This is a genomic window from Carboxylicivirga agarovorans (assembly GCF_050589845.1).
In the GTDB taxonomy this organism is placed as follows: Bacteria; Bacteroidota; Bacteroidia; order Bacteroidales; family Marinilabiliaceae; genus Carboxylicivirga; species Carboxylicivirga agarovorans.
In genome coordinates, this window is sequence record NZ_JBNGPA010000002.1 from 115,344 (window position 1) to 230,686 (window position 115,343).

General features: G+C 40.3%; 89 protein-coding genes and 5 tRNA genes (2 of these 94 cut by a window edge). 54 read left to right on the plus strand and 40 right to left on the minus strand.

What is annotated here, in order from left to right:
* The 17 genes from ACRD69_RS02620 to ACRD69_RS02700 form a co-directional block, all read left to right on the plus strand.
* A protein-coding gene (locus ACRD69_RS02620) for a sensor histidine kinase (RefSeq protein ID WP_430813510.1) crosses the window boundary here: on the plus strand, nucleotides 1-1,420 show its 3' portion. Its footprint begins 329 nt before the window's first position; the window shows 1,420 of its 1,749 coding nt (coding positions 330-1,749); its start codon lies off the left edge, out of view; it ends in the stop codon at nucleotides 1,418-1,420.
* 2 nt (nucleotides 1,421-1,422) lie between these two features.
* Complete coding sequence (locus ACRD69_RS02625) at nucleotides 1,423-2,076, plus strand: response regulator transcription factor (protein WP_430813511.1); 654 nt, start codon at nucleotides 1,423-1,425, stop codon at nucleotides 2,074-2,076.
* A gap of 123 nt (nucleotides 2,077-2,199) precedes the next feature.
* On the plus strand, nucleotides 2,200-2,361 hold the full coding sequence (locus tag ACRD69_RS02630; RefSeq protein ID WP_430813512.1) for a hypothetical protein: 162 nt from the start codon (nucleotides 2,200-2,202) through the stop codon (nucleotides 2,359-2,361).
* A 236-nt stretch (nucleotides 2,362-2,597) separates the two neighbouring features.
* Nucleotides 2,598-2,759 carry a hypothetical protein gene (locus ACRD69_RS02635; RefSeq protein WP_430813513.1) on the plus strand — a complete coding sequence of 54 codons (162 nt, stop codon included), beginning with the start codon at nucleotides 2,598-2,600 and terminating at the stop codon, nucleotides 2,757-2,759.
* A gap of 152 nt (nucleotides 2,760-2,911) precedes the next feature.
* Nucleotides 2,912-4,459, plus strand: coding sequence for an arylsulfatase (locus ACRD69_RS02640; RefSeq protein ID WP_430813514.1), 1,548 nt, complete (start codon nucleotides 2,912-2,914; stop codon nucleotides 4,457-4,459).
* A gap of 163 nt (nucleotides 4,460-4,622) precedes the next feature.
* Complete coding sequence (locus ACRD69_RS02645) at nucleotides 4,623-6,080, plus strand: DUF1254 domain-containing protein (RefSeq protein ID WP_430813515.1); 1,458 nt, start codon at nucleotides 4,623-4,625, stop codon at nucleotides 6,078-6,080.
* Between the two features lie 168 nt (nucleotides 6,081-6,248).
* Nucleotides 6,249-7,679 (plus strand): DUF1254 domain-containing protein, encoded by a 1,431-nt coding sequence (locus tag ACRD69_RS02650; RefSeq protein ID WP_430813516.1) that lies wholly within the window; start codon nucleotides 6,249-6,251, stop codon nucleotides 7,677-7,679.
* A 428-nt stretch (nucleotides 7,680-8,107) separates the two neighbouring features.
* Nucleotides 8,108-8,275 carry a hypothetical protein gene (locus ACRD69_RS02655; protein ID WP_430813517.1) on the plus strand — a complete coding sequence of 56 codons (168 nt, stop codon included), beginning with the start codon at nucleotides 8,108-8,110 and terminating at the stop codon, nucleotides 8,273-8,275.
* 235 nt (nucleotides 8,276-8,510) lie between these two features.
* The gene (locus tag ACRD69_RS02660; RefSeq protein ID WP_430813518.1) at nucleotides 8,511-10,115 is read left to right on the plus strand and encodes a tetratricopeptide repeat protein; all 1,605 of its coding nucleotides are present in this window, start codon (nucleotides 8,511-8,513) and stop codon (nucleotides 10,113-10,115) included.
* Between the two features lie 551 nt (nucleotides 10,116-10,666).
* Nucleotides 10,667-18,223: a S8 family serine peptidase gene (locus ACRD69_RS02665; RefSeq protein ID WP_430813519.1), complete on the plus strand. Its 7,557-nt coding sequence runs from the start codon at nucleotides 10,667-10,669 to the stop codon at nucleotides 18,221-18,223.
* Nucleotides 18,224-18,306: 83 nt separating this feature from the next.
* Nucleotides 18,307-18,732 (plus strand): DUF4625 domain-containing protein, encoded by a 426-nt coding sequence (locus ACRD69_RS02670; protein WP_430813520.1) that lies wholly within the window; start codon nucleotides 18,307-18,309, stop codon nucleotides 18,730-18,732.
* A gap of 250 nt (nucleotides 18,733-18,982) precedes the next feature.
* Nucleotides 18,983-21,895, plus strand: a complete 2,913-nt coding sequence (locus tag ACRD69_RS02675) for a SusC/RagA family TonB-linked outer membrane protein (RefSeq protein ID WP_430813521.1) — start codon at nucleotides 18,983-18,985, stop codon at nucleotides 21,893-21,895.
* A 12-nt stretch (nucleotides 21,896-21,907) separates the two neighbouring features.
* Complete coding sequence (locus ACRD69_RS02680; RefSeq protein WP_430813522.1) at nucleotides 21,908-23,344, plus strand: RagB/SusD family nutrient uptake outer membrane protein; 1,437 nt, start codon at nucleotides 21,908-21,910, stop codon at nucleotides 23,342-23,344.
* A gap of 3 nt (nucleotides 23,345-23,347) precedes the next feature.
* The gene (locus ACRD69_RS02685) at nucleotides 23,348-24,259 is read left to right on the plus strand and encodes a Calx-beta domain-containing protein (protein ID WP_430813523.1); all 912 of its coding nucleotides are present in this window, start codon (nucleotides 23,348-23,350) and stop codon (nucleotides 24,257-24,259) included.
* A gap of 73 nt (nucleotides 24,260-24,332) precedes the next feature.
* A complete protein-coding gene (locus ACRD69_RS02690; RefSeq protein ID WP_430813524.1) occupies nucleotides 24,333-24,710 on the plus strand; it encodes a hypothetical protein in 378 nt (125 codons plus the stop codon).
* Between the two features lie 234 nt (nucleotides 24,711-24,944).
* Entirely contained in the window at nucleotides 24,945-26,555 is a 1,611-nt protein-coding gene (locus ACRD69_RS02695; protein WP_430813525.1) for a sulfatase family protein, read from the plus strand.
* 345 nt (nucleotides 26,556-26,900) lie between these two features.
* Nucleotides 26,901-27,743: a DUF4382 domain-containing protein gene (locus ACRD69_RS02700; RefSeq protein WP_430813526.1), complete on the plus strand. Its 843-nt coding sequence runs from the start codon at nucleotides 26,901-26,903 to the stop codon at nucleotides 27,741-27,743.
* A gap of 571 nt (nucleotides 27,744-28,314) precedes the next feature.
* On the opposite strand, the gene ACRD69_RS02705 is transcribed toward ACRD69_RS02700, so the two are convergent.
* The 8 genes from ACRD69_RS02705 to ACRD69_RS02740 all read right to left on the minus strand — a co-directional run bounded on the left by ACRD69_RS02705 (nucleotide 28,315) and on the right by ACRD69_RS02740 (nucleotide 39,755).
* Nucleotides 28,315-30,096, minus strand: coding sequence for a HAMP domain-containing methyl-accepting chemotaxis protein (locus tag ACRD69_RS02705; RefSeq protein ID WP_430813527.1), 1,782 nt, complete (start codon nucleotides 30,094-30,096; stop codon nucleotides 28,315-28,317).
* Nucleotides 30,097-30,197: 101 nt separating this feature from the next.
* Nucleotides 30,198-30,989, minus strand: coding sequence for a ribonuclease H family protein (locus ACRD69_RS02710; RefSeq protein ID WP_430813528.1), 792 nt, complete (start codon nucleotides 30,987-30,989; stop codon nucleotides 30,198-30,200).
* A 17-nt stretch (nucleotides 30,990-31,006) separates the two neighbouring features.
* Nucleotides 31,007-32,410, minus strand: coding sequence for an alpha/beta hydrolase (locus ACRD69_RS02715; RefSeq protein ID WP_430813529.1), 1,404 nt, complete (start codon nucleotides 32,408-32,410; stop codon nucleotides 31,007-31,009).
* Between the two features lie 210 nt (nucleotides 32,411-32,620).
* A complete protein-coding gene (locus tag ACRD69_RS02720; protein WP_430813530.1) occupies nucleotides 32,621-34,033 on the minus strand; it encodes a M64 family metallopeptidase in 1,413 nt (470 codons plus the stop codon).
* Nucleotides 34,034-34,176: 143 nt separating this feature from the next.
* On the minus strand, nucleotides 34,177-35,541 hold the full coding sequence (locus ACRD69_RS02725) for an FAD-binding oxidoreductase (RefSeq protein WP_430813531.1): 1,365 nt from the start codon (nucleotides 35,539-35,541) through the stop codon (nucleotides 34,177-34,179).
* Nucleotides 35,542-35,592: 51 nt separating this feature from the next.
* On the minus strand, nucleotides 35,593-36,699 hold the full coding sequence (locus tag ACRD69_RS02730; protein ID WP_430813532.1) for a nickel-binding protein: 1,107 nt from the start codon (nucleotides 36,697-36,699) through the stop codon (nucleotides 35,593-35,595).
* A gap of 87 nt (nucleotides 36,700-36,786) precedes the next feature.
* Nucleotides 36,787-37,275 carry a cupin domain-containing protein gene (locus ACRD69_RS02735; protein ID WP_430813533.1) on the minus strand — a complete coding sequence of 163 codons (489 nt, stop codon included), beginning with the start codon at nucleotides 37,273-37,275 and terminating at the stop codon, nucleotides 36,787-36,789.
* A 185-nt stretch (nucleotides 37,276-37,460) separates the two neighbouring features.
* On the minus strand, nucleotides 37,461-39,755 hold the full coding sequence (locus tag ACRD69_RS02740) for a beta-N-acetylhexosaminidase (RefSeq protein ID WP_430813534.1): 2,295 nt from the start codon (nucleotides 39,753-39,755) through the stop codon (nucleotides 37,461-37,463).
* A 177-nt stretch (nucleotides 39,756-39,932) separates the two neighbouring features.
* Here ACRD69_RS02740 and ACRD69_RS02745 point away from each other — a divergent pair, with 177 nt between their 5' ends.
* The gene (locus ACRD69_RS02745; RefSeq protein WP_430813535.1) at nucleotides 39,933-40,397 is read left to right on the plus strand and encodes a hypothetical protein; all 465 of its coding nucleotides are present in this window, start codon (nucleotides 39,933-39,935) and stop codon (nucleotides 40,395-40,397) included.
* 95 nt (nucleotides 40,398-40,492) lie between these two features.
* Here ACRD69_RS02745 and ACRD69_RS02750 read toward each other — a convergent pair whose 3' ends face one another.
* The 3 genes from ACRD69_RS02750 to hutI form a co-directional block, all read right to left on the minus strand.
* Complete coding sequence (locus ACRD69_RS02750; protein ID WP_430813536.1) at nucleotides 40,493-43,240, minus strand: T9SS type A sorting domain-containing protein; 2,748 nt, start codon at nucleotides 43,238-43,240, stop codon at nucleotides 40,493-40,495.
* A 341-nt stretch (nucleotides 43,241-43,581) separates the two neighbouring features.
* Nucleotides 43,582-45,270 carry a glutamate formimidoyltransferase gene (ftcD, locus tag ACRD69_RS02755; protein WP_430813537.1) on the minus strand — a complete coding sequence of 563 codons (1,689 nt, stop codon included), beginning with the start codon at nucleotides 45,268-45,270 and terminating at the stop codon, nucleotides 43,582-43,584.
* A gap of 100 nt (nucleotides 45,271-45,370) precedes the next feature.
* Nucleotides 45,371-46,618 (minus strand): imidazolonepropionase, encoded by a 1,248-nt coding sequence (hutI, locus tag ACRD69_RS02760; protein WP_430813538.1) that lies wholly within the window; start codon nucleotides 46,616-46,618, stop codon nucleotides 45,371-45,373.
* A 260-nt stretch (nucleotides 46,619-46,878) separates the two neighbouring features.
* Here hutI and ACRD69_RS02765 point away from each other — a divergent pair, with 260 nt between their 5' ends.
* Together ACRD69_RS02765 and lacZ are read left to right on the plus strand one after the other, a co-directional pair.
* Complete coding sequence (locus ACRD69_RS02765; protein ID WP_430813539.1) at nucleotides 46,879-48,468, plus strand: YfcC family protein; 1,590 nt, start codon at nucleotides 46,879-46,881, stop codon at nucleotides 48,466-48,468.
* A 209-nt stretch (nucleotides 48,469-48,677) separates the two neighbouring features.
* Nucleotides 48,678-51,773 carry a beta-galactosidase, LacZ type gene (gene lacZ / locus ACRD69_RS02770; RefSeq protein ID WP_430813540.1) on the plus strand — a complete coding sequence of 1,032 codons (3,096 nt, stop codon included), beginning with the start codon at nucleotides 48,678-48,680 and terminating at the stop codon, nucleotides 51,771-51,773.
* Here lacZ and ACRD69_RS02775 read toward each other — a convergent pair.
* Nucleotides 51,760-52,362 carry a hypothetical protein gene (locus tag ACRD69_RS02775; RefSeq protein WP_430813541.1) on the minus strand — a complete coding sequence of 201 codons (603 nt, stop codon included), beginning with the start codon at nucleotides 52,360-52,362 and terminating at the stop codon, nucleotides 51,760-51,762. The genes lacZ and ACRD69_RS02775 overlap by 14 nt on opposite strands.
* A gap of 137 nt (nucleotides 52,363-52,499) precedes the next feature.
* Here ACRD69_RS02775 and ACRD69_RS02780 point away from each other — a divergent pair, with 137 nt between their 5' ends.
* Nucleotides 52,500-53,021 carry an NUDIX hydrolase gene (locus ACRD69_RS02780; RefSeq protein WP_430813542.1) on the plus strand — a complete coding sequence of 174 codons (522 nt, stop codon included), beginning with the start codon at nucleotides 52,500-52,502 and terminating at the stop codon, nucleotides 53,019-53,021.
* A gap of 471 nt (nucleotides 53,022-53,492) precedes the next feature.
* Nucleotides 53,493-56,879 carry a sensor histidine kinase gene (locus tag ACRD69_RS02785; protein ID WP_430813543.1) on the plus strand — a complete coding sequence of 1,129 codons (3,387 nt, stop codon included), beginning with the start codon at nucleotides 53,493-53,495 and terminating at the stop codon, nucleotides 56,877-56,879.
* Between the two features lie 34 nt (nucleotides 56,880-56,913).
* Here ACRD69_RS02785 and ACRD69_RS02790 read toward each other — a convergent pair whose 3' ends face one another.
* A complete protein-coding gene (locus ACRD69_RS02790) occupies nucleotides 56,914-57,477 on the minus strand; it encodes a DUF4251 domain-containing protein (RefSeq protein WP_430813544.1) in 564 nt (187 codons plus the stop codon).
* 39 nt (nucleotides 57,478-57,516) lie between these two features.
* Complete coding sequence (locus tag ACRD69_RS02795) at nucleotides 57,517-58,728, minus strand: acyloxyacyl hydrolase (RefSeq protein WP_430813545.1); 1,212 nt, start codon at nucleotides 58,726-58,728, stop codon at nucleotides 57,517-57,519.
* A gap of 168 nt (nucleotides 58,729-58,896) precedes the next feature.
* On the opposite strand from ACRD69_RS02795, the gene ACRD69_RS02800 reads away from it, so the two are divergent.
* Nucleotides 58,897-59,856: a lipid A-modifier LpxR family protein gene (locus ACRD69_RS02800; protein WP_430813546.1), complete on the plus strand. Its 960-nt coding sequence runs from the start codon at nucleotides 58,897-58,899 to the stop codon at nucleotides 59,854-59,856.
* On the opposite strand, the gene ACRD69_RS02805 is transcribed toward ACRD69_RS02800, so the two are convergent.
* The gene (locus tag ACRD69_RS02805) at nucleotides 59,846-60,745 is read right to left on the minus strand and encodes a DMT family transporter (protein ID WP_430813547.1); all 900 of its coding nucleotides are present in this window, start codon (nucleotides 60,743-60,745) and stop codon (nucleotides 59,846-59,848) included. The two genes, ACRD69_RS02800 and ACRD69_RS02805, sit on opposite strands and share 11 nt — an antisense overlap.
* Nucleotides 60,746-60,828: 83 nt before the next feature.
* Here ACRD69_RS02805 and ACRD69_RS02810 point away from each other — a divergent pair, with 83 nt between their 5' ends.
* Nucleotides 60,829-61,536, plus strand: coding sequence for a pseudouridine synthase (locus ACRD69_RS02810; RefSeq protein ID WP_430813548.1), 708 nt, complete (start codon nucleotides 60,829-60,831; stop codon nucleotides 61,534-61,536).
* Here ACRD69_RS02810 and ACRD69_RS02815 read toward each other — a convergent pair.
* Both ACRD69_RS02815 and ACRD69_RS02820 read right to left on the minus strand, forming a co-directional pair.
* A complete protein-coding gene (locus ACRD69_RS02815) occupies nucleotides 61,499-62,416 on the minus strand; it encodes a YitT family protein (RefSeq protein WP_430813549.1) in 918 nt (305 codons plus the stop codon). The two genes, ACRD69_RS02810 and ACRD69_RS02815, sit on opposite strands and share 38 nt — an antisense overlap.
* A 68-nt stretch (nucleotides 62,417-62,484) precedes the next feature.
* Nucleotides 62,485-63,606 carry a GNAT family N-acetyltransferase gene (locus tag ACRD69_RS02820; protein WP_430813550.1) on the minus strand — a complete coding sequence of 374 codons (1,122 nt, stop codon included), beginning with the start codon at nucleotides 63,604-63,606 and terminating at the stop codon, nucleotides 62,485-62,487.
* Between the two features lie 213 nt (nucleotides 63,607-63,819).
* Between ACRD69_RS02820 and ACRD69_RS02825 the strand changes: the two genes are divergently transcribed.
* From ACRD69_RS02825 to ACRD69_RS02835, 3 genes are all read left to right on the plus strand, one after another.
* The gene (locus ACRD69_RS02825; protein WP_430813551.1) at nucleotides 63,820-64,797 is read left to right on the plus strand and encodes a DUF3810 domain-containing protein; all 978 of its coding nucleotides are present in this window, start codon (nucleotides 63,820-63,822) and stop codon (nucleotides 64,795-64,797) included.
* Nucleotides 64,798-64,893: 96 nt separating this feature from the next.
* Nucleotides 64,894-65,259 (plus strand): hypothetical protein, encoded by a 366-nt coding sequence (locus tag ACRD69_RS02830; RefSeq protein WP_430813552.1) that lies wholly within the window; start codon nucleotides 64,894-64,896, stop codon nucleotides 65,257-65,259.
* Between the two features lie 187 nt (nucleotides 65,260-65,446).
* Nucleotides 65,447-66,898, plus strand: coding sequence for a TrkH family potassium uptake protein (locus ACRD69_RS02835; RefSeq protein ID WP_430813553.1), 1,452 nt, complete (start codon nucleotides 65,447-65,449; stop codon nucleotides 66,896-66,898).
* A gap of 536 nt (nucleotides 66,899-67,434) precedes the next feature.
* Here the strand turns inward: ACRD69_RS02835 and ACRD69_RS02840 are convergent.
* The 7 genes from ACRD69_RS02840 to ACRD69_RS02870 all read right to left on the minus strand — a co-directional run bounded on the left by ACRD69_RS02840 (nucleotide 67,435) and on the right by ACRD69_RS02870 (nucleotide 69,518).
* Nucleotides 67,435-68,235 carry an ion transporter gene (locus ACRD69_RS02840; protein ID WP_430813554.1) on the minus strand — a complete coding sequence of 267 codons (801 nt, stop codon included), beginning with the start codon at nucleotides 68,233-68,235 and terminating at the stop codon, nucleotides 67,435-67,437.
* Between the two features lie 71 nt (nucleotides 68,236-68,306).
* Nucleotides 68,307-68,921 (minus strand): L-threonylcarbamoyladenylate synthase, encoded by a 615-nt coding sequence (locus ACRD69_RS02845; protein ID WP_430813555.1) that lies wholly within the window; start codon nucleotides 68,919-68,921, stop codon nucleotides 68,307-68,309.
* An 89-nt stretch (nucleotides 68,922-69,010) separates the two neighbouring features.
* Nucleotides 69,011-69,093: transfer RNA gene (locus ACRD69_RS02850), tRNA-Tyr, on the minus strand.
* A gap of 44 nt (nucleotides 69,094-69,137) precedes the next feature.
* Nucleotides 69,138-69,210, minus strand: a tRNA-Gly gene (locus ACRD69_RS02855).
* A gap of 18 nt (nucleotides 69,211-69,228) precedes the next feature.
* Nucleotides 69,229-69,302: transfer RNA gene (locus ACRD69_RS02860), tRNA-Thr, on the minus strand.
* A 3-nt stretch (nucleotides 69,303-69,305) separates the two neighbouring features.
* Nucleotides 69,306-69,391: transfer RNA gene (locus ACRD69_RS02865), tRNA-Tyr, on the minus strand.
* Between the two features lie 53 nt (nucleotides 69,392-69,444).
* A tRNA-Thr gene (locus ACRD69_RS02870) sits at nucleotides 69,445-69,518 on the minus strand.
* Between the two features lie 322 nt (nucleotides 69,519-69,840).
* Between ACRD69_RS02870 and ACRD69_RS02875 the strand changes: the two genes are divergently transcribed.
* From ACRD69_RS02875 to ACRD69_RS02890, 4 genes are read left to right on the plus strand one after another with little or no spacing between them, the layout of a single operon-like run.
* Nucleotides 69,841-70,383: a DUF4199 domain-containing protein gene (locus tag ACRD69_RS02875; protein WP_430813556.1), complete on the plus strand. Its 543-nt coding sequence runs from the start codon at nucleotides 69,841-69,843 to the stop codon at nucleotides 70,381-70,383.
* Nucleotide 70,384: 1 nt separating this feature from the next.
* Nucleotides 70,385-71,335, plus strand: coding sequence for a glycosyltransferase family 2 protein (locus ACRD69_RS02880; protein WP_430813557.1), 951 nt, complete (start codon nucleotides 70,385-70,387; stop codon nucleotides 71,333-71,335).
* Nucleotides 71,336-71,362: 27 nt separating this feature from the next.
* Nucleotides 71,363-72,055, plus strand: a complete 693-nt coding sequence (locus tag ACRD69_RS02885; protein ID WP_430813558.1) for an FkbM family methyltransferase — start codon at nucleotides 71,363-71,365, stop codon at nucleotides 72,053-72,055.
* A gap of 2 nt (nucleotides 72,056-72,057) precedes the next feature.
* Nucleotides 72,058-72,783: a class I SAM-dependent methyltransferase gene (locus ACRD69_RS02890; RefSeq protein WP_430813559.1), complete on the plus strand. Its 726-nt coding sequence runs from the start codon at nucleotides 72,058-72,060 to the stop codon at nucleotides 72,781-72,783.
* A gap of 8 nt (nucleotides 72,784-72,791) precedes the next feature.
* Here ACRD69_RS02890 and ACRD69_RS02895 read toward each other — a convergent pair whose 3' ends face one another.
* From ACRD69_RS02895 to ACRD69_RS02905, 3 genes are all read right to left on the minus strand, one after another.
* Complete coding sequence (locus ACRD69_RS02895) at nucleotides 72,792-73,253, minus strand: NUDIX hydrolase (protein ID WP_430813560.1); 462 nt, start codon at nucleotides 73,251-73,253, stop codon at nucleotides 72,792-72,794.
* A 75-nt stretch (nucleotides 73,254-73,328) separates the two neighbouring features.
* A complete protein-coding gene (gene miaA / locus ACRD69_RS02900; protein WP_430813561.1) occupies nucleotides 73,329-74,231 on the minus strand; it encodes a tRNA (adenosine(37)-N6)-dimethylallyltransferase MiaA in 903 nt (300 codons plus the stop codon).
* A 6-nt stretch (nucleotides 74,232-74,237) separates the two neighbouring features.
* On the minus strand, nucleotides 74,238-74,786 hold the full coding sequence (locus ACRD69_RS02905; protein WP_430813562.1) for an IS1096 element passenger TnpR family protein: 549 nt from the start codon (nucleotides 74,784-74,786) through the stop codon (nucleotides 74,238-74,240).
* Nucleotides 74,787-74,926: 140 nt separating this feature from the next.
* Between ACRD69_RS02905 and ACRD69_RS02910 the strand changes: the two genes are divergently transcribed.
* The 11 genes from ACRD69_RS02910 to cobA all read left to right on the plus strand — a co-directional run bounded on the left by ACRD69_RS02910 (nucleotide 74,927) and on the right by cobA (nucleotide 86,167).
* Nucleotides 74,927-75,406, plus strand: a complete 480-nt coding sequence (locus ACRD69_RS02910; protein WP_430813563.1) for a DUF302 domain-containing protein — start codon at nucleotides 74,927-74,929, stop codon at nucleotides 75,404-75,406.
* Between the two features lie 25 nt (nucleotides 75,407-75,431).
* Complete coding sequence (locus ACRD69_RS02915; protein ID WP_430813564.1) at nucleotides 75,432-75,854, plus strand: c-type cytochrome; 423 nt, start codon at nucleotides 75,432-75,434, stop codon at nucleotides 75,852-75,854.
* A 58-nt stretch (nucleotides 75,855-75,912) separates the two neighbouring features.
* A complete protein-coding gene (locus ACRD69_RS02920) occupies nucleotides 75,913-77,151 on the plus strand; it encodes a PLP-dependent transferase (protein WP_430813565.1) in 1,239 nt (412 codons plus the stop codon).
* Nucleotides 77,152-77,158: 7 nt separating this feature from the next.
* The gene (locus ACRD69_RS02925) at nucleotides 77,159-78,322 is read left to right on the plus strand and encodes a BamA/TamA family outer membrane protein (protein ID WP_430813566.1); all 1,164 of its coding nucleotides are present in this window, start codon (nucleotides 77,159-77,161) and stop codon (nucleotides 78,320-78,322) included.
* A 209-nt stretch (nucleotides 78,323-78,531) separates the two neighbouring features.
* The gene (locus ACRD69_RS02930) at nucleotides 78,532-78,951 is read left to right on the plus strand and encodes an RrF2 family transcriptional regulator (protein ID WP_430813567.1); all 420 of its coding nucleotides are present in this window, start codon (nucleotides 78,532-78,534) and stop codon (nucleotides 78,949-78,951) included.
* Between the two features lie 12 nt (nucleotides 78,952-78,963).
* Entirely contained in the window at nucleotides 78,964-79,887 is a 924-nt protein-coding gene (gene cysK, locus ACRD69_RS02935) for a cysteine synthase A (RefSeq protein WP_430813568.1), read from the plus strand.
* Nucleotides 79,888-80,141: 254 nt separating this feature from the next.
* Nucleotides 80,142-81,938: a diflavin oxidoreductase gene (locus ACRD69_RS02940; RefSeq protein WP_430813569.1), complete on the plus strand. Its 1,797-nt coding sequence runs from the start codon at nucleotides 80,142-80,144 to the stop codon at nucleotides 81,936-81,938.
* Nucleotides 81,939-81,958: 20 nt separating this feature from the next.
* Entirely contained in the window at nucleotides 81,959-83,677 is a 1,719-nt protein-coding gene (locus ACRD69_RS02945) for an NADPH-dependent assimilatory sulfite reductase hemoprotein subunit (RefSeq protein WP_430813570.1), read from the plus strand.
* A gap of 7 nt (nucleotides 83,678-83,684) precedes the next feature.
* Nucleotides 83,685-83,912, plus strand: a complete 228-nt coding sequence (locus tag ACRD69_RS02950) for a DUF2061 domain-containing protein (RefSeq protein WP_430813571.1) — start codon at nucleotides 83,685-83,687, stop codon at nucleotides 83,910-83,912.
* 14 nt (nucleotides 83,913-83,926) lie between these two features.
* Nucleotides 83,927-84,427 carry a precorrin-2 dehydrogenase/sirohydrochlorin ferrochelatase family protein gene (locus tag ACRD69_RS02955; RefSeq protein WP_430813572.1) on the plus strand — a complete coding sequence of 167 codons (501 nt, stop codon included), beginning with the start codon at nucleotides 83,927-83,929 and terminating at the stop codon, nucleotides 84,425-84,427.
* Nucleotides 84,428-84,454: 27 nt separating this feature from the next.
* Nucleotides 84,455-86,167, plus strand: a complete 1,713-nt coding sequence (cobA, locus tag ACRD69_RS02960) for a uroporphyrinogen-III C-methyltransferase (protein ID WP_430813573.1) — start codon at nucleotides 84,455-84,457, stop codon at nucleotides 86,165-86,167.
* 50 nt (nucleotides 86,168-86,217) lie between these two features.
* Here the strand turns inward: cobA and ACRD69_RS02965 are convergent, their stop codons facing one another.
* The 6 genes from ACRD69_RS02965 to ACRD69_RS02990 all read right to left on the minus strand — a co-directional run bounded on the left by ACRD69_RS02965 (nucleotide 86,218) and on the right by ACRD69_RS02990 (nucleotide 93,745).
* Complete coding sequence (locus ACRD69_RS02965) at nucleotides 86,218-88,281, minus strand: peptidylprolyl isomerase (protein WP_430813574.1); 2,064 nt, start codon at nucleotides 88,279-88,281, stop codon at nucleotides 86,218-86,220.
* Nucleotides 88,282-88,397: 116 nt separating this feature from the next.
* Nucleotides 88,398-89,663, minus strand: a complete 1,266-nt coding sequence (locus tag ACRD69_RS02970; protein WP_430813575.1) for a hemolysin family protein — start codon at nucleotides 89,661-89,663, stop codon at nucleotides 88,398-88,400.
* 54 nt (nucleotides 89,664-89,717) lie between these two features.
* Nucleotides 89,718-90,296, minus strand: coding sequence for an LPS export ABC transporter periplasmic protein LptC (lptC, locus tag ACRD69_RS02975; RefSeq protein WP_430813576.1), 579 nt, complete (start codon nucleotides 90,294-90,296; stop codon nucleotides 89,718-89,720).
* A gap of 4 nt (nucleotides 90,297-90,300) precedes the next feature.
* On the minus strand, nucleotides 90,301-91,659 hold the full coding sequence (locus ACRD69_RS02980; protein ID WP_430813577.1) for a tetratricopeptide repeat protein: 1,359 nt from the start codon (nucleotides 91,657-91,659) through the stop codon (nucleotides 90,301-90,303).
* A 24-nt stretch (nucleotides 91,660-91,683) separates the two neighbouring features.
* Nucleotides 91,684-93,027, minus strand: coding sequence for a BamG family beta-barrel-assembly machinery protein (bamG, locus tag ACRD69_RS02985; RefSeq protein WP_430813578.1), 1,344 nt, complete (start codon nucleotides 93,025-93,027; stop codon nucleotides 91,684-91,686).
* Nucleotides 93,011-93,745, minus strand: a complete 735-nt coding sequence (locus ACRD69_RS02990) for a type III pantothenate kinase (RefSeq protein ID WP_430813579.1) — start codon at nucleotides 93,743-93,745, stop codon at nucleotides 93,011-93,013. Before ACRD69_RS02990 ends, bamG begins: the two co-directional genes overlap by 17 nt.
* A 96-nt stretch (nucleotides 93,746-93,841) precedes the next feature.
* Here ACRD69_RS02990 and ACRD69_RS02995 point away from each other — a divergent pair, with 96 nt between their 5' ends.
* A complete protein-coding gene (locus ACRD69_RS02995) occupies nucleotides 93,842-94,870 on the plus strand; it encodes a response regulator (protein WP_430813580.1) in 1,029 nt (342 codons plus the stop codon).
* Nucleotides 94,871-94,874: 4 nt separating this feature from the next.
* Here the strand turns inward: ACRD69_RS02995 and mfd are convergent, their stop codons facing one another.
* Both mfd and fbp read right to left on the minus strand, forming a co-directional pair.
* Nucleotides 94,875-98,231 carry a transcription-repair coupling factor gene (gene mfd / locus ACRD69_RS03000; protein ID WP_430813581.1) on the minus strand — a complete coding sequence of 1,119 codons (3,357 nt, stop codon included), beginning with the start codon at nucleotides 98,229-98,231 and terminating at the stop codon, nucleotides 94,875-94,877.
* 386 nt (nucleotides 98,232-98,617) lie between these two features.
* Nucleotides 98,618-99,643, minus strand: coding sequence for a class 1 fructose-bisphosphatase (gene fbp, locus ACRD69_RS03005; protein ID WP_430813582.1), 1,026 nt, complete (start codon nucleotides 99,641-99,643; stop codon nucleotides 98,618-98,620).
* A gap of 161 nt (nucleotides 99,644-99,804) precedes the next feature.
* Between fbp and ACRD69_RS03010 the strand changes: the two genes are divergently transcribed.
* Nucleotides 99,805-101,064, plus strand: coding sequence for an aspartate kinase (locus ACRD69_RS03010; RefSeq protein ID WP_430813583.1), 1,260 nt, complete (start codon nucleotides 99,805-99,807; stop codon nucleotides 101,062-101,064).
* Nucleotides 101,065-101,124: 60 nt separating this feature from the next.
* Here ACRD69_RS03010 and ACRD69_RS03015 read toward each other — a convergent pair whose 3' ends face one another.
* The 3 genes from ACRD69_RS03015 to ACRD69_RS03025 form a co-directional block, all read right to left on the minus strand.
* Nucleotides 101,125-101,631: a hypothetical protein gene (locus ACRD69_RS03015; protein ID WP_430813584.1), complete on the minus strand. Its 507-nt coding sequence runs from the start codon at nucleotides 101,629-101,631 to the stop codon at nucleotides 101,125-101,127.
* Between the two features lie 139 nt (nucleotides 101,632-101,770).
* Entirely contained in the window at nucleotides 101,771-103,108 is a 1,338-nt protein-coding gene (locus ACRD69_RS03020; RefSeq protein WP_430813585.1) for a dihydroorotase, read from the minus strand.
* 222 nt (nucleotides 103,109-103,330) lie between these two features.
* Nucleotides 103,331-104,068, minus strand: coding sequence for a polyprenol monophosphomannose synthase (locus ACRD69_RS03025; protein ID WP_430813586.1), 738 nt, complete (start codon nucleotides 104,066-104,068; stop codon nucleotides 103,331-103,333).
* Nucleotides 104,069-104,861: 793 nt separating this feature from the next.
* Here ACRD69_RS03025 and ACRD69_RS03030 point away from each other — a divergent pair.
* From ACRD69_RS03030 to ACRD69_RS03060, 7 genes are all read left to right on the plus strand, one after another.
* The gene (locus ACRD69_RS03030) at nucleotides 104,862-105,377 is read left to right on the plus strand and encodes a helix-turn-helix domain-containing protein (protein WP_430813587.1); all 516 of its coding nucleotides are present in this window, start codon (nucleotides 104,862-104,864) and stop codon (nucleotides 105,375-105,377) included.
* Nucleotides 105,378-105,691: 314 nt separating this feature from the next.
* Nucleotides 105,692-106,411 carry a DNA alkylation repair protein gene (locus ACRD69_RS03035; RefSeq protein WP_430813588.1) on the plus strand — a complete coding sequence of 240 codons (720 nt, stop codon included), beginning with the start codon at nucleotides 105,692-105,694 and terminating at the stop codon, nucleotides 106,409-106,411.
* Nucleotides 106,412-106,439: 28 nt separating this feature from the next.
* Nucleotides 106,440-107,420, plus strand: coding sequence for a carboxypeptidase-like regulatory domain-containing protein (locus ACRD69_RS03040; RefSeq protein ID WP_430813589.1), 981 nt, complete (start codon nucleotides 106,440-106,442; stop codon nucleotides 107,418-107,420).
* Nucleotides 107,421-107,571: 151 nt separating this feature from the next.
* On the plus strand, nucleotides 107,572-108,069 hold the full coding sequence (locus tag ACRD69_RS03045; RefSeq protein ID WP_430813590.1) for a hypothetical protein: 498 nt from the start codon (nucleotides 107,572-107,574) through the stop codon (nucleotides 108,067-108,069).
* Between the two features lie 18 nt (nucleotides 108,070-108,087).
* Nucleotides 108,088-108,591, plus strand: a complete 504-nt coding sequence (locus ACRD69_RS03050) for a cupin domain-containing protein (protein WP_430813591.1) — start codon at nucleotides 108,088-108,090, stop codon at nucleotides 108,589-108,591.
* Nucleotides 108,592-108,699: 108 nt separating this feature from the next.
* A complete protein-coding gene (locus tag ACRD69_RS03055; protein WP_430813592.1) occupies nucleotides 108,700-109,563 on the plus strand; it encodes an SDR family oxidoreductase in 864 nt (287 codons plus the stop codon).
* Between the two features lie 213 nt (nucleotides 109,564-109,776).
* A complete protein-coding gene (locus ACRD69_RS03060) occupies nucleotides 109,777-111,261 on the plus strand; it encodes an alpha-L-fucosidase (protein ID WP_430813593.1) in 1,485 nt (494 codons plus the stop codon).
* A gap of 62 nt (nucleotides 111,262-111,323) precedes the next feature.
* Here the strand turns inward: ACRD69_RS03060 and ACRD69_RS03065 are convergent, their stop codons facing one another.
* Complete coding sequence (locus tag ACRD69_RS03065; protein ID WP_430813594.1) at nucleotides 111,324-111,716, minus strand: winged helix-turn-helix transcriptional regulator; 393 nt, start codon at nucleotides 111,714-111,716, stop codon at nucleotides 111,324-111,326.
* Nucleotides 111,717-111,877: 161 nt separating this feature from the next.
* On the opposite strand from ACRD69_RS03065, the gene ACRD69_RS03070 reads away from it, so the two are divergent.
* The 3 genes from ACRD69_RS03070 (at nucleotide 111,878) to ACRD69_RS03080 (ending at nucleotide 114,673) form a co-directional block, all read left to right on the plus strand.
* The gene (locus ACRD69_RS03070) at nucleotides 111,878-112,732 is read left to right on the plus strand and encodes an SDR family oxidoreductase (RefSeq protein WP_430813595.1); all 855 of its coding nucleotides are present in this window, start codon (nucleotides 111,878-111,880) and stop codon (nucleotides 112,730-112,732) included.
* Nucleotides 112,733-112,837: 105 nt separating this feature from the next.
* Nucleotides 112,838-113,701: an AraC family transcriptional regulator gene (locus tag ACRD69_RS03075; protein ID WP_430813596.1), complete on the plus strand. Its 864-nt coding sequence runs from the start codon at nucleotides 112,838-112,840 to the stop codon at nucleotides 113,699-113,701.
* A gap of 102 nt (nucleotides 113,702-113,803) precedes the next feature.
* Nucleotides 113,804-114,673, plus strand: a complete 870-nt coding sequence (locus ACRD69_RS03080) for a nuclear transport factor 2 family protein (protein ID WP_430813597.1) — start codon at nucleotides 113,804-113,806, stop codon at nucleotides 114,671-114,673.
* 158 nt (nucleotides 114,674-114,831) lie between these two features.
* Here ACRD69_RS03080 and ACRD69_RS03085 read toward each other — a convergent pair whose 3' ends face one another.
* On the minus strand, nucleotides 114,832-115,343 hold the end of the coding sequence (locus ACRD69_RS03085; protein WP_430813598.1) for a uridine kinase family protein. Its footprint extends 1,147 nt past the window's final position; the window shows 512 of its 1,659 coding nt (coding positions 1,148-1,659); its start codon lies beyond the right edge, outside the window; its stop codon occupies nucleotides 114,832-114,834.

Below are 115,343 nucleotides of genomic sequence, written 5' to 3' on the forward strand. Positions count from 1 at the left end.
TAATAAAGAGTACCAGGTACTTGAGGAAGCCATTGGGCTGGCATCCGAGTTAAACAGCATGGAATCCTCAGCAATGAACTTAATTAATGGGGATAATGAGTTAAGCGATGCTGAGCGACGATCGCTGGCCTTGGACATAGTAAGCGGAGAACAATACTTATCGACCAAACGTGAGTTGATTCGAATTATCAAGAACTTCGAGCGTGTTATCGAAGAACAAACCAATGAGAAATGGCAGAGCAATATAGCAGAAGGCTCTCGCTTATATCGCCTGGTATTATGGTTTCTAATTAGTGTAATACTGTTTGCCTTAGTGGCTTTTTACCTGATATGGCGCAGAGTAAAGCATGAAGAGAAACAAGATGTTCTTTTTAAACAAGGTGTTGAAAAGCTGAAACTGACGTCGGAGAAACTGCTGAAAAGTGAAGAACGTTTCACTCTTGCTGTAAAAGGAGCAGAAGCTATTATCTGGGATTACAATGTGAAAGAAGAAACGCTTGTGTGGTCGCCGCGGGGAGTTAAGTTATTTGGCTTTTCCCAGGATGAAATTAAGCCATCGATCGATTTTGTGTATTCGCGTATTCATCATGATGACCTGGAGTCTTATAAGGCGCATGTGACAGAACACATTGAAAAAGATACCCCGTTAAACATTGATATCAGGTTGTATGAAAAGAACAATTCATTAAAATGGTATCGGTGCCGGGCATCCTCGTCAAAAGACGAACAAGGTAGGTCCATTCGCATTGTAGGAATTTTTACCGATATAACCGAAAGTGTTAAGAGGGAAGAGCAGCATATGAATGCGATTCTGGAAACGGAGGACAGGGAAAGAAGTCGGATTGCACGAGATATTCATGATAGTTTGCAGCAAACCATGTCAACGTCATTACTTAATTTCGAGAAAGTACGCACATCCATTTCCATAGAAGACAGAGTGTTGGCCGACAAGTATCAGACCGGCTACAATTACCTTAAAAAGGCCATTACAGAAAGCAGAACACTGGCACATAACCTGATGCCTAAGGTTGTTGATCAAAATGGAGTGGCACCGGCAATAGATGCATTGGTCAAAGCATTGGAAGGATCAACGCCAATAACTATAAATTACTACCACAATATGGCTGATTACCGGATGCAGCTGGCATATGAAATGACAATTTACCGCATCGTTCAGGAAGCTGTTAATAATGTTGTAAAATATTCAGAGGCTAAAGAATGTACGATCCAGCTCCTTAAAAGAGATGATTTGGTGACTCTGACCATAGAAGACGATGGGCTTGGCTTTGAAATCGAACATACGATTGATACCTTTGGGTTAAATAGCATGCGAACACGTGCTGAAGCCATAGGTGCATATTTTGAAATTGAATCTTCTCCTGGCCGGGGAACACAGTTATTATTAGAACTAACGATTTAAGAATGGGAGCAATTAAAATATTACTGGCCGATGATCATAGCATGATTCGTCAGGGCTTAAAAGCATTTCTCGATAAGGATAAATTTAAAGTAGTGGCTGAAGCCAAAAATGGGAAAGAAGCACTGGAACTAATAGAGGAAAATGAGATTGACGTTCTGGTGACTGATATCATGATGCCAGAAATGGATGGTGTTGAGTTGTGCAAACATGTCATTGAGACCCATCCTCATATTCATATTCTGGCACTGACCATGATGAATGAAAACTACAATATCAAGAAAATGTTGGGTGCCGGTGCCAAAGGCTATATTTTAAAGGATTGCACCCAGGATGAATTAAGAACAGCTATTGAAACTGTAAACCAGGGTAAAAACTACTATAGTCAGGAGGTTACTGATATAATTATGGAAGGCTTGACCGCTCAGCCTGCACCTAAGCAACGTTTGGTCAACGAAATACCACTGACCAAACGTGAAACGGAAATACTGCATTTGATTTGCAAAGAAAAAACAAACGTTGAAATTGCTGATGAACTGTTTATATCCAACAGAACCGTTGAAGCCCACAAGCGTAATTTACTTGATAAAACAGGTTGTAAAAACATAGCAGGACTTGTTTTATATGCTGTTGAGCGCAAATTATTCGATGATTTATAGAAGCCTGCCTCAACTAGGTGTTACACGTATTTTTATACCTTAAGTGCTGCCCTCATATGTAGCTGCGACGGACCCTGCATCTTTGTAATGTAAGTTTTAGTTATTCAATTAAAAATTAGAAAGATGAAAAAGTTAAGATTTTTATTCGCAGCGATGGCCATAGTAGCCAGTATGAGTTTGGTATCGTGTAGTAACGATGATGATCCACAACCCGAACAGCCGGTTCAACCTTTACCGCCTGAGCATGTTGAGCAGCCTTTACCACCTAATATTGAACCTCATTAAATTACATCATTCTGATATTTATGGATAATATCTGAGTTTACACTTCCCTTCATCAATTGATGAGGGGATTTGTGTTCATACCTGCATACAGGCATCTAGGTGTAACACGTAATTTGTCATGTTAAGGCATGCCCTCATAAGAAGCTGCTGCATACCCTGCATCTTTGTAGTGTAAGTTTTAACCCGTATTTCTGATGCATATTGCGGGTTCATTATCCACTTAAAAAATTAGAAAGATGAAAAAGTTAAGATTTTTATTCGCAGCAATGGCCATAGTAGCCAGTATGAGTTTGGTATCATGTAGTAATGCTGATGATCCACAACCAGAACAGCCTGTTCAACCTTTGCCACCAGAGGATATTGAGCAGCCCTTACCACCTAATATTGAACCGTTTTAAGTGAGGGAGTGATGATGTACACTGTTGCATTTTAGCCCGGATGTTTAAAAAGGGGTAACTAAATGTTAATAAGTAACAGCATTAGAAATTCCTATTTAGGTATTATGTTAGCATATTTATAAAGTTTTAATAATCACCTCAAAACATAAGTTATGAAAACGAAAGTATTAACAATATTGACCATGATGCTCTGTACCACCTGGGCCTTTGGTCAAAAGCCAAATATTGTGGTTATCACCACAGATGATGTTGCTCCAATGGATATATCAGCCTATCACAGGGGATTGGGGGCTGTTGAAACGCCAAACATTGATAGAATAGCTAAAGAAGGTCTGATGTTAAGTGATTTTTACGCGCATCCGAGCTGTACTGCGGGTCGTGCTGCATTTATCACTGGTCAATACCCTATTCGTACCGGACTGACTTCTGTAGGTCAGCCTGGCTCACATTTAGGCATGCAGGCCGAAGATGTTACACTGGCAGAGTTATTAAAGGACAAAGGTTATGCTACCGCTCAATTTGGTAAAAGTCACGTTGGTGATCGTAATGAGCACCTGCCAACCGTTCATGGTTTTGATGAATTTTTTGGCGTGCTTTATCACCTTAATATGATGAATCAGCCCGAACAGCCTGAATTTCCCAAAGATCCCAATTATCCGGGACGTCCGCGTAACGTATTGTACACAAGAGCCAGTGATGTGGATGATCCGTCTGTTGACCCTCGTTTTGGAAAAGTAGGTAAACAAACCATTGAAGATCGGGGAACACTTTTTGCTAAACGTCAGGAGACTTTTGATGATGAGGTGTTGGAAGTATCTATCGATTGGTTAGAGCGTACTCAAAAAGAAGGGGACCCTTTTTTCTTGTGGTTCTGTCCGACCCGCATGCACCAGGAGATCTTTGTGAGTGATGAGTGGGCCGGTAAAAGCGGGCATGGTAAATATTCCGACGGGCTACTGCACATGGACTACCTGATCGGTGAATTGTTAGATAAGTTAGATGAGATGGGCGTTGCTGAAAACACGATTGTTTTATTTACATCTGATAATGGTGTTAACCTGTCTCACTGGCCAAGTGCCGGAGCAGCCAGCTTCAGAGGAGAAAAAGGCACAACATGGGATGGAGGTCTACGTGTACCAATGCTGGTTCGCTGGCCTGGAAAAGTGCCTGCTGGTGAGTATAGCGGGGAATTATTTACCTGTGAAGACTGGTTGCCGACCATAATGGCAGCTGTTGGGGAAGACAATATTAAAGAAGAGCTTAAGAAAGGGAAAAAGGTAAATGGCAAGGAGTATAAGGTGCATATTGATGGCTATAACCAAATGGATGTACTAACCAAAAACGGAAAATCTAACCGTCGTGAGTTTTTCTTCTTTGGTGAAAACGACTTAAATGCTATCCGTGTAGATCAATGGAAAATACACCTGGCAACCAAAGACGAATGGTTAAAGGGACGCGAAGTATTACCTGCCGGTATGATTATCGATATCAAGCTTGATCCATATGAAAGATCTATCGATGCACCAGGTCATTTCTTGTGGATGAAAGAGAAAACCTGGGTATTGCCTCAGATAGCGGCTCCAATTATTGAGTTTGGAAAAAGCATGGAAGAGTTTCCTCCTCGTCAGGCTGGATCAGGCCTTGGAATGAACGCTATCATGCAACAAATTGAAAAGGCTTCATCGCAAGCCAACGAATAATAAACTAATAACAAAATGTCGGGTACCCATGGTATCCGACTTTTGTTTTTATAACTAAGGGATTCACGTAGAATAGCAATTTAAGGTTTCCCCTCTGACAGTCAGACCCATTTCACTGCATCTTTGTAAGGTAAACTTATTGAAGAACTTAATAGTTAGAATGATGAAAAAAATAATAGTATTAACCGGACTTGTTGGTTTGATGACAATAGCTTGTAATCAAGGTATCTCAGAAAAAAAGCCAACCAATACAATTCTTGACCAGGTGGCACAGCAGGATGATCCTGTGGTAAGCATAGCGCCAAATGCCGAAATTGCAGCTCAGGGGTATTACCTGGATGCCAAAGCTATGGGAACCATGGCTTACCAATGGGGGTATGCTATGGTACGAATGGAACAGGCCATGCGTGATTACATTGATGTGCCAAATCCTAAGCCTGCCACCAGTTACAGGGCACCACTTAACGAGATCGGATGGGCCAGGCGTCTGCCAACAGCTAAGGATGAGGACATGCCTACAGCCAATAACGACACCTACTATATGAGTGCCGTGGTTGATTTAACAGAACCGTATATCTTGGAAACTCCTGATACGGATGGGCGCTACTATGTGGTTGACGTTTTTGATATGTATCATACATTGACCGAATACATTGGTAAACGCAATACAGGTACCAAGGCACAAACCATTGCTTTAGTACCTCCGGGATGGGAAGGACCTTTACCAAAGAGCGTTGATAAAGTAGTGAATGTTCGTACACCTAAAACATGGTTATGGGGACGTATTCACGTTTTGGAAGGAGAGGATGTAAGCAAGGTACATGCTTTGCAGGATCAGTTTAAATTAGCAAGCATCAGCGAGTATAACGGAAAAGCTGGCGTGCAAAAAACAAGCACTTTGCCTGAAATGCCTAAGTATCCTGTAACAGATACCTTACGCTTTTATCGTTACCTGGCTTTTGCCATGGAACAAAATCCGATACTTGACGAAGACAGAGCCTTGGTAGGGCAGTTAGAGCGAATTGGGATTAAGGATGGTCAGTTTAATGAGAGTGTGTTAAATCCTGCCCAGTTAAAAGGATTGAAAGAAGCAGCATTGGAAGCACCACTAACCATTTTATCAACCATGTATTCCTCATCAACAGAAATGAATGGCTGGAATGTGGCAACCAAATTGGATAATTACGGTTTTGATTATGGTTTTCGCTCACTGATCGCCGGTCCTTACTTAGGAGGCCAGGGTGAAAAAGAGGCCATGTATCCGATCCGTTATACCGATAGCGAAGGACAGCCCACAACAGGAACCCATAGTTATCGTATTCGGTTTAAAGAAGAACCACCAGTAAATTCGTTCTGGTCTTTAACGCTATATAAGGCTGATACCAAGCTGTTTTGTGATAATGAGCTTAACCGCTATAAGTTTAGCAGTGAATCGGCTGGCTTAAAGAAGAATGCTGATGGCTCTTTTGAGATTTTGATACAGAATGCAAAGCCTGAAAATACCGATAACTGGTTGCCTGCTCCTGAAGGAGGTTTTTATCTGATATTGCGGGTTTATGAACCGCATGAGGATATCATCAACCTAAAATATGAGTTGCCTCAAATGGAGAAGATTAAGTAACAGATATTTAAATTATCAGAGATTACCCTGCAAGCTCATTTGCAGGGTATTTTTTTGTACTAAGGGAAACACTTAATTACATCTTCTTTGTGTTTCCCTCTGTCGTACCTGATCGATTGTGACCAACTTTGAAGAGTAAACTTTTATTAACCATTAATATTTCATGATATGAAAACCAGATATCTTATATGTATAGTCCTGGCAATAGTAACAGTATTGACAGGCTGTCACCAGGAAAAAGATGAGACAACAAGAGAATTCACCTTTGATTCTTTAGAAGAGCAGGTCATCTATCAGCGTGCCTTTGAAGCTGTGGTTTGGGCCATGCCTGCAACAGCGATCTATCGCCTACGAGAAGGTTTTATGGAACTGCCGGGCGTTGATAACAATGTGGTGATAGCCTATTCAGCACCAGCCTTATCGAAACATAAAGCCATTACAGCCAATACCGCAACACCTTACATTACTGCTTTTACCGATTTAAGAAACGGACCGGTTGTACTGGAGATACCAGCAGTTAGTGAAAAGGCCAGTTTATACGGACAGGTGGTGGATGCCTGGCAATCGACCATTGCGGGCGTTGGTCCTTCAGGTGCCGATAAAGGTAAAGGTGGAAAGTATTTATTTATTCCTCCCGGTTATACCGGTGTATTGCCAGCATCTGGTTACTACCCGGTTCAATGTACTACAAACCGTATCTCATTGGTTTTTCGCTCAATAAGGGGCGAGAATGCCACTGATGATGATGCGTACCAGTATACGCAGACCATGAAGATGTATTATTTGGGAGCTGAAAGCACCGAAACAAAGTTTGTTGATGGGCTACCTCACAAACTGGAAACATTGCCCCGCTACGATGAACGAGCACTGGAAGATATCCACGCCATTTTTAGTGTTGAACCGGTGTTGGAACGCGATAAAGTAATGATGGGCTTATTGTCAACCATTGGCATTGAAAAAGGCAAGGCTTATAATCCAACGCCGCGCCAGGTGGAGCTGTTTAGAAAGGCCGCCAGGGATGCTTATGAATATATGCACAATTTAGTGTCTGATCACCATAATGAAGGTTTGTACTGGGAAGACAGAAACTGGAGTTTTGTAATGCAGACCGATGATGTTGACGGCTTTGACTTTATAACAAAAGAGCAAATAGAGATTGACAAGCGGGCTGCAGCCTGGAGCTTCTTCACCTTATATCCGCAGAAATTAGGCGAACGTCCGGCAACGGTATACCTGGCACCAACAGCCGATTCGGAGGGACGCCCGCTGCAAGCCGATAAACTGTATAAAGTAAGGGTTCCAAAGGATATACCAGCCAAACAGTTTTGGGCCATCACCATTTATGACGATGCTACCTGGGCGTTTATTGATAATCCATCAGGGCGTTCAGGTCTGGGCTTATTTAATACACCCGACATGCAGATGAATGAAGACGGTAGTGTGGATGTGTATTTTGGACCGGAAGCACCAGAGGGACTGGAATCCAATTGGATACCTACTGCCGGAAAGAAGCCATACGTTTGGTTACGTTTGTATGGACCCGATGAAGCTTTCTGGGATAAATCATTTGTAATGCCAGATGTGGAGATGGTGAAGTAAGAAATGAGCTGGTGAAATACTAAGAGGCTGCCTATAAAAGAATACAAAGTATATGGGATTTATACCATTGCTTTGCGTTCTTCGCGTTTCTCTTCTTTTGCGTTCTTTGCGGGAAATAATGATATCAATCGTTACTGAACGATGTTAACTACGTGTATCACCTAATTATTAACTATACGTTTTGCCCTCATAAAATGAGCCTGTCAATCCACCATCTTTGTAATGTAAGTTTTAACCCGGATTATGTATTGGAACTTTGTAATGAGCATTGAAAGAACTATACAACAAGGCTTTACTGAAACGAGGTATAGCATCGTTCTGTTGAGTTGAAGTAAAACAATGAAGCGTATTGTTTTGAAGTTATTTCAATGCGCAATAGGATTTCTGATACATGTTACGGGTTCATTATCCACTTAAAAATTAGAAAGATGAAACGAGTTAGATTTTTATTTACAGCAATGGCATTAGTAGCCACAATGAGTTTGGCATCATGTAGTAATGATGATGATCCTCAACCAGAACAACCGGTTCAGCCTTTGCCACCGGAAAATATTGAGCAACCACTTCCAGAAAATCCGGAGGTGACACCATTTTAAAGTTTTCATCCCAATTCAAGTTTACACTTGAATCCCTTTATCCCTGTATGGTAGCGTGCAGGGATATTTTTTATAATGTTGAGAGTTTAAAAAGGGTAAAAACAATTGAGTTTAAAATGTCAAAAAGCAAGGTTATTTTTTATTCGTGATTACAAATGATATATTTGTTCTCATTCTCTTCTTTTTTAATCGCCCTTGGGGAAACTTTAGATTTATCAATTTAAAATATTGACAGATGAATCGTGTACTTATGGTATTCGTATTTCTGATGGCATGTATACTGGCATCAGGCAATCAATACAAAGAAGACAGTCTTAAGCATGTATACAAGTCATTAGAACAGGATAGTGCCAAAATAAAAATACTTTGGCAGTTGTCTGATAATACGGATAACTACATTAAAGCCATTGAATATACTCAGGAAGCCCTTGACTTTATAAATGATAAAGGCATTGATGATATGCAGGCCAGGGCTTATTTTAAGCATGGAGCTAATCTTTTTTTGCTAGGCTCATATGATGAGGCTCTGGATTACTTTATTGAGTCAATTAAAATAGCCGATAAGCAAGGTGATCAAATGCTTAAGATGAGAACCTTGAATAATATTGGTACCGTTTACGATCGTATAGGAAAATACGATGAGGCATTGGAATACTATATTAAATCGATGGATGTGTACCAGCAAATGAATGATGATGCCCGGGAGAATGAATCAAACTGGCTGAGTTATTTATATGGTAATATTGGATGTATCTATCTCACCAAAAATGAATTTACCACTGCAGAAACTTATTTGCTAAAAGGATTAAACAGATGCATTAGTGCAGACAATGATCCTGTAAAAGGTGTGCTGTATAATAACCTTGGCAAGTTATACCTGACAACAAAAGAATTTGATAAGGCCTATGACTATCTTAACAAAGCATTGATATTCAGAAAGAATGTGGGTAATAAAAACGATATGGTCAAGTCTTACTTCTTTTTAGGTGTCTATTATTTTACAATAGAGGATTATGACAATGCAAAAGTTTCCTTGGAAAATGGATTGCATCTGTCAAAGGAGATAGGAACGATCGATTGGACAAAGTGGATCTATAAGTACCTTTATTTACTGCATAAAAAACAGGGAGAGGTCAATAATGCCCTGCGGGCACACGAGCATTTCAAGGCGGCTAGTGACAGTCTGATGAACGAAAAGACTATTTCGGATATTGCCCGTATTCAGATGCAATATGAGTATGAAAAGAAAGAACAACTGAAAGATGCCAGGCAGCAGCGTATGCGCTTCATCTATATCCTTATTATCTCGTTCTTTATCTTTACTACTTTGATAATAGGACTGTTGTACATACTTGCTAAGAGCAGATCAAGACGTACCTTGCTTGAAAATGAGCGACTGGAAAAGGATCTTGAGTTGAAGAACAAAGAATTAACAACCAATGTCATGTACCTGCTCAAGAAGAATGAATTTATGAATACAATCTCCAATCGTCTTCTCGATTTTAAGTCACGGCTCAAGGGTGATAACCGCCAGACTATACTTGAAATTGTCAATGAGTTGCAGACGGCGGCAGATGAGGAAGTGTGGGAGGAATTTGAAATACGTTTCCAGCAGGTACACAACGATTTTTTTGATAACCTGAAACAGGTGTCGCCCGAGTTATCTCCCTCTGAATTGAAGATATGTGCTTTTCTGCGTTTAAATATGAAAACCAAAGAAATTGCGGCTATTACGCATCTGAGTATACGCACCATTGAAGTTACCCGCTCCAATATCAGGAAGAAATTAAATCTTACGCACTCAGACGTTAATTTGATCAGCTATTTAAATGAGCTATAAACATACGACCAGATCATAAAATGCATGTTCATAATTGGGCATGCATTTTTTTTGCTTTCTGCTGATGTTATGCATGCGGAAGTGCTTGTTTGCACTACTTATTGAGTTGCCTTTTTAGCTTACCCGGGGTTGTTTTCAGGTCATTCCTTTCAATATTTCATTTCTTCTTCAAAGATTTATTAAAAGCCACAAAGTGCAGTGAGGTAGTTCTTTATGGAGTTGTGTGATATAAAAACTGTAGTGTTTAGAGTTGTTTTGCAACTTATACTGTAGTACCTGCAGAGGTTTTACTGTGGTTCTTTCTTGTTGGTTTCTTTTGGGCTTCAGGTAACATTGCGCAAACAACGATTCAAAGGATATGTGGTATGTCGAAGTCAGAAAAGATAATTCCGGAAGATGAAAAAATAATGGAGCTAATGAAGAAGCGGGAGGAGCAAACCTCTGCTCTGAAGTCCCTATTAGAGAAACTAAATGAGAATAATAGAAAAATAATATCCAGGGAAAAGAAGAGAAACTAGTCCCACTTAGGTATTAACTAAATAATTAATAGCATGAAAAACAATTTACAGAAATTGAGAATTCTATCTCTGCTGCTTAGCTGGATGTTTATGGCATCAGCTATTCATGGGCAAAGCATAGATAACCACACCATTCCGGGTGTTCTGAGGGTGAAATTAAAACCCGAATTGCTTACCGGATTGAAAGGTATGAGTACAACTCATAGTAATGGGGTTGTAACAACTGGTATTCAGGCTTTTGATAACGCCAATCGTGTTTATTCAGTTAGTGAAATGAAGCGTGTGATTCCTTATAACGCGCGTTATGATGCCAAACACCGCAAGCATGAATTGCATTTGTGGTATGAATTAAAGTTTTCGTCTGACATTAGTCCGATGGAAGCTGCTGAAACCTATAAGCGTTTAGCTGATGTAACAGTGGCTCAACCGATTTATAAAAAACAATTGATTTCAGGTTCGAAACTTAACTTACCTGTGCCGGCTGCTGCTAATTCAGGTTCAAGCAGTTTTACAGATACTTATTTGGCTGATCAGTGGCATTACAATAATACCGGTGATGTTGCTGCAGGCGCTATTGCTGGTGCTGATATCAACTTATTTAAAGCCTGGGAAATTGAAACAGGTAAATCGAATGTTATTGTATCAATAGTAGATGGTGGTTTCCAAACCAACCATGTTGATTTGGTGGACAATGTTTGGGTAAACGAAGCCGAATTAAAAGGTGAAGCTGGTGTTGATGACGATGGAAACGGTTATGTTGATGATATTCATGGTTGGAACTTTGTGAAAAATAGTGCCAATATTGAAGCACACTACCATGGTACGCACGTAGCCGGGACGGTTGCTGCAACCAACAACAACGGTAAAGGTGTTGCCGGTGTTGCGGGTGGTTCAGGTAATGGCGATGGTGTACGCATCCAGTCAGCTCAGATTTTTACTGAAGATGGCTATACGCCAAATATTGCTGCTGCCATTATTTATGGGGCTGATAATGGCGCGGTTATCTCTCAAAATTCATGGGGATATACTTCTCCGGACACCTATGACCAGGTTGTTTTGGATGCCATCGATTATTTTATTGAAGAAGCCGGTGACTATGCAGGCAGCCCAATGAAGGGCGGTGTTGTGATTTTTGCTGCTGGTAACCAGAGTGTTGGTAATGCAATGTATCCGGGTTACTACGAGCCAACCATCGCAGTTGCGGCTATTAAAGCTGATAACCAGATTGCTTCTTACTCAAACTATGGTGACTACATTGATATAGCCAGTTATGGTGGAGATTTGGATGTAGCTCAAAATGCCGCGGTTATGAGTACTTATCCGGGAAACACTTATGCATTTCTTGATGGTACGTCTATGGCTTGTCCACATGTATCAGGTATTGCTGCCTTGGTGGTTTCAAAATATGGAAGTGATTCTTTTACCGCAGAAGACCTTAAGCAACACTTATTAACTGGTGTTCGCGATGTTGATAGTTTCAACCCTGATTACGTTGGTAAATTAGGTTATGGTATTTCCGATGCTGTATTGGCTTTAGCTAACGACGAAGGCATTGCTCCAGATGCTATTCAGAACTTAGAATTATTAGGCTTAGGTCAGGATTTCGCTGATTTAAAATGGACTGTTCCTGCTGATCAGGACGATGCTCAACCTGTAATGTTTGAAGTGTATTACCATACTGCTAATATTACAAGTGAAAACATCAATCAGGCAGATAAAGTTGAATTAAAATCAAAAGCAGCTGCTGATGCGGAAGTATTGCAAACAGTTGAAGGACTGGATGCCACTACAACTTATTATTTTGCTGTTCGTTCAATCGATCGTTGGGGCAATGTTTCGGAGTTATCAAATAGTGTAAACGGTACAACTAACGAAGGTCCCGACATCCATGTTGAGGAAGAGTCAATTACTGTTACTGCCGATGCATTAGTGTCACCAATTGGAACCGGTTCATTCACAATCTTAAACCAGGATGAAGGAATATTGGAGTGGAACGGTATGGTACGTCACACAACCAATCGTTTAAGCTCTTATAGCAGAGATGACTATGCATATCCGAAGGTGACAGCACGTACATCAGCCACTGAAATTGGTATGTTTAAAGTGTTTGATGTAGCGCCATTAAACAACTTGCCAATTCAAACAAGTGAGGTTTCAATGGCCAGTGAATACAATGAGATTCATTATGGAATTGAGGGTTACAATTATATGATTGGTGACATCGATACCACCATTACCAACTCGGCGGCAACACGCTTTTACGTTGATTCTATTAATGGGTTTAACCTGACATCTGTACAAATGTTCCTGGAGCACCGCCCCATTACCGGACCGATGATAATGGAGATTTATGTGGGAGAACAATTGCACAGAAATAACTTAACGGCTGTTGTGGAGTACAATCATAACGATGCGATGAATCGTTGGCATACTATCCGATTAGATGAGCAAATATTTATGGAGCATGGAACTACCTTTTGGACTGTGATTCACGTTCCGTCTGGTAATGAGTTCCCATTGGGTATTATGCAGGAAACCAACCAAGAGTATTCAGATAATTGTTTTATGAGTTTTGATGTGGGCACCACATGGGAACCTTTAGCTCCACTTATTGAAGACGATAGATGGGTATGGTCTATGGTGGCTAACAGTTCCAATACACACCTGGGTAATTATGTCACTTTAAAGCCTGCGAATGGTAAAGTAATTGGCAATGAAAGCCAGGTGGTTGAGCTTGAAGTGGATGGTACTTACCTGGCTAATGGGTCGTATAACTCAAACGTACTGATTAAGTCAAACGATAAGGATGAAAAAGAATACCGTGTTCCACTTTCATTTACCATTGAAGGACACAATCCGGTATTAGTGAATGAGAAGATCATTGACTTTGGTACGGTGTTCTATGGTCATGAGAAGGAATTAACCTTCTATGTTGAGAACCACGGTTATGGTAACTGGGTACGAAGCAGCATAACATCTTCTGATCCTCAATTTGTAATTGACAGAAAACCTTATAGTATTAAAGCACGTCAATCAGGTTCTTTCACAATTATTTATACACCTGATGGTTCCGGTAATGATAACTCAACCATTACCATGGAGGATAAAAAAGGTAATGTACATACCATCAATTTATTTGGTGTAGGTATTACTCCTCCTGAAATGGAAGTGAGTCCCTTAACACAAGATGCCGGCACCATTAATGTAGGTGAAGAAACAACTGCTTCAGTAACCATTGCCAACAATGGTGAATACCCATTGGATTATGCAATGCCATTATTCGCCAATGATATTAATATCGAGAACGTTGGCCGTACCCATAAATATGGTTACGTGTATGAAACAAACCTCGATGGTGATCCGGCTATTGCCTATTACTGGGAAGACATTGCCGCTACAGGTAATGATTTATCAGAGTTTTTCAAGGTCACCACCAATAGTTATTATGAGGTAGGTCTTGGTTTTGAATATTTATTCTACGGTCAGGGCATTGAGAATATGTATATAACCAAAGCTGGTATGCTCTCTTTAACCAATACCAGAGGATATGCCAACTGTAGTCCGCCAAAAGTTGATGGTTGTACACCTGATGGTTGGATATCAGCTGTTAACCTGAAATTTGAATTAGCCAAAGGTGGAAGTATTCATTATGAAAATAAGCCTGGCAAATTAGTGGTTCAGTACACCGATGTTGTTTTAAAAATTGCGAACAGCATTAACGAAAAGGTAACGTTCCAGATTGTTGTTCATCAAAATGGTGACATCGACTATATCTTTAAAGATATTGAGAACATGGATAGTTATAGTCGACGTTATCTGATGGTGGGTGTAGGTGATATTGGAAATGAGGATCCATTCCTAATCACTGGTCGATATACATCAAGTGACTACATCCGCCTAAGCATTGTTAACGAAACCATTTTCCGTTTAAAGTCGCCGGGACAGCGATTAGTGAAAAAAGTTTCTTCTGCCCAGGGTGTTGTTAATCCGGGAGAGTCAGTTGATATTGAATTAACCATCAATACCGATGGCTTATACGAAGCTGATATGTTCCAGAAGTTAGCTGTGGTCAGCAATGATCCATTTAATAGCCTGCAGTTTTTTGAGGTGACCACCAGCATTGTAGGTGGAGAAGCCGATTTGTTCTTATTAAACGAGAGCATCGATTTTGGTAGCATCTATCAAGGTGGTACAATTAATGCCATGGCTGCCATTAAAAATGGGGGTACCAAGGGTGTTGACATTACGGCTGCAACCTTACAAACAGGAGAGAACTTTACGATCACTGGCGAACTGCCTTATGCCTTAAATGCCAAAGGTACCTTCTTTGTTCATGTGTCATTGAATACCGATACTAAAGGTTCTTTTGAAGATGTATTAACCTTTGAAACAGGAGATGGAGAAACCTACCAGGTGAACTTAAGTGGTGAAGTAACTGCTGCTCCGGGTATCGCTGTAGACGTAACACCAATTACAGAAACCTTAAATGCCGGTGAATCCATCAACAAAACCATTAGCGTAACAAATGATGGGGAAGCTGACCTGGATGTGCTAACTCATAGTACCGATTGGTTATATGCCAATAAGATCTCAGCAGCCAGCAATGATCACATTGTTCAGGACTTTACTTATTCAGCTATGACGACCAATATGGATGGCGGACCTGCTTATTCATGGGAAGACATTGTAGTGCCTGGTGAAGGTATTAATGGTGGAAATTACTGGTTGGAAGTTGATCCGTTCTGGTATCCGATTGAGTTGCCATTTGAGTTTACTTATTGGGGGGAGCCAACCAATAAAATTTGGGTAAGCTGGGAAGGTGTTATTACCACCAAAGAACCAACACATTCGCCCTATTGGATTTTGCCAAAACCGTTCCCAACGGAAGATGACTTGAACTCATTGATTGCACCATTTTTTGGAGCACACAGTGAATCTAAATTACCAGATTGGCCTGGCTATGATAAAGTGGGTGTATTCCATAAAATTTATGATGACCGCATTGTGATTACATGGTCAGAATATGTTGATATGTTCACCATGGGTTCTCCATTTAGTTTCCAGGCCATTTTATACAAAAATGGAAATATCAAGTTCCAGTACGACACCGAAATGCGTAGTTACGTTTCGGCTGGTATCCTGGGCTTGGAAAATCATGATGGAAAAGAAGCGGTACAATTAATGTCTTATGCTAAATTCATCGAGGATGAAATGGCCATCTCATTTGTACCAAGTACTAAACATGTGGTAGCACCTGGTACATCGGTTGATATTGATGTAATGTTGGATGCCACTCATCTGAACAAAGGTGTATATGAAGGTAGTTTGTTGATTGAGTCAGATGCACCAATGGAAGAAGAAATGGCTGTACCGGTAACTTTAACCGTTGAGGGCGAAGCTGGTTTATCTACTGTAGATGGCTTGCATTTTGGAGACATTATTGCTTACCAGCGTCCGAATGATTACGAGTGGGTAGATGTTATCTATGAAAAGTCATTTACCATTGTAAACGATGGCCATGATGTATTGACACTGAACATGGTGAACATGCAAAACGGTACCACGGCTGAGCTTCAAATGGAAAAGGTTGACTGGATGTGGGGTAACAAATTCTGGGCACCTTTATCACCATGGGATTTCCCATTGGAGATTGTACCCGGTCAAAAGAAGGAGTTCAAGTTGGTAATAGCACCAAATGCAGAAGAATATGAAATTGACGATAATGTTCAGATCTTCTCTAACTATCCTGGCGACGAAGTGCTGATTCCTGTTACGGCAAGCGTTAAGTTACCTGCAGTATTCGAGTATCCAAATGAAACCGTTTCTTTCTTAGCAAATACAAAAGAAAGTACAGGTTCTGAGACTGTAACTATTTCTAACGCCAATGGTTTATCACCATTGACCTACGATATAACATTCAACTTCTCACGTGCAGGAGCTGAATCAGAAATGGCGGCTGCAAGTTTAATGAATAATGCTTCTGAAACATTGCCGATTGAAATGCAGCAGCTTGAAATAACACCTGAAGCGGCCAATAAAGTGGCTCCATATGCTGATGCCTACAATAGTGTATTAGAATACGTAACTGGAGAAGATGCCGAAGGAGCTGTTGGTTTTGGTGAAGACAGAGCTTTAATCGCTGGTATCTCATTTACTGCTCCTGCTGAAGGATTTAACTTATCACATGTAAAAACCTGGTATAACTATCAGACTATATTAAACAGTACTGTGAAAGTTGAAATTCGTGCCGGTGGTGGTGATGTGTCTGTTGCTCAAATTCTTTATAGCGAAGACTTTACAGTCAATGTTGATGAAGCTAATGCACAGGAAAAAGGCGAATGGATGACCTTTAAATTAGCTGAAAATCAGTTGTTCTACCCGGGTGAGGAGTTTTATGTACTTTTCCATTATCAAGAGGGTGTTGGTTATCCGCAGGGAATACATAAGGGCATTGAGCAAAAGGCAAAACGTTATTTTATGAGCCTGGATGACGGTTGGTATGACCTGCAGTTGCAAAATGGTTTTGAAACTTCCGGCTGGGCCATGAAGGCATGTGAAGAGACAGCAGCTGATATTTCATGGGCTAAGCTTGATGGTGAGTTAAGCGGTGAAGTGGCCGTTGGTGAAACACTTGACCTCAAGATTGACTTCTATGCCGCTAACGCGCAAGAAGCTGATAACAACGGTAACATGGTAATTACTACCAATGATCCAATGAAAACATCAGGTACTGTGCCATTATACATGCGATTAAATCAAGGACCTGAATATGATGTAGAAGGCGGTATGTCTCATATTGTTAATGAGAATGAAACGCTAAGCATCAACATTACAGGTAGTGATTATGAAGGCGATGCTTGCACCTATGCTTTGGCCGAGGAGTATACCTTTGCAGAAATGAGTGTTAATGGTGATGACCTTCAATTATCAGTATCTCCTGACTATGAGTCTGCAGGTGTTTATACTGTTACGGTAAAAGGTACAGATGTTCACAATAATGTAAGTACATGTGAATTATCCATTGAGGTGGCTAATGTGAACCGTACACCAGAAGTGCTTACTCCAATTGAAGATACAGAGATTGTATTGGAACATGGTATTGTAGAGTATAACCTGAATGACTACATCGCTGATGCAGATATGGATGACCTGGTTTTCGATGCCACAGGAACTGATGCAAGTCTTCTGGAGCTATTCTTATCGGAAGATCGTATGATTATGGAACCATTAATGCCAGGAACTTCAACTGTTACTGTTGTTGCAAGCGATATTGAAGGCGCTTCTGTAAACCATACATTTAATGTAACTGTTATTCACCGCACCGGTATTGATGAGCTGGAAGGAGCCCGAATTAGTACTTACCCTAACCCTGTTGCAGACTTAATGACGATTGAGTGGGATCATTCTGTTCTTAAAGAGGTTAGCTTCCGCCTGGTTAATATTACGGGTGATGTTGTGCGTGCTGAAGAAGTTGCTGACTCAATGGGCAAACATCAAATGGTAGTTGATGATCTGGCCAATGGTATTTATTTACTGGAGATGATTTCGGAAGGCGAAAAGCTGGTTAAGAAAATTGTAATACAAAACTAAAGGTGAGTCAATAATGACTCTGTACCGGGATTTCGTTCTCAGGTCGTACGATTCCCGGTGCATTTAAGCTAAACAGATAAATTATGAAACGATTATATAATTTGTGGGTAGCATTGCTAGTGCTGATGTTACTCTCATTTGCCAGCTGTTCAAAAGATGAACCGGCTGACAACACTCAACCTACAGCCGTTATACTAACGCCGCTTGAGCAGGATGAATTTATACGTGGACAATCACTCATTTTCAATGGTGTTTTTGAGGATGACAGGAAATTGTCGCATGTTGAGATATCAATTGCTGAGAATAGTTCTTTGAAGGGTTTTGATACGCCATGGGAAGCAACTGAAGTAATAGAGCTAATGGGGAAGTCCACAGAGATTAATGGATACGAACTTTTCGATGGTGAAATACCAGCAGATATTATGTCCGGAAACTATAGTCTGAAAGTATTGGTTGTTGATAAAGCTTTAAATTTCAGTAGCTATAACGTAGGAATAGTCATCGAATAGTTAAATCTGTAAAGGACAAATAAAAGAGGTTGCCCGAACATTGAACAGGTATGTCATATAGCGGTCATCAACATTCAATGCAGGGTTTTTGTATAGCGTTCGGGCAACCTCTTATTAACCTGAGTTCGACATTAAATTTCAACCTCGGGTTATTAGCCCCATTCATTGCGCAATTGAAAGCAGTGAAAAGGATTAAAATAATTTCCTGCCCAAGTCAATAAATAACTTTTTCAATAAATTAAATCTATCTATGAAACGAATATTTTCTTTCATGGTGGTGCTTCTTATGGCCGTTTTTGTAGCTAATGCTCAAAACAGGACCATCAATGGTACCATAACAAGTAAAGATGATGGAGCTACCTTACCGGGTGTTTCAGTCTTTATTAAAGGCACAACAAACGGAACCGTAAGCTCAATAGACGGTACCTATAACATAGTGGTGCCCGATAACCAGAGTGTTCTGGTCTATTCATTTATAGGAATGCAAACCCAGGAAATACCGGTTGGAAATAAAACAACCATCAATGTAGTGATGCAAAGCGATGTTACTGATATTGATGAAGTGGTGGTTACTGGTTATGGCATTAAGAAAAAAGGCACTTATACCGGTTCGGTTGAGGTGGTTAGTGCCGATAAAATAGAACAGGTGCCGGTTGCCAGTTTCGATCAGGTGCTGCAAGGACAGGCCCCGGGTGTGGTGGCAGTAGGTTCTTCTGGGGCACCAGGGGCACCAGCTAAAATTCGTATTCGCGGATTAAGCTCAATCAATGCCTCCAATGATCCATTATACATCATGGATGGTATTCCTATTAATGCATCACAATTCAGCTCTTTAAACCAGAATGATATTGAAAGCATCAATATTTTAAAAGATGCCACGGCAACATCTCTTTATGGATCCAGAGCATCTAACGGGGTAATAGTCATCACCACCAAGCGTGGAAAAAATACTGAACGTACAGAGTTTACCTACAGAGGTCAGCGTGGTATCAATGCCATTGCCAGGGATAATTTTGAAATGATGAATACCTCCCAAAAGATTGCTTATGAGGAAGAAATAGGACTGAAAACCTACACGCCTGAGGAGAAGCTGGAACTAATGAAGATAAATACCGACTGGCTGGATGTGGTATTGCGCGATGCCAGTACAATAACCCACGAGGTGACGGCACGTGGTGGTAATGATAAAACACGTTTTTATATGTCCACCGGTTACTATTACCAGGAAGGTATCCAGCATCGTTCCGATTTTGAAAGGTACACATTCAGAGTAAACCTGGATAATAAACTGTCGGACAAAGCCAGCCTTGGAACAAATTTCACCCTTGGTTACGAAAAGAACAGTAACACCATTACAGCGGGTAATAACGTATATAACCCAATCTTTTCGGCGCGATTGTTAAATCCGTATTTACGTGCATATAACGATGACGGCAGCTACAACAATGAAGGTTTGCCCTGGGCCAATCCTATTGAGCAGCTGGAGCTGAACGACAATGATAACAATACACTAAAAATTGTAGGTGGTGTATTTCTGGATATTGAATTATTAAAAGGCCTTCGCTTTAAAACCAATGTAGGGGTTGATTTCTATGACTATACCAGTAATGCCTACCTGAGTCCTGAGTCGGAGTGGGGGGCATCACCCAATGGAAATGTTAGTCGTGTGTTTAGCCGTAACTTCAGAATTACACCTACCAACACCTTAACCTACAAGTTTAAAATAAGGGATAACCATGATGTCAGTATCCTTGGTGGCCAGGAACTTATACTTAATAACTACGAGACCTTCAATGTATCAGGTAAGAACATTCCTAATGATAAGCTGAAAGTACTGGGTGTTACATCAGAAATTGATGCTTGGGGAGGTAATAAACAAGATTATTCAGTGGCGTCTTTCTTCCTGAACACAAGTTATAACTACAAATACCGCTATTTGCTGGATTTATCCATTCGTCGTGATGGCTCATCGCGTTTTGGAGCCAACAATAAATGGGGAACATTCTGGTCGGCAGGTATCGGATGGAACATCCAGGAAGAAGCTTTTATGGCAAATGTTCACTGGATTGATCAGCTTAAGTTACGTGCCAGCATAGGAGAGACAGGTAACTACAATATAGGTAATTACCAACACCTTGGCTTGTTTGATTATACCACATATATGAATCAGGGAGGAAGCTACCTGTCGCAGCTTGAAAACCCTGATCTGACATGGGAGAAAAAGAGTAAAATGAATGTTGCTCTGGAATTAAGTCTGAAACAACGCTATCGGATGAAGGTTGACTTGTACAATGAAATCACAACCGATATGTTGTTCAGTGTTCCTTTATCGGCTACAACTGGTGTTGGTTCCCGAATTTCCAATATAGGGGAAATGGGTAACAAAGGAATAGAATTCGAGCTGGACGCAGATATTGTCAAGACCGGCAATTTTCTTTTTAACTTCAATATGAATGTGGCCTATAATAAAAATGAGGTATTAAAATTATACGGTGATACCGATGAGATTGATGAGGGAGGCTCTATCATTCGAGTGGGAGAATCTTATGGTACCTTTTACATGGTAGAGTGGGCCGGTGTTAATCCTGCCGACGGCAAAGGTTTGTGGTATACCAAAGATGGGCAGGTGACTGAAACCTTTAACCAGAATAACCGAAAGGTACTGTCTGGTAAATCATATTTACCTCCGCTGTCAGGCGGTTTCACTTCGACTTTTCAATATAAAAAACTGGCTTTAACAGCATTTTTCTCGTGGATGAAAGATAAGTGGATGATTAATAATACCCGCTATTTTATCGAGTCTAACGGTATGTTTGCCAGTTATAACCAAAGTATTGAAATGCTTGACTACTGGAAAGAGCCGGGTGATATAGCCCGTAATCCACACCCCAGATACAGTGCTTCAGACAACCAGTTTGATACCAGGCTGCTTGAAGATGCTTCATTCTTACGCCTAAAGAACCTTACCCTATCCTATGATATGGGAGATGATTTCTTTAAATGGCTCAATTTATTTAAGTCTGCACGAATCTATATACAGGGTCAAAACCTGTTCACTTTTACGAAATATACCGGGATCGACCCTGAGTACTATGGGACCAATGAATTAAACATGTACCCGCATGTTAAAACCTATACACTTGGTCTTGATCTAGGATTTTAAAAAACTGATATGATGAAGAAGATATTTCATATTTATATACTTGGACTAATGATGGTCTTTGTTGCCTGCGATGGATTTCTGGATCAATTTCCACATGATGCCATTTCAGACGAAAATGTGTTGGAAACTGAGCAGGATGCTCAGGTGTTGCTTAACGGTATTTATGCGCGGTTTAAAAGCAGTTCATCCTATAGCCGCTACCTGACCAACCTGCCCGATATTATGACTGACGCGGCGTTGGCTTCCACAGGATTTACCAACCAGATGGGCGGCATGTATGCCTGGAATATCACTCCGGGTGGAAGTGAGATAACAGGTATCTGGAACAATCATTATTTTGGCATTGCCAACGCTAATATTTTGCTTGGTGGCATTGATGAGCTAGAAGGTAATGAAGATAACTTAAACCGTATAAAGGGTGAGGCTTTAATTACCCGTGCGCTTTTTCACTATAACCTGGTGCGTTTATTTGGTCATGCTTATAACAGTGAAACTGCTGACTCAGACCTTGGAGTACCTTATATGTCGGCTCATCAAATTGGTCAACCCAAACGGAATACAGTTGCAGAGGTTTATACTAATGTAATTGCCGATTTAAGTGATGCGATAGCCATTATGAGTGATGCACCAAAGGTCGACCACATGTACTTTTCTTCGCATTTTGCCAATGGGCTTTTAGCAAGGGTTTACATGGATATGGGTAACTACGACCAGGCCATTGAACATGCTTCGGAGGTGATATTTGAAAGTGGTTGCACCCTTGAGGAAGGTGAGGCTTTTGAGCTGATGTGGTTAACTGATACCGGTCGTGAGATCATTTGGAAAGTAGGTTTTAGTGCCGATGATTACGGTGCAAGTGTTGGTTATAACTACTTTAACAGAAATGACATTGAAAACGGGAAACCGCAACCTGATTATATTCCCGCCAATTGGCTGCTGAATCTTTACAATCAGTCTGATGATATTCGTTTTAACACCTACTATATCGAAACTGAAACAGACTGGGGATGGACTGGTTACCTGGTTAATAAATACCCGACCAACCCTATGTTTGACCAGCAGGGTGTCAATATGCCAAAGCCAATGCGTCTGGCCGAAATGTACCTGATTAGGGCAGAAGCCTATGCAAATATTGCCCAGTATGAGTTGGCTCGTGCAGATATTGATGCGCTGCTTCAAAAACGAATTGCCAATCATCAGCCCACTAACCTGACAGGGCAGGAATTGATTGACTTTATTTATGATGAGCGTAACAGGGAGCTGGCATTTGAAGGTTTTTACTGGTTTGACCTTAAGCGCCATGGAAAAGGTTTTGAGCGTGTACCGCAAGAACATACCTATACAGCCAATGACCTAAAAATAGAATCTGATGATTATCGCTGGCAGTGGCCCATACCAATTTCAGAAATTAACGGTAACGGCAATATTGAACAAAACACAGGTTATTAAGCAATGGAGAAATTAATTATGAATACATATATTAAAATAGTCGCCTTTATTGGTTTACTAATAGGATTGGCAGCTTGTGAATCCAATGATGTAAACCTGTTCAATGATAAAGATGCATTCTTCGCATTTGAAGAAGAAAACCTGAGTATAAGTGAGAACACAAGTGAGGATCTGGAGATTTCGCTCTATATGTCCAGTTCTGATCCTGTTGGTGACCTGCAGGTTGAAACAGATACAGAAGGTATTACTAATCCGGCCATTGAAGGGGTGGACTACATCCTTAAGTCGGGCAAAACAGTTACTTTCAATGGAGAATGTTATGAGAATGTAGTTGTTGAATTAATTAATAATGATGTGCGCGATGGTAAAAAGCAATTTTATATTGTAATGAAATCGGCTAGTGTACCTGCATCACTGGGTATGGCCGAAGGCAAAAAATCCCGCATACTTGTTAATATAACCGATGATGAACATCCGCTGGCAGCACTGTTTGGTGAATTGAATGTGTTTGAAAGAACTATTGAACCAAAAGAGTTTAACTATGAGGTTAATATTTCAGGTCATGAAGATGCTGATAAAGCTGTTTTGACCGGTTTATGGGATGTGCCTCAACCGTTAATCTTACAATTTAATTATGAAACCAACGAGGTAATTATTCTGCCCAACCAGGTATTCACAAGTGTTGATGTTGGTATTCCACTGGACTTTACAATAAAAGGATGGAATTGGGCTCCTGATGGCTCAAACCGTCTTCAGTTACATGCAGAAGTGATTGGAACATTCGACATCGAAAAAGGAGAAATAGAGTTTCCTAACGGTTACTTATTACAATGCTCCGGACCAGAAGAAAGTCAGTATATAGGCGGTATTTGGGCATGGACCGTGCAGGATTACTGTAAAATGACCAAGAATTAGTTATTCCCTTAAGTTAATAAATAGTTGATGGAGAAAGTTTTATTAAGAGCTTTCTCCATTTTATTATGAGCAGATGGAGTCAGAAAAAAAACAATGGTTGGAATACTATAAATCAAAAGGTGTAATTGATGAGCTTACTTTTTTCGATGTATTAAAAAGTCAACTACATGGTGCCCGGGCAAAATACCTGGTGTTTGATATGTCAGAGCTTAAACTGGATGCCGAATATACGTCGATATATAGCAGTAGCAAACGGTTATTGCCATTTTTTAATGTAGAGAAAATAAGATATCTGGCTATGGTTTGCCAAACCAGAAAAACGACTCTGATGGCCTGCCTGATCAAACTTAAATTTGAGAAGCAAGGTGTGGTATGTCGCTTATTTTATGGTTATGATAAGGCCAAGGACTGGTTAACTGCCATTAACGAAAAAGAAGAAAGATTAGGGTGATCCGGCCTTGACCATATTTGTTCAAGTACAGTTTAAAGCATTTATTTCTCCATGTACCATTTCACACTTTATTGATGGATAGTATAAATTAAAGTCTGCTTTCACAGGCTATTACTTATGCTTTTTCTTTTTTTTCCATTCATTATAAGTATGATTCCACTATATTTAAAAGGACTTTAATTTAATGATCGATAACAATCATGTCGCTACTATTATAAAAGAAACCTTATATCGATGAAAACACTTGTTCCTATTGTATTAAGCATCTTGTTACTGGCAGGATGTGTTCAAAAAAAAGAGACGCAAAAGCGCCCTAATATCATCTTTATGATGTCTGATGATCATGCGTATCAGGCCATAAGTGCTTATTCCGATAAATTGATCCAGACGCCGGGTATTGATCGTTTGGCCGATGAAGGTATGCTTTTTACAAATGCCTGTGTTACCAATTCAATCTGTGCACCGTCAAGGGCGGTTATCCTGACAGGAAAACACAGTCATATTAACGGTAAGATCGATAACTATTTCCCGTTTGATACCACGCAGGTAACTTTCCCACAAATACTGCATCAGTCGGGTTATCAAACAGCCATGTTTGGTAAACTGCATTTTGGGAATAATCCAAAAGGCTTTGATGAGTTTAAAATTCTACCCGGGCAGGGCGTTTATTATAATCCGGAATTTATAACCAAAACAGAAGGTAACATAACAGTTGAAGGCTATGTGACGGATATTATCACTGATATGGCACTTAACTGGCTTGAGCATGAGCGAAAGGAAAATGAGCCTTTTATGCTGATGTATCTGCACAAGGCTCCACACCGTGAATGGTTACCGGCCGAGCGACATTATAAAACTTTCACCCAAAAGACATTTCCGGAACCGGAAACATTATTCGATAATTACGAAGGCAGGGGCACTGCTGCCAAAACTGCAGAAATGAACCTGTTAGCTCACATGAATTGGGCGGGTGATTCCAAGATATATCCTGAATTAATGGATGAATTGGGTATTCCTGAAACATGTAACTGGGACAAATCAGCTTTTAATCACCAGGTTGGCAGACAGACTCCTGATCAACGAAAAGCTTGGGATGAGGTGTATGGCCCAATTAACGAAGCCTTTAAAAAGAATTACAAAAGCATGTCAGATAAGGAGTTGATGCAATGGCGTTATCAGCGTTACATGCAGGATTACCTCGGAACCATTGCATCTGTTGATGAAGGTGTTGCAAGGCTGCTCAACTATTTAGATGAAAATAATCTGGCTGAAAATACCATTGTCGTATATACTTCAGATCAGGGCTTTTATCTGGGCGAACATGGCTGGTTCGATAAACGCTTTATTTACGACCAATCCTTTAAAACCCCACTGCTGGTGAGGTGGCCTAATGTGATAAAACCCCAGAGTATAAATACTCAAATGGTGCAGAACCTTGATTTTGCACAAACATTTCTGGAAGCCGCAGGGATTGAAGAACCAGACGATATGCAGGGCGAAAGCCTGGTACCTTTATTCAAAGGTGAAAATACCGGTTTTAGAGATGCTGCCTATTACCATTATTACGAGTATCCATCGGTTCATATGGTAAAGCGTCATTATGGCGTTGTGACTGAAGATTATAAATTGGTTCATTTCTATTACGATGTGGATGAGTGGGAATTGTATGACCGTAAAAAGGATGTCAACGAAATGACTAATGTATATAACGATCCGGCTTATACTGATGTGGTGAAAGATCTGAAAGAAAAGCTGGAACAGCTGAGGATCAAATACCAGGATTCGGAAGAATTGGACAGCCTGTATCTTCATCGATTCCTTAATAGAACTGCAGAAAATCACTAGTTGAGTGCTGAAGTAATTAAAGAATATTTACAGAAGATGTCCAAAATGAATGATATTGTTCGCAAAGAACGCAAACGAAGAACAACACAGAGTACGCAAGGTGTTGAAAAATAACATCATATACTTTGTTGTCCTGGCGCAATTCTTAGCGGCCTTAGCGTGAAACTTAAAATTTGGACAGCCTCTTTTATAGTTGAGTCTGTTGTTTTTCAGATAAACTGGTAATGTGTTTATATATAGATCAATTGATCTTAATTCGAAAGAATTATTGCACACATTGAAACTAAAAAGCAAAATAAGCCGTTTGATATAATGTTTTGGAAAACAATTTAAATCTCACAAATTATGGACGGAAAACAATTGATTGCTGTAATAGCAATTGTAATGTCAGGCCTTTTTATGGCTTGTAGCAATGATGATGGTAATGCATCAACAGGAACATTAAAAATTAATTTAACCGATGCCCCTTTTCCAACAGACATGGTGTCAGAGGCTAACGTTACTATCAGCAAAATAGAAATAAGAAATGCTGATGAGTCTGAAGAAGGGCCGTATACTGTTCTTTCAGAAGAAGAAATGAGCTTTAATCTACTTGACTTAACTAATGGTGTTACAGCTGGTTTGGTTGATCTGGAAATTGAAGCTGGTGAGTATGATCTGATCCGCTTGTACGTATCCGAGTCGGGTATTGTGCTTAAAGATGGTACAGAGCATACACTTAAAGTACCAAGTGGAGAACAAACAGGTATTAAGATTTTCCTTGATCCTTCATTGGTTGTCAAAGGAGGCCTTACAAGTGAATTATTACTTGATATGGATGTAAGCCAATCATTTGTACTTAAAGGTGATATTTCAACTCCTGCCGGCATTAATGGCTTTAACTTTAAACCGACTATTAAAGCCAGTAATATGTCAACCGCCGGTCGCCTTGAAGGAATTGTTACCGGTGCTGAAGAGGCTGCCATTGAAGGTGTTCAGGTTTCATTGATGATGGGAGAGGAAGTATACACTACCTCATTTACCGATGAAGCAGGCGCTTATGCTGTTTTAGGTGTCGAGGCCGGATCATACGCTGTTACATTTGAAAAAGAAGGCTATGAAAAAGTAGTTATTGAAGATGTTGTAATTGATGCAGCTAACAAAACAATGCAGGATGCAAAGCTTACAGCCATTGAAGTAACTGAATAGACACAATTACTATTATATACTGCGTTAGGAAAGGGAGCTGTTGAGCTCCCTTTTTTTATGAGTGTGAATTTGTTTTATTGTTCTGCTGATTATTTGTCGAACTGTTTATTGTTGATCCCGACGGTTATCCGGGATCTACAAAGCAATAAACAGGCGATTCATCACAATATAAAATCATTTTGTATTTAACAAAACAACCCACCTGACCGCAGGGTATCAATGACGTACCTGCCCGCTACCAACCATGGGTTTTATTCGGATCAACCTCGCTGCCAGCGAGGTTGATCCGAAGCAGTACCGAAGAATTACCGAAGAAGCTCCGAAGAATTACCGAAGCCATACTTAATAAATACCGAAGAAAATTCAATGCATTACTTAATAAGTCCCTAAGAGTTACCGAAGGCCTTTTCAGGGAGATAATTAGCCACATTCACTTATTACACCCTTGTTGAGGATGATTATTGTTAAATGTTGGATTGGGAAATTTAGCTGTTTGTTTAATTATTTCTCGATAGCTATCCCGGGAGTCGAATTGCTTGCTAAACTGCTTAATGACCTGTTAATCTAACACCTACTCATTATTAAGTTTAAAATACTCAATCAATTCTTTTAACTGAGCTGCCTGTGAATTCAGCTCCTCCGCGCTATTGGCAATCTCTTCACTGCTTGATGCATTTTGCTGGGTAGTGTTGTTCATCTGCTGAATGGCTGCATTAATTTGATTAACACCGGTACGCTGTTCGCGTGTTGCAGCGGCGATCTCTTTTATCAGCTGATTTGAATCCTGAATGGTTGGAATGGCTTCATTCAGTTTTTTATTGGACTGTATGGACAGTTCTTTACTTTCATTGGCAATGCTAACAATTTGTGCTGCAGCAGCCTGACTCCTTTCGGCCAGCTTACGCACCTCGCCGGCTACCACTGCAAAGCCACGTCCTTGCTCGCCTGCTCGTGCAGCCTCTACTGCAGCATTTAAGGCCAGTATATTGGTTTGCATGGCTATCTCGCTAATAATATCAATCTTATCAGTAATCTGCTGATTGGCATTGGTGGCCTTATTGGAGTCTTCGGTGGTTTCCTGAACGTGGTTAAAAGCGATGGACGATTTTTCTTCGCTGTCATTGGCGTTGGTGTAGTTCTGTTCAATATTTGCCACCATTTCTTCCATGGTTGTTGATACTTCTTCCAAAGAAGCAGCCTGGCTGCTGGCGCCCTGTGTTAATACATGAGTGCTGCTATTCAACTGCTCGCTGGCTCCCGTTAATTGTGTGGCTCCTGTCATTATCTCACTCACCACCTCGCGCAGCTTATCATTGGTACTTTTAAGGGCTGTCATTAACTCACTTATCTCATCGTTTCCACCTGTATCCACAGTGTGGTATAACTCACCTTTGGCGAGGTATTTGGCAATATCAACACCCTGACGAACCGGACGTATGATGTTTATAATGGTTAAGCGGCTAATGAGAACACCAACGACTATTGCAATTAACAGAAGGCTTGTTATAATGGTGTTGGACGATCCAATGGTCCATTTTTCTTCATTAGAGGCGGTTTCTGCTACCCTTGCCCCAAAAACGCCAACATACCAGGCAGCTGATTGCATCCTCTTTTGTTGTTCTCCTTGTTGAAGATTTACTTTGGCATAATCATCATATAGCTTTTCATAGTTGCTATAGTTCGTTCTGATGCCATTAATGCACTTTGTTAGTTGCGGTGACTGCTCATGTTTGTCAAGTAAACGGTATAGCTTTTTAAACTTACCCATGCTTTTATCGTATGCATTACTGTTAACATCACCATTGGCCATCAAAGGAGTTGCTATGAACTCAAGCGAACTGATCCTTACCTGGTTATGTGCTTCTGTTATTGCCTTTGAGACTTTACCATTGGCATTCAGTGTACGGTCAAAATTGATAATGGCACTTACTGTGTTGCCTTGTCGACCCCAAAGCTTAATAATCTTCTCTTTTTCCAACTCCAGTTGATAGTAGGTATTGAAACTCTCCAGGTAGTTTGTTGATTCAATGATCAACGAATCGATATGTGTATCAGTAAAAGCTTTATTGAGTTTGGCTTTTTCCAGTTCTTCAATGGAGGTATTAATTGTGTTAATAATGCCACTGATTTGTGAAGTGTCTTTGTAATGAATGAAGTACATAGCCTGGAGGCGTGCACTAATCAGATTCTTTTCCACCGAGGTAATGGTGTTTTTAGCATCAACAATATCTTTTGATCTGGATATGCCTCTACGTCCTGCAAATCCAACAATAAGGGTGAGAACAACGATAATGGAAAAACTTAAGATCAGTCTTTTTCTAATGCTGAGGTCTCTTGGGGATAAAAATTTCATGTTGCCAATTTCTACTACTATTTCAACTTAAACTTTATACCCTTAATGATCAAAAAAAGATACATTATTATGTATTTTTTAATAAAGTATTCTTTTAATAATCAGAGAGATTTGTCCATCTTTTCGGCAGTCTGTCTAGCCAGCTGATGGCAAAAGCTTTGCTCAACATGTCCCGAGTGGCCTTTTATCCATTTTAGCTCGGTTAATTTACCATCGATCAGCTGGTGCAAATGTTGCCAGTGGTGGGCAAACTTTACTTTTTCACCAAACGATGTTTGCCAGTTGTTGTGTTCCCAGAAATAGATCCATTGCGCCAGCCCACGAATCACGAAGCGACTGTCAGTAAATAATTGTATCCGAGTGGCATGTTGCAGGTGCTGCATACCATCTATAACAGCCAAAAGCTCCATGAGGTTACTGCTGCCCTGCTTAAAGCCACGGCTAAAGATCTCCTGCTTTCCATCGGGTGTTTCCGTAAGGCCGGCATAGGCCGAGCTGCCTGTTGCACAAACATAGGATCCATCTGTATACAGCTTATGAAAGGTGCCTTGCGAGCTTTTGGAGGCACTTATTGCCAGTTGCTTGTTGCGCCTGTCAATGCGGATAAACTGGTTAAACTGCCCGTCGTTCAAAAAAGGAAAGTCCTCTATAAAAACACAGTTAATGCCCTGGCCGGCAGCTATGCGACCTTTGAGTGCTGAGTTAAGCACCTTTTCAAGTTGAAAGCGGTTAGCGGTAATAATTGATGCCAATGAGTCATCTTTTTTCAACTTTAACTCTTTAGTGGCAGGATAATATACCAGCTCATTGCTTGCCGACTGGTGTTCAGCAATACATGTAATGGCATTACTGTGAATGCTCTTAACCTGTATATTGAGTTTGATAATATTCATGCCTCATGAATAAAGCTTTATTTACCTGCCACAAAAAATAATATATTATTGGCTTGCTGTTTCCATGCTGTTTCATTGTGTTGCCCCAGTTCTGCCTCTTCGTAGTTCACATGCCATCCACTCTTTTTAAGTAGCTTATGCATGCTTCGGGCATTGTTAACAGCCTCTTCGCCCTCTTGTCCTCCCATGTACAACCAAATTTTTTGTTTATCATTTACCTTTATGGCATCTACCCATTCAAACAACATGGCTTTATCCCACCATAGAGATGGCGAAAGTGCTACAATCTGATGAAAGGTTTCAGGATGCCGCAGGCCGGTATAAAGGCTAATTAAACCGCCTAAAGAAGATCCCCCAATGGCTGTGTGTTCGGGCGATGCTTTAGTGCGATAGATGCTGTCAATGTAGGGCTTAAGTTGCTCAATGATAAAGTCATTGTATTGCTGACCTTTACCTCCCATTGGAGGTTTGCTGGCTTTTACACCTGTGGCGTTATTCTGTGTATTAAGCTCAAAAGTAAAGGTGATGCCGGCTCTTGGTTGGTAAAATGTATTGGCACCTTGCTTTATGGTATTTTGCCAGTTCTCATAACCAGGCAGAATGACTTTAAGCGTGTCACCATCCGTTTTAACTTTCAACGCTTCACCGGATTCTGTGATGTAATTGCCATCTGTTGCATTTGCTGAATTGCTTTCCATTCGTGTAAAGCTGTACTGCCAATGCATACGACTGGGCGTGTATTCATCAATGCGATCAGATGTGTTGGCTATGCCAACGATTATCAGTGGTTCAATACTTCCCGAATTGATCAAAGTCTCTGCTGCTTCATCGAGTCCCCATTCCTGCCCGATGGATGCTTCATCAAAAATATTCTGACCATCATGCATATAGAGCACGCGATAGCGTTGATTGGAGTCGTGGTAGCCAGGTGGCAGATACACATATATATCCCTGCTGGTCAATTGATCACTATCAAAATCACGGATGATATCCACAAGACCGCTAATGGTCGGGCGGGGTTCAGGTGCTTTTGCACCCCAGGCCTGTTTAACCGTTTGTGGTATGTTTTTATGAAGTATCAGCCGGTGGTTACGCCCTTGTTGCCAACCCTCATCCGGATTGTCTGTGCCATCGACTTTGATTTTGTAATTCAGCTCAACACTGTCAGATACATAATCAAAGGGTACGGTCAGGGTATAAATTCCACTTTTGGAAGGTCCGTCACAAAGGTAGGTTTCACCCCATGAAAGGGGATGAATATCGCCTCGCAGGCCCACTTTATCAGCTGCCGGATTCAGCCACCCCTTGTCAATCGCCTCCCTCATATCAAGTTGAAAACTGACCGTATCGGTTTGATTTGAACATGAATTAATAAGGAAGAATAAAAGGATAAATATGAAAGGATGGCGTAGTGTCTTCATAAGATTTCATTTACTAATGAAACCAAATACCTGAAGACTTGTTTCAATGCCCTGCTTTTAAAATGTAAAGAGAAGAGTTGAGTAAAGTAAAATATATTTCTCGCCAGGCGCGAAAAGAATAAAAACAGAGGTCGCAAAACGTCGAATAGTTATATCATACGCTTTGCGACCTTTGCCTTAACTTAAATGTAAGCCCCCTGATTATTGAGATTACCTGGTGTACTGGTCAATAATGAGGGTGATGGCCCGCTGACAAGCGGGGCAAAACTGGTCGTGCCTTGTAAACATGAGACAGTTGGCAGCACTTCGGTACATGCCTGTGGCTTTATACTGTGCTCCCTCAAAGGCTCCAACATGACGGCTGTATTCCATTGAAGCAAGCAATTTATCGTCCCACTCGCGTTTCTCAATAAAGAATTCTTCCATCACGCTTTCTGCTACCTTTTGTTTGCGCAGCTCTGTTCTTTTCTTTTGGAAATCGATACTGTGCTGGTCATATTTCTTTTTATCCCATGGAGTTGGAATGGGGGTGTCGGGAGTTACTATATCTTTCCACTTAATGGTTTCAGGATTTGGATTAGCTGTTACATTCAATTCCCATGGCTCCAGGTGCTCGGCATCCATCTCATAAGCAGTGGCCGAGGTATAATATTCATCGGCTAAGTCAGCAAAGTGATGACCAAACTCGTGAACAAACAAATACTCCTGGAAAGCATTATCAACAGCAGCTGTGATATACAGGTTGTAAATACCGCCTCCACCATAAATAGAATCATTCATTAGAATAGCTGTAAATTCATAAGGCACAGCAGCCGAAGCGTCACGTATGGTTTTATTATCGTAACCCAGGGCATAGCGTTCTGAATTAAATGCACCGTATGTAACCGACAATGCAGAACGTGTATGAATATCCTGATGAGGATGGTTAACGCCCGAGTGTGGAGCAGGTGTTTCCACCGCCCTTATTGAGAATTTGTTTTTATGTGTGGCAAAAGGCTCACAGTTCAATAAAACTTCAGCAAAGCGTTTAGCATCTTTATGAAACTTATCCATATCTTCTTTGGCATAGCCTTCGCCCAACACAACAATGTCTACTTGTTTTTCAGGAGTACCGTTAACTACAACATCAAAGGTGTTGTAGTGATTACTTACAGGCTTGATAAAGGAACGGTGATGTTTGGGGTTTACCTTGTAGGTCCAAACCGGATCAAAACCGTTTTTGCGGTTGCGTTTGTATATGGTTACATCCACCTCTTGCTTTGGCCATGGAAAGCGTAATGATTCATGGAAGCTTCCCCAGTTCTCCTTGGCATCCGGCGTTGTTTCCCACTCACCATAGATGCTGGAATAACCTCTTGAATAAAGAACTTCGCCCGATTGAGGATCTTTTACATCAAAAAAGTATTTGCCCAATCGAAGTTCATCGATCAGAACGGTTTTACTACCAGCCCACTGGCCATCATTTACCATTTGATCAAAGGCAAAATGCTCCTCTGCAGCATTACCAATGTGGTTATAATCAAGGCGCATTGTTGCATCGCTAAAGAATTTGTCGTACTGAGCCTGGCAGCTGGTTGAGACAATGACCAGCAATGCCATAAATAAAAAGTAGTATTTAAGCATAGCTTGAATATTGAGTTGTGAATTAAGAGGCAAGTTAACTAATATGCAGCAGATAAACCTTGAAAAATATCATTTCATCTATGGGGGGAATGAAAACGGCCACTGTGTTAACAATAGCCGTTTAAGATTTAACTGGTACATCATTACGATGGTTTGATATTCTGATTGATATGGAAGAGGTTGTCCGGATCGTACATGGTTTTTACCCGCACCAGTTTATCATAGTTTTCACGATAGGAGGAACGTATGCGCTCTTCACCCTCTTTCATCATAAAGTTGACATAAGCACCTTTTATGGCAAACGGTATAAGAGCGTCATAATACGAACGGCACCAGTGAGTGACTTTTTCCTTATTGACCGGCTCGGGATCAACCCCTACAATTACCTGTACCCAGCGTGTGTCACGATTAACCCAGGCTGTTTCATCAGGGGCCATTTGATGCACTTTCCCGTCAATGGGATACAAATGGGTTGTTGAATGTAATGACGGCAATGTTTCACCAAAACTTACATTCGCATCAATGCATGCGTCGGTCAACTCGTTAATATAATGGGCTTTCCAATACCACTGATAACCTGCTGGGTAAAGGCCGTCGAATAAGCTGTTTAAGCCGGGAACAGGGATTTCCATTATTAGATCAAAGATCGGTTTTTTAAAGTCTCTGATCGGCTTATAGACTTCTTCAACCCTTTGAGCAGGACCAGTGTAGTTCCAAACGATGCCACATACTTTCTTGTTGTGCAGGTGCTCGGGGAACGGATCGCCGGGCGGAACAACAAGAAAGGCGAAGAATCCATACAAGTCATCGTCAGCCTGTTTGGTAAAGCGGTCGAAGAACTGCATAACTTCCCTGGCATCATCAAGCTCCCAGAACATTGGGCCCGCATGCACTATACTTATAGGGCTGAGCTTAAAAACAAAATGAATAACGACGCCAAAGTTACCACCACCACCTCTGAGGGCCCAGAATAGATCGGAGTGTTGTATGGAGTTGCAGTTAACGATCTGACCATCGGCTAACACGACTCGTGCACCTAATAAATTATCGATGGTCAGGCCCAGTTTACGTGTAAAGTAGCCAATACCACCACCAAGGGTGAGCCCGGCTACGCCAGTGGTGCTGATAATACCTCCGGGTACCATCAGCCCATGCTCATGTGTTGCTTTATCGACATCGCCCAGGGTACATCCTGCCTGCACCCTGGCAGTTTTATTATCTGTGTCGACATCTATTTGTTTCATAGACGACATGTCAAGCACAAGACCGGCATCGCAAATGCCCAGTCCGGCGCCATTATGTCCGCCACCTCTTATGGCCAGATCAAGCTTATTGGCTTTGGCAAATAAAACACCATTTTTCACATCCTCTTCATCCTGGCAAAAAAGAATAGCAGCCGGATGTTTGTCAATCATTGCATTGTATACTTTTCGTGCTTCGTCATATTCAGGATGATCAGGCAAAACCACCTGTCCCTTGCACGAAACTTGTAAAGACTCAAAATTCATAGTTTGTATTTTTTAAGTGAATAAACTACGAATGAGTGGGTGTTAAGATGCTTATACGGCTAGTTGAGAAGGGGCAATACCATACTTTTTTTGAAAGCATTTAGAAAAGTACGATGGATTATTAATACCGACTTCAAGCGCAATCTCTGATATGTTCTTGGGCGTTTGCCGTATAAGGTAAAAGGCTTTTTGCAATTTAATATCCCGGATAAACTCAACTGGAGAGTTTCCGGTAAGGGAGAGGGTTTTGCGATATAACTGAGAACGGCTCAATCCTATTTCACGACTTAAATTATCAACCGTGAAATCGTCATCGGCAAAACGTGCTTCAACAAGGTCAAATAACTGATTGAAAAACTGTTGTTCAGTTATATCGAGAACAGAGAGCTTATGAGCGATAATTTCGTCTTCGCATAAAAAACTGAGCTTCCCTATTTCACTACTCACTTTGATATGCCCGTTGGCTGCCACTTTGCATAGCCTGCTGCTGTCGCGAATGGCTTTTTCAAATAGTCGGTCTTCATGTTCTGTCACGGGTTGTCCAACGCTAATACCCATTTTGTAACGAATATTCCAGGGGGATTCAGCAGAGTCAGCATATCGCCTGTCATAATCGTCTTTAATGGCCAGTGCACAACGGAGTGCGCCTTCGGGTGTCATAAAAGTAGCGATGATACTTTCTTTTTGCAATTGTTTCAATAATCGGCCCTGGTGTTTGCTTATGTACTCATGAGCAATGTTCCGCGGAGCTTCAGGGAATTTGAGCTGCTCAAAATCAACCGAGTTTGTGACCTGGGTAAGCGCAATAATATCAAGGGTTAAAATAAAGCGGAAGCCAGAGTCAGGCAAGTCATCTTTTTCCATAACCACACCATGGTCAATGGCCTGACCATAGGCCATAAAGGCGGAATACAAGCCGCCGTCAACTTCAACAATATTACATGCTGTCATGAAATTAGCTTCCATATGAGTGGCCTGACAAGCTTCTTTACTGGGACCTTCAACCAGGCAAAAGGCCATTTCTTTTTCCTCGTTGACCCAGAATTGGTGGTATTTTACGCCATACTTAGCCTGTACTGCCACATCACGTATGTGGGCGACTTTTGCATCTTCTAAGCGTATGCCCGGCAGGTGGTGACAATCCATATATAATGGCATAGCTAAAAATTTATGGGTGAGTAAAAAAGGTAAACATCAGTTCGATGAAAATGTTCATTCTCTGATCGTGATTTTTTTGAGGTTGTTTTATTTAGATGCAGATGAACTGTTAAGCTCATCCACACGTTTTTCTATGTGTTTAATTAACTCTTCCATGGCGTCCTCAGGGCTAAAACTCACGAGGAACAGATCTTCCAGTACAATGCCGGTATGACCGGGTTTCATAAAGAAAGCTTCACCTTTTGCAAATAGTTCTTCAGAACCATCTTCATACATTACTTTTATGGAACCTTCAATGATATAGCCCCAATGAGGTACCTGGCAATGGTTGTTTTCCAATCCGTGCAACAGCGGGGTGAAGTCGGTTCCTGCCGGTGCATTGTTAATATCAACTGCCATGCCACCCCAGCCTTTAATGATGGGTACAGCCTTATGATGCGGGAAGTCATCCAAATGCACATGGGTACATGCCGGTACCTTACCTGCATCAATAGTGTATTTGTTCTTCTGAGCATAACTATTGATGCCGATCAGTATGCTTATTAATGCTATGCCAATTATTTTATTACGTTTCATGATACTTAATTTTTAATACAACAATGAAAATGTAAGCTTACGTTGAACACAATATTATACTGAAAGGCAAGCGGGGTCGAGCATAAATATTCCAAATGCTGATACAAATGTTGCATCCCCAGTTATCGACCAATAAAAAAGCGGTCACCAACAGGCAACCGCTTCAACTATTTAAGAACTATTTGTTACTCAACCATTACCTCATCAATGAATAAAAACACACCCATATCGTTTATGTGGGGATAAATTGCTTTTACTTTAACGTATTGCGTACTTGTTTTATCAAACTCCACTGACAGTATTCGGTGGTTGACATCGGCCGACCAAGGTTTTTGGTAAGTTTTGTCAAGCTGCCATTTGCCGGCTTTCGTATATTCCTTTCCATCATCAGATATAAATACCTCGAATGAAACAGGGTAGAATATACCTGCTCCTGTAGCCTCGACACAACTGAGTTGAACCGATTGTATGTCTTTGGATTCTTTAAGATTCAGGATGGCTTCAAAATCGTGGTTAAGAATTCCCAACCATTTGCCGTTGCCCCACTTATTGCCGCCAAACTCTGTATCAACCAAGGTGTAAGGTCCATTGGCTGAGTATTTATCAGTAGGCTGACAGTTTAAGGTAACTTCAGCTCCTGCCGCTTTGTGCAAGATGGCGTCTTTAACTTCAGTCTCTCCGCACACTTTACCGTTCTTAACCGCTATGGCTTTAATGGTGGCAGATGCATCCAATAGAAATGGCTCTTTATAGGCAATAGATCCATTTTGCACTGGTTCACTATTATCGATCGTGTAATAGACCTGGGTCTTAAGCTCAGTATCAATCGTCACTTTCATCTGCTGTGATTGAGCTAAGAACTCAAATTTTATTTCAGGGCGTAAAGCACTGTGGGCATAATTGACACCAAGGGTATTGTAGCGATCCAGCATCACATCCATTTTATTTCTGAAGTGTTCCCAGTCTTTTGCGTCTTTTTGTTGCCATGCTATCTCAGCCAGTGCTGCAATACGCGGAAACATCATATATTCAACCTGTTCTTCGTTTGGCATGTATTCAGTCCATATGTTTGCCTGAACACCCATTACCAGGTTGGCATATTGAGATTCAATATCCGAAGGTATTGGCTCGTAATCGTATACTTTTTTGAGTGGAGCATTGCCACCAAAGGCAATGGGTTCGTGCTTACTCATGCTTTGGTAATGGTCAAAATACAAGTGTGAACCGGTTGTTAATACAGTGGGATGGCCTTTCTCAAGGTATTCTTTCACCTGCTTTTCAGAAGCCCAGAACATTACAGTTGCCGATGGAGATAACTGACCTTCCAGTATTTCATGCCAGCCAATAAGTCTTCGATTTTTGTTCTTTAACCAGGTATCAAAATGATTAATGAAATGACTTTGCAGTTCATGAGCATCATACGCATTTTGTTTCATCATCTTCTGGCAATCGGGGCATTCTTTCCAGTGTTTTTTGTTGACTTCATCGCCACCAATATGAATATAATCTGATGGGAATAGCTCCAATACTTCCGCTAAGACATCTTCTAATAACTGATAAGACTTGGGGTTAGAAGCACAATAAACGCCTGTATTCTTTTGGTGCTGACCTTCTGTGTTTCTACAAGCCAGGTGCGGATAGCATTGAAAGACCACTTCAGAGTGTCCGGGTAATTCAATTTCAGGAATGACTGTTATGTGTTTTGCTGCGGCATAAGCGACTACTTCGCGTATCTCATCCTGGGTATAATATCCACCATATTTTTCTTCACTGTCACCTTCTCGCCATACTTCAAATTCCTGCCATGGTTTTAGCCCGGGCTTTACTTTTCGCCATGCTCCGACATTGGTCAGCTCAGGATGTGATTTGATCTCAATTCGCCAGCCAATGCCATCAACCAGGTGCCAGTGAAACACATTAAGTTTATGCATGGCAAGGTAGTCAATGTAGCTTTTAATAAATGTGATTGGCATAAAATGACGAGATACATCCAGGTGCATGCCTCTCCAGCCAAAGCGTGGTTGATCTGTTATTCGACATGACGGAAGACTTAAATGTGTGTTAGAATCCAGCGAGGCAGGCAGTAATTGCCTGATACTTTGTACGGCATAAAACAAGCCTTCTGCTCCAGCCGATTGAATAAGAACCTGTTTGCTGCTGATGTCCAGTATATAGCCTTCGTGGCTTAATGACTTCAGTTCCGGGTTTATCTGAAATACGAAGTCGGCCTCATTTTCGTAGGACCAGTGTAACTCAATATCTTTTTGTGTAATGTCTTTAAGCAGTGAAACCGCCGGCAACATGCTAGAATCAGACAATTGCACAATTAGTTTATTGTTGATGACAAATGCCCCGTCGTTGCGTTGTTCAATCGAAAGGGGTTCAGGTATTATCTGAATGCTTGTCGTTTCCTGTTTGTTATTACAGCCCCATATTAGCAGAATAACAATGTTTAATAAGTACCAAGGTTTAAATCTCATGCTTGTGTGTATTTGAAATTGCCTTGTAAAGTTAGAACTAGCCAGGGAGAAGCGGTATGCTTTGATAGGTGAATATTGTTCAGATAACTCAATGCATGTTGCAGGATAGTTGTGATTACTAATTATACTAATCATTCAAATTCTATGATTATCTTAGTCTTTACAAAAAGAATAGTTATGATAGAATACAACTCATTAGGAAAGACTTTTGGTCCTGTTGGCTCTTTCAGTGGTTTGCTTATATTTTGTGCAGGCTTGTTTTTAACGGTTATGGCCGGCTTTGGAGGAATTGTTGTTACAATAATAGGTGCATTTGTGGCTTTTACCCGACCATTAACATCTATTGATTACGACAAAAAGCAGGTGCGTAATGGAGATAAGCTATTTGGTATTGTAAAAACCGGCAAGTGGATACCTGTGAAAGCAAGCATGAAAATTGGCCGCTACCGTTCCAATAAAGTGTACCGAACCTATAGTCGAAGTAACCGTTCTTTGGATATAGAACAGAAGCAAAACCTGATTTGCTTATTCAATGAAAATGGGCAGAAATTGATGGCTTTAAAGAATATAAAAGATGCTGAAAAGTTGGCTATTGAGCTTCAGAATATGTCAGATCGACTGGGAGTTGAGCAAATTAGTTAAGTTTTTCTCTTTAATCCAGAGATACAAAAAAAACGGCTATCATCATCATGATAGCCGTCTGCGTCAATAACCAAAATTGTCCTACTTATTATGGCTTACCTTGTCGCCTTAATTAATTTTCCCTGTACTGATTGTTCGCCACAAATGATGCGGTAGAAAAAGATGCTGCTTCCGCTGTTGTTAGCTGTAAAATCAAATGTATAGGTCATACCTTCTTCAACTTTTCCATTATACAGACATTCAATTAGTTCTCCATTGATGCCGTATATATTAACCACTGCGTTTTCATCGCTTTCAGGAGTAAACTCGATGGTCGCGCTATCAACAAAAGGATTGGGGTAGCTCTTTGCAGCTATTGAAGCTTGAGGTGCTTCAAAGCTTAATGTATCATACATGATGCATTGAGCAGCTTTATAGGCAACCACAAACTGCGACTGTACCTCCTGTCCACTAAAGCAAATGTTAAAGCTAAGATTAAACGTTTCATTTGTTTTTCCAAAGCCGTCAATATCATCTACTTTAAAGCCATATAATCCTGATGTTGGATCCGTGTTGTTTAGTTCTGTTTTCCAATTGTTTGAGTTTTCAACAATGCTGACCGAGCCATTCAACACTTCTACAGTTAAGTGTGAAAGGTCGTGACGACAACTACCATCAGTACTTACTTTGGCATGGTAAGTATAGCATCCGTCGTAGGTTTGATACCAGTCAAGCGGAATGATATCAAAACACGTATTTTCACATTCTTCTGTAGGCTCAGTAGTATCATTATCGTCTCCTCCTGTATTGTCTGAATCATCATCAGACACAGTACAAGCAATGGTAATTGTGTCGCTCGATACACATCCGTTCGCATTGATTACCTCCAGGCTAATGGTTGCAGTTCCTATACCTGCAGTATATAGCAATTGTGTTGCTTGTTCATCCTGTATAAACCATGTATCATCTGCATTAATTATTGACCAGGTGAATTGTTCAGCATTGTCCACAGTGGCATTGATAATATTATCAGTGCTACCGCAAATAGCATTAGCCGGGTCGATTAACTCCACACTTGGATAAATCACCTCATGAATGCTTATTGTTTGTGATGCAGAACAGCCATTGGCATCTTCTATAGTGATAAGGTAATCACCTGCAGTAAGGTCATAGCGGGATAAACCATTATTGCCATCAGGCCAGATAATGTTGTAAGGTGCCGTACCGTCGTTAATGCTTATTGTTGCTGAACCCAGTGGGTGCTGACAATCGGGTTGCTGAACAAATACACTGAAGTCCAATGCTGTTTCAGGTCTTTCGATATAAACGCTTTCAGTAATACTACATCCATTGGCATCAATAGCTGTAAAATCGTAGTAGCCCTCTTTGTCAACTGTTATTTCACCGGTTGACAGTTCATCTTTATAATAAATTTCATATGGAGGAGTACCACCCACACCTTCAACAGTAATAATGATTGTAGAATCGTTTTCCTCGCAATTGGCCCGCTTAACTGATGTGTTGATGCTGATGGCAGTGGGTTCGCTCATTTTTACATATTCCCGCGCTGTACAACCATTGGCATCAGTAATGTCGGCCCAGTACCACCCGCCTGTAAGACCGTTGACTGTTAAAGTGGTATCGCCATTATTCCATATAATCTCGTACGGTTCAGTTCCATCGGTAATGGTCAGGCTTGCTGAACCATTGTCATCACCATTACATGTTGGTTCCACTATTGAATGATTAACGGTGATCTTCTTTAAAACCACATACCCGGTTTTTGTTATGGTACAACCGTTGGCATCGGTAACGCTTACCTTATGTCCCCCGCTTGTAAGATTGGATGCAGTTGCTGTTGTATCACCATTGCTCCATAAATAACTGTAAGGCTCTGTTCCCCCAGTTACATCAGCGGTAAGTGTTCCGGTACCGTCTTCATGACATTCAATGGTAGTATTATCAATACTGATCTGCAGGTCAGTCTGATCAATTACAGTGTATTTAAAAGTTTTGGAGCATCCTAAAGCATCAGTAACAGTTGCATAGTATGAACCGCCAGATAAATTACTGACAGAAGTACCCGTTTCACCCGAGTTCCAGGCTATATCATACGGGCTTGATCCTCCTGAAATTTCAAGGTGGATGCTGCCATCTGACTGACCACAGTTGGAGTGAATAACAGATGCCTTGACCGTAACTTTTTCAGGCTCTGTAATACTGGCTTCAAGTGTCAATGTCTCACCTTTGTCGTCGGTAATAACAACCGAGTAACTTCCGGCCGGAAGATTTTCCAGGTCTTCGCTTGATGCCCCATTGTTCCACAGAAACGTATAGGGTTCGGTGCCGTTGATAACTGTTACATCAATGCTTCCGGTATTGTCACCATGACATGAGATGTCCTTTACTGTGAGCGTGGCTTCAAGTTGATTATCTTTTAGCTTTTTATCATCCGTAAAGACACATTCCCCTGCTTTGTATCCAACAATAAAACTTTCATGAAGCAATTCTTGCAAACATTGAGCATCATCCGCGCAAACAGTATAGTTGACAGTGAATGAGGCTGCCACGCCATCTTCACCAAAACCTTCAGTTTCGTCAACTTTTAAACCATAAATATTGGTTGTAGGATCGGTGCTGTTCAATTCCATTGGCCACCCCATTGAGTTACTGGCTTCGGTAATGGTACCGCATGGTACCTCAACTGTAAAATGTGATAAGGCCTGGGCACATTGAGATGCCTCGACCTTAAGCTCAATTCTAACACAATTGCCATCCTCAATAATATTGATGACTTCGGTTGAGAAACAGTCGTTGCATTTACTGTCCTGCGCATAGCCTTTGGGAATCGAACAGAATCCCATAAGTAGTAGTAATATCCAAAACCTTAACATTGTAAGGTTTGTGAGGCGATCGAATTTCATATTAACGTGTTTGGGTGTATGCTGTATACACCTTTGTCACATGAAAAGTTTCATTGACAGGGTTAAATATTTCATTCGTCAAAAAACAAAAAGGCGGGTTATGGTCATGCATTGTTGTCAGGCATCTGTAATGCGCAATGAAAGTGCTAAGTATATTAAAGGAAGGAGTATGAATTAGTAGCATTAAATAGATAGGCAATAATAAAGTGCTGAGAAGGCATAAAAAAAACGGCAGCCCAAACAGGCCACCGTTTAAATTTTAATTGTATCTAATTATCAGCTTAGATCTTTCCGTTTACAATTTCCAGTATTTCTTTTTCTTCCTGAATGGCTTTGTCCTCAATTACTTTACCATCAGCAAGTACTTTCTCAACGTATGCTTTATCATCCAGTCCGGCAGCATTGATCTTAACATTCAGGTAAGCTCCCATAACAGCAGAGCGAGCACATAAAGCACCAACACCAGCATCGGTTACTGAGTTAGGATTACCAACCTCGGCCATTGCACGAATAACTTCGAAACCTTTATAGGCTACTTCCATTACTCGGAATGGTACCTGGATAGCATACTTGGTTGCATCATCAATGGCTTTTTTGCGAGCAGCTTTTTCTTCGTCAGTTCCTTTAGGAAGACCAAATGCATCCATGATCTTGTTGAAGGCATTCGTATCTTCATCAACTAAAGCCAATAATTCTTTCTCAACAGCCATGCCTTTCTCAGCCCAGTTGCTGAATTCTTCCCAACGGTCGTCCCAACCACGTTTGTGAGCTGACAGGTTAGCCACCATTGTACCTAAAGCAGCACCCAGTGAACCTACATAAGCAGAGATAGAACCGCCACCAGGAGCTGGTGACTCCGATGCTGTTTCATCAGCAAACTCAGTCAGGTTCATGTCGATCAGTTGTTTCTTATCGTCTTTTAGGATGTATTCAATGATCTTTTTATCAGGATCAAATGGATATAACTCATCCAGACCCATTGACTTTATAGCGATCTTTATGATTTCACGCTCAGGAATACCTGTTGAACGCTCTTGCTTGCGCAAGAAATATTTACCTGCATCCAGCATGGCCTGCAACGGCACAACACCCACCATCTCAGATCCGGTAACGCGGATACCACGGGCATTGGCACGCTCATATACGGCCTCATAAGCTTTGTGTAATGACGTAACTGTAATGTCAGTCAGGTTCATGGAGATTTGAGCAACACCATATTCTTCAATGTACCAGCCAATACCTTTTACAGACTTTAACATACCCGGTATGTTCACCGGATTACCGTTTTCGTCTTTTACAATTTTACCGGTTACAGGGTGACCTTCACGTTTCACACGACCACGCTCACGAACGTCGAATGCAATTGCGTTGGCACGACGCGTTGAAGTTGTGTTAAGGTTCACATTATAAGCGATCAAAAAGTTACGGGCTCCTACAGCGGTTACACCCGACTTGGCAACACTCTCATTCCACTCAGCAGGACCAAAATCCGGTTTCCACTCAGTAGTACCAATACGTTTAGGAATAGCTTCGTACTCACCTTCGCGGCAATTAGCCAGGTTTTTACGTTTATCTTCCTTAGCAGCGAACTCATAGCAGTAAATCGGAATGTTTAGTTCTGTACCAATACGCTCAGCTAATTTGTGCGCATACTCCACAGTTTCTTCCATTGAAATGTTGGCAACAGGTACCAAAGGACACACATCAGTGGCTCCAAAACGTGGGTGAGCTCCTTTGTGCGAACGCATATCAATTAACTCCTGTGCTTTCTTTACCGCCTGAAAAGCAGCTTCACAAACTTCGTTTGGAGTTCCAACAATGGTAACTACCGTACGGTTGGTTGCTTGTCCCGGGTCAACATCAATCAGTTTAACACCGTCTACCTTCTTGATTTCATCAGTGATCTTGTCGATGATAGTCATGTCGCATCCCTCAGAAAAATTAGGAACGCACTCTATTAGTTGTTGCATATTATATGTTTTTGTCGATTCGTTTACTTGTTTATCAAAGATTACCTAAGACAAAACATTTATGTTGATTGCTTAAGTTGTCTTTCTTCTTATGTCTTCCTTACATCTTCATCCCATTCAGGATCGTGCTTTCCACCTTATTTTCACCATAAGCGTATGGCAGGTATTCAATACCCGGAATAGGTTTCGTAATGATCAAATTGGCTTTTTTGCCAACGCAGATCGAGCCTAACTCTTTATCAACGCCCATGGCATATGCCGTATTTTTAGTTACAGCATTGATGACCTCTTCAGGTAACATGCGATAAAGTACGCTACCCATTGCCATTATTAACTGCATATTGCCCGAAGGTGAAGACCCCGGGTTAAAGTCAGAAGCCAGTGCCACCGGCAATCCTGCCTCCATCATCTGCCGTGCAGGAGCATAAGCCATATTAAGGAAAAATGCAGCGCCTGGCAAGATGGTTGGCATAGTACCTGAGTCCTTTAATGCTTTCATCTCTTCTTCACCGGTAAACTCAAGGTGGTCAACTGACAAAGCCTTGTATTTAACACCTACCTGTATACCTCCTGAATAGTCTAATTCGTTGGCATGGATTTTTGGTGTTAAACCATATTTAGCAGCTGCATTTAGTATGCGGTCAGTATCTTCAACAGTAAAGAAGCCTACATCACAAAATACATCCACGTAATCGGCGAGCTGCTCCTTACCAACAGCAGGTAACATTTCATTGATTACAAGGTCAACGTATTTCTCCTGCTGACCACGGTATTCCATTGGAATCGAGTGTGCACCCAGGAAAGTGGATTTGATGGTCATAGGACTGGCCTCTTTAAGTCGCTTGATCACACGCAGCATCTTTAGCTCACTCTCAGTTGTCAGGCCGTAACCACTTTTGATCTCTACTGCACCGGTTCCCCATTTGATGATTTCTTCCAGTCTTACCATCGCATCATCAAACAGCTGATCTTCACTGGCCGTTTGCATCAACTTGGCTGAGTTGAGAATACCACCACCGCGGGCAGCTATCTCTTCATAACTAAGGCCTTTGATTTTATCTACATACTCCACGTCGCGGCTTTTCGGATATACCAAATGGGTATGCGAATCACACCATGCCGGCAGTACCAAACGATCACTGGCATCTATCACTTCAATATCTGCAGGTAATGTTGATTCTTCCAGGTCACTCATTTTACCATAGGCACTGATATAAGCCCCTTTAATTAATAAATAGGCATCATCGATAGATGGAAGTCCGGCCATTTGTGTACCGGCAATATATGGCTGGTTCTCCTTTTCGGTTTGAACCAGTTTCTTTATGTTCTTGATTAATAGCTGTTTCATCAGGATTGTATTAGCTGATTTTTATGGATTTAAAAGTAGAACATTTGTTGGATGCATGTCTATGATTTTAATCAATTGGGCTTTTAAAAGAAGATCGGGCATCGTCATAAATAAATTCCCTGCTATGTAACATCTTTGAGTTTCCGGTAAAATTCTATTTTTGCTATCTGTTATTTTATGGTGCCGATTAATTATTGAGATTCATACATCATGAATACTGAGTCTTTATTGTGTCACCTTAATGTTAGAATCTTAAAACTATGTTTAAAAAAGTTCCCCACACTTACGTAATTATTTTTTCCCTTATAGTTTTCGCAGCTGTTCTGACCTGGTTAATACCCGGTGGCGAGTATGTGAAGGAGACCACCATGGTCAATGGTATCGAACAAACTGAAATGGTGTTTAAAACCATTGAAAATCAACCTCAAACATGGGAGGTGTTTGCTGCCATGGTCCATGGATTCGAAAAAGGAGCGGGTATCATTATCTTTATTCTGATGATAGGCGGAGCCTTCTGGATAATGAACGACTCAAAAGCTGTTGATGTGGGTATTTTCTCATTCCTGAATTTTGTTAAGAAACTGGATAAGTACAAAGTCATACGCTTCTTTGGAGCTAATAATCTGATCTTGATATTGATCATGTTGATGTTCTCTGTTTTTGGAGCTGTCTTTGGAATGAGTGAAGAAACCATTGCTTTTATGGTGGTGCTGATACCTCTGGCCATATCAATGGGGTATGACAGTATTACCGGTGTAGGGATCGTTTACCTGGCTGCACACCTGGGTTTTGCAGGGGCGGTTTTAAATCCTTTTACAATTGGCATTGCGCAAGGACTTGCTGATCTGCCTTTATTCTCAGGTTTTGAATATCGCCTTATTTGCTGGGTGCTTATTAATATTGTTGGTTTTGCTTATATACTGTTTTATGCAAGGAAGATAAAGCGTAATCCCAAAGCATCACCTGTTTATAAAGAGGATGAATACTGGCGCAACAGGGCAGCAACCAATATAGAAGAGATTGATAAACCAACGTCAAAAGCGGCCTGGTGGGCCTATGCCTTAACTTCAATCGTATTGATTTTATTTGCTTTAAAACATCAGGAAACCACGCTTAAAATAGGAGGCGGTGAAGGAGTAACATGGCCGGTTATGCCTTTAATGGCTGGCTTTTTCGTGTTGACAGGCTTTTTAACATTACGAAAAAAGGTGCATTTCTTTATTCTTAACTTGCTGGGATTCACAATTCTGTTTCTTGTAGTTGGTGTGATGGGCTATGAATGGTACATCACCGAGATTGCGGCGCTGTTTTTAGCAATGGGATTATTATCAGGAATTTCAATGGGCAATGATGCCAACCAGATCACCAAATTGTTTCTTGATGGAGCTAAAGATATAATGTCAGCGGCATTGGTAGTTGGATTGGCCGGAGGTATCATCGTCATCCTGGAAGATGGAAAGATCGTTCACACCATCCTGCATACCTTGGCTCAGTCAATGAGTGACCTGGGAAATATTGCCTCTGTAGGTATTATGTATGGTATTCAAACGCTGATCAATATCTTTATACCCAGTGGATCGGCCAAAGCAGCATTAACAATGCCAATTATGGCTCCTTTCAGTGATCTCATAGGCTTGTCGCGACAATCAACAGTTATGGCTTTTCAGTTTGGTGATGGTTTTACCAATATGATCACTCCAACTTCACCGGTTTTAATAGGTGTATTGGGAGTTGCTAAAGTGCCATATACAAAATGGTTTAAGTGGGTGGCACCGCTGATCATTACACTGATCATACTAGGTTTTCTATTATTGATCCCAACCGTTACTATGGAATTAAACGGGTTTTAAAAAACATTTTGAGCAACTGACGGATTAATTAAGGATATTCTAATTCAGTGGCTTAGTTAAACTTATTATGTGATTGACAGCATAGTATTAATGCGATATTATCATCATTGATACAAGGGCAGGACAAAACGTTTCTGCCCTTTTTTGTACATATAACCATTGCTCTACTACTGAACTTCAATTAATTTTGTTCGATAATGTTTCTGAGAATGAACAAGTATGTCAGCTATATCATCTATTTTTTAGTTTTTGCTTTCAGTATTAATTACGCTGTAGGACAAAACGATTGGGAAAACCCAGCAGTTTTTGCAATCAATAAAGAGCCGGCCCGTGCAAGTTTTTACTCCTATACCAAAGCAAAGCGGGCACTGTCTTTTAACAGGGATAAGGCATCGTTTTTTAAGTTATTAAATGGCTATTGGCAATTTAAGTGGGTAAAGAGCCCTTCATTGCGACCAGCTGAATTCTATGAGAACGAGTATAATACATCATCGTGGGATAGTATTAAAGTTCCATCCAATTGGGAGTTGGAAGGTTATGGCATACCCATCTATGTCAACCAGAATTACCCTTTTGCCATGAAAGATCCGCAGTCACCGCATATCCCGGATGACTGGAATCCGGTAGGCTCTTATCGAAAGTCTTTTGTTATAGATGAAGCCTGGAATGGAAAGCGGGTATTCATTCATCTTGGGGCCGTTAAGTCGGCTTTTTATATCTGGATAAATGGTAAAAAAGTAGGCTATTCACAAGGCTCAAAATTACCGGCTGAGTTTGAAATTACCAATTACATCGCACCTGGTGAAAATACACTGGCCCTGGAGGTGTATCGATGGAGTGATGGTTCGTACCTGGAGTGCCAGGATTTTTGGCGACTGTCAGGTATAGAACGTGATGTCTATTTATATGCCACAGGAGATGTCAGGTTGCGCGATATTCATTTTGCATGCGACCTTGATTCTGTATATCGCAATGCCACTTACAAGATAGGAGTGGATATTGATGCCAGTGATACCTTGGGAAATTATCAGCTGGAAGCGCGTTTGCTTGACGGTAATAAAGTGGTTTCGTTAATTAAACAGAACCTTTTTATTGACACGGTCTCTACCAGGGTGTTGTTGAAGGGCGAGCTTGAACAAGTTTTACTGTGGAGTGCTGAAATACCTAATTTGTACACCTTACAGGTGAGCCTTAAAGATGAGCAAAATATGACAATGGAATCAACTGCCTTTAAAGTTGGTTTCAGAAAGGTAGAAATAGCAGGAGGTCAGCTGCTGGTTAACGGCAAAGCTATTTACCTCAAGGGAGTTAATCGCCATGAACATGATGAAGTCGAAGGACATGTTATCTCATACGAATCCATGTTGCAGGATATCCGACTGATGAAAGAGCACAACATCAATGCTGTACGTACCAGTCACTATCCCAATGATCCGCTTTGGTATCAGCTTTGCGATGAATACGGACTGTATGTTATAGATGAAGCCAATATTGAATCGCACGGAATGGGCTATGGTGCGCGCTCTCTGGCTAAAGATACTGTATGGAAAGCAGCTCATTTGGATAGAGTTCAACGCATGGTTCAACGGGATAAAAACCACCCGTCAATCATAATCTGGTCATTGGGTAATGAGGCGGGAGATGGTGTTAACTTTGAGGCGTGTACAGATTGGATTCACCAATTTGATACAACAAGGCCGGTGCATTACGAAAGGGCAGAGGAGAGAGCTCATACAGATATTGTATGTCCGATGTATGCGCCTGTTGACCATTTGGTTCGTTATGGCAGGCAGCTTAAAAAACGGCCTTATATTTTATGCGAATATGCTCATGCCATGGGTAATAGTGTAGGCAACTTACAGGAATATTGGGATGTAATTGAGAAATACGATAATCTTCAAGGTGGATTTATCTGGGATTGGGTGGACCAGGGACTTGTGAAACACACGGCAGATGGGCAAAAATACTGGGCCTATGGCGGTGACTTTGGACCTGATGATATTCCCAGTGATCGCAATTTTTGTATGAATGGCCTGGTGAACCCCGACAGGACTTTACACCCGGCCATACACGAAGTAAAGAAAGTTTATCAGTACATTGATTTTAAGCCTGTACCATTTGACAATAGTGCCCTGTTGGTGACCAATAAATACCATGATATTTCCCTTGACCGTTTTGAGCTGGAATGGGAAATGCTTGAAGATGGCCATGTGGTTTCAACAGGTTCATTACCGTTGAAAGGCATTGAGCCAGGGCAGTCCAAAAAAGTTCCTTTTTACCTGAACGGATGGAAAAGAAAAGAAGGGTCGGAGTACTTTATAAACCTTGAGGCTAAGCTTAAAGATGATTGGGGCTTACTTAAAGAAGGTGCCATTATGGCCCGTGAGCAGATAAGCATGGGCCCGACTTACAAGGTGCAACTGAAAGAAAGTAAGTTACCGGTACATATCCTGCAGAGTGATAATTCATATGTGGTTGGAGGGGAACGCTTTTTAGCGCAGTTTGATATGGAAACGGCAAGCTTATATTCATTTACATATGATGAAAAAGAACTACTTGCTGAAGAATTAATACCAGCGTTTTGGAAGGCTCCGAATGATAATGATCATGGCTATAAAATGGTTCAGAAACTTGGAGTCTGGCAAAATATAATGGATAGTGCGCGGGTAGTTGATTCAAATTTATCGAGACAGGGTAATTTTCAGGCTGTAGTTACATTCCGTATTTATCTTCCTCATGTAGATTCTTTTATTGATCTGAGTTATACATTGTATGGCAATGGTCAGGTGGTCATCAGGTATTCCTTTGATCCTGTGTCAGATAATATACCAATGCTACCGCGCCTTGGCTTAAAAACCGCTCTTAATAAAGAATACACACAACTAGAGTGGTATGGCAGGGGGCCATGGGAAAACTATCCGGACAGAAAAACATCGGCTTTTATTGGTATTTATAACAGCTCGGTAAAAGAGCAATATGTCAACTATGCAAGTCCGCAGGATAATGGATATAAAACAGATGTTCGCTGGTTAAAATTAAGCGATACGAACGGCAATGGCTTGCATATAATGGGCAATAGTACATTTGGATTTTCGGCTTTGCACTATACAGCTAATGATCTGACATCAGAAGAAAGAGGGCAATTGCATCCTTTTGATCTGGATGGTAACGATGAAGTGTTTTTGCATCTTGATCATAAAATAATGGGAGTAGGTGGCGACAACTCCTGGGGGGCTATGCCGCATTCACCTTATCTGATAATGCCTGGTAAGTATGAGTTTCAATTGATCCTCAAACCATTTTAGACTCAGCATTTCCTTCAAGCACATTCTCTTTTAGTCTGGATTTTAGTTCCTCAATCGTTTTTAAAAGAGCATTTATCTGGTTTTTTTGCTGGCGGGTTTTATCTGTCAGATAATTGTTTTGTTCCAACAGGTTGTCTTTGGAGCTTTTAAGCTTTTCAATTTGTTGCTTTTGATTTTCTTCTTGCTTGATCATGCGCTGCATTCGCTTGTCAAGTGAAATGTTTTTATCAAGTACTTCCTTCAGGTGCTTTTTTAAAAAGCCCTTTTCCTTGCGGTTGTCCTTAAGTTTATCATTGGCAGCTTCTAAATGATGAATAAGGCCGGTTTTTCTTTTTAAAAGTTGTTCGTATTCCTGAATGAGGTTGTCGTATTCATCTGCTAATTGAGCATGCTTTTTTTCTTTACGCATAAGCGCCAGGCGCAAATTGTATTTTTCAGTTTTCTCGAAACCCCACTTCGTTCTCCTATACTGAACTTTTCTCTTATCTACATAAATATTCTCAAACTCCGGATGCTTCTTTAATTGTAAGGCAAACGCCAATACATCAAAGGCTGATTTAGTGAAGGGGGATTGCTTTATTTTTGACATGAAGGGTTGGTTTCAAAATTACTTATGTACATTTAGTACCAACAAATATAAGTTGCTTAGGGATATTAAATCAAATGTTTATAAGTAATTGTTGATATGAATTTTGTTAAATAAATTTAATTATTAGCTATTTGATTATGACACAACCTCAAGAAGTGATTAAATATTGCCCCAGGTGTGGTTCTCCACATTTTGTCTTTGATGGAAGTAAATCTTTTAAATGTAAAGCATGTCAATTTCACTTTTTTATCAACTCTGCCTGCGCCGTGGCTGCAGTGATTGTCAATTCAAAGGGTGAAATGTTGCTGACGCGCCGGGCGTTTGATCCGGAGAAAGGAAAGCTTGATTTGCCAGGTGGTTTTGTTGATCCAATGGAAAGAGCAGAGGAATCTGTAATACGTGAGATCAAGGAAGAACTGAACCTTGATGTGGTTAGTCTGAAATACATAAGTTCTTTTCCCAATGAATATGTGTTCTCAGACTTTTCTGTTTATACAACCGACCTGGGCTTTTTATGTGAAGTTAAAAGCTTTGAGAATATGCATGCTAAAGATGATATTTCAGGATTTGAGTTTATTGCACCTGCAGAAATTGATTTCAATGAGATCAGTTCTGAGTCAATAAGAAATATTATCAGGGCGTTTAAAGAACTGATTTAGATTGGGAATAAATTAGACTGCTTGTATCCTCTCAGGGTAGCATGCAGGTTATATTTTATTACTTTTATAAGTAAAATGAGTCAGGAATTACCAGTTTTAGTTATAAGTGCTGCCTCTATAGGTTTCATTCATACCTTCTTTGGTCCCGATCATTTTTTACTTTCACATTGATAGTTAAGGTGAAAGTTTGCTTACTTTGATGACACTGGCGGTTGTAGTACTTGCTGTTTTCTGCGGACTGTCATTTGTTAATTTTAAGCGTTTTGAAAACCCTGGTCACCCAATTGACAAACTTCTATTTGCTTATTGGGATTAGCAATTCAGGTGCTTGGGCTTTAGTTATTTAATATTCTTAAAAGTTACAGCTTTTGTTGTAACCTTTAATGTGTTTGTAAGGTATATGTCTCATGGGAATGTTCAATTATACTCATTGGTATAATTGTCGGGGAAAAATAATAAACTATAAGTGTGTTGAGAAGTTGCTTTGTTATTGGAGTGTTGTTCCTGCTGGTATCTGTAATTGCACAAGGGCAACAGCATAGTTTTATTAGTTATGGAGAAAGTGATGGCCTTGAGCATCCGCTAATTCAATCCATAGCAATGGATTCTATTGGATATACATGGGTTGGTACCACTGAGGGCTTATATCTGTTTGATGGTATCTATTTCGACAACTTCAGGCATGAGGCAAATGATTCTACATCATTATCAGGGAATAATATCAACACGCTTCATGTCGATCAAAATAATAAGTATCTGTGGATTGGTACCCATTATGGAGGAGTTAATCAGCTAAATCTTAAAACGTTCAAATCGAAGCAAATACAACGTCCTGCTAACGATGTAAATGTTGCGGGATTGGGTATTGTTAATTCAATATACCGTCTGCAGGACTGGCTGTTTATAGGTACTGTTGATTATGGGCTGCAAGTGTATAACCTGCATAATAAAGAATTCATTGACCTTTACACAGCTAAATATGATTGTGGATACAATGTAAATAAAATTGTACACCATGACAATATGCTCTATGTCGCCACAAATCATGGCTTGTATCAATATTCCATTGAGCAAATAAAGCGCAAAGATTACGAATTAAAAAAAGCATCGTTCTGTTCTAACTCAGAGTCGGTTAAGTCGGTAAGTTTTAAGGATGATACTACTTTGATGGTTTGCTTTGCCAATCGCCTGATGTCAAAAGAAATTCTATCTGGAGAGACAAAGATTCTTTATCAAAATGAGCCCGATAGCCCCATGTTAACCAAACACATGGATGATGGAATTGGAAATATATGGTTGGGTTCCTATGGAAATGGATTAATGCAGCTAAGCTATGACGGAACTCTGCTTAACCACCATCTGGCATCAGCAGAAGGCGATTCTTTGGCCAATAACTGGGTAAGTACCTTGTACTATTCTGCTAAATATGATTTTACATGGGTTGGAACAAAAGATGGTTTGTCTCAATATAAGGAAAGGGATACCCGGTTTAAACAGTTTAAAACCAACTTAAATGAAGAAGAGTTAGCAAATAACCTTTTCTTTCTATATAAAGATTCAAAAAGAAACTATTGGTGGTGGTCATATAATGGTTTGTATAAAAAGCCGGAGGGAAAAGAAGCGGAACGCGTTTCATCATGTGGTGATATTGTTTTTAACAGAGATACAGTTGCCTGTGGTTATGAAGATGAAGAGCAAATGTTCTGGATCGGTACATTTAATGGTTTGGTTAGTATTGATCTGAATACAAATGAATGCAGGCGTACATGGTTTTCAGGCTCCAGTTCAACACAAAGAAACCTCAATGTTATCAAAGAGATTAAGCCATTTAACGGCTATCTCTGGCTGGTCAGCTATGATGGGGTACTACGGTTTAATTCAAAAACTCTCGATTATCAATTGTATGCATATCCCGAAGCGTTCAGGCATCAGAATACATTAAAGGTTAATACCGCGTCATTTGACAACAAGGGTATATTATGGTTGGGAGACAAGGATGGCTTTATCACCTCTTTTGATACTAACACGAAAAAATATGAACGCTATTCTTTGTCCTTGCAAAATGAGCAGGGTGCAGTACGCTATAACAGGCCAATGCAGCTGCACATGCAAAATGACAGCACCATATTGATTGCCAGTTATGGTACCGGCTTATTAAGGTTTAATAAATTGAGTAAAAAGGTATCACAATTAAATAATAACGATGAGCTTCTATCAACAAATATTTATTCGATCAGTCAAGATAAGGATGGATATTTATGGATGAACACTAATTCGAAAGTTATCAGGTATTCGCTTGATGAGAAAACAGCTTTAAGCTTCGGGAAGAGTGAAGGTACCATGTGTCGGGAGTTTAACGAAGGAGCCCATTTTATTGACAAAGACGGGAGTATTTTAATGGGGGGATTTGGTGGATTTATAGAGTTTAATCCAGGGAATTTTCCATTAAACAAGGAAATTCCAAATATTGACTTAGGCTCCTATTCACTTGAAGATGATAATGTAGTTGTAGGAGGTCAGGTGTACTCTAACTGGGAGTATATAGGCAGTGATACGCTTGAAATATCAACCAGGCACAAACCCATTTCGTTTTATGCCAGTGTACTTAATTATCAGAATTCATTACGCAACCTGGCAGTATGGCAACTTGAAGGGTATGAAAGCACGTGGGATACATTGATGGCATTCAGTAATAAAACATATGCTTCCTTACCCGAAGGGAAGTACAAATTAAAAGTGCGAGGCAGTAATAATGACCATTACTGGAACAATGAAGGCGATTCAATAGTATTGATCGTAAAGCCTAAATTTACTGATAGCAGGGTATTTAGGGGGATGCTGGTCGTGTTGATAGTTTTTACTGTTTACCTGATGTATTTGTTACGGGTAAGGTATCTGAGTCGTCAAAAAAAGTATCTTGAGAATCGTATCGAAGAAAGAACCTTGCAACTTCGTCGGGCTAATATTGAACTGGAAGACAGCCGTGAAGAGGTGATCTCTCAAAAAGAAGAACTGGAAAGGCATCGGTATTACCTGGAAGATCTGATCAGGGAAAGAACGTCTGACCTGGAACAGGCAAAAATGAAAGCCGAAGAGGCAGATCGCTTAAAAACGGCATTTTTGGCTAACCTGTCGCATGAGATCAGAACACCAATGAATTCTATAGTCGGTTTTTCTACTTTGCTGACCAGTGATGTTTATAGTTTTGACGAGCGGAAAGAATTTGCCAATGTTGTACAAAAAAGCAGTGATAGCTTACTGGTGCTGATTAATGATATCATTGATATCTCACGCATTGAAACAGGCCAGGTATACCTGGCCAGGCAATGGGTGGAATTGTCGGAGTTATGTAAATATGTTTTCAAGTCATTGGAGCTCAATGTTGATAATTTAAAGGTTGATTATAAACTGGATATGCAACTTTTATCTCAAGAGCTGAAAGTGCATACAGATCCTGAACGATTGAAGCAAATATTAATCAACCTGCTAAATAACGCCATTAAGTTTACGGAAGAAGGACATGTAAAACTGACCGTTAAAGAGCTATCAGATGCAGAAAAGAATAACACCAACCATATTGACTGGGATGTCAATCCGCATATTATATTGTTCGCAATAGAGGATACAGGGCTTGGTATAGCTGAAGAATACCATGAAAATATCTTTTCTCCATTTCAGAAAGTTGAGAATGGGCGTGATGTACATGGTGGTATAGGCCTTGGATTAAGCATAGTCAAGCAACTGATAGAGATGCTTGGTGGTAAAATATGGCTGAAGTCAAAAGTAGGAGCGGGAACAATTTTTTACTTCTATATTCCTGTTAACGGGATGGACGAAAACAAAAAAGGTCAGGCCTAAGCCCAACCTTTTATGCTTTTCTAGTTAGTCTCTATTATATAATAGGAGAACCCTTATAAACTGATGATTGACCAACAGGCACAATTATACCGCGATACTGAACACGGTTGGATGAATTGCCCTGCACGGTAGCACTTGCTATCTGTCCGTCTGCATTGCAGTCAAGGCGAATATCAAAGGTGCCAAGAGCAGAATTGACGAATAAGGAGATAAAGTAAGTTCCTTTTTTCTCATTCTTATTTACCTCGTATTTACTAATGGTTCCTCGCACTGAAACACCTCCAACTCCATTCTGACCCATTCCACTATTGGAACCCAGCTGAACAAACGCTTCATCTCCTTCGACGGCAATAAAGTTTAAGCTGCTGCTAACATTAACCGATGAGCCTCGTTTTCCTGCGAGAGTGTTGGCTTCCAGCACCCACTGCTTCTCATCAATAGCTATTGTAAGTGCTTTAGCCATTAGTTCAGAACGTTCTTTTTCCTCTTGTTTACGCAGTTCGCGACGTTCTTTGCGTGTAAGCTTTTTTTCTTCTTCCTGTCCAAATACAACAAGTGTAAAGCTTAATAGTAAAGTTAAAATGGCTATCTTTTTCATGACGATAGATTTTATGTGTTCATGTTTGATTAATCAAAATTAATGCCACTTTATGCGGTAGCCAATATTCCACTCAATCACTTCGGCTACAGAAAAGTTATGGGCCCGCACTAATAATCCCGCATACATATCGTTTTTAAAGTGGTATTTGATACCAAATTTCTGATACATAAAAGGGTTGGCATTTGTTCCCTTGTTGCGAAGTACTAAAAAGCCAAGATAAGATGCGACCGAGAGTCTGTCAATGGCAAATTCATAGGTGCCAAAGAGACCAAGCATCATCTTATCAGACAGTTTATCTGCCATTTCAACAACAGGCTCCTGACTGCCATCTTCAGGGTATGTGACTGTTACATTAGCTGTTTCATCGTACGTGATATCAAGACCCGCACCGAATTTATTTTTCCAGGTTGTTTGCTTTAAGTAAGCTGCTGATAAGTTAAGGTAGGAGTGCATTACATCTGCAGTTCCTTTAGGGTCTTCCGGATTGACCGGTTCATTTTTATTGTCGTATAAAAGATTGCTTGAACCGGCGCCCAGCTGAATAGCTACCTCATGATGTTGCTTATAGGCAGGTTGAGCTGTTCTGATTAATACCGGTCGGTCCTTAAAGTTATAACTTAATTCAATGGAAGGAGATAGCAGGTTAAGACCACTATTGGGCTTTTGGGTTCCTCCATTGGAAAAATGCGTGAAGCCGAATGATCCGCGCAAATCGAATCGAGGACTTAAATGGTATTCGTAAAACAAATTGGCATCAATATATACTGTTCTGTATGAGCCAATGGCCACGTTAAATGGGTTGTCGTACTTATCATAGGGTTCCCAGTTATAAGTCAAACCAAATCCCAGTTCGTAACCCCACAGGCTTTTTTTTCCTCTTTTAAACGGAAAACCCATAAAGCCATACAAGGCATTGGGGGTTCCCAGTTCATCAACGTTGAAGAAGTTAGCACTGTAGAATGCTACACCATAATAAGGAAAGTTAAAAATATGGTGCCATTCTTTACTGCCGTCAGTTTGTACCTTATAAGCAATATTAAGTGACTGGTAGTAGTCAATTACCTGGTTGGCGTTATTTTCTCCTTTAACAAAGTCATTTGTTTGTAAAACTCTACCCGAATGATAGCGCAACGAAATAGCATTGTATCGTTTGGGTTTGTCTTTGGATTGGATAGAATCATTTTCCTGATTCATAGCTGCTAATTGCAATCCGATTGCAAGAAGTAGGATGCTCGTTATATACCTCATAGACGAGTTGTTAGATGTTTGGTTTATTAATTGCAGTAACAATTATGTAGTAAAAATAGGTTATTGTTTTGATGCTTACATAATAAGGACAAAAAAGATCGTAAGAAAGTTTAGCTTTTTTTAAGATTTAATGGAATCAGATTTGCTTTTACAGAGGAAACTTGTTTCATGAAAGCATTTGTAAGGTACATAGCATTAATCGGTTTTCTTGTTTTAAGTACTTATTCTTTAAGGGCTCAGGAAGCGATGCCCAATAGTTATTATCAGCTGGGCTGGGATAATGATGTGTTTATGATGACTGATTATTACTATACCCAAGGTATGTCGTTTGGAACGTATCACCCATTTTTTGAGCGTAATCCTGTTAATTTGATCTTACTCAGACCCAAAGAATACGATAAAGTAGTGTATGGTTTTTCGGGCTTTCAAAAAACATATACCCCAAAAGATATTAAAAGTGATGAGATTCAATATACTGACCGTCCCTACGCCGGGGTTTTGGTATTTACATCTCATTCGAGGGCAGCTAATAAAGAAACAGGTTGGCTGTTTAATGCTGAATTGGATATAGGCGTGATGGGACCTGCTTCAGGAGCTGGTCAGGTACAATATAAATACCATGAATGGTCGGATAATACACTACCCAACGGATGGCACCATCAGCAGTATAACTGGCCTGTTTTAAATTATAACCTGGAGGTGTCAAAGCAGTTGTACGAATCCGGTGGCCTGGATCTGTACGCCAAAGGTGGAGCCAGGGTCGGAACCCTGCACGATGATGCATCCGTAGGTGTGCTTTTCAGAGCAGGGAGAATGGATAGTTATATGGATAATCTGGGTTTGCCCTTAATGAACCGCAGTAATAGCTGGCAAATGTATTTCAATACCGAACCAACATTGTCTGTGGTTGGCTACAATGCTACATTAATGGGAGGATGGTACCGAAATGAGAAAATCCATTACGTTGAATTTAGCGAGATGAATAAGATCATTGGTAAATGGCGTACAGGTGTTGGTGCAAGCTATAAATCATTCGGTATTAATTTCGATGTTATCCTGCAATCCAAAGAATTTAAATCAGGAACACATCACTGGTATACCACTACCAGAATGTATTTTAATTTTTAGAGGCAACAAGACTATAGAGCACAACTGAAGCACCGATAATAATCATACCGAGGATGGAAATCAGATCAGGTGATTCATCTGGCAGGATCATCCAGCTCAATGTAGCGCCAAATACAGGAATGATAAATTTATAAATGTTTAGGTCAGATACTTTAATGGATGGTTTTTGCAGTAAGAAAAACCACAACGAAAAGGCTGTTGCCGATAAGAAGCTGAGCCAGCCTAATGCCATGTAATATTCAGAGGGGAAGATAAAACCATTGAAAGGCTCAGTAAAGAGTGAGAAGATAAACAGTAAGGCGCCACCTATGATCATTTGTGAGGAGTTTAAAACGACAGGCGATATGTTACCTCTGTTTTTACTTACAAATACATTGCCTACTCCCGAAGCAATATTCGCCAAAACCAGTAGTGTTATTCCAAGCAGTTCGCTCAGACTTTCAGGACCGCTCAATCCTTTGGGCAATGCTATTAAAATAATGCCTCCTATACCCGATGATATAGTCAGTGTTTTTCTCAGGCTCATTTTATCATTACTCATCATAAGGTGAGCTGTCAGGGCTGCGAAAAGTGGCTGCGAACCAATAATAATAGCAGCCAGAGCCCCGTCAAGCATGTTAACACCCCAATAAAAAAGGGCGTACAGGATAAATGTTTGGGATGCTGATACTTTTATTACCAGCCACAGGTTTTGCTTAATGCTTATGAAATAGTTGGGTAGTGATTTGACCAGTGGCAAAAGCAGAAGACCTGAAAAGAAAAAGCGAAGTCCGGCAAACTGGATCGGCGTTGTATATTGTAATCCTATTTTTATACCAACAAAGGCAGTTGACCATAACAAGCAAGCTATAATGGCCAATAAGGTATTTTTTAGAGTTTCCTTTTGCATATAAAGCGAAATATGGGGTGCAAAAATAGCAAGTATTTTTATTCTTATGGTAAAATGCCATGTGAAGCCTCTATCTTTGACACATGCAAATAACACCAAATGATATCATTTATCAGGATGAGGCAATTATTGCCATTAATAAACCAGTGGACCTGCCAGTTCATAAGAATGATTTTATGCCGGTCGACGCCGAGTATCTGACTAAGCAGGTTGGACTATTGACCAATCAACCGGTCTTTCCTGTCCACAGGCTCGATTCAAAAACTTCGGGAGTTATTGTATTGGCATTTACTCGTGATGTCGCTTCAGTTTTAAGCAAACAGTTTGAACAGCGCGAGGTAAAGAAAACCTACCTGTTGCTCACAAAGGGAATACCGGGGGAAGGGGTGTTTGATAAAAATGTGTTAATTAAGAAAAAGAAGAAACGCCAATCGGCCAAAACGGCATATAAAACGATCTCTTCCATTGAAACAGGTATTTGTTACAAGCAGGAGGAAAACGTATCTGTCAGCCTGGTTAAAGCTACCCCCGAAACAGGGCGTTGGCATCAGTTACGTCAGCATTTTGCAATGAATAGGACTGATATTTTGGGTGATACACAGCATGGCGACTGGACCTTAAATAAAATCATGACCGAACTAACAGGTATTAAGCGATTGTTATTGCACGCCAGTTCATTAGAATTAAGGCATCCGGTAACAAACGAAAAAATAAGCCTCGAAGCAAGCATGCCCGAAGCTTATGATATTGTTCTTAATCAACTTGCAGGTGTTCGCTACTCTTTGGCTTAGACGATTTTTTAGTGCTCAACGGAGGTTTGTACTGATCGAATCCATGACCGTAAACAGCCATTACATTGGCCACCGAAATAAAGGCGTCAGGGTCTGTTTCTTTAATGATCTGAAACACCATATGTGACTCAGACTTTTTAACAATGGTGATGATAAACTCCCTGTCGCCGGCATAATAATAGCCACGACCCTTTAAAAAACTAAGGCCTCTGTTTATTTGTGATGAGAGTTTATCGGCAATTTCCTTTGGCTTCTGAGAAATGATAAGGACCTGAACCGATTGTCGCGAACCGGTTAAAAGCATATCGGCGATGTAAGACATCAGTCCAACAACCACGAAACCATATACCATTGTTTCCAATGATTTAAAGACAAATATTGAGGAGCTGATGATGATAACATCGAGGAACATCATGATACGACCCGGACTGATATTATGATTCTTGTTAATGATCATGGCAACAATCTCAGTTCCTCCGGTACTGCCACCCTGAACAAATAAAATTCCAATACTCGCACCTACCATACCACCACCAATAATCGCCGCCATAAATTTATCTGCAACTATGGGTTCGGTTATAAAATATGGAAATACGGTAATAAATGCCGATAAGGTTACCAGGGAATAAATGGTTTTAAACCCAAATCCCTTACCCAATATTTTCATTGACAACAGGATAAGGATCCCGTTAATAACAAGGTTGGTTGGCCCAACGGGTAAACCAAAAACAAAATACAATAAAGAGGAAAGTCCCATTACGCCGCCACCTACTATGTCGGATGGGATAATAAAGCCGGTCCAGCCAACAGCACTTACCATCAAACCCAGTGTGATGATAGCGTAGCTTCGTGCTTCTTTTAATAGTTCAGCTCTTGTCATTTTTTATGGCATTAAAAAAGGTGCCTGTCAGTCACAAGCACCTTTCTTTCTTTATAGTCGTTATTATCTTAAAGTGCTTTTTTGTAACAGCGTTTTCTTTTATGCTGAATATGGTCAAAAGATTTCCACATCTGAATAGCAACATGGTTATTTTCTAACATCCCGGTTGTTTCAACATATTTGACACCGTCCTCTTTGGCGGTCTTCCACAAATCATTCATTAATAAAGCCGCTACACCCATTTTCTGTAGTTCGGGTTTAACACCAGTCAACATCAAATCCATTTCCTTTGGCTTTTTCAAGGCTTTCATGATATGCCACCAGCCAAATGGTAATAGCTTACCTTTTGCTTTTTTCATGGCTTCAGAAAGCGATGGAAGTGCAATTAGGAATCCGGCTAATTCATCCTCCTTGTCAAGAATGATCTTGACGTAACGGGGATTCAGTATAGGGAAATATTTATTGATGTAAAACTGAACCATTTTCTCAGGTAACTGAAAGGTGCCAAACAGCTCGGCAAAAGCTTTGTTAAACAGGGCAAACACCTTTTCTTTATATGGTTCCAGTTCCTGGCTTTTAGTGAAATTAAGGGCTTTTAGACCATAGCGTTTAGTAAGCATGTCAGCTACCTTAAAAGCTTTCTCAGGTAAGGCGTCGGGGAAGGTAATGCGGAATTCGATCCAGTCAATTTCTTTCTCGTAACCTAAAGCATCAAAGTGTTCCTGGTAATAGGCCATGTGATAATCTGAAGCAACAGAAGGTAACCAGTCATGACCTTCAATGAGGCAGCCCTGATGATCGAGGTTGGAGAAGCCCAATGGGCCCTGTAATTCAGTCATTCCTTCTGCTTTAAACCATTCCTCAACAGTTTTAAGAAGCAGCGCGCTCACTTCTTTATCATTAATAAACTCCGGGCGCGTAAAGCGACCAATGTTCTGTCCTTTCTTTTCAATCCACAACGCGTTGATGATACCTCCAATTCGTCCAACACATTGACCATCCTGATAGGCAACCCATAATTTAACCTTACAAAATTCATAGGCTGGGTTCTTTTCAGGAATTACTGAGTTGAGTTCGTCTTTCTTCATCGGCGGAACCCAATTCTTTTCATTCTTATAGAGCGTATATGGCAGATTGACAAAGTCGTTAAGAGTCTTATTATTATTTACCTCTTTTATTACAATACCCATTTTAAAAATAGTTTTGTTTCCGACGCGAAGTTAATACATTAATTTCGGTTAATCCTGATAAATTTCTATAATAGAAATCACTCTTTTCTGTTTTTGAGCATACATTGTGTATTTTTGAGTATGAACAAAATGATACCGGTAAAATATTTAAGGTCGAAGCTTGCCATCAGCCTTTATCTTGCACTTTTGGTTTTTGTTTTAACACGCATTGGTATGTCAAGACCTGGTCATATTGAATTCGTTTATTCATCAGGTTTATACCCTCTACTAGCAAAGGGATTGGCCTTGTTTAGCAATCTTTTCCCTTTTTCAGTTGATGATGCGTTTTATGCCGCATTGATCATTTATTTGCTGGCGAATGTGATCGCTCTGCTAGTTCGCCGCTTGTCGTTTCGTCGTTTTGTTGCCCGTATTGCGACTGCAATAGCTGTTGTTTATGTTTGTTTCAATCTGTTTTGGGGATTTAACTATTACCGATCAGATATAAATACACGGCTCGATATGCCATCGGCCAGTGCTGACGTTCAGGAGTTGATGAGTGCGTTTCGTTTACTGGTTGAAAAAACCAATGTTTCATACACGCCACTTTATGCTGTTGATAAGAACGAGGTGATGCAGTTGCTTAATGAAGCTTACCGTAAACATGCCGATTTTCTTAAGATTGATGTCGGATTATTACAAACAGTACCCAAATCCATTACAATGAGTCGTTTATTCGGTGCTGCAACTATTTCAGGATATTATGGACCTTTTTTCAGTGAAGTGCATCTGAATGATTATCTGCTCCCTTTGGAATACCCACATGTGCTGGCTCATGAAATGGCTCATAAATTGGGTATTACAAGCGAGGCAGAGGCTAACTTTTATGCCTGGCTGGTTTGTTCTGATTCTGACAATAAGATATTAGCCTATAGTGCAAACCTGAATTTGATGCAGTACTTTGTGTATGAGTGCTATAAGTATGATGGTTTTGGAGAAATAGTTAAAGATATTCGTTACGAGGTGCGACATGACTTTTACAAATCTCATTATCACTGGATGGCCTTAATGAACAGAAATGTCGAATTAGTGGCTGCTAAAGTCAATGATGCATATCTGAAGTCAAACAATGTCGAGGCAGGTATTGAAGACTATGATGGGGTAGTTAAGCATGTGATGGACTATTTACTGTTGGAACAAAGAGGTCAATAGTTTAAAGAGATTTGACTAAGTTTAACTTATTGTTGATAAAGGATTAAGGGCTTATGGGGCTGCATTTTATTTTTGTAAAAATAAAATTGGACAACAATGAATAAACCAGAAATTATCAATTATCAGGGAAGGCGGATTTTCTTCATGGATTTTACGGGAATGAGGGAGATCTCTGAGATTGAAGAGTTAATAAAACAAAGCAAAGATTATATCAGGATGCAGCCTGAAAAATCGGTTATTTCCCTGACAAATATTGCAGGGATGCATTTTAACGCTGAAATTAAAAATATCTTCTCAGAGTTTATTAGCGGTAACAAACCCTATGTGAGTCATGGGGCAGTGGTGGGTATTTCTGGCCTGCAGCGTATTGTTTATAATGGTATTATGAAATTAACCGGTCGCGATTTGCGCTCTTTCGAAACGCTTGATTTAGCCAAAGAATGGCTGATTTCAAAAAATTAAGGTAATACATCCGTGTAATGATATGATTAAAAAAGAGGTCCGGGGCCTCTTTTTTATTTAGAAAGAGCTACCCGCTTGCGCAGATGTGCTTCCTTTTTCGAAGTGCACAGGAAGAATTATTGATCAATAAAGTCATTTTTATTTTAAAAAATATCATCTTTGCCAAGATAAATACTGAGAAGGGAAAATGCTTAACACTCGATTTATTTTATTGGTACTTGGGCTGCTTTTGGTAGTTGAAGGTGTATTTATGCTTTTATCGGCAGGCGTTGCATTACTATACGGAGAATATGATTTGCCCTATCATTTAATATCGGCGGCTATCTGTATTGTAATAGGAGGTAGCACTGGTTTTAGCCTGCGTAAAGCACCAAAAGATATCGGTAAGCGTGAAGGTTACCTGATTGTTGCTTTGGTTTGGATAGTCTTTTCTTTTTTCGGCTTGTTACCTTTTTGGCTAAGTGGTGCCATCCCATCTTATACAGATGCCTTTTTTGAAACCATCTCAGGTTTTACAACCACCGGTAGTAGTATATTGAATGATATTGAGGCCCTGCCACATGGTCTGTTATTCTGGCGAAGCCTTATACAGTGGTTGGGCGGAATGGGTATTATCGTACTATCGTTGGCTATCTTACCCGTTCTGGGTGTTGGGGGTATGCAGATGTTTATTGCCGAAGTACCCGGACCTGCACCCGATAAACTACACCCTCGTATTACAGAAACAGCTAAACGATTATATGGTATCTATGTGTTGTTTACCTTTGTTGAAGCAGTTTTGTTGGTTATTGGTGGAATGACTCCATTTGATGCGATATGCCATTCGTTTACAACTATGGCCACAGGAGGATATTCCACAAAGCAGGCTAGTGTTGCCTATTTTTCATCCCCTTATATTCAATATGTAATTATCTTGTTCATGTTTATTGCCGGTGCCAATTTTACATTGTCATTCAGCGCTTTGCGTGGTAAGTTTCAAAAGGTTATAAAAGATGAGGAGTTTCAGGCCTATGCAGGAATTATAATTGGAGTTAGTGCACTTGTTGCGGCGGTGCTTTACTTTACAAAGGGAGCCGATGGTCTTGAACAGGCCTGGCGTGACGGCTTGTTCCAGGTGGTGTCAATCATTACTACTACTGGTTATGCTACGGCCGATTACCTGATGTGGGTACCATTTTTAAGTATTGTTATTTTCTTACTGATGTTTACAGGAGGCTCTGCTGGTTCGACCGGAGGAGGTATTAAAATAGTACGTATTGTACTATTAATGAAAAATAGCTTTTTTGAACTAAAGCGCCTGGTGCATCCCAATGCCGTAATACCTGTCCGATACAATACACGTGCTGTTAATTCGGGCATTATTACAAATGTACTGGCCTTTATTGTTATTTACATGATGACGGTAGGCATAGCCATGATCATTATGAGTATCATGGGTTACGACCTGGATACAGCACTCGGTGCTGTTGCCACATCTATTGGTAACATTGGTCCGGGACTTGGTGAGGTGGGACCCGCACTTAATTTTTATGAAGTACCTGCATTTGGCAAGTGGTTTTTATCTTTCCTGATGCTGATCGGACGCCTCGAATTGTTTACGGTTATATTGCTTTTCTCACCTTATTTTTGGAAGGAGTAGCAAAGCTTAACTTATAAGTTATCGATTTTCTTTAAGTTATCCTCATTGTTTTTTCAGTGAACATGTCGCCGGGAAATGGGATCTGAATAAGAAGCCATTGTCGTATTGAATGGACCTAAGTGTCATACATTCATACAAAACCATTTCCACTGGAGGATTCCTGTAAATAAGTTTTTATTGCTCATGTGGTGGCAAAAATCCTACTAATTGTTCTTACGGCACATTCGTTTATAATTCCAGGCAAAGTGAAGGCTATTTGAGTCATAATAAAAACAGATTAAACACATATTTGATTCATATTAAATTCAGCTGGAGTCGAATTTAATCTGAGTTTAATCTGAGTTTGGTCTGAGTTTGGTTTGAGTTTAATTGGAATTGGAAGAGTAACAAATAGCTGCGTATTTGCCCGACATATCCGCTCAGGTTAAGTGGGGCAATGTGCTGTAAAGTCTTTGTATTCCTTGGCTTTAATGAAAATGCTTCCAAAGGAATTAATCCGATAAATTGGTGGAATGTGCTGAATTATTAAAGAATACTCAATTCCTTATCTCAGTTTCTTCTTCTTCTGAAACTTTTGCCAATATCTTAGATATTTTTAGTTCCAGCTTATCAATTTTCGCTTCCAGATCATCGTTGTTGTCACTGACCATTGAGTCAACAAAGATTGAATTGACCAGTGATAGTCCGAAAATACCACCCGTAACTACTACGAAAATAAAATAGAGATAGGTAATAAATGCTTTCGTCGTAGAGTAGTTAGTCGTAATAGCTTCTGGTATTTCAAACCAGCCTTCAACAGTAAAGATCTTAAAAGTAGAGTATAGAGAGGTAATAGGGTCTTTGTAAAACTTACCACCACTTTCGTGAAAGAAATAGAATGATAGTATGCCAATAATAAAGATGTATATGGCAAAACCTATTAAAACGAAAACGGAAGCTTTAAGTGCTCGCTGAATGCCTGCCACCAGGTGCTCTATATCGGGTATGAATTTGATGAAGCGAATGGTTTTAAAGATTCGCATGATCCGGAATATCAACAAAAAGCTAAAGTCATCCAGCTGCAAATGAAAAACAAACGTCAGCAATGCCGGTGTAGAAAGGCACACCAGTATAAAATCAAGTTTGTTCCAGTTGGATTTAATATAGTTTTTAAAGCCATACTCTCTTGATTTAATGATTACTTCGGCAAGAAATATAATGGTAATCAGGTTGTCAATTATGGTGATAAAATAACCATTTGATTGGTTGGTTTCATATCCGCTGATAAAAAGTAACAAGGAGTTTAATAGGATCAGGAAGAGGATAAACCGGTCGTTTAGAATCAGGCGTTTAATCATTACAAGCAAGGCGTTTTTCTGTTGGCTGTTTTAAACCATGTTTTTAGTTATTGCAAAAATGGGGATTTTATTTACAATTCAATTTCTCCTTTACCATAGCGCACAATTTCCAGGTCATCGGTTGTGCAGTCAATAATGGTCGATGGTTCGTTATCTCCATAACCGCCATCAATAACCACATCTACCCGGTCGGCAAATTTTTCGTAAATCAGTTCGGGATCAGTCGTGTATTCAATAATATCATCTTCATCCTTAACTGAAGTTGATAAAATGGGGTTGCCAAGTTCCTTTACCAGTTCACGTATAATATTATTATCCGGAACACGAATACCAATGGTCTTTTTATTATTCTTAAAAAGTTTAGGTATGTTGCTGTTGGCAGGTAGAATAAAAGTAAAAGGTCCCGGAAGGTGTTTTTTCATCAGTTTAAACACATGGTTATTGAGAGGTTTGGTGAAATCTGATATATGGCTTAAATCATAGCAAATAAATGAAAGGTTGGCCTTTTTAAGATTGATATCCTTGATGCGTGCTACTTTTTCAACAGCCCTTGCGTTGTTTATGTCGCAACCAATTCCATAGATGGTGTCGGTCGGATAAATAACGAGTCCACCGTTACGCAAAATATCCACTACTTTGCGTATCTCTTTCTCGTTCGGATTTTCGGGGTAAATTTTTACTAACATGCTAGCATTGTTTTGCTTAAAAGTAGCAAATTAATTGGAAAATAAAGGCACAAAAAAAGGCTCTGCTATTGCTAACAGAACCTTTTTTGTGGGGAGAGCAGGATTCGAACCTACGAAGACATAAGTCAGCGGAGTTACAGTCCGCCCCAGTTGGCCACTTTGGTATCTCCCCAACTGAAAATTTCAATAAAAAAGCCATTCTTCAGAATGGCTTTGAGCGAAAGACGGGGCTCAAACCCGCGACCCTCAGCTTGGAAGGCTGATGCTCTATCAACTGAGCTACTTTCGCAATAAATGAAAAATATTGAGCCGATGAAGGGACTCGAACCCCCGACCTGCTGATTACAAATCAGCTGCTCTAGCCAGCTGAGCTACATCGGCAAATGGTGGGGAGAGCAGGATTCGAACCTACGAAGACATAAGTCAGCGGAGTTACAGTCCGCCCCAGTTGGCCACTTTGGTATCTCCCCATCAATATTTTCAATATTTTTTAATTCTTTCTCACAACTCGTTTGTTGTTGAGAGCCTGTGGAGGGACTCGAACCCCCGACCTGCTGATTACAAATCAGCTGCTCTAGCCAGCTGAGCTACACAGGCAAGGTGGGTAAGCTACCCATATCGCACTGCTACAACCGTCTACCCTTGCTGCCGCCAGGCCCTGGGGGAGTTCAACAGGAGCTAGTCGTATGGGACTTACCCGTGTTTCTTTGTGATTGCGGATGCAAAAGTAGGGCAATTTTTTATCCCTGCAAATTTTCAGGTGCACTTTTTTTGCAACAAATATCTAAAGTGGTGATAATGAAAAGCAAAAAAAATATATTTTTTTCGTTGAAGGAGTGAATAAATAAAAAACAACAGGCTACATCGAGTTTAAAAGGATATTTGTATTTTAGTTGACAGTAACAAAAAAAACTAAATTATGGAAAAAACTGTATCTGCTTCGAAAGCCGGAGTGACCTTTGGTGTTTACCTTGGCTTAATTTCTATTGTATTTTCATTAATTACCTATGTAGCCGGCATTGTTGGTGAGAGTTATGTTTCATGGATCTCATTTTTAATATCAATTGCTTTTTTATGTTGGGCAATGATGAACTTCAGAGATAAGCAAAATGGAGGAGTACTTGAATATAAACAAGGCGTTGGACTTGGATTCGTAACCTTTCTTGTGGGAGGTATAATTTCTGCCATATTCACTTTTATTCTGTTTAAGTTTATCGATCCTGGTTTAGTGGAGCAGCTGGTTCAAAAATCACTTGAGGAAGCGGTTCGGAAAAGTCCTGAAATAGAGGGTAACCTGGAGATGGTTGAAAAGTGGACAAGAATGTTAATTAACCCAACAGCAATGGCTATAATGGGTGTTGTTGCGTCTGCTATTGGCGGGATAATAATTTCACTTATCTTAGCAGCTATATTTAAAAAGGAGCCTTCAATATTTGATGGTTCTCAATTTGAAGAAGCATAATATGGATTTATCGATCGTCGTTCCTTTATACAACGAGGAAGAATCAATAAAAGAATTATATAGTTGGATTCAGCGGGTTGTAGGCCCGCTGAATTGGTCTTATGAAGTTATATTTGTCGATGATGGCAGTACTGATGCTTCATGGAACGAGATTGTAAAGCTAAAGAGCGATCATGCGCAGGTAAAAGGCATCAGGTTTCGTCGTAATTATGGTAAATCAGCTGGTTTGTACTGTGGTTTTGAAGCTGCAGAAGGTGAGGTGGTTATCACAATGGATGCCGACCTGCAGGATAGTCCTGATGAGATTCCTGAGTTGGTGCGTATGGTGCGCGAAGATAACTATGATATTGTTAGTGGCTGGAAAAAGAAACGTTATGATCCCATAGGTAAAACCTTGCCTAGTAAGTTGTTTAACAGGACTGTGAGGATGGTTTCAGGTATTAAGCTTCATGATTTTAACTGTGGATTGAAAGCCTACAGAAATGAGGTTATCAAAAACATAGAAGTATATGGCGAAATGCACCGCTACATTCCCTTAATTGCCAAACAGGCTGGTTTTAATCGAATTGGTGAAAAAATCGTGCAGCATCAGGAGCGTAAGTATGGAGTATCTAAATTTGGTATAGAACGCACCATTAAAGGTTTCCTCGATTTGCTGTCGGTTACTTTTATTTCCAAATTTGGTAAGCGTCCGATGCATCTGTTTGGTGCTTTGGGAACATTAATGTTTGTCGTGGGTTTTCTATCGGCCTTATGGCTGGGGGTAAGCAAACTGCTCTCTGTTTTCTATTATCATATTGCAGCTCCCCTTGTTACTGACAGCCCTTACTTCTACATCGCATTAACCAGTATGATAATTGGTACACAGCTGTTCCTGGCAGGTTTTCTGGCAGAATTGGTATCGCGTAGTGGTCATGATCGTAACGCTTACCAGGTGTCGGAACGATTATAGCAGTTTATCTTATATATGCAAGCATGAATGGATTGGAAAAAAATTGAATTGACATGCAGACGTTTTCTGGGTAGAGTTTATTCTCCTGATTTGGATATCGTAAAAGAAGTAAGCTTTTATGGTGATACGGATGATGGAGGGTGGCCCCTTTGGGATGAACATGTTGATTCCGGTTCCATAGTTTATTCGTTTGGTGTGGGCACTAATATATCATGGGAAGAAACTATAATCAAGCATTTTGGATTGACTGTTTTTTCATTTGACCCAAATCCAATGTCCATAAGCTGGTTGAATGATAAAGCTGTTTCTGCTCGTTTACGCCACCATGAAATAGCTTTGGGATGGAAAGATTCTAAGGAGCTATTTTTTCTTAACAGGGAAAATATAGCGGGCTGTGGCTTAGTGAAAAGTTCAGAGCACAGGGAGCAAATAGAGGTGCAATGTTTGACCTTGTCAAGTATTATGAAGCAACTGGGTCATGCCAGTATCGATGTGCTGAAGATTGATATTGAAGGTGCCGAGTATGAAGTGATTGATAATATTTTGGACAGTAGTGTTGCAATTGGACAGCTTTTGGTAGAATTCCACCATCGATCCAAAGGGGATTATACAATAAAGGATACTAAAAAGCTTGTGAACAGGTTGAAGGCAGCAGGATATAAGTTGTTTTGGTTTTCTGAGCGTGGACGTGAGCTGGCATTTCTAAACGAAAAGTATTGATTATGGCATTTTATAGTGAGATTGTTGAGGCATATGATGTTATTTTTCCTCTCAATGAAGCGCAGTTGGCTTTTGTTGAAGAGGCATGCAATGGTGCACTGGAGTCAACAACTATACTTGATATTGGTTGTGGGACAGGTTCTTTATCAATAGCTATGGCTCGTAGAAGTGCAAGGGTGAGAGGTTTTGATTTTGATGAAGAAATGCTGTGTAAGGCTGAAGAAAAGCGACCCCAGGCTCTGGATTTAAAATTTCAGCAAGGTGATATGCGACGTGTTGGTGAGTATTTTCAACCTGCTGTGTTCGACGTGTCTTTGTGTTTTGGTAATACCCTGGTTCATTTACAATCGCTTCAAGAGGTTGAGGGAACTATAAAAGCAGCTGCTAATCGCTTAAAAAAAGGGGGCAAGCTATTGATTCAGATAGTGAATTACGATCGGATCATTCAAAACAATGTGCAAAGTCTGCCAACCATTACGAAAGATAATTACTCCTTTGTGCGCAATTATCATCATAGGGATGATGGTAAGGTGGATTTTGAAACGATACTAACAAGTCCGCAGAGTCAGATTAAAAACTCGGTACCTCTACTGATGATTAAGCGCGAGGAGCTTTTGCAGATTATGAATCTGTATTTTTCAGACCTGAAGTGTTATGGAGGTTTCAATAGGACAGAGTGGTCCGAATCAAGCTTTCATTTGGTTGTAGAGGCTGTCAAACAAGGTTAGCCTCAGATCTAACTACCCTTATTACCCTTTGCTTTTAAAAGCCCCGCAACTTTCTTGTCTATCGGGAAGGTAAATTCATCCGGATTTAACTTGTCTAGTGCTATCCAGCGAAAAGATTGAGCACCATCAATCTCTGGTATATCATGTATTTTTGTGGTGGTCGTAATATTGCTGTATGAATTTGCCTCTACATTGTAATAGATACTAATTAATTGCATGTTTTCAAAGGATATGGCTGGCTGGTAGTAGTCAGTGGTGTAAAAATGACTTTTAATGTCAATGTGAAGGTCCAGTTCTTCTTTAAATTCGCGCTTCAGGCAGTCTATGGTTCCTTCACCAAATTCTAATCCGCCACCTGGGAATTTGGTCATGTACATGCCAATCCGGAACTCGTCAGTAACCAGTACTTCCTGTCGTTCGTTAATTAATAACCCGTATACGCGGATGTTGAAATGTTTGGACTTATCCATGCTGAAAGAAAACACCGGGCCATTATGTTTGTAAACCGCGAGCAAGGATTTTGCTACTGGCCCGGTGGGTTAAAATTAATCAATGTGATTATCTACAAATTTAATAATTTCATTGGTTTGAAACGGGTGAAACCAATTGATTTCTTTGTCACGTCTAAACCACGATAATTGCCGTTTGGCATAACGACGCGAATTTCGCTTGATCAGCTCAATGGCTGTATCTGCATTGTATTCTCCGTCCCAATGAGCAAATATCTCCTTATAACCTACCGTATTCAGTGCATTGTTGTCTTTTAAATGATAAAACTCTTTTGCTTCATCAAACAAGCCGTCATTGACCATGATGTCAACGCGCTGGTTAATGCGATTGTATAGGGTCTCCCGATCCATATCCAGGCCAATTTTCAGGATGTTAAAAGGTCGCTTGCGTGCTGAGTTGGTGCGAAGTGAACTATATGTTTTTCCTGTCATCAGGCATACTTCAAGCGCATGCATGACCCTTTTGTGGTTTTTCAGGTCTACCTGGTCATAAAATACCGGATCAAGCATTTTTAGTTGTCGGCGCACAGCTTCAAGTCCTTCATTGTTGTGCATGTCCATAACGTGCTGTCTCACTTCTGCATCAATAGTAGGTAGCTCGTCTATGCCTTTGCACACGGCATCAATGTACATCATGGAGCCACCGGTCATTAATACCTGATCATGTTTTTCAAAGAGCTTTTCAAGTAGCTTTAAAACGTCTTGTTCGAATTCGTAGGCATTGTAATAATCATTTACCGAATGGGTAGCCACCATGTGGTGGGTGACCAATGATAGTTGTTCGGGTGTTGGAGCAGCAGTGCCAATTTTCAACTCTTTAAATATCTGTCTGCTGTCAGATGATATGATTTCAGTGTTCAGGTGTTGCGCCAGGTTAAGGCATAATTCAGTTTTGCCTATTCCTGTAGGCCCAACTAATACGATCAGTGTTTTTGTCATTCTTAATTAATATTGATCGGCCAGCTCGTCAAAGTTAATGTCATTATCTAAATTATCCAGCTCATCAAACTTCATAGAATCAAGCGAACCGTCAAATTCATCTTCAAAATCATGATATGATGAGCCTTTTATATCATCAGTGATGTCGCCAATCATAATTTGTTCAGGTGCTTTACCTTCGTTTCTGTAGAAATTGGGCTTTTCAAGATTGCCATTGGCTATTTGGATGACCTCCATAAAAAATGCCCGCTCTGAAAAGAAATCATATACATATAGCAAGCGCTGTCCTTCTTCATACAAGAAATCCGAAATTAGCGTTTCCTGCATTACTTTTATGGCATCAGAACCACTATCAGACATGTCAAAAAGTGTGATTTCCATCTCTTTGTTCCAATCACTGTCGGTAGTGAAAAAAGAAGCCATCTGGGTAGCATCGTATGCTAAAGTTTCCTGAATGCAATTGTGCAGATCGGCAAAGGTGAGTGTGTCATCAATTGCCACTTCCTTAACAAAGTCTTCAGCTTCGTGTGAAAGTATCCTTAAATAAATAATCATTGCGCATGTTTTTGGTTGCTTGGGTCAGATCAGCAAAAGTATGAAAAATAACACTTAGGTAATACGATTAAGATTGCAAAAGGTTTAAACATTGATAAATGTAGATTTGTTACTATGTGGTAATCTTAAATGCTTTTGTTATGGATAAATTGATATTCTTGATTGTTGGATTAGTGATAGGTGCGTTGGCAACTATCTTTTATGTAAAAAGTAAAGCCCCCAAAATGATGCTTATGGAAAGTGAAAGTCGATTTGGATTTGAAGAAACTCTTGACAAACTTCAGGAATCAATTGACTCAAAAGGCTGGAAAACGCCTCATGTTCACGATCTTCAGGCAACGATGGCCAAGTTTAATTACGATGTTAAAAAGGTGAAAGTCATGGAGGTGTGTAAACCTGATGTAGCCCAGTTAATTCTTTCGAGAGATGATGAACGTATTGCTTCCACATTGATGCCGTGTCGTATTTCTGTTTATGAAAAAAGTAATGGAAAAGTTTATGTGGCGAGAATGAATAGTGTTAAAATGGGAAATTTGTTTGGCGGCATTATCAAGCAGGCTATGGGAGTTGCCGGCGGCGAAAGTGAAGAGATAATAGAATCAGTGATTGTAACTGAGTAGATTTATAAATTAAATAGTGAATCTAATGCAAAAGATTTTTATTGTATTCATTCTGGTTTCAGGTCTTGTGGCTTGTGGTTCCCCAAAGGCAAAAAAAGCAGAGCAGAAAACTGCGGAGTTAACACCACAAGTCGATCATCCCGGAAAAATCATTTATAAAAGGCACTGTTTGTCATGTCATCAGTCCAATGCAGGTGGAATTCCGAAGATGTATCCGCCATTATCAGATAATAAAGTTATTTCCGGCGATAAGGAGCCACTGATAGATATCATTCTGAATGGGATGAGTGGCGAGATCGAGGTGAATGGCGAGACGTATAATGGTGTGATGGCCAGTTATCAAAATTTAACAGATAAGGATATTGCAGATGTCCTGAACTACTTAAGATCGGGATTTGGTAATTCGGGCGATAATATAACAGCAGGTGATGTAAAAGCACAGAGGTAGTGTTCAAAGTGCAATAATTATTTATTTTTACCCGTTAATATTGCGAAACATTACCAGGATGAATAACGATAAAAAGGGATTTATTACCCGTTCTTTGCACACGAGTTTTCCTAAAGACGATGCTTACAATGCTTTGCACATGCCTGTTTATGACGGTGTGGCATATGAATTTGATAATGCTGAAGAGATAGCTGAAACGTTTGCAGGCAAAAGGTTTGCACATGCCTATTCGCGCACATCTAATCCTACAGTAGAGTATTTTGAGAAAAAGATGCTGGCTGTTACAGAGGCACGCGCTGCTATAGCATTGGCTTCTGGTATGGCGGCTATTTCAAATGTACTACTCAGTTTAGTAGAGCAAGGAGGTAATATTGTTGCCTCACATCATTTGTTCGGTCATTCATATGCGCTGTTAAAACAAACGCTGCCTTCCTTAGGACTTGAAGTTCGTTTTGTTGATATGACCGATCATTCTGCTGTTAAAGCGGCAACGGATGAAAAAACCCGTGTATACTTTTTTGAGACCATCACCAATCCTCAGCTCGAGATTGTTGATTTGAGTAAGTTGAGTGTGCTGGCTAAAGATAAAGGTGTTGCTGTTGTTTGTGATAGTACGATCACTCCGCCCTATGTTTTTCAATCAAAGAGATTCGGTGTTGATATTGAGGTGATGTCAACAACGAAATTTATTTCAGGAGGAGCAGCTGCCTTCGGAGGTGTTGTGCTTGATAATGGTACTTTCGATTACCTTAAATTGCCTGCATTAAAAGAATGGGCTGTAAAATATGAAACAAACGCCTTGGTAGCTCGTATTCGTAAAGAGGTTTTCAGGCACCTGGGCGGTTCAATGACAGCCCATACAGCTCATTTTATGAATCTGGGGCTGGATATTATGCCTTTACGCATCGAACGATGTGTAGAGAATTGTAAAAAACTGGCATTGTTTTTTGAAACGCATAAACAAGTTGTTAGTTACAATTATCCAGGCGCTGCAGGCAGTAAAGGATATAAGCTGGCTCAGATGCAGTTTAATGGAATGCCAGGTGCTGTTATGACTTTCGATCTGGAGAGCAAAGAGGCTTGTTATCGTTTCTTTGATCGCTTGAAAGTTATTAGAAAAGCTACCAATTTAAATGATAATAAAACGCTTATAATACATCCTGAATCAACAATTTACGCTGAGTTTTCAGATGAGGAGAAGAAAGCCATGGGTGTTCGTCCTACTATGATGCGTCTTTCTGTGGGTATTGAGGAGTGTGAGGATTTAATTAAAGATTTTGAAGAAGCGTTACAATAGTAATAGGATGCGGAAGTGTTTGGGGATTGGATTGTTGATGTTTTTTTGCTCTTGCCTGCAATTATTGGGACAAGAGGTCACTGTTAATGATTCAGGCGATGTTGAAGAGAATGGGGCTGTTGGTCTGATCGAAGATGTCATTGACCTTGTTTCAATGGAAAAAGGTCGACACAGCCTGATCTTTTATCCCATGGCCGGTTATTCTCCTCGTCAGGGTTTTCACATAGGAGTAATGCCTGTTTGGCGCATTAAACCAGCTGCTGAAATTGAATGCGAATATTATCGTCCGACCACGATCGCTCCTTCAGTAAAGTTTTCCACTACCGGAATGTATGAGTTCGAATTAGACGCGTTGGGTTTTACAAAAAACCGATGGATGTTTATTTCCAAGTTTCAATACCTGTATTTGCCTGATGAGTTCTATGGAATTGGTAATCAGGTTAAGAATCCACCTTATTCTGAGTTTGAGATTAATCGCTTTAAATTCAAGAGTGAAATACTTAAAGGTTTAAATGCCAAATGGTTTGTTGGTGTAAGTATTGATATCAATAACGATGACCTGACCAACATTGAAGGCGATTTGCTGACACCCGATGTAATGGGCTATTATGGTGGCTGGGCCAATGGTGTCGGACCTGGTTTCGCTTTTGATAGTCGCAATGATCAGCTTTATCCATCACGAGGATGGTTTGTTCTTTTTGCATCAAGTTATTATAGTAAAGCCTTTGGAAGTGATTATGAATTTCTAACAACAACCCTCGATGTCAGAAAGTATATATCATTAAAAGGGAACGAATCTATTTTGGCTTTCCAGACTTACCTGTCGGGAGCCGAGGGTGATGTGCCGTTTTATAAACTATCCTTCCTTGGAGGTTCACGTCTTCTGAGAGGAATTTCCCACCCATACAGGTATATGGATAAACATGTATGGTACGCACAAGGAGAGTGGCGAAAACACATCTGGTGGCGTTTAGGTGGTGTGCTTTTCGCCGGAACAGGTAAGGTGTCACCACAATTTATGGATGCTCCATTGAAAGATCTTCATATGGTGATGGGTGGAGGTCTTCGCTTTAAAGTATTGCCCGATGAAGGTTTGAATTTTCGTATTGATTTCGGGCGTTCAAATCATGGTGACACAGGAGTCTATTTCACTATCCGCGAGGCTTTTTAAAGAATTCCTATAAAAACACTTGTTTAAAAGCTATAAAAAAGGTAGGATATTACCTTTTTATCTGCGTTTTTATTTTCTATGTAACTAGCTGTTATTTAGTTTGTTGTTTTATATCCTATAAATAATATAGGATAAAAAAGTATTTATTTATTTGGAAAGAGTAATCAACTGATACATATTTGCTAACAGAAAAAGTAAAATAGTAGGATATGTTTCCAAAGAAAGTACATTACGGCTTACGATTTTTATTAACACTTTCAGGATTGGCGGAAGGAAGTCATCTGGGGGTGGCTGAAATTGCAGAGCGTGAAGGCTTATCTGTTAAGTTTCTTGAAGCAATTGCTGTTGCTTTAAGAAAGGGAAACATTGTTAATGTTCGACGTGGAGCTGGAGGAGGCTATAGTCTGGCGAGGCCTTTGAACGAAATAACACTTTATGAAATCGTATTACTTCTGGACGAAAAGCTAGATAAGACGATTGCAACAGAAGGCCGTACTACAGAAAAGGCAGTTGGCCGTTTTTTACTGAGTGTACGTAATGATTATGGTCGATTGCTGCGCCGCGTAACTTTAGAGAAACTGCGTAACTATTTTGCAGAAGAAAATGAAAGTATAATGTATTACATATAAACCGTAGAAACCATGAGTAAGATTGCAAAAAACGTAACAGAATTAATTGGTAAAACGCCTTTAGTAAAAGTCAACAGACTGGCTAACGGATCACAGGCAGAAGTAGTGGCAAAACTGGAGTTTTTCAATCCTGCCAGTTCAGTCAAAGACCGTATTGCTTATTCAATGATTAACGATGCTGAACAGAAAGGTTTGCTGGATAAGGATACGGTAATAGTTGAGCCTACCAGTGGTAATACAGGAGTGGGGCTGGCATTTGTAGCAGCGGTTAAAGGTTATCGTATTATCTTAACCATGCCTGAAAGCATGAGCATTGAACGCCGTAAACTGCTGATTAAATTTGGTGCTGAATTAGTGCTTACGCCAGCTGAAAAAGGTATGAAAGGTGCGATTGAACGTGCTGATCAAATAGCCAGCGAATTACCAAAGTCTTTTGTCCCACAGCAGTTCAATAACGAAGCTAATCCTGCAATACACCGTTGCACTACCGCTGAAGAGATATGGGAAGATACCGATGGTGAGATCGATATTTTTGTATCCGGGATAGGAACTGGTGGTACGATAACAGGAGTTGGTGAGGTCTTAAAAGAGCGTAATCCGGGTATTAAGATTGTAGCTGTTGAACCAGAAGCATCACCCGTACTGTCAGGTGGTCAGCCCGGGCCGCATAAGATACAGGGAATAGGTGCCGGTTTTGTACCAAATGTATTAAATGTTGATGTGTTTGACGAAGTCATCAAGGTACCAAATGATTCGGCTATTGAAACCGCTCATAAGGCAGCTAAGAAAGAAGGTATTCTTTGTGGTTATTCATCGGGAGCAGCACTGTTTGCAGCACTTGAAGTGGCCAAACGTCCTGAGAATGCAGGAAAGCGTATTGTTGTTATCTTACCAGATACAGGCGAGCGTTACCTGAGTACCTTCAAAATCGATTGATCCCGTTTATCAAGTAATTATTGCATAAGTAATTGTAAAGTGGCCACAACCACTTTACAATTTAGATATATACACCCCAAAAGAAGGAAATCATGAAACTGACTACACCTTATTTGATATCTTTTCTTCTTCGAATGCCCTGCCGGGCTTAATATTTCTTTGCCGGTATACCGCCGGCACACTCATAGTTTTGAATAGATAACAGGCAGCATTTATGTTGCAGATTGTTGTATTACAATTAAATACGATATAGAATGTCATATCCTATAAATACTGGTGTATTGCCTGATAAATTATTAGGTGAAGCCAATGAGTTAGTGCATAAACTATCTAAAGAACAGCTACTTTGGTTAGGTGGATACTTGTCGGGTATTGGTTTGTCAGGTGTCAGATCTGAATTAGATACCCAATTGACAGAAGTTAGTTCTGTCAGTGCCAATGGTGATCATAAAGAGGTGGCTGCGATTACTGTTTTACTGGGTTCTCACTCTGGAAACGGGAAACAGATTGTCAAATACTTGTCTGCTGTGGCTTCACAACAACAAAAGCAGCTTAAGGTGATAAATATGGCCGATTATAAGGTTAAAAACCTTAAGAAAGAAGAGAACCTGGTGATAGTCGTTTCAACACACGGAGAAGGTGAGCCGCCGGCTGATGCGGCGGATCTGCATCGTTTCCTCGCTGGTAAACGGGTGGGGTCTCTTGAGCAATTGCAATATTCGGTCATTGCATTGGGGGATAGTAGCTATAAATATTTCTGTAAAACAGGTATTGATTTTCATGAACAATTAAAGTCGCATGGCGCAAAACCTTTGACTGAACCATATTTGCTGGATGTTGATTTTAAGGATCATCAGGAACGAATAGCCAAGGAGCTGCTTGATCAATTTAAGTTTGATGGGCTAACCGGGACAGTGCCATCTAATAAACACAAAAGTGATGAGCCATTAAGCGGAGGGCTTTTTCATGCTGAATTGATCGATAAAGTGTTACTTAATGGTCGAGGTTCAAATAAGGAAACCTACCACATTGAACTGGATCTGGAGGATTCTGGTATCACCTATCAGCCAGGTGATGCCCTTGAAGTATATGCGGTGAATAATCAGGATCTGGTTGATCAGATATTGCGTCAAGTTAATTTTTCTGGAACGGAAAGTGTGCAGCATAAGGGAGGTTCTTATGCCATTCGTGAATTATTGCTGCATCATAAAGAAATTACACTGGTGACTTTACCCGTGCTAAAGAAGTTATCCGCTTTTGTTGAAGAGCCGGCTTTAAACCGATTGCTTGATAACAGGGATGAATTAGATTCATTTCTTAACGGTAGTGATCTGTTGGATGTCATCAAAGAATTTGGCATACAGGTAAGGCCTCAGGAACTAAGCGATGCTCTGAGAACCCTGCCTCCAAGGGCTTATTCCATAGCTTCTTCACAGGAAGAAGTTGGTGATGAGGTTCATCTGACTGTTGGAGCTGTACGTTATCACAAAAACGAGCGGCAACATGAAGGCGTTTGCTCGACTTACCTCATTGATCGACTTGAGGAGGGAGGTAAAGTGGCTGTTCAGCTTAAGTCCAATGATGGATTCAGATTGCCTGATACAGAAACGGATATTATTCTTATAGGCGCAGGAACTGGTATTGCCCCATACCGTTCATTTCTTCAGGAAAGGGAACAGGAGTCGGGTAAGGGGCGAACATGGTTATTTTTTGGAGATCAGCATTTTGAAACAGATTTTTTATATCAGGCAGAGTGGTTGAAGTACCGGCAGAAAAATGTACTGAACAAGATCAGTATTGCTTTTTCGCGTGATCAGGAAGATAAGATCTACGTGCAACATCGTATTAAACAACATGCCGATGAAGTGTATGACTGGCTTCAGAAAGGTGCAGCAGTATATGTTTGTGGTGATCGTAAAAAGATGGCAAAGGATGTTGAAAAAGCATTTGTTGAAATCCTTAGTAATAAAGAGGGCTTATCCACAGAGCAGGCAGAAGTAAAACTGCTTGGCTATAAGAAGGAGGGTCGCTATAATGAAGATGTGTATTAACCATTCCAAAGAATCGATAAATGAGTATTAAGCAAAATAAACAGCCTCAGCCGGAAAAATGGTCACCATCTGAGGTGGAGATCATAAAAGCCAATAGTAATTACCTGCGGGGTACTCTGGAGCAAAGCCTTAATGATGAGGTGACAGGGGCAATTGCCGCCGATGATACACAGCTAATAAAGTTTCATGGTAGTTATCAGCAAACAGACCGGGATTTGGATGATGAACGAAAGCGGCAAAAGCTTGAGCCAAAGTACAGCTTTATGATTCGCGCACGTGTACCTGCAGGAGTTTCGACGGCCGAGCAATGGCTGGCTCTGGATGCCCTGGCAGATAAATATGGTAACGGTACATTGAAGTTGACAACCCGTCAGGCCTTTCAGCTGCATGGTGTAATTAAGCGGAACCTTCGACAAACAATGAAGGGCATGAATGATGTTTTGCTGGATAGTATCGCCGCATGTGGTGATGTTAACAGAAATGTGATGAGTACATCTAATGAAGCTCTTTCGCCTGTCGTAGGTGAGTTGAGTAGTTTTGCCAGGAGCATCAGTGAACATTTGTTACCAAAAACCACTGCTTATCATGAAATTTGGCTGAACAAGAAGCTGGTTGATGGAGGTGCTTCAGATGAAGAACCAATATATGGTAAAACTTACCTGCCGCGTAAATTCAAGATCGCAATTGCTGTTCCTCCTTACAATGATACTGATGTGTTCGCCAATGATATTGGCTTGATAGCTATTGTGGAAAATGATGAACTCAAAGGCTATAACATTGCAGTTGGAGGAGGAATGGGCAAGACTTATGGAATGCCTGAAACGTACCCTCGTCTTGCGGATGTACTGGGTTATGTTGCGAAGGAGAAGGCACTTCAGGTAATCGAAGAGATCGTGAAAATTCAGCGTGATTTCGGAAATCGGGAAAACAGAAAGCTGGCACGCTTAAAATATACATTGGACAGGATTGGTTCTGTCCGGTTTATTGAATTACTCAATTCCCGTTTAGGATTTGAAGTGGAGAAAGCACGGACCTATCATTTTGAGTCAAATGGTGATGTATTTGGTTGGAAAAAAGCCGTCACTGGTAGTTGGTTTCTAGGCTTGCACATTGAACATGGGCGCGTGCAGGATACGGCCGGCTTAAAATTAAGAGAGGCGCTACGCGAGGTTGCCAAATTAAAAGTATGTGATTTTAGACTCACGGGAAACCAGGGACTGGTGCTCGGTAACATTAGTTCGGCTGATAAGTTAAAGGTTCAGGAAGTTTTGAGCCGGTATTCGGCCGGTGATGCAAAAGTATTATCAGGCTTGCGCCGGCATGCTGTAGCTTGTGTCGCTTTAAATACATGTACAATGGCTTTTGCTGAAGCGGAGCGTTATTTACCTGCTCTTGTAGGTAAATTAGAAATATCTCTTGAGAAGCATGGCCTTAGTCAGGATGATATACTGATCAGAATGACAGGTTGCCCCAATGGCTGTGGTCGTCCTTTTCTTGGAGAAATTGGACTGGTAGGGCGAGCGCCCGGAAAGTACAATTTATACCTGGGTGCAGGTTTCGCTGGTGAACGTCTGAATACCCTGTATAAAGAAATGCTTGGAGAAGAAGAGATTCTTCAGTTGCTGGATCCGCTCTTTGGTCAATATGCGAAAGAGCGCAAAGGTAAAGAGCGATTTGGAGACTTTATTGTGCGAACGGGCGTTGTTGATCCATCCCAAAGTGTTTCTGTAATAAATTAGTTGACCTATGAAAGACAAAAGATATCGTAGCATTATAAAAACAATATCCTGGCGGGTAACGGGTACCATCGATACATTTCTGGTTTCGTATTTGGTAACCGGGAAAGTGGGTATTGCGGCATCTATAAGTATTGTTGAGGTCTTTACAAAGTTGCTTTTGTATTATTTACACGAGCGGGTATGGAATCGCATTAAGATAGGTAAGGAGAAAGTGGAACCGGAGTATCAGATTTAACGGAGGGATTGATCATGAATTTTTTACCGATAAACATCAATATTGAGGATGAAACCATATTGATCATTGGAGGAGGAAAAGTCGCCATTCATAAAATAGAATCGCTCGAGCGCTTTACTCAAAAGATCAAGGTGATTGCTAAGGAAGTGGTGCCCGAGATACGGGACCGCTCATTTATTGAAATTGTTGAGAAACCATATGAATCCGATGATTTGAATGGACACTTGCTGGTGTATGCCGCAACAAATGATACGGTTTTGAACACTCAGATCAGGAATGACGGACATCAGAGGCGCTGCATTGTCAATGTGGTTGATAAGCCTGAGAATTGTGATTTTGTTTCGCCTGCCATTTATAAGCAGGATAAAATATCTGTTGCTGTCGGGTCCAATGGGGAGAATGTATTTGCAGCTATTCATTGGCGCAACCAGATTAGGGATTTAGCTGAAAAGGGAATTATCCGAACAACAAAAAGTAAAGATGAATACCGTGATGAATTTAATGCGGTCATTTAAAGTTTAACCCAGTGATTTAATATCGATATGGAAATACACATTCAATCTTATATCCCAGGTTTAAATTCAATTTATCGTCAGATAGAGCAGGCTGCTCCGAATCACTCGGAGCTGACCTGGTCGTATTGTAAAAACGATCGACTATTGGATACTGAGCAATTAATGGAATTACTTATTAAGGGTGTTGACCTGATATTAATTCCGCTGGAGGCTATTCGCTATTCGCAGGGTGGTAACTTTAAGCCCCTGGCTGTGTTTGAAAATGACAAAGATGGAAACAATCCTTTGCTACTATTAGCCTTAAATGAGCAAATTACACATTCATTTAAGCCTTTTCCTAACGATTTGAGACAATCATACGGGATGGTCAGTATTGCAGGTTTCGGTCCCGGAGATCCTGAGCTATTAACATTGAAGGCGCAGCGTTTAATTACCGAAGCTGAGATAATTTTATATGATGATTTGTTAGATGATAAGTACTTGGAGCAATTTGAGGCCGAGTTGATCTATGTTGGCAAGCGAAAAGGTAAGCACAGTATAAGGCAGGAGGATATTAACAAGCTCCTCTATGCATCGGCTAAAAAAGGCAAAAAGGTTTTACGCTTAAAAGGAGGAGATCCCCTGATCTTTGGAAGAGGAGCAGAGGAGTATCAATACCTGAACGATCGCTATGTAAACGTGACAATAGTACCGGGTGTAACTTCAGCGCTTGCAGCAGCGGCAGATACAGCTATTCCTCTTACATCGCGTGGAACAAGTACTTCGGTTGCTTTTACGCTTGGGCATGATGCGATCTATAATAAATTGCCTAAAGCAGATACTCTTGTTTTTTACATGGGCGCAGCCCAGCAGCAGAAATGGGCCCAACGACTGATGAAAGAGGGCTGGCCTGATGATACTCCAGTGGCATGTGTGCGAAATGCTTCTTTGGCAACAGTTGAAACAATACCTTATACGCTGGATGAGTTATTGACAAGCAAAAAAATATTGCCTGCACCTGCATTGTTAATTGTGGGACAAACAGCCGGCAAACCTGTGAACAGGCATAAGAAATGGTTATATACAGGAACTGATAAGAGGTATTTTAAAAAGGATGGTCTTCTCGTTCATAATCCGATGGTCAGCATTGAAGCAAAGTCTATGGATGAGAAGCAGGTTGAATTGTTTCATAATATCAGGGCCTTTGATCGTCTTGTATTTGCTTCTCCTTTTGCTGTTCATCATTTCTTTAGAGCATTGTTTGAGCTTGAGTTTGATGTCAGGGTGTTAAGTGGAATAGAGTTGAGTTCTATTGGTGAATCCACATCAAAAGCCTTGTCAGATTACGGATTGAGAGTGAAGCCTGAATCGGCTGGTAATTCTGCTAAAGGCTTAATTCGGTCAATGGCCCGTAACCATGTGGTTAATGATACCATACTGTTACCTTGTTCAGATGATGGCTTTAATGTACTTCCTAATGAGCTAAGAAAGCTGGGGAATCAAGTATTCGAATTGAATTTATACAGGAGTGTTATCCCAGAGAATGTCGTTCATCATAACCTTGATGATTTTTATGGTGTTGTCTTTACATCGCCAAGGGCTGTTCATCACTTCTTCAAACTGCACCTGACTTTGCCTTTGGATTTAAAAATCAGTGTCAGGGGAAAGTACACAAAAGAAGTGCTGGATACCTACATGCAGAAGTTACAATTGAAAAATGTATCAACAGTTTATAATAGTCATCCAGAGTTTGAAGGATAAAAAAAGCGGAGCCTTTGGCTCCGCTTTTGATATTTTAGATTCTTCTGTTTCTAGAAGAATTTACTTCTTTCGTCAGTGATTTCAGCTTTGCTGCGAATTGCTTCAACAGCCTGATAATCTACTTTGAAACCATTACTCTGCTTTAATTGTGACAGCTCAGCTGCAACATCAGTAGTATTTTCAGTTGTATTGTTAACTTTTACAACATATACACCATTGTTTCCGGCAACCGGCTGGCTTAGTTCGCCAGTTTTTGAGCTTGTAGCTAAAGCAACTAATGCAGGCTCAACACCAGCGCCAGGAACCTGGAATGCTCCAAAGTCAATCTGGCTGGCACTCATTACCTCACTATTAATAGCTGAAGCCAAAGCATTAATATCATTACCTTGCTTTTTGCTGTTCAACTTAGCAATCAGCTGTTCAGCCTTCTTGTCGTTACGCAATTTTCTCTCAATAGAACCTTTAACGGCTGCTACAGACTGGTAACCCTCTTCTTTTGCTTCCGTTAAGAAAGCAATGATGTAAGAATCGCCAAATTCAAAAATGTCAGACATATCATTGATATCTGCTTCAAACGCCCAACGAACCATCTCACGCGAGTGTTTCATGTTGTTGACAGTACGGTCATTAGCTTTGATGCTTCTGCCATAGCGCTTAACCAGGTTATCGGTGCTGATTGCTTCATCAAACTTCTCAATGGTGTTGTTTAATGATGCAAATTTAGCAGCTTGTGCATATACCTGCTGATTTGTTTTTGTGCTAAAAGTAATGTTACGCTCTAAAGTAGCAATATTGTATTTTGTTACAGGCTTACCTTTATCCTGAACGTTGATAATGTGAATGCCAAATTGTGATTCAACCTTAACAATTGCTCCTTTGTTGTTTTCGAAACAAGCATCGTTGAAAGGCTTAACCATTGTTCCTTCAGCAAACCAGCCTAGGTCACCACCGTTAATGGCAGAACCCTGATCGCTTGAATTGGCGCGTGCAATCTCAGCAAAATCAGCACCACCTTTAACCAAGGCAAATAAGCTATCTGCCAATACAGGATCGTTAACTAAGATATGGCGTGCTTTAACTGAATCAGGTATTTGCTTGATCGCAACAATACGAGATAACTTGTATGTTTCATTTTCGAGGTAAGGACCGTATACTTCGTTAACTGAAGCGCCCTGAACAAAACCTTGCATGGTTGAGCTTAACTGCTCAAACTTAAGGTTGCGGTCGATGTAGTTAGACTCAGAGTTCATGTTCACATACTGAACGGCATCTGTTTCAGGGTTTTCGAATTCAATTTTTGATTTCTCAATCCATTCTTTAGCCATCATACGATCTTCTTCAGAAGGCTTAACATCAAACGCTACATAAACAACGTCGCGGGTTGCTTCCTGCTTGTAGTTTTCTTTGTGAGCGTTATAGTAGTCTTTTACTTCTCCTTCAGATACAGAAACAGTTGAATCAGGAACTGATGAGTAACGTTGCACTACAAAATCAAAGTCAACCTTGTTTTGCTTCGCCTTAGCCTCTGCTTCAGCCTGTGCAGTTGTTACAAACATTCCTTTTTTGATTAAATCGCGGTATTTTGCAAACAAACGCTCTTTCTTGATCTGCTTCTCAAGGAATAACCAGTAGAAGTTAGCGTTTGGATCCAGGTTTTTCTGCTGAAGGAAGTTCATTACTTGTTCTTTGTCAAATAATCCGGTTTGCGGATTAGTGAACATCTGACGAATCTGCGGATGTACATTTTTACCCGTTGCCATCTCAAAAATTTCATCAGCAGTAACAGCTATACCTAATTCTTCATATTTGGCATCCATGATAATGTCCTGAACCATTTGGTTCCAGGCCTGCTCACGAATCTGGTATGAAGTATTTTCATCTAATGCTGAAGAACGTGAGTTTAATTTATAGTAGTCTTCCAACTCCGTTACGTAGCTCTGGTATTCAGGATAAGAAACTGAAGTACCATTAATTTCAGCAATCTGCATGTTACGTCGTCTAAAAATGGAATCTCCCGAACTCATCAAATCTCCCAAAAGGAAAGCCGCAAGTCCAATCGCAATCACGATAATGAGTAATCCAGATTTATTTCTAATTCTCTCTAATGTTGCCATTCTGTTATTACTTATAAAATTATGTAGATTTTAAAATCAGGTTACGAATATACAAAAAAATGGGACATGCGATAAGGGCCTTTCATCTTTGCCGGAAGAAAGTTTTTTATTAACGATTAATCGGCTTCGAAACTCACTTTCACTAACTCTATTCGTGCATTGCTCGCTTCTAAAATCTGAAAGGTAAATTGTCCTATTTTGATGATGTCGTTTATTTCAGGAATGGACTGGTTGTGAAAAAGGATGAGTCCGGCAATGGTCTCATAATCATCTGATTGTGGAAGTGAAATGGGGTATTTCTCATTGAGGTAATCTATTTCCAGCCGTGCCGAGAATCGGTATTCGCTATCACTAACCTGTTCTTCAATATGTTCTAATATATCGTGCTCATCATTTATTTCACCGAAAATCTCTTCCAGTATATCTTCAAGGGTAACAATACCTGCAGTTCCTCCAAATTCGTCAACAACAAGCGCAATACTTTTGTGTTCTTTGGTAAAAAGTTCAAGTACTTTGTTGGCAGTCATCGTTTCAGGGATGATTGATATCGGGCTAACGATGTTTCTTAGCTTCTTTGGGTTTTTAAAGAGGGATGAAACATGAACATAGCCAATGATATTGTCGATACTGTCTTTGTAAACCAGTATTTTAGAAAGCCCTGTTTCCATAAACTGTTTACGCAAAGGCTCTAATTCGTCGTTTACTTCAATTACCTGTAATTCAGTTCGGGGAATAATGCATTCGCGAATTTTCAGCTTGGAGAAATCCAATGCGTTTTTCAATAATTTAATCTCATTGGCACCTTCATCATCCTTATCACTCTTCTCATGGTGTTCTGTAAGTAAGTTGTCCAGGTCAACCTTACTAAGCATCCAGTTGCCTTGTTCGGGCACGGAACGGGCTTTTAAGAGCGATTTAATGATGAAATCAGATACGCCCATGGTTAATCTGCTTATGGGATAAAAAAACGTATAGAAGAAAAGTAATGGAACAGCAAAGACATTAAGAATGAAAGTGGGATGAATGCGAAAGAGGGTTTTGGGTAAAAATTCTGCTGTAATCAGTATTATCAGCGTTGAAAAGGCGGTTTGACTTAATAATATGGCAATGTCTGATTGGAAATATTGGCTAATGGTTGGTTTAATCAACTCAGCCATATTTAAACCATAAATAACTAAAGCAACGTTGTTGCCAATTAAAATGGTGGAAAGAAATATACCAGGATTACGTACAAAACGATCAATGATTCGTGCCGGTATTGGATATTTCTTTTTGTTTAACTCCAGCAATAGTTTGTTAGAGCTAAAAAAAGCCATTTCACACCCCGAGAAAAAAGCGGATAGCAACAGGGTAAGAGCAATAGTTATTATGTATTCATTCATGTATGAGCAAGACGTATTAAAAAGGAAAGATAGGAAAAAGTTGTTAAACGGCTTCTATTCTTCAAACTCAAGATCTCCCTGCAGATTGTTGATATGCCATTTTTCCATTTTTTCATCAGATTCAAACCCTGTGCCGGTATATACACTGCCTTCTTGGTTGATAGACACAAACTTGTCGGAATAGATACGTTTGTTTTTGGTATCCCAAAATAGTTGCTCGGTATTTAATACTTCACCCTTGCGGTTCATGGCTTCGACATCAATATTAAGTTCCCATAGCCTTTTGTCTTCATAATGAATGGCGTTTCTGCATTTGATCTGCGCATCAATCTCACCATTCGGCTGGTACATGATAACATGAAGCCCTTCGGGGAAATCAATATATGGTTCTTTTACTCTGTCGTAGCGTAATACTTTTGGCGAAATTAAGCGTTGCACCACACGCCCCGAATCTGTAAGTTCCATCTCCAGTTCATCATAAATAAGAGATGGGATTTCTTCGCGGTTTGTTATGGCGGCAATTTCCTCAGGCTTGTTAGACTGACAAGCCGATAGTAAAAAATAAACAGCAAGCAGTACAATACTGCTTGCTGTATATGTTGATTTAATTCTATTTCTAAATAAAGGTATCAAAGCTTTATTTTTTAGCTCTTACAGTTGTTGTTACACTAATCCAACCCCCTACATTGTACGAATCACCTACTTTTAGTCCCTGGAAGAAGATCTCTTCAGTGTTAGGGAAGTACTGCGAATAAAGGGCTATGTTCTCATTAGCTTCTGCTAATGCTTCAGCATCTACAGACTTGGCCTTCTGAAACTGGTCTACTGCAGCCCAGTATACGGTTTTCTTTTCAAATTCTTTACTTCCGTATGATGATGCTCCTGCCGCGTATGCTTTACCAATTAAAATGTAAGGAGCACCCCAGTCGCCGCGTAATGCTATTGCTTTGCGGGCTTCTGCTCTTGTTTTGCTGTACTGCTTTTTAGACATGTAGATCAAACCAAGTGTATTGTGGTATTTAGCCTTACTTAATGGGTCTTCTTCTAAAGTAATGGCCTCGGTAAGGAAACCAATAGCTTTGTCAGAATCACCTGTTTTCATGTACATACGAGATAAACCAAAGGCAGATGAAGCTGAAGGCTCGATCTTGTGAAGGTATTCTGATGACTGGTAAAATAATTCAGACTCACCACAGTCACCTTTTGCCAACAGGCGGTTAACACGCTTCAACCACGCAAGGTCAGTTGTGTGATCAGCTAATTGAGGACCAAAAATTTCAGCTAAAGTTTCACAGTTAGCGGCTCCGCTTTGCGCGAATAATCCTTCTACCTGGTTAATTACTTCCTGTAATTTTGGCTTGTTAGCTTCCTTAGTTGCTTCTTTCTGCTTACCAAGTGTCGTTGTAACATTAGTATAAACCTCAACTAATTTTTCTCCTGATAAAGCATCCATTTTATACATGGCAGCACTGTTGGCCATATAAGTTAGTAATGCAGGAGGTTGAGTTCTGTTACCAAGTTGTTTGTATCCATCCTCTAATAAAGGCTGAGCTTCTTTGATTACCTCAGGATTGTTACGGTTGTAGCGCAACATAGTAATGGCCTTTTTACCCATGATATAAGCGGTAGGGTACTTTTTGTCATTACCAAAGTATTTGGCGCGCTGGTCGTAAACTTTCATTAAAAGATCATAGTACTCAGCTTTTTTAGCTGCATCTTTTTCCTTTCGGTAAAGAGATTCTACGATTCTCTCACCGTGAGAGTATAAGTTTTTGTTTGAAGCCGGGCATTCGTTAAATGCAATTTCCCACTTTGGAAACGCTTCAGCGTAATTTTTTTGTTTGTAATACTCGTAATAGAGTGATAGATTTTCCAAACATCTTAAGCTATCTTCACCGTGGCCATACTTCGACCCATCTTCTACTCCCTTTTGAGCAAAAACAGAACCAGTAAATAATAGTCCTGCAATTAATAATGTAGCAATTTTCATTGGCATGGTATTCTGGTTTTTGTATTAGTTTTAATCAAATTTCCGTTTCCTGAACCAATACTCATGTAATGTAAGGTTCATTGTAAAGCGCATATAGTTTTCTTTTACTAAACTATTGTCGGTACTGCCTCGTTGTCCCCATTCGAATGCAAGGTTGAAAGACGTTTTACTTCTTTTCAATGGTAATCCCATTCCAAAAGTTATGCCAAAGTCTTCCAAATGATTGCCTCCTGCAGCAGCAGGGGTGATGAGGTACTCCTGTTTATAAGATGTACCAAGACGATACTTAATGCGACTAGGGTAGAAACTTGCGCTCCTGTAGTTTGGTATATATTCAAGCCCAAAGGCGAAGGTTTGCTCATCACCTATAGTAAAGGCATTTGGGTCAGTTGTTGATGTTGAGAGGCTTGGGAATTCGGTGTCACTCCACTTGGCAATACTATAGTCAGCGGTTACTGTTAACAGGTCGTCAATGTTATAGGCAACCCCGAAACCAAATTTCTCTGGCAATTCTAACGCATTTCCGTTGAATTTTGTTTCAGTAAAACTCAATGTATCTGCGTTAATTATTGTTACACCATCCTGATTAAAGTTAGTTCCGGCGGCAACTAACTTCTTTAGTTTACCTTTTACTCCTGTTTTTGGATTATAGATGGCTCCAAAAACCATGTTATGTCTATCCTTTAGTTTTAGACGATATTGAACACCAAAGTCCATGTAAATATCATTAACAGATATCTGCTCTGATGTAACAAGTTTAAAAGCATTCGGATCGTTAGGGAACTGAGCAATGGAGTAGTGGCTTACCTTCCCGAATACATATGAGAAATGTGCACCGAATGACAGGTTATCGATCGGACTCAATGCTATTCCGGCATAGGCCTTTGTTGTGTTGCCATCACCCTGATAGTTTGATCTTGTATAATTACCATCAGTAATTGGAATGTCTGTTGATTCATTATCGTCAAAAAACTTATAACCAACCAAAGACTCGGGTTTAACACCAATTGACATAAAGCCCCATTTGGCTACCGGGAAACCAATTGCAAAATATGAGAAGTTCATATCTGAAAACTGAGCTTCCATATCGTTGGTTTTAATCTTTTGGTCAAAACCGGTTACACCACCTTCAAAAAAGAATGAGATAGAATCCATGCTAAAATAGGAAGCAGGATTTAAATTATTCAGATTATATGAACTGCTTAGCGCAATTCCGGTATTACCCATCGCAGCATTACGGCCAAAGCCACCGTCCTGTATTTCACCAAGACCATAGCGCGAATAAGGCGAATATGTTCTGTTTTGTGCAGTAGCTGAAAATACTGTAATCGCTACTAAAAAGAAAGTTACAAGAACCTTATATATATTGTGCATTGTATTCTAGAATTCTGTTAAGTCCAATAAGTACTAAATTAGGATGTACAAAGATGGGATTTTTTAACTTCTGAGCAAAAAATTCTGCATCACCCCCTGTTATAATTGTTTTTAAGTGTTTGTATTGCATTGACAATTCATTGATTAATCCATCTATTTCGAATACCACGCCATTTTGAACACCTGCCTGTATGGCGCCGGTTGTTGATTCCCCAATAAGTTGCTGATCCGGGTTTTTATCCAGTAAAGGCAGTCTGCTGGTAAATGTATTCAGTGCCTTGAAGCGCATTGCCATGCCCGGGGAAATATTTCCGCCCAGAAACTCATTGTTATCATTGACAACTTCGTAGGTAATCGCTGTGCCTGCATCAATAACCAAGAGGTTGCAATTAGCATATAAGCTGATGGCACCGGCTACTGCTGCCAGTCGATCTTTTCCAATGGTTTCTTTTGACTGATAATGCCACTGAAAAGGTAAAGGTGTATCGGTGTTCAGTTCAACAATAGGGCAGTTGATCAGGCTAAGGTTATTGATTAGCTCCTTATGACGATCATTAACAACCGTTGATACAATAATTCTCTCGATATGGAACTTTTCAGATAATTGTTTGACATGCTGTTTGTCAAGAAAATCCGAATAGTCGGAATGTATAAGCTGACACTGGTCAAAAATCCCGTATTTAACCTGTGTATTTCCTCTGTCAATAACTAAATTCACGCTAAATTGTAACTAAACCATATTTCGTTTTACCCTAAAAACAGCTGCAAAGATACGAATTGTCGGGGCAGCATGTTTAGATAATGATACTTTTTTATGCGAAAAGTCCTTGTTGTTGAAGATGATAAGTTTATCTCGGCGATTTTTACCATGTTTTTGCGCGAGCTTGGCCATGAGATGATCGGCAGATGTGCAGAAGGAAAGGACGCTGTGGATCTTTGTCATCGTTTAAGGCCTGATGTCGTGTTGATGGATATTCACCTTGAAGGGGAATTGGATGGTATACATACGGCCGAACAGTTAAGGCGTGAACTCGATATTCCTGTTATATATGTTTCATCAGATACAAGCAGCCAGGTGATAAAGCGGGCCATAGTATCCAATTCATATGGTTTTTTAATTAAACCTGTCAATAAAAAGGAATTGGGGATTGCTATTGATCTGGCCTATTACAAGCATAAAGTTGACCAGGAACAAAGAGAACGGGAAAGAGGCTATCGTCAGTTTATCAGTGAAGCTTCAATGCCATTGATGATCCTGCAGGATGGGCGTATTCAGTATCTCAATAACCTGGCACTCGATCTTTTTAAAACGCATTATATGGAAGATGTTTTACTGTCTCCATACATTGATTTTATTAGTGAGAAAGATAAGGAGTGTGTCAGGCAGTTACTCGATGAATTTACCATAAACGGGCACGGATTTGATTCTGTTAATATCGCTATGAACGACGTGCATGGCCAATCCTTATATGCCCAGATATCCGGGGCTTCAATAATCTTTAATAAAAAGAAATCCCTTCAGGTGACCTTAATGGATAATAGTCAGGCTGTATATGCTAAAAAAAGAGGAGAGGTGCTACTGAACTATATGGCAAATAAACAGTTGCCATACTTTATAACCGATAGCAGGATGAAAATTAAATCAGTTGCAGCTCATTCATTATTCGACGGTATGGAATTGAGTAACAAGCGCCTGAAGCAAATGCCTGAATCTTTTCAATTTAGTGAAACAGATGATAAGCAGGTCATTTTCACTAATAATGGAAAACAGTTTAATTTTGGCCTGCATGAAATTTATGATGCTGCGGGTAAAGTTTATGAATTAATATTTTTACCCCAATAGGGTTTTATCCGTGTATTGTTTTATGCATGTTGCCAACCAGTTCCTTCACTTCTTTTATTGACTGAATATCGCGCATCACCAGGTATAGTTTTTCCTTACCTTCTTTCATGGTGGCTTTCTTTGAATTGTGTTGGATCCACATTAAAATACCGCTAAAGATCGACGATTGGTAAAAAGGTGAATCCTGGTTAGATACAAAATAGAAATACAGCAGGTTATTCTTGAAAATAATCTTCTCAATACCCATTGTTTTAGCCATTCGCCGGATGCGGACCAGTTCAAAAAGACGTTGACCTGATTCGGGTATAGGGCCAAAACGATCAACCAGGTTGTTTTCGAAGTTCACCAGTGCCTCTTCTTCCTCCATGTTATCCAGTTCGCGGTAGAGATGCATTCGTTCCGCTACATTTTCAATATAGCTGTCGGGAAGGCGCAGCTCTGTATCTGTCTCGATCACACAATCGGTAACAAAAACAGTTGGGTTCTCATTTTCCTCCTCTTCAAATGTTTCTTTGTATTCTGTTTCCCTTAATTCAAGTAGCGCTTCGTTTAATATGCGCTGGTAGGTTTCATAACCGATATCTGATATAAAACCACTTTGTTCGCCACCCAGCACATCACCGGCACCCCTGATATCCAAATCCTGCATTGCAATGTTAAATCCACTGCCCAGGTCTGAGAATTCCTCAACAATCTTTAATCGTCGACGTGCTTCCTGCGTTAGTGTTGATAAAGGAGGTGCCATCAGGTAACAGAATGCTTTTTTGTTTGAGCGTCCTACACGTCCCCTCAACTGGTGAAGTTCACTCAATCCAAAGTTATGGGCATTGTTAATGATGATGGTGTTGGCATTAGGAATGTCAAGCCCTGATTCAATAATGGTGGTAGCTATCAATACGTCATATTCACCTTCAATAAAATCAAGCATGATCTTCTCCAGCTTGGGGCCTTCCATCTGGCCATGAGCTACAACGGTTTTTATCTCAGGTAAAATACGGTTGACCATGGCCTGAACTTCCATAATATTCTGAACCCGGTTATTGATAAAGAATACCTGTCCGCCACGTTCTACCTCGTATAAGATGGCTTCTTTAATGATTTCCTCATTCATCACATGCAGCTCTGTAATGATGGGATGGCGGTTGGGAGGTGCCGTATTCAGAATTGACAGGTCACGGGCTCCCATTAGAGAAAATTGTAAAGTACGTGGTATTGGTGTTGCTGTTAAGGTAAGGGTATCTACATTAACTTTTAGTTGCTTGAGTTTTTCCTTGATTGCTACACCAAAGCGTTGCTCTTCATCAATGATTAAAAGGCCAAGGTCTTTGAATTCAACATCTTTACCTGTCAGGCGGTGTGTGCCGATTAAAATATCAACCTGCCCCTCTTTTAGTTTCTTAAGAGCATTTTTTATGTCTTTGGGTTTACGTAAGCGACTTACATAGTCTATGTTTGCCGGGAAATCTTTCAAACGCTCCTTAAAAGTCTGATAATGCTGAAGAGCAAGAATCGTTGTTGGTACCAAAACAGCAACCTGCTTATTGTCGGCAACAGCTTTAAAGGCGGCGCGGATAGCAATCTCAGTTTTACCAAAACCAACATCGCCACAAACCAGCCGATCCATTGGCGTCGATTTTTCCATATCGTCCTTAACCGAAACGGTTGCTTTGGTTTGGTCGGGTGTATCTTCAAAAAAGAAAGAGGCTTCAAGCTCTGTTTGAAGATAGGTGTCCGGTGAATATGTAAAGCCTGGTTCTGCCTTTCGTTTGGCATACAGGGCAATTAGCTCACGGGCTATATCTTTTACCTTTTTCTTTGTTTTTTCTTTCAGTTTGGACCAGGCAGCCGTTCCCAGCTTGTTTATTTTTGGAGGTGTCCCTTCTTTGCCCTTAAATTTACTGATGCGGTGAAGGGAATGGATGTTGACCAATAGTACGTCATTGTCCCTGTAAACAAGTCGAATGGCTTCCTGGGGTTTGCCATTAACGCTTTGGGTTACCAGGCCTCCAAAACGACCAACACCATGGTCAATGTGTACAACAAAGTCTCCGGGATTAAGGCGATTCAGTTCCTTTAAGGATATGGCCTGCTGAGCAGCTTTGGCTTTTTCGGTACGAAGCGAGAATTTATGGTAACGCTCAAATATCTGATGATCGGTGTAGAAGCATAACCTGGCATCATGGTCAATAAATCCTTCGTGCAGACTGTGGTTTATTTCGCTGTATTTTAGTTTAATGCCTCTGTCGTGAAAAATAGCCTGCAGCCGCTCAAACTGTTTGGGATTATCAGATAATATATAGCAGTCGTATTCTTCACGCTGTTTTTCCTTCAGGTTCTCTTCCAGTAATTCAAAGTTTTTATGGAAAACAGGTTGAGGTGCTGAATTAAATTCAATGCTTGTTGCATTAGTTAAGTGAACATCATTGCCCAATGCTATGATCGGATAGTTCTGACATCCCTTAAAGAAGGCTTTAAAATCGCAAATGTCTTTTTCTGTCAGAAAGCTGTAGCTTTTCTCCTCATCTTCTTCATCAACTACAAAGGTATGGGCTGCTATTTTATCATTGATAGCAGTCATTCGCTGTTCAATAAAGTCGAAACTTTCAACCCATATTTTGCATTGAGAAGGCAAGTAGTCAGATAGCGAGGTAAGTTCTCTTGATTCTTGATTCTCTGTCAGGTTGGGAACAATGATCACCTGCTCCAGCTTTTCTTTTGACAGCTGATTCTCAAGATTAAACTTTCGGATGCTATCCACTTCATCACCAAAGAAATCGATGCGGTAAGGATCTTCATCAGAAAAAGAATAAACATCAACAATACTGCCTCGCACTGAATATTGCCCCGGTTCAAATACAAAATCCACACGTTGGAAATGATATTCATTCAGTACGTCAGTGATAAATGAAATATCAAGTTGATCGCCAGTGTTGACAATCAGGCGATTTTCCTCGAGAGACTCGGCTGTTAACACACGCTCGATTAATGCCTCGGGGTAGGTGACAACAAAAAGGTCTTTATTATTATTGTGTAATTGGCTTAATGCTTCAGTGCGCAGCAGTACGTTTTGCGAATCCTTTTGTCCATATTCAGGAGAACGCTTATAGGATGAAGGCAGAAAAGAAACGTGTTTGTTACCGCATAACTGTGCGATGTCATTATACAGATAAGCCGCTTCTTCGCGGTCATTCATAACAACCAGATGTGGTCCTTTTGATAATAAAGATGCCTGAATGACTGCCTTAAGACTTCCGCTTAATCCCTTTAAACAAAGTCTGCTGTCGGAATTAGAAATTGTATGCTCAATCGACTTTACCCGATGGTCGTTCCTAAATAATTCAAGTATCTGGCTAATCTCCACGTTCTGTTGTTTTGATGCAAAAGTAAAGAAAATGTGAAAGACTACATCAGGTGGAGGAAAGTGTCTTTGTTAGTAGACCGGTGACCAGCGATCATAGCTTAATAAACAGCTGTAATATCTGTCCTATGTATAGAACCTGGAGTTTTATTTCTTAAAATCCATTATTACCAGATGATTAGATGGAAAATAAAGAGGCTTTCCGAAAGTTAAATTGCACGCAAAGTGCGATAGCTATCGCAGCACTATGAAATACGCAAAGACCGCAAAGTATATTGCTTTTTCAAGCAATTCTTTGCGAACTTTGCACACTTTCTTTTTTGCGTTCTTTGCGAGAAAGCTTTTTATTTATGAACAGCCTCTTTGAAGGAGTATATACTATAATTGAATCAACTCTCCTTACCGTATTTTTTCAGGTATTGTTCCACCTTATCGATCATATTCTTTGATCCGGTATAAAATGGTGTTCGCTGGTGGAGTGATGTTGGTTGCAGCTCCATTATGCGTTGTTCGCCATTGGTAGCCTTACCACCTGCCTGTTCTGCTAAAAAGGCAATCGGATTACATTCGTAAAGCAGGCGCAGTTTGCCAGTGGGTGCATTTTCAAATTCAGGATAAATAAAGATACCACCTTTGAGCAGGTTACGGTGGAAATCAGAAACCAGTGAGCCAATGTAGCGCGATGAATAAGGACGGCTGGTTTTTTTGTCTCTTTCCTGGCAAAACTTAATATATCTTTTCACCCCTTTGGGGAATTTCTTGTAATTCCCTTCGTTGATAGAGTATATGGTTCCATCTTCTGGTGTTTTAATCGTTTGGTGCGACAGGCAAAATTCACCGATAGAAGGGTCGAGGGTAAAGCCGTTAACACCATCACCGGTTGTATATACCAGCATGGTTGAACTGCCGTATAGAATGTAGCCCGATGCTACCTGTTCAGTGCCTTTTTGTAAGAAATCTTCCATGGTGGCCTGCGTGCCTTCAGGTGTAATGCGCTTGTAAATGGAAAAGATTGTACCAATGGATACGTTCACATCAATGTTGGATGAGCCGTCAAGCGGATCCATCATAAAGACGTACTTGGCATTTTTAGCGATTTCATCATCAAAGAAGATGAAGCTTTCGTTCTCTTCTGAGGCAATGGCGCAAATTTCACCACAACTGTGCATGGCATCAATGAAATACTCATTGGCAATGATGTCCAGTTTTTTCTGATCTTCTCCCTGTACATTTGTATTGCCTGCTTCCCCAAGTATGTCAACAAGACCGGCTTTATTAACTTCCCTGTTGACAATACGGGCGGCTGTTCCCAGGTGGTGCAGCATGTGTGAGAATCCCCCGTCTGCCTTATACTCCAGCTCCATCTGGCTCTTAAGGATGAATTCGTTTAAGGTAGTAACTTCGAATTTTGTCATATTATTGGTTTTAGTAATAGACTGTAAGATTATCCAATGGTTTGATTTTTAACAATGACAAGGCTCACTTGTTGTGTGGTGAAAGGAAATAGTTATAAATTGAAAGTGATTTTTTATTTCGCAGGTTTTTACGAAACCAATTGAAGATGTAATTTTATAGCATGAGAGTATTCAAATTTGGAGGGGCATCGGTTAAAGATGGTGCCGGAGTCAGAAATCTGGCACAGATCATAAAGCAGTACGACGGGCAGTTATTCATAGTCATATCGGCAATGGGTAAAACGACCAATGCCATGGAAGCTATTGTGGAGGCTTATATGAAAGGCGACAGGTCATTGCTGGAGCAACGCTACGACGCTTTATGTGCTTATCATTATGATATTGTCAATGAGCTGGCAGAACTGGATAAGAATTGTATTGAAGACCTCCTGCTTCAACTTAAAACTAAACTGGAAAGTGAACCTTCGTTGAATTATGATTTTGAATACGATCAGATCGTGCCATTTGGCGAGTTGCTAAGTACAACAATTGTAAGTGCTTATCTGAATGCTGCAGGGCAGCTTAATGAGTGGCTTGATATCCGTCGCTACATCAGGAGTGATGATTGTTACAGAAGTGCCAATGTTAACTGGGAACTGACAAAAGAGTTGCTGGCGGGCTTATGTGTTAATGGTGATGGTAAGCTGTTTGTTACACAGGGGTTTATTGCCTCTACAGAGAATAACCTGACCACAACTTTAGGGCGCGAGGGTTCGGATTATACGGGAGCTATTATCGCCCATGTACTAGATGCTGAATACCTGGCTATATGGAAAGATGTTCCGGGTGTGCTCAATGCTGACCCGCGCTGGTATCCTAAAGCCACTAAAATTGATGAACTATCATACTGGGAGGCCATTGAGCTGACTTATTACGGTGCTCAGGTCATTCATCCCAAAACTTTAAAGCCTCTGCAAAACAAGAAAATTCCACTGTTGGTAAAGTCATTTGTAGAGCCACATAACGCCGGAACAATTATTAAATCAAGTGAGCAAAGCGGAGCGTTGCAACCCATATTTGTGTTAAAGCGAAACCAGATACTTATCTCTATGTCGCCAAAGGATTTTTCTTTTATCGTGGAAGAAAGCCTGAGCGACATCTTCCATGTTTTCTCGAAGCACAGGGTTAGCCTGAATATGATGCAAACTTCAGCACTTAACTTTTCAGTTTGTGTTGATGATTCAAAATATGTGAAGGCCGCTATTGAGGAGCTTCAGGTACAATTCGACTTGCGATACAATGATGAAATGGAGCTGGTAACAATTCGCCATTACAACAAGGCGGCCATTGATGAAATGCTTGGCGGTAAAGAGGTGGTTGATTCACAGGTTAGCCGAAAAACTGCCCGTTACGTTTTAAAAGCTTCAGAGTGGAAGTTTTAAGGATGTCAGATGTTGATAAGTTTAGGGATTGAAATGTGTAATGGATCACAGTTCTTTAACTTAATTCATCTTCACATAAAAAGCTGCTTTGTAGCCGCGTAGCTCACCGTCTTCGGTCAGAAACTCGTAGGCCAGTAGTACGGCATGTACCTTTTTGGTCATGACAAGTTGTTGCTCATCGAAATGCCATGTCTCCCAAAATTGTAATTTGGCCACCTTATCCCTGCTAAAGTCTTCCTGCTTTTCAATGGCTTTTATATCTGATGTTGACAATTCTTCGTGATCAAAGTAGCTAAAGGCCTTTGCTTTGTGGTTGTATACAGCATCAAATAGTTGGTCAACAAACTGTCTGCGCTCCAATTGGCTCAGACACTGCTCCGTCCAAAGATCCAGCGAGTCGGGATTTTTTATAACAACCGGGTAGATAATGGTATCGGCAATGCAAATGCCCGGAATATCGTTGTCAGCAATGACAGAACCTCCCGGCTTTTGTTTACAGGCATTGAAAATAAAAAAGAAGCACACAACTCCCAAAGTTATGTGCCTTATGTATTTATACTTATTCATATGATTTTTAGTATCAAGTATCAGGATGATTTACAAGCTGTAAATAGTTGTTCGTCTTATGTCTTGTGTTTACTGGTATCAAGATGATTTACAAGCTGTAAATAGTCTTGCGTCTTACATCTTGATACTTGTATCTGATTTACCTGTCGAAGCTCAGGCGTTCGCCTCTTACCTCGGTATTGACCTTGCCATTGGCATAAGCCGATTGACCGTTAACGAATGTTTGAACTACTTTGTGCGAGAAGCTTGTGCCTTCAAATGGAGACCAGCCACACTTGTATAGTATATTTTCAGGTTTTACTTCCCAGTTTTCATTGGGTTTCACCAATACTAAATCGGCTTTATAGCCTTCGCGAATATAACCACGTTTTTCAATCTCAAATAAAATAGCCGGGTTGTGACACATTTTTTCAACAACCAACTCGTAGGTAAAAATCCCTTGTTTTACCATTTCAAGCATTGAAACCAGAGCGTGCTGTACTAACGGGCCTCCCGATGGTGCACTGAAATACTTGTTATTCTTCTCTTCAATGGTATGTGGAGCATGGTCTGTTGCAACAACATCCAGACTGCCATCGATAAGACCCTTGCGCAATCCGTCCCTGTCGTGTTCGCTTTTTACAGCCGGGTTCCATTTAATGCGCGATCCGTATTTGTCATAGTCTTTATCAGTAAACCACAAGTGATGCACGCACACTTCGCCTGTCACCTTTTTGTCTTTAAGAGGCAGGTCCTTATCTAGTAAGTCCAGTTCTTCGGCAGAACTCAGGTGCAGTATGTGAAGTCGCGCACCATGCTTACGAGCCAGTGTCGATGCTTTTTTTGATGATTTATAACAAGCTTCTGCTGAGCGAATAACCGGATGGTATTTAAATGGCATGTCTTCGCCAAACTTGTTTTTATAAATGGTTGTATTTTCCTGTATAGTAGCCTCGTCTTCACAATGTGTGGTTAAAATAGTCGGACTCTCGGCAAATATACGTCCGAGTGTTTCCTCATCATCGACAAGCATGTTGCCTGTTGATGAACCCATAAATATTTTAATACCGCAAATCGTTTTAGGGTCGGTTTTTAATATTTCATCAATATTATCATTGGTAGCCCCTAAATAAAACGAATAGTTGGCTGGTGATACCTTGGCAGCAGCTTTGTATTTTTCTTCCAATACCTCGTGTGTGGTAGCCTGAGGTTTTGTATTTGGCATCTCCATAAAGGAGGTGATTCCTCCAGCCACAGCTGCACGCGATTCACTTTCAATATTGGCTTTATGTGTCAGACCCGGCTCACGAAAATGCACCTGGTCGTCAATGGCGCCCGGCAGCAGCAACAACCCTGTGGCATCAATTACCTTATCAGCTGCAGGTAATTCTCCATCTGAAATGATGGCTTTAATTAAATCATTTTCTATTAATACACTGGCGTTGGTTTTGGTGCCTTCATTAATGACAGTGGCATTTTTAATCAGCAGCGTTGACATGTTTTTATAGTTTATCAGTTTATACGTCTTTAGTTTGTTTTGGGATTAAGCCTCCGGTTTAAGGTCTCTGACCTTTGTTAATTAATAACAGGCTTTATTACGTTTGGTTGTACAGAATAGTAAAGTTCTGAATTATCAGTCTTAAAGTCCAACGATATGGATTTATGAACGATTAATTAAAGTTTATCAATTCAACTTATTAACGTCTCCAATCAATCATTCTCACATTCTCTCGTATTTCTTAAACCAACTTGCAACTTTCATTTTAATAACTCCCCAAACAGCCTCATTAAAAATCCCGCCACTCATTTTTGAGGTTCCTTGTGTACGGTCGGTAAAGATGATTGGTACTTCAACAATGTTGAAACCAAATTTCCAGGTAGTAAATTTCATCTCTATCTGAAACGAATAGCCTTTAAGTTTAATATTATCCAGGTCGATGGTTTCCAGTACTTTTCGGCTGTAGCATTTAAAGCCGGCAGTGGTGTCCATGATCTTCATGCCGGTGATGAATCGCACATATACCGATGCAAAATACGACATTAATACACGACCCATAGGCCAGTTAACAACATTAACACCTGATATATAGCGTGAGCCAATTGCCAGATCAGCTCCCTTTAAGCAGGCATCGTGCAGGTTGATAAGGTCTTTGGGAGGATGTGAGAAGTCGGCATCCATCTCAAAAATATAGTCGTAACCGTTCTCAACAGCCCAATTGAAACCTGTAATGTAAGCGGTACCCAAGCCTAGTTTGCCTTCGCGTTCCAGAATATGAAGCTGCTCAGAATGCTTTTCCATCAGGCTTTTTACGATATTGGCAGTGCCATCGGGCGAGTTATCATCAATGATTAATATCTCAAAGCGGCGGGGTAAATCAAAAACCGCATTGATGATGGCTTCAATATTTTCCTTTTCGTTATAGGTGGGTATAATAACCAGGTTGCGTGTGTTCTCCATATGTGCTTGCTCAAACGGTATTGCGATACATAATTTTAATAAACGCTAAAGGTAGTAAGAATTTTGTTAGAAGAGTTTTTTGCAATGGGCTTCTTGCTCATGCAGTGCCAAGGCATTAATTGAGTTCTTACCGCGCTGTGTTCTGTTTTTGTTGTGAATACCATAGCTAGAGTATTTGAGTGATTGAACTTTTCATTTTCAACAAACATACAAGATCCAAATGCTGTGGTCAATTACAATGCATGCATTGTAATTTGAGAAAAATGTTAAGTGGTAGATAGTGAGTTGAATAGGGTGTTTTTGTTGCGAGTTGAGCTAAGAACATTAACCATGAAACGTTAGAAAAAACAGGCTTTTGCACAGAAAACGCTTAAAAATTACATGATTAAAGCCTTTTTTAGCCTTTTTCGGACCATAATCGGTCCCGATTTGTGCCTTCTTCGGTAATTGTTCGGTAATTGTTCGGCTACGCGCGTAGCCGAACAATTACCGAACAATTACCGAAGAGCTTCCGAACAATTACCGAAGCAGATTCGGAGATGGTACAGAGCTGAGTGCAATAAATACCGAAAAAAAAGAATGGCTTTTAATAACTCAGGCAGGATTTGCACTAAGTGAAGTATGAGGTACTCCCAACAAATGTTTTAATATGGTTAATGACATACTAAATTCATGTGCAAAGCTATTACACAACTCTTTAAATACCACCTTTCTTGCAAATGTCGTGTTAATGTCGTGTTTTTGTAGTTGTAAAGTTGCCTGATTCAGAGTGACCTTTGAATAAAAAAAGAAAATGGAAACCGGAAAACTGATTAAAGAACTTCGAACTAAAAAAGGCATGACTCAGGAAGAGCTGGCCGATAAAACAGAAGTAAGTACACGTACCATTCAACGTATTGAAAATGGCGAAGTAGATCCGCAGGCATACACCCTTCAAATGATAGCCAAAGCACTTGATGTGGAATATGACTTGTTTATCAATGAAGAACCGGAGGAGAACAAAGAAGTGACGAAAAGCAATGACACGCACTGGTTGGCAATGCTGCACCTCAGTAGTATAGTACCACTTGTCTTTCCGGCTATCCTCATCTGGAAACATAAAAAGAATACCGTTAGCGGCATGGCACAGCAATACAGAGTTGTGATGAGTATACAATTAATGGTATTGGGCGTTATGCTTGCTTGCCTGTGGGTGTATTGGAAAGTGCATATCATCATGCCCCTGGTTGGAGTTTTGCTGGGCAATGCATTGTTTGCCATATTCAGGGCACTCCATGCTATGGCTGATAAAGCAGTTGTTAGTGAGTAAGGATGGCTTGAAGGGTAGCTATGAAGAAAGAACCTGACAGGTCTGAAGCGCCTGTCGGGTTACAATATGAAGCCCTATGGTTTTTCAGCCTCTTGTGCACTCCCCCAAAGTCGAACCGGCTACAGTTCTTATGTCTTTTTTTTTCGATTTAGAATCATCAGGCTTTTTCTCTCCTCCGCCAGGATAGCCATCGGGATCTCATCTCTCTTTTCTCCCTCTAAGTTGCTTCAAATCAACTATCAATCCATTTTTATTTATTCATTCATTTATTTCAGTATTTTTATTACATATTTAGAAACCAAACATCCCATAAAATGATTAACGACAAGTTCAGTGAAATAAGAACGTTTTGCGAAGCGAATGCCAGTCCTGAAATAGTGAAAAAGTATGAGCGTTATTTCAAAGAAGGCTTTGATGGATATGGTATCGAACAGAAAGTGTTTGAGAAACAAAGAGACGAGTGGATTACACAGTGGAAGGATGAAATGTCACTTGATAAACTGCTTGAGCTTGGAGATTTGGTTTTTAAGCAGGGACGATATGAAGAAAAATCATTTATCATAGCTTTGCTTCGGGCACAACGGGAGCATTATAACAAAGATACCTTTAATCGGATTGGCAATTGGTTCGATTATGGCATAGATAACTGGGCAACAACCGACGTACTTTGTATGCTGGTGATGTCAGCCTTATTAAACGATAAAGTCATAACAATTGATGAGTTAAGCACATGGAATAGTGCCCCATCGGAATGGCAAAGGCGTGTAGTTCCTGTAAGCCTGGTTGAGTTGTGCAGGAATGATCTGGATGCGGAGATAGCCTGTACAGCGGTTGAAGCTTTGATGCCTGATCAATCGGAATACGTGCAGAAAGGCATTGGTACTTTATTACGCACTCTGTGGAAGAAACAACCGGAACCTGTTGAAGCCTTTCTGTTAAAATGGAAAGATGAATGTGGCAGGTTAATCGTGCAATATGCCACTGAAAAGATGGATAAGGAGTATCGTAAAAAGTTTAGGAAGACAAAGAAATAAACTGCAATACTTCAAACCATAACCCAATATGAAAACCCTACTTTTTATTTTTGCTCTTCTAAGCATTCAGCTTTTATCATTTAGTCAGGTGGTATCCGGCTTTGTACTGGATCAATCAAACAATGCTCCCATATGCTTTGCTACTGTTTATTATAACGGAACATTTGCAGGAACATCGAGTGATGAGAAAGGCTATTTTGAATTAAAGCGATACGAAGGCAATGTCAGGCCTGTAACCGTCAGTGCTATAGGATATTATTCGCAAACTCTTGAGTTGGATGAGCAAAGCGGTTCATTGCTTATTCGTCTGCAGCCCAAAACATACCAATTGTCAGGTGCCACTGTGGAAGCAAAATCACTTGAAAGAAAAAGGCGACGATACCTGAGGCTGTTCAGGAATGAATTCCTGGGTACAGGGTATAATGCAGAGCATTGTAAAATAGTTAATGAGGAGGATGTTACTTTTAATTACAATAGCGACAAGGATACAATAAAGGCATATGCCCTGAAACCAATTGTCATTGAGAATTGTGCATTGGGCTATAGGGTTGTGTATTATCTTGATACGTTTGAATACTATAAAAAAGAGCAAGCCACTTTTTTTGCCGGTAACCTTAAGTTTGAAGAAGATTTGTCTTTAGGAGCTAATGATATAGAAACCTATCAGCTGCGAAGAGAAGATGCATATAAGGGCTCTCGCATGCACTTTTTTCGCGTTCTCTGGGCCGAAGAATTAGAAGCTTCATTATTTAAGATCAGAAATGAACAAAACGTCTTTCTTACCAGTGAAGAAGTTTTGAAAATGGACGAAAATCACAATAGATATTTCAATTATCCGGGGCGCTTGCTTATCCAATATGGGGGCAGCAGGAGTATCATAGAGTTTATAGCTGCGCCTGTCTATTTCGATGAAACGGGTTTCTTTAATCCCGGTATTAAATGGAGTGGACGCATGGCATTACAGCGTGTGGCAGACTGGTTACCTTATGAATATCAAGACGAACAATAACCTGTTTCAGAAGCTCATTATGCTTCAAAAATCCATATTGTAAATCAATTATTTAAGAATAACAGAACTCTTTAATTTTTAACGAAATCAGGTTAATGGATTTTGAAATGATAAGCTTATATTCGGGACAGAAAAGAAATTGTTAACTGTGATGATGGCAAGAAGAAACTACCTGATAATGCTTATAGCAAGCTTGCTGCTGCTCGGAGCCTGCAGGCCCGCTGAGTACCAAAAAATACCAATTGAGTCACTGGATTCAAAATTGAAAAGCCGCGGAAGTATAATTGTCAGGGATATTCTGAAATCGATTAATCATAAAGACGGAGCAAGGTATTTGCTGGATAAAGATTATATGACCCCACTGGTTCATGGGCGTATTATGCATAACACACAAATCTACCGGGAGGCATATGGCTACATTCCGATGACAATAGGGAAAATTTCAAGCTTTAGTTTATTCCAGGTGCTTGATAAGGGATTAATTAAGACAATGAGGTATCAGCTCAAAACCGATGCTGAAAACCTGGAATTTGTAGAGTTAAAGATTGATGTTAATATTGAACTGGGATTGGCCGACTATTACCTGTATATAACAAGTAAAGATGGATTACTAAAGAGGGAAAATATATTACCAGCAGTAGCCAAATAGGAAAGAGATATTATAACGATGAATAAAGTTGACGCAATTATAAAAGCCCTGGATTTGAGTCCACACCCTGAAGGAGGCTATTTTAAAGAAACCTACAGAAGTGTAGGTGAAATACAGGAAGACAGTTTAAATGATGAATATAAAGGCAATAGAAATTATTCAACATGTATCTACTTTCTATTGACTTCAGGTAACTTCTCGGCTTTTCACCGGATCAAACAGGATGAGATCTGGCATTTCTATGACGGTTCGCCCATTAAGCTTCATGTCATTACTCCCGAAGGCTATTATTCACATCATATGATCGGTCGCCATATTTCAGAGGGAGAAATACCACAGTTTGTGGTAACAGGAGGGTGTTGGTTTGCCGCAGAAGTGGTTGATAAAGATGCCTGGTCCCTGGTTGGGTGCACCGTGTCACCTGGTTTTAGTTTTGATGATTTTGACCTGAGGCCTCGTAAGGAGCTGGTGGCATTATATCCCGAACTGGAAGATGTTATTACCAAGCTGACCCATGAGTGAGAGCTCATTTAATTGTCCATTTATATTTCTATCCTGTTGATTTTGAACTAATCAATTGTATTTGATGTTTTGCTTTAGAATAAAGTTTAAACCACAAATACTAAAAAAATGGGAAAGAAAGTTGTGTTGATTACCGGAACAAACAGTGGATTTGGATATTTAACAGCGAAAAGTGCAGCAGCCAAAGGCTACACTGTTTATGCCACCATAAGAGATGTGAATGGGCGCAATGCCGGGCGGGCTAAAGAGCTGGCAGCTGTTGACAATGTGAATGTGATGGAGCTCGATGTAACCGATGGCAATGGTGTCAACAAGGTGGTTGCCGACGTGATCGCCAAAGAAGGTCAGCTGGATGTGGTGGTTAATAATGCCGGGTTTTATGGTGGCGGATTAGCCGAGTCCTATACTGCCGATGATATTGAGAAAATGTTTGATGTTAATGTCAAAGGTTTGTGGCGTGTTACAAAAGCCAGCCTTGCTCAAATGCGCCAACAAGGCGAAGGACTGATCATTAATATCTCCAGTGGTCTTGGACGCTTCTCTGCACCGTTTATGACAGTTTACAACGGAACCAAGTTCGCAGTTGAGGGTCTTACCGAAGGCTTGCATTACGAAGTGCGCCCCCTGGGTGTTGACGTGGTGTTGATACAGCCCGGTGCTTTTCCTACCGAGATATTTGGCAAAACGGCTTCCGGCTCTGATCAATCAGTTGTCGAAGGTTATGGTGACCTGGCTAAAGTGCCTGAACAAATTGGCGCGGGTATGGGGCAAATGTTTGAAAGTATGAAACCTGATCCGCAAATGGTTCCCGATGCTGTTCTGAAATTAATTGATACCCCCAAAGGACAAAGACCACTGCGTACAGTTGTTGATGCCATGACCGGTGAATTTATTGAGAAAGCCAACAGTCAGGTTGCTGAGCAATACGCCGGCTTTTTAACGGCTTTTGGAATGAAAGATATGTTGCGGTAATACATACCTTATACTATTGTTTATATGTCCCATTATTTCTTCTTGAAATAATGGGATTTTTCTTTGGGCAGGAAGACAAACACAGCATCTTTATGTTCATGAACAACAGGAAAGAAAAGAGAACATTAGTACTCTAATCCGTTTCATTCAAAATATATCGGGGGCATTGGAATTGTTAACTTTCATACCGGAAAATATTAAAAATACATTTCAATGAAAAACACACTACTATCCGTCCTGCTGCTTTTGGGCATTCATTCCTTATGTTTCTCACAAGCCGTCTATGAAGATGAGCGCTATGTACCTGAAACTGATCCATTGGTATTGGAGAAGTTGTCTGAATGGCAGGATATTAAGTTTGGGCTACTGATGCATTGGGGCACCTATAGCCAATGGGGTATTGTTGAATCGTGGTCGCTTTCTCCTGAGGAATATGGCTGGTGTGAACGAAAAGCGGGAAGTAATCCTGGTAATTACAATGCCTACAAAGCTGAGTATGAAGGGCTGATTAATACATTTAATCCCACTGAATTTAACCCTCAAAAGTGGGCCGAAGCAGCACGAAATGCAGGGATGAAATATGTTATTTTTACTACTAAACATCATGATGGATTCTGCATGTTTGACTCAAAGTATACCGATTATAAAATCACATCACCCGATTGTCCGTTTTCATCAAATGCAAAGAGTAATATTGCAAAAGAGATTTTTTCTGCATTCAGGGATCAGGGACTTTGGGCAGGGGCATACTTTTCAAAGCCCGATTGGCATGTCGAGAGTTACTGGGACCCCAAATATCCACCCCGTGACAGAAATGTGAATTATGAGCCGGAAGCCAATCCTGAAAAGTGGCAGGAGTTTATAGACTTTACACACAATCAAATGTTAGAATTGGTGTCTGACTACGGCAAAATTGACATTATGTGGCTTGACGGTGGCTGGGTGGCCAAAACCCCTAAAAATGAAATTACCAGTTGGTATGATGTACAGCTTAAGAACAGTGATAATGGCTACATAAAGCACCGTATAGTCAATCAGGATATTAAAATTGATGAGGTTGTAGAAAAAATGAGAGAAAAGCAACCCGGATTAATCGTTGTTGACCGGGCAGTGCATGGTATCAATCAAAATTATTTAACGCCTGAAAACAGGGTGCCTGAAAAAGAATTGCCTTATCCATGGGAGTCGTGTATTATTTCAGGTGGAGGCTGGTCGCATACCAAAAATGCCAAGTACATGAGTGGGAGAGAAGGCGTGCAGATGTTGGTTGATATTGTAGCCAAAGGAGGAAACCTACTATTGAATATTGCGCCCACACCTGAAGGGGAGTGGCAACAGGGAGCTTATGATCTGCTGAGCGAATATGCCGACTGGATGGCGATAAACAGTGAAGGCATTTATAAAAGTAAAACCCTTGCTCCTTACAAGGAGAATAATATTTGTATGACACAGCAGGAAAGTGGAGAAACGTACTTTTTCTATATGTGTGAGAAAGAAGAAACTGATATGCCCGCAGTTATTACCGTTAACTCGCATCAACCTGCTAAAGGCGCGACTGTCGAGCTACTGGGCTACTCCAAACCTCTAAAGTGGAAAAAAGAGGGTGAGGGTTTTAGGGTGATGATTCCGGAATCGATACTAAATAAACCACCTTGTGATCATGTATGGACCATTAAGGTGTCCAAATTGAAAGACTAATAATTGATCTGAAGAATTTAAAGCTTCCCGGCATCATGACTAAATGAGCAGGGAAGCTTTTTCTATTTTTGAGACAAAATCAATAGCTGTTGCTCATAATCACCTCTGGATACCATTATTTCATGCATATGCGTATTGGCCCAGGTGGCCAGTTGATGAAGATGTGGTAACAGGGACATTCCCCTTTCAGTTAACTGATACTCTACTTTAGGAGGTATTTGAGGATAAACAGTTCGCTTAACAAGTCCATCGGCTTCAAGCGACTTTAATGTAACGGTCAGCATTTTTTGCGAGATGGTACCTATGTATTTGTGAATCTCATTAAATCGTAAAACAGATTCTTCTTCCAATAACATCAGAATCAGTACCGACCATTTATCTCCAATCCTGTCAATTATATTTCTGACAGGGCAATTTTCCGGATTATTGTATTTCTCAAATAATTTTTGCTTCATAACTACCTGATAAAGAACATTGCTAACTTTTAAGTAACTATCTGACTTCTTTGTGCGTTCTTGATTGTATTTCAGTTACTTAATATCTTTGACTTACCAAAAGTAAGTATAATACTATTGGTAATCAATTGTTGAAAAGATATTAATTAAAACCAGAAATAATGAAAGTAGGAATAACAGGGGCCACAGGTCAACTTGGCCAAAAGGTCATTGAAAAGTTAAAAGGAGAAGTACCGGCAGAAAACATTGTTGCATTGGTGCGTACACCTTCTAAAGCCAGTGATTTAGGTATAGAAGCAAGGGCATTTGATTTTAATGAGCCGGAGAACATGTTAAGTGCGCTGGAAGGTATTGACAGGCTGCTGCTTATATCAGGCAATGAAATTGGCAAGCGCGCTGAACAGCATAACAATGTTATCAGTGCCGCAAAGCAGGCAGGTATTGGGTATATTGTTTATACCAGTTTATTAAGAACTGATAATACAAGTATTTCTCTGGCCGGAGAGCATCTTGAAACAGAGAAAATGATCAAGGCTTCAGGGATATCGTATACTTTACTGCGTAATGGCTGGTATACAGAAAACTATACCGCATCAATTGCCGACGTTCTAAAAACCGGAGCACTTTATGGTAGTTCTGGTAATGGGTTAATCTCATCTGCAACGCGAACTGACTTTGCTGAGGCCGCAGTCAAAGTTTTAACAACAGACGGGCATGCCAATAAAACCTATGAGCTGGCAGGCGATGAGGCCTACACTTTAAGCGACTTTGCTGCCGAATTGTCAAAACAGACAGGAAAAGAGATTCCCTATGTGAATTTGCCGGTGCAGGATTACGAAAAAGCGCTTCTTGAAGCAGGATTACCTGAACCATTCGCACAGTTCCTGGCAGGTTCTCATGTTTCAACGGAAAAAGGCGACCTATTTGATAATGGTCAACAACTTTCTCATCTTACAGGTCGTCCGACAACATCACTAAAAGATGCTATTGCAGAGGCTTTGACAGTAATTAATTAATCCATCAAAAAAAGAGTTTGCATTTATAAAGCGTAAATGCAAACTCATTTATAAATCTAAATCAGGCATTATAATTCCGACCTCAGTTTATTACTTTTATGGCAGATGAAAGAACCGATCAAAAAATATCCGTTTAAAGATGGCTTGCCACTTGAGTTTGAGATTTTAGACCTGAGTCAAACATTCAATGACAAGCGTTCGATGATGGTTGTGCCGCACCGGCCCCAATTCTATCATATACTCTGGATAGAAAAAGGGATCGGTACCCATTATATTGATTTTAATCCTGTTCGTATTGAAGATGATAGTGTCGTTTTTGTGGCGGCTAATTCGGTCAATCGTTTCGATCAGGATGGAATCTACCAGGGTAAATCAATTATTTTTACCGACGGTTTCTTTTGCAAAAATCAGCAGGATGCTCAATACCTGCGTTCGTCTTTACTTTATAGTGATTTATATGGAGTGGCACGATTGAAATTAAACCCCGCTTATTCTGAACTTAAGGTGTTACTCAATGCCATGGAGTCAGAATTCATGCGAGAACAAGACGATATGCAATATGGTATTCTTCATAATCTGCTTCATATATTCCTACTACAGTCAGAACGGGAAATACGTCAACAGGGTTTCGAAGAATTAAAACCCAGCATTCAACTTGACTATCTTGTACAGTTTAAAGATCTACTCGAGGAGAACTTCAGGAAAGAACGTTCTGTGAATAAGTATGCTTCAGGGATGGGTATCTCTGATAAACAATTGCATAAAGCCACAACTAATCTATTGGATAAAACACCAAAGCAAATTATTGATGAAAGAGTTATTCTTGAGTCAAAGCGCTTGTTGGTACATAGTTCAATGGCAGTTAAAGAAATTGCTTATGAGTTGGGCTATGAGGAACCAAGTAATTTTATAAAATTCTTTAGAAAACATGCACGGGTAACACCTGCTGAATTCAGAGAGAGCTACTGAACCACTGTCGGGGAGAAATCTACCATTTAAAGGCGTAAACTGACCTTTATGCGCCTGCTGTTTCACGCCATCTTTGCATTGTAATATTTAAACTTATTAACGATGCTAAAAATTTACCTACTAACAGTATTAACAATGGCTATGCTTATTTCATGCGAGGCCGGTAATGGAGATGAAAACATGGAAAAATCAAACAAACAAAAGGTCATAGAACTACTTAAAAGTATTGAAACCGGAGCTCAGGAACCTGTTGCCTATATTAATGCGAACAAATATATTCAGCACAACCAGGCTGTCGGTGACGGTTTAGCTGGTTTTGGGGCGGCACTTGGTGCATTGGCAGAGCTTGCAGCCAATGATCCGGCCATGGCTCCTAAAGTTAACACAGTTCGTGTATTTGAAGATGGCGACTTTGTTATTGCCCATACCGATTATAACTTTTTCGGCCCTAAAATAGGAATTGACATTTTTCGTTTTGAAAATGGGTTGATTGCAGAACACTGGGACAATCTGCAGGAAAAGGTTGAGGAAACAGCCTCGGGAAGGACACAGATCGACGGACCAACGGAAGTGCTTGATAAGGAAAAGACAGAAGAGAACAAGACCTTGGTGAAAAATCTGTTGAAAGATGTGTTTTTTGGAGCTGATCCTGATAAAATAAGCGATTACATTTCTACTGAAAAGTATCATCAGCATAACCCGGGAGTTAAAGATGGATTGTCAGGATTAGGTGAAGCTTTGACAGCTTTGGCTGAGGCAGGAATGCCAATGGTATACGAGAAAAATCACGCTGTTTTTGGTGAAGGTAACTTTGTCTTAAGTGTTTCGGAAGGCATTTTTATGAAAGAGAAAGTGGCTTTCTATGATATTTTCAGAATTGAAGACGGGAAGATAGTAGAGCACTGGGATACAATTGAAAAGATTATTCCTGATGCTGAAGCGATGAATTCGAACGGGAAGTTTAATTTCTAATTATGGAAGAAAACTGTTTTGTAATAACACTTATTTGGTGCAAAGAATGCAGAAGATAAAGTGTTTAAAGACCACAAAGTATAGAATCATATAATATACTTTGTGGTCTTTGCGTGACACCTGGATTTTAAAGAGTCACATTTTTTTATAATTATATTCTAATAACTAAAACTACTGCCTCCTAAAAACTCCCTTATAATTGATGTAGGAGGTATTTCACTTGGTTGTATTGGTCTGAAATAACTAAAGAAATTCAATAGGCGTCGTGCTTCGGCATATTCGGCCTGGTTAGGTTGCACCTCAAGCAATATAGGCTCAGCCTGCTGTTTTAGAACCGACAACTCATACAACAGGGCTGTGTTAAACATTACATCAGCTTCTTCCTGGTATGGGAAGATGTGTGAATCTTCGCCTCTTCTGACACTTGGCCAACGCGAAATGGTATCCTGCGCTGAATATTTGCGGTATTTATAGTCACGTACAATTCGACGAATCAAGCGATTGTCTGTTGTATGGATCAGGTTCTGGTTATCAATGTTAACCGAGGTCAGAGCAGAAACGTAGATCTTGAATTTTGACTGGTCAGGAATAAGGTGTGTTAACTGCGGGTTTAGACCATGAATGCCTTCCACTATCAGAATATTATCCTCATTCATATGCAGCTTCTCAC

What these genes read in the sequence shown, in the direction of transcription:
- ACRD69_RS02670 (WP_430813520.1), top strand. Translation starts at nt 18,307, where the DNA reads ATGAAACGATTATATAATTTGTGGGTAGCATTGCTAGTGCTGATGTTA.
- ACRD69_RS02650 (WP_430813516.1), top strand. Translation starts at nt 6,249, where the DNA reads ATGAAAACCAGATATCTTATATGTATAGTCCTGGCAATAGTAACAGTA.
- ACRD69_RS03040 (WP_430813589.1), top strand. Translation starts at nt 106,440, where the DNA reads ATGAAAACCCTACTTTTTATTTTTGCTCTTCTAAGCATTCAGCTTTTA.
- ACRD69_RS02980 (WP_430813577.1), bottom strand. Translation starts at nt 91,659, where the DNA reads ATGCCAATGAAAATTGCTACATTATTAATTGCAGGACTATTATTTACT.
- ACRD69_RS02895 (WP_430813560.1), bottom strand. Translation starts at nt 73,253, where the DNA reads ATGGATAAGTCCAAACATTTCAACATCCGCGTATACGGGTTATTAATT.
- ACRD69_RS02715 (WP_430813529.1), bottom strand. Translation starts at nt 32,410, where the DNA reads ATGAAGACACTACGCCATCCTTTCATATTTATCCTTTTATTCTTCCTT.
- ACRD69_RS02875 (WP_430813556.1), top strand. Translation starts at nt 69,841, where the DNA reads ATGGAAAAAACTGTATCTGCTTCGAAAGCCGGAGTGACCTTTGGTGTT.
- ACRD69_RS02720 (WP_430813530.1), bottom strand. Translation starts at nt 34,033, where the DNA reads ATGCTTAAATACTACTTTTTATTTATGGCATTGCTGGTCATTGTCTCA.
- ACRD69_RS02665 (WP_430813519.1), top strand. Translation starts at nt 10,667, where the DNA reads ATGAAAAACAATTTACAGAAATTGAGAATTCTATCTCTGCTGCTTAGC.
- ACRD69_RS02705 (WP_430813527.1), bottom strand. Translation starts at nt 30,096, where the DNA reads ATGAAATTTTTATCCCCAAGAGACCTCAGCATTAGAAAAAGACTGATC.
- ACRD69_RS02790 (WP_430813544.1), bottom strand. Translation starts at nt 57,477, where the DNA reads ATGAAAAAGATAGCCATTTTAACTTTACTATTAAGCTTTACACTTGTT.
- ACRD69_RS03020 (WP_430813585.1), bottom strand. Translation starts at nt 103,108, where the DNA reads ATGTCAACGCTGCTGATTAAAAATGCCACTGTCATTAATGAAGGCACC.
- ACRD69_RS02635 (WP_430813513.1), top strand. Translation starts at nt 2,598, where the DNA reads ATGAAAAAGTTAAGATTTTTATTCGCAGCAATGGCCATAGTAGCCAGT.
- hutI (WP_430813538.1), bottom strand. Translation starts at nt 46,618, where the DNA reads ATGAAACAGCTATTAATCAAGAACATAAAGAAACTGGTTCAAACCGAA.
- ACRD69_RS02880 (WP_430813557.1), top strand. Translation starts at nt 70,385, where the DNA reads ATGGATTTATCGATCGTCGTTCCTTTATACAACGAGGAAGAATCAATA.
- ACRD69_RS02805 (WP_430813547.1), bottom strand. Translation starts at nt 60,745, where the DNA reads ATGCAAAAGGAAACTCTAAAAAATACCTTATTGGCCATTATAGCTTGC.
- lacZ (WP_430813540.1), top strand. Translation starts at nt 48,678, where the DNA reads ATGAACAAGTATGTCAGCTATATCATCTATTTTTTAGTTTTTGCTTTC.
- ACRD69_RS02795 (WP_430813545.1), bottom strand. Translation starts at nt 58,728, where the DNA reads ATGAGGTATATAACGAGCATCCTACTTCTTGCAATCGGATTGCAATTA.
- ACRD69_RS02890 (WP_430813559.1), top strand. Translation starts at nt 72,058, where the DNA reads ATGGCATTTTATAGTGAGATTGTTGAGGCATATGATGTTATTTTTCCT.
- ACRD69_RS02660 (WP_430813518.1), top strand. Translation starts at nt 8,511, where the DNA reads ATGAATCGTGTACTTATGGTATTCGTATTTCTGATGGCATGTATACTG.
- ACRD69_RS02825 (WP_430813551.1), top strand. Translation starts at nt 63,820, where the DNA reads ATGTCAAGACCTGGTCATATTGAATTCGTTTATTCATCAGGTTTATAC.
- ACRD69_RS02730 (WP_430813532.1), bottom strand. Translation starts at nt 36,699, where the DNA reads ATGCCATTATATATGGATTGTCACCACCTGCCGGGCATACGCTTAGAA.
- ACRD69_RS03075 (WP_430813596.1), top strand. Translation starts at nt 112,838, where the DNA reads ATGAAAGAACCGATCAAAAAATATCCGTTTAAAGATGGCTTGCCACTT.
- ACRD69_RS02830 (WP_430813552.1), top strand. Translation starts at nt 64,894, where the DNA reads ATGAATAAACCAGAAATTATCAATTATCAGGGAAGGCGGATTTTCTTC.
- ACRD69_RS03050 (WP_430813591.1), top strand. Translation starts at nt 108,088, where the DNA reads ATGAATAAAGTTGACGCAATTATAAAAGCCCTGGATTTGAGTCCACAC.
- ACRD69_RS02965 (WP_430813574.1), bottom strand. Translation starts at nt 88,281, where the DNA reads ATGGCAACATTAGAGAGAATTAGAAATAAATCTGGATTACTCATTATC.
- ACRD69_RS03060 (WP_430813593.1), top strand. Translation starts at nt 109,777, where the DNA reads ATGAAAAACACACTACTATCCGTCCTGCTGCTTTTGGGCATTCATTCC.
- ACRD69_RS03025 (WP_430813586.1), bottom strand. Translation starts at nt 104,068, where the DNA reads ATGGAGAACACACGCAACCTGGTTATTATACCCACCTATAACGAAAAG.
- ACRD69_RS02645 (WP_430813515.1), top strand. Translation starts at nt 4,623, where the DNA reads ATGAAAAAAATAATAGTATTAACCGGACTTGTTGGTTTGATGACAATA.
- ACRD69_RS03030 (WP_430813587.1), top strand. Translation starts at nt 104,862, where the DNA reads ATGGAAACCGGAAAACTGATTAAAGAACTTCGAACTAAAAAAGGCATG.
- ACRD69_RS02885 (WP_430813558.1), top strand. Translation starts at nt 71,363, where the DNA reads ATGGATTGGAAAAAAATTGAATTGACATGCAGACGTTTTCTGGGTAGA.
- ACRD69_RS02835 (WP_430813553.1), top strand. Translation starts at nt 65,447, where the DNA reads ATGCTTAACACTCGATTTATTTTATTGGTACTTGGGCTGCTTTTGGTA.
- ACRD69_RS02810 (WP_430813548.1), top strand. Translation starts at nt 60,829, where the DNA reads ATGCAAATAACACCAAATGATATCATTTATCAGGATGAGGCAATTATT.
- ACRD69_RS02930 (WP_430813567.1), top strand. Translation starts at nt 78,532, where the DNA reads ATGTTTCCAAAGAAAGTACATTACGGCTTACGATTTTTATTAACACTT.
- ACRD69_RS02945 (WP_430813570.1), top strand. Translation starts at nt 81,959, where the DNA reads ATGAGTATTAAGCAAAATAAACAGCCTCAGCCGGAAAAATGGTCACCA.
- ACRD69_RS02640 (WP_430813514.1), top strand. Translation starts at nt 2,912, where the DNA reads ATGAAAACGAAAGTATTAACAATATTGACCATGATGCTCTGTACCACC.
- bamG (WP_430813578.1), bottom strand. Translation starts at nt 93,027, where the DNA reads ATGCACAATATATATAAGGTTCTTGTAACTTTCTTTTTAGTAGCGATT.
- ACRD69_RS02750 (WP_430813536.1), bottom strand. Translation starts at nt 43,240, where the DNA reads ATGGGATTCTGTTCGATTCCCAAAGGCTATGCGCAGGACAGTAAATGC.
- ACRD69_RS03055 (WP_430813592.1), top strand. Translation starts at nt 108,700, where the DNA reads ATGGGAAAGAAAGTTGTGTTGATTACCGGAACAAACAGTGGATTTGGA.
- ACRD69_RS02910 (WP_430813563.1), top strand. Translation starts at nt 74,927, where the DNA reads ATGGATAAATTGATATTCTTGATTGTTGGATTAGTGATAGGTGCGTTG.
- ACRD69_RS02695 (WP_430813525.1), top strand. Translation starts at nt 24,945, where the DNA reads ATGAAAACACTTGTTCCTATTGTATTAAGCATCTTGTTACTGGCAGGA.
- ACRD69_RS02680 (WP_430813522.1), top strand. Translation starts at nt 21,908, where the DNA reads ATGAAGAAGATATTTCATATTTATATACTTGGACTAATGATGGTCTTT.
- ACRD69_RS02690 (WP_430813524.1), top strand. Translation starts at nt 24,333, where the DNA reads ATGGAGTCAGAAAAAAAACAATGGTTGGAATACTATAAATCAAAAGGT.
- ACRD69_RS02725 (WP_430813531.1), bottom strand. Translation starts at nt 35,541, where the DNA reads ATGAATTTTGAGTCTTTACAAGTTTCGTGCAAGGGACAGGTGGTTTTG.
- ACRD69_RS02950 (WP_430813571.1), top strand. Translation starts at nt 83,685, where the DNA reads ATGAAAGACAAAAGATATCGTAGCATTATAAAAACAATATCCTGGCGG.
- miaA (WP_430813561.1), bottom strand. Translation starts at nt 74,231, where the DNA reads ATGACAAAAACACTGATCGTATTAGTTGGGCCTACAGGAATAGGCAAA.
- ACRD69_RS02630 (WP_430813512.1), top strand. Translation starts at nt 2,200, where the DNA reads ATGAAAAAGTTAAGATTTTTATTCGCAGCGATGGCCATAGTAGCCAGT.
- fbp (WP_430813582.1), bottom strand. Translation starts at nt 99,643, where the DNA reads ATGACAAAATTCGAAGTTACTACCTTAAACGAATTCATCCTTAAGAGC.
- ACRD69_RS02840 (WP_430813554.1), bottom strand. Translation starts at nt 68,235, where the DNA reads ATGATTAAACGCCTGATTCTAAACGACCGGTTTATCCTCTTCCTGATC.
- ACRD69_RS02915 (WP_430813564.1), top strand. Translation starts at nt 75,432, where the DNA reads ATGCAAAAGATTTTTATTGTATTCATTCTGGTTTCAGGTCTTGTGGCT.
- ACRD69_RS02940 (WP_430813569.1), top strand. Translation starts at nt 80,142, where the DNA reads ATGTCATATCCTATAAATACTGGTGTATTGCCTGATAAATTATTAGGT.
- ACRD69_RS02685 (WP_430813523.1), top strand. Translation starts at nt 23,348, where the DNA reads ATGGAGAAATTAATTATGAATACATATATTAAAATAGTCGCCTTTATT.
- ACRD69_RS02775 (WP_430813541.1), bottom strand. Translation starts at nt 52,362, where the DNA reads ATGTCAAAAATAAAGCAATCCCCCTTCACTAAATCAGCCTTTGATGTA.
- cobA (WP_430813573.1), top strand. Translation starts at nt 84,455, where the DNA reads ATGGAAATACACATTCAATCTTATATCCCAGGTTTAAATTCAATTTAT.
- ACRD69_RS02820 (WP_430813550.1), bottom strand. Translation starts at nt 63,606, where the DNA reads ATGGGTATTGTAATAAAAGAGGTAAATAATAATAAGACTCTTAACGAC.
- ACRD69_RS02845 (WP_430813555.1), bottom strand. Translation starts at nt 68,921, where the DNA reads ATGTTAGTAAAAATTTACCCCGAAAATCCGAACGAGAAAGAGATACGC.
- ACRD69_RS03070 (WP_430813595.1), top strand. Translation starts at nt 111,878, where the DNA reads ATGAAAGTAGGAATAACAGGGGCCACAGGTCAACTTGGCCAAAAGGTC.
- ACRD69_RS02710 (WP_430813528.1), bottom strand. Translation starts at nt 30,989, where the DNA reads ATGAATATTATCAAACTCAATATACAGGTTAAGAGCATTCACAGTAAT.
- ACRD69_RS03035 (WP_430813588.1), top strand. Translation starts at nt 105,692, where the DNA reads ATGATTAACGACAAGTTCAGTGAAATAAGAACGTTTTGCGAAGCGAAT.
- ACRD69_RS02925 (WP_430813566.1), top strand. Translation starts at nt 77,159, where the DNA reads ATGCGGAAGTGTTTGGGGATTGGATTGTTGATGTTTTTTTGCTCTTGC.
- ACRD69_RS03010 (WP_430813583.1), top strand. Translation starts at nt 99,805, where the DNA reads ATGAGAGTATTCAAATTTGGAGGGGCATCGGTTAAAGATGGTGCCGGA.
- ACRD69_RS02815 (WP_430813549.1), bottom strand. Translation starts at nt 62,416, where the DNA reads ATGACAAGAGCTGAACTATTAAAAGAAGCACGAAGCTACGCTATCATC.
- ACRD69_RS03080 (WP_430813597.1), top strand. Translation starts at nt 113,804, where the DNA reads ATGCTAAAAATTTACCTACTAACAGTATTAACAATGGCTATGCTTATT.
- ACRD69_RS02970 (WP_430813575.1), bottom strand. Translation starts at nt 89,663, where the DNA reads ATGAATGAATACATAATAACTATTGCTCTTACCCTGTTGCTATCCGCT.
- ACRD69_RS02955 (WP_430813572.1), top strand. Translation starts at nt 83,927, where the DNA reads ATGAATTTTTTACCGATAAACATCAATATTGAGGATGAAACCATATTG.
- cysK (WP_430813568.1), top strand. Translation starts at nt 78,964, where the DNA reads ATGAGTAAGATTGCAAAAAACGTAACAGAATTAATTGGTAAAACGCCT.
- ACRD69_RS02625 (WP_430813511.1), top strand. Translation starts at nt 1,423, where the DNA reads ATGGGAGCAATTAAAATATTACTGGCCGATGATCATAGCATGATTCGT.
- ACRD69_RS03065 (WP_430813594.1), bottom strand. Translation starts at nt 111,716, where the DNA reads ATGAAGCAAAAATTATTTGAGAAATACAATAATCCGGAAAATTGCCCT.
- ACRD69_RS02675 (WP_430813521.1), top strand. Translation starts at nt 18,983, where the DNA reads ATGAAACGAATATTTTCTTTCATGGTGGTGCTTCTTATGGCCGTTTTT.
- ACRD69_RS03015 (WP_430813584.1), bottom strand. Translation starts at nt 101,631, where the DNA reads ATGAATAAGTATAAATACATAAGGCACATAACTTTGGGAGTTGTGTGC.
- ACRD69_RS02700 (WP_430813526.1), top strand. Translation starts at nt 26,901, where the DNA reads ATGGACGGAAAACAATTGATTGCTGTAATAGCAATTGTAATGTCAGGC.
- ACRD69_RS02735 (WP_430813533.1), bottom strand. Translation starts at nt 37,275, where the DNA reads ATGAAACGTAATAAAATAATTGGCATAGCATTAATAAGCATACTGATC.
- ACRD69_RS02995 (WP_430813580.1), top strand. Translation starts at nt 93,842, where the DNA reads ATGCGAAAAGTCCTTGTTGTTGAAGATGATAAGTTTATCTCGGCGATT.
- ACRD69_RS02800 (WP_430813546.1), top strand. Translation starts at nt 58,897, where the DNA reads ATGAAAGCATTTGTAAGGTACATAGCATTAATCGGTTTTCTTGTTTTA.
- ftcD (WP_430813537.1), bottom strand. Translation starts at nt 45,270, where the DNA reads ATGCAACAACTAATAGAGTGCGTTCCTAATTTTTCTGAGGGATGCGAC.
- ACRD69_RS02765 (WP_430813539.1), top strand. Translation starts at nt 46,879, where the DNA reads ATGTTTAAAAAAGTTCCCCACACTTACGTAATTATTTTTTCCCTTATA.
- ACRD69_RS02920 (WP_430813565.1), top strand. Translation starts at nt 75,913, where the DNA reads ATGAATAACGATAAAAAGGGATTTATTACCCGTTCTTTGCACACGAGT.
- ACRD69_RS03045 (WP_430813590.1), top strand. Translation starts at nt 107,572, where the DNA reads ATGATGGCAAGAAGAAACTACCTGATAATGCTTATAGCAAGCTTGCTG.
- ACRD69_RS02780 (WP_430813542.1), top strand. Translation starts at nt 52,500, where the DNA reads ATGACACAACCTCAAGAAGTGATTAAATATTGCCCCAGGTGTGGTTCT.
- ACRD69_RS02905 (WP_430813562.1), bottom strand. Translation starts at nt 74,786, where the DNA reads ATGATTATTTATTTAAGGATACTTTCACACGAAGCTGAAGACTTTGTT.
- ACRD69_RS02745 (WP_430813535.1), top strand. Translation starts at nt 39,933, where the DNA reads ATGATAGAATACAACTCATTAGGAAAGACTTTTGGTCCTGTTGGCTCT.
- ACRD69_RS02740 (WP_430813534.1), bottom strand. Translation starts at nt 39,755, where the DNA reads ATGAGATTTAAACCTTGGTACTTATTAAACATTGTTATTCTGCTAATA.
- ACRD69_RS02655 (WP_430813517.1), top strand. Translation starts at nt 8,108, where the DNA reads ATGAAACGAGTTAGATTTTTATTTACAGCAATGGCATTAGTAGCCACA.